At 49.2% G+C, this 113,218-nt stretch carries 118 protein-coding genes, 1 pseudogene and 1 riboswitch (1 of these 120 only partly in view); of the genes and pseudogenes, 69 read left to right on the forward strand and 50 right to left on the reverse strand.

Going from position 1 to position 113,218, the window contains the following annotated elements; all coding sequences use genetic code 11:
- Nucleotides 1-142: 142 nt before the first annotated feature.
- Entirely contained in the window at nt 143-1,408 is a 1,266-nt protein-coding gene (locus tag ACJJI8_RS12680; RefSeq protein ID WP_444915917.1) for an MFS transporter, read from the forward strand.
- An 84-nt stretch (nt 1,409-1,492) separates the two neighbouring features.
- On the opposite strand, the gene ACJJI8_RS12685 is transcribed toward ACJJI8_RS12680, so the two are convergent.
- Together ACJJI8_RS12685 and ACJJI8_RS12690 are read right to left on the reverse strand one after the other, a co-directional pair.
- A complete protein-coding gene (locus tag ACJJI8_RS12685) occupies nt 1,493-3,529 on the reverse strand; it encodes an oxidoreductase (protein WP_413664906.1) in 2,037 nt (678 codons plus the stop codon).
- Between the two features lie 225 nt (nt 3,530-3,754).
- A complete protein-coding gene (locus tag ACJJI8_RS12690) occupies nt 3,755-4,648 on the reverse strand; it encodes a LysR family transcriptional regulator (protein ID WP_444905975.1) in 894 nt (297 codons plus the stop codon).
- A gap of 108 nt (nt 4,649-4,756) precedes the next feature.
- On the opposite strand from ACJJI8_RS12690, the gene ACJJI8_RS12695 reads away from it, so the two are divergent.
- Genes ACJJI8_RS12695 through ACJJI8_RS12720 form a run of 6 tightly spaced genes read left to right on the forward strand, consistent with a single transcriptional unit; the run spans nt 4,757 to nt 9,811 of the window.
- A complete protein-coding gene (locus tag ACJJI8_RS12695; protein ID WP_444916505.1) occupies nt 4,757-5,431 on the forward strand; it encodes a histidine phosphatase family protein in 675 nt (224 codons plus the stop codon).
- Nucleotides 5,432-5,445: 14 nt separating this feature from the next.
- Nucleotides 5,446-6,678 carry an acyl-CoA dehydrogenase family protein gene (locus ACJJI8_RS12700; RefSeq protein WP_444932590.1) on the forward strand — a complete coding sequence of 411 codons (1,233 nt, stop codon included), beginning with the start codon at nt 5,446-5,448 and terminating at the stop codon, nt 6,676-6,678.
- Complete coding sequence (locus tag ACJJI8_RS12705; protein WP_444932591.1) at nt 6,671-7,723, forward strand: phosphotransferase; 1,053 nt, start codon at nt 6,671-6,673, stop codon at nt 7,721-7,723. Before ACJJI8_RS12700 ends, ACJJI8_RS12705 begins: the two co-directional genes overlap by 8 nt.
- 24 nt (nt 7,724-7,747) lie before the next feature.
- On the forward strand, nt 7,748-8,524 hold the full coding sequence (locus tag ACJJI8_RS12710) for an SDR family oxidoreductase (RefSeq protein WP_282931833.1): 777 nt from the start codon (nt 7,748-7,750) through the stop codon (nt 8,522-8,524).
- A gap of 2 nt (nt 8,525-8,526) precedes the next feature.
- The gene (locus tag ACJJI8_RS12715; RefSeq protein WP_444898124.1) at nt 8,527-9,303 is read left to right on the forward strand and encodes an SDR family NAD(P)-dependent oxidoreductase; all 777 of its coding nucleotides are present in this window, start codon (nt 8,527-8,529) and stop codon (nt 9,301-9,303) included.
- A 49-nt stretch (nt 9,304-9,352) separates the two neighbouring features.
- Nucleotides 9,353-9,811: a MaoC family dehydratase gene (locus tag ACJJI8_RS12720; protein ID WP_444932592.1), complete on the forward strand. Its 459-nt coding sequence runs from the start codon at nt 9,353-9,355 to the stop codon at nt 9,809-9,811.
- Between the two features lie 89 nt (nt 9,812-9,900).
- On the opposite strand, the gene ACJJI8_RS12725 is transcribed toward ACJJI8_RS12720, so the two are convergent.
- From ACJJI8_RS12725 to dinB, 4 genes are all read right to left on the reverse strand, one after another.
- Nucleotides 9,901-10,428: a hypothetical protein gene (locus tag ACJJI8_RS12725; protein ID WP_444932593.1), complete on the reverse strand. Its 528-nt coding sequence runs from the start codon at nt 10,426-10,428 to the stop codon at nt 9,901-9,903.
- Nucleotides 10,429-10,503: 75 nt separating this feature from the next.
- Nucleotides 10,504-10,968, reverse strand: a complete 465-nt coding sequence (locus tag ACJJI8_RS12730; protein ID WP_444898121.1) for a hypothetical protein — start codon at nt 10,966-10,968, stop codon at nt 10,504-10,506.
- A gap of 13 nt (nt 10,969-10,981) precedes the next feature.
- Nucleotides 10,982-11,509, reverse strand: a complete 528-nt coding sequence (locus ACJJI8_RS12735) for an RNA polymerase sigma factor (RefSeq protein WP_444912463.1) — start codon at nt 11,507-11,509, stop codon at nt 10,982-10,984.
- Nucleotides 11,510-11,782: 273 nt separating this feature from the next.
- Complete coding sequence (gene dinB / locus ACJJI8_RS12740) at nt 11,783-12,859, reverse strand: DNA polymerase IV (protein ID WP_444932594.1); 1,077 nt, start codon at nt 12,857-12,859, stop codon at nt 11,783-11,785.
- A gap of 82 nt (nt 12,860-12,941) precedes the next feature.
- Here dinB and ACJJI8_RS12745 point away from each other — a divergent pair, with 82 nt between their 5' ends.
- The gene (locus tag ACJJI8_RS12745) at nt 12,942-13,484 is read left to right on the forward strand and encodes a carboxymuconolactone decarboxylase family protein (protein WP_444898118.1); all 543 of its coding nucleotides are present in this window, start codon (nt 12,942-12,944) and stop codon (nt 13,482-13,484) included.
- A 25-nt stretch (nt 13,485-13,509) separates the two neighbouring features.
- On the opposite strand, the gene ACJJI8_RS12750 is transcribed toward ACJJI8_RS12745, so the two are convergent.
- The 4 genes from ACJJI8_RS12750 to mutS all read right to left on the reverse strand — a co-directional run bounded on the left by ACJJI8_RS12750 (nt 13,510) and on the right by mutS (nt 17,587).
- The gene (locus tag ACJJI8_RS12750; RefSeq protein ID WP_282931841.1) at nt 13,510-13,668 is read right to left on the reverse strand and encodes a DUF1328 domain-containing protein; all 159 of its coding nucleotides are present in this window, start codon (nt 13,666-13,668) and stop codon (nt 13,510-13,512) included.
- A gap of 45 nt (nt 13,669-13,713) precedes the next feature.
- Complete coding sequence (locus tag ACJJI8_RS12755; protein WP_444932595.1) at nt 13,714-14,409, reverse strand: polysaccharide deacetylase family protein; 696 nt, start codon at nt 14,407-14,409, stop codon at nt 13,714-13,716.
- A 63-nt stretch (nt 14,410-14,472) separates the two neighbouring features.
- Entirely contained in the window at nt 14,473-14,796 is a 324-nt protein-coding gene (gene fdxA, locus ACJJI8_RS12760; protein WP_108732342.1) for a ferredoxin FdxA, read from the reverse strand.
- 139 nt (nt 14,797-14,935) lie between these two features.
- On the reverse strand, nt 14,936-17,587 hold the full coding sequence (mutS, locus tag ACJJI8_RS12765) for a DNA mismatch repair protein MutS (RefSeq protein WP_444932596.1): 2,652 nt from the start codon (nt 17,585-17,587) through the stop codon (nt 14,936-14,938).
- Between the two features lie 818 nt (nt 17,588-18,405).
- Between mutS and ACJJI8_RS12770 the strand changes: the two genes are divergently transcribed.
- The 17 genes from ACJJI8_RS12770 to ACJJI8_RS12850 all read left to right on the forward strand — a co-directional run bounded on the left by ACJJI8_RS12770 (nt 18,406) and on the right by ACJJI8_RS12850 (nt 29,286).
- Nucleotides 18,406-18,843: a hypothetical protein gene (locus ACJJI8_RS12770; protein ID WP_444932597.1), complete on the forward strand. Its 438-nt coding sequence runs from the start codon at nt 18,406-18,408 to the stop codon at nt 18,841-18,843.
- Between the two features lie 264 nt (nt 18,844-19,107).
- Entirely contained in the window at nt 19,108-19,497 is a 390-nt protein-coding gene (locus ACJJI8_RS12775) for a DUF6678 family protein (RefSeq protein ID WP_444932598.1), read from the forward strand.
- A 71-nt stretch (nt 19,498-19,568) separates the two neighbouring features.
- Nucleotides 19,569-19,868, forward strand: a complete 300-nt coding sequence (locus ACJJI8_RS12780; RefSeq protein WP_444926028.1) for a hypothetical protein — start codon at nt 19,569-19,571, stop codon at nt 19,866-19,868.
- A 622-nt stretch (nt 19,869-20,490) separates the two neighbouring features.
- Nucleotides 20,491-20,823 (forward strand): immunity protein Imm33 domain-containing protein, encoded by a 333-nt coding sequence (locus ACJJI8_RS12785; RefSeq protein ID WP_444932599.1) that lies wholly within the window; start codon nt 20,491-20,493, stop codon nt 20,821-20,823.
- Nucleotides 20,824-20,905: 82 nt separating this feature from the next.
- On the forward strand, nt 20,906-21,262 hold the full coding sequence (locus ACJJI8_RS12790) for a hypothetical protein (RefSeq protein WP_444932600.1): 357 nt from the start codon (nt 20,906-20,908) through the stop codon (nt 21,260-21,262).
- Between the two features lie 124 nt (nt 21,263-21,386).
- Entirely contained in the window at nt 21,387-21,695 is a 309-nt protein-coding gene (locus ACJJI8_RS12795) for a transposase (protein ID WP_444895975.1), read from the forward strand.
- A gap of 8 nt (nt 21,696-21,703) precedes the next feature.
- The gene (locus ACJJI8_RS12800) at nt 21,704-22,549 is read left to right on the forward strand and encodes an IS3 family transposase (RefSeq protein ID WP_282933833.1); all 846 of its coding nucleotides are present in this window, start codon (nt 21,704-21,706) and stop codon (nt 22,547-22,549) included.
- Nucleotides 22,550-22,598: 49 nt separating this feature from the next.
- Nucleotides 22,599-22,847, forward strand: coding sequence for a hypothetical protein (locus ACJJI8_RS12805; protein ID WP_444898090.1), 249 nt, complete (start codon nt 22,599-22,601; stop codon nt 22,845-22,847).
- Nucleotides 22,848-22,953: 106 nt separating this feature from the next.
- Nucleotides 22,954-23,211 (forward strand): hypothetical protein, encoded by a 258-nt coding sequence (locus ACJJI8_RS12810; protein WP_444898089.1) that lies wholly within the window; start codon nt 22,954-22,956, stop codon nt 23,209-23,211.
- A gap of 596 nt (nt 23,212-23,807) precedes the next feature.
- Nucleotides 23,808-24,230 (forward strand): hypothetical protein, encoded by a 423-nt coding sequence (locus ACJJI8_RS12815; RefSeq protein ID WP_444932601.1) that lies wholly within the window; start codon nt 23,808-23,810, stop codon nt 24,228-24,230.
- 10 nt (nt 24,231-24,240) lie between these two features.
- Complete coding sequence (locus ACJJI8_RS12820) at nt 24,241-24,459, forward strand: hypothetical protein (RefSeq protein WP_444932602.1); 219 nt, start codon at nt 24,241-24,243, stop codon at nt 24,457-24,459.
- A 35-nt stretch (nt 24,460-24,494) separates the two neighbouring features.
- Nucleotides 24,495-24,845: a hypothetical protein gene (locus tag ACJJI8_RS12825; protein WP_444898086.1), complete on the forward strand. Its 351-nt coding sequence runs from the start codon at nt 24,495-24,497 to the stop codon at nt 24,843-24,845.
- A gap of 527 nt (nt 24,846-25,372) precedes the next feature.
- Entirely contained in the window at nt 25,373-25,711 is a 339-nt protein-coding gene (locus tag ACJJI8_RS12830) for an energy transducer TonB (RefSeq protein WP_444932603.1), read from the forward strand.
- 70 nt (nt 25,712-25,781) lie between these two features.
- Nucleotides 25,782-26,042 (forward strand): hypothetical protein, encoded by a 261-nt coding sequence (locus ACJJI8_RS12835; RefSeq protein WP_444932604.1) that lies wholly within the window; start codon nt 25,782-25,784, stop codon nt 26,040-26,042.
- A gap of 120 nt (nt 26,043-26,162) precedes the next feature.
- On the forward strand, nt 26,163-26,678 hold the full coding sequence (locus ACJJI8_RS12840; RefSeq protein WP_444932605.1) for a ClbS/DfsB family four-helix bundle protein: 516 nt from the start codon (nt 26,163-26,165) through the stop codon (nt 26,676-26,678).
- Nucleotides 26,679-28,178: 1,500 nt separating this feature from the next.
- Nucleotides 28,179-28,673: a DoxX family protein gene (locus tag ACJJI8_RS12845; RefSeq protein WP_444915950.1), complete on the forward strand. Its 495-nt coding sequence runs from the start codon at nt 28,179-28,181 to the stop codon at nt 28,671-28,673.
- 265 nt (nt 28,674-28,938) lie between these two features.
- Nucleotides 28,939-29,286 (forward strand): hypothetical protein, encoded by a 348-nt coding sequence (locus tag ACJJI8_RS12850; protein ID WP_444932606.1) that lies wholly within the window; start codon nt 28,939-28,941, stop codon nt 29,284-29,286.
- A 390-nt stretch (nt 29,287-29,676) separates the two neighbouring features.
- Here the strand turns inward: ACJJI8_RS12850 and ACJJI8_RS12855 are convergent, their stop codons facing one another.
- Together ACJJI8_RS12855 and ACJJI8_RS12860 are read right to left on the reverse strand one after the other, a co-directional pair.
- Nucleotides 29,677-30,612, reverse strand: a complete 936-nt coding sequence (locus ACJJI8_RS12855; protein ID WP_444932607.1) for a TauD/TfdA family dioxygenase — start codon at nt 30,610-30,612, stop codon at nt 29,677-29,679.
- On the reverse strand, nt 30,605-31,375 hold the full coding sequence (locus ACJJI8_RS12860) for a class I SAM-dependent methyltransferase (RefSeq protein ID WP_444932608.1): 771 nt from the start codon (nt 31,373-31,375) through the stop codon (nt 30,605-30,607). The genes ACJJI8_RS12855 and ACJJI8_RS12860 overlap by 8 nt, the downstream gene beginning before the upstream one ends.
- A gap of 674 nt (nt 31,376-32,049) precedes the next feature.
- On the opposite strand from ACJJI8_RS12860, the gene pcaB reads away from it, so the two are divergent.
- Both pcaB and ACJJI8_RS12870 read left to right on the forward strand, forming a co-directional pair.
- The gene (gene pcaB, locus ACJJI8_RS12865; protein ID WP_444932609.1) at nt 32,050-33,399 is read left to right on the forward strand and encodes a 3-carboxy-cis,cis-muconate cycloisomerase; all 1,350 of its coding nucleotides are present in this window, start codon (nt 32,050-32,052) and stop codon (nt 33,397-33,399) included.
- Between the two features lie 322 nt (nt 33,400-33,721).
- Entirely contained in the window at nt 33,722-34,462 is a 741-nt protein-coding gene (locus tag ACJJI8_RS12870; protein ID WP_444932610.1) for a carbon-nitrogen hydrolase family protein, read from the forward strand.
- Nucleotides 34,463-34,501: 39 nt separating this feature from the next.
- On the opposite strand, the gene ACJJI8_RS12875 is transcribed toward ACJJI8_RS12870, so the two are convergent.
- The 3 genes from ACJJI8_RS12875 to ACJJI8_RS12885 form a co-directional block, all read right to left on the reverse strand.
- Nucleotides 34,502-35,554: an NAD(P)H-dependent flavin oxidoreductase gene (locus tag ACJJI8_RS12875; protein WP_282931863.1), complete on the reverse strand. Its 1,053-nt coding sequence runs from the start codon at nt 35,552-35,554 to the stop codon at nt 34,502-34,504.
- A gap of 130 nt (nt 35,555-35,684) precedes the next feature.
- A complete protein-coding gene (locus tag ACJJI8_RS12880) occupies nt 35,685-36,422 on the reverse strand; it encodes a TIGR04219 family outer membrane beta-barrel protein (RefSeq protein ID WP_444932611.1) in 738 nt (245 codons plus the stop codon).
- A 163-nt stretch (nt 36,423-36,585) separates the two neighbouring features.
- Complete coding sequence (locus tag ACJJI8_RS12885) at nt 36,586-37,458, reverse strand: LysR family transcriptional regulator (RefSeq protein ID WP_282931865.1); 873 nt, start codon at nt 37,456-37,458, stop codon at nt 36,586-36,588.
- A 197-nt stretch (nt 37,459-37,655) separates the two neighbouring features.
- On the opposite strand from ACJJI8_RS12885, the gene leuC reads away from it, so the two are divergent.
- From leuC to ACJJI8_RS12990, 21 genes are all read left to right on the forward strand, one after another.
- A complete protein-coding gene (leuC, locus tag ACJJI8_RS12890; RefSeq protein ID WP_444898077.1) occupies nt 37,656-39,104 on the forward strand; it encodes a 3-isopropylmalate dehydratase large subunit in 1,449 nt (482 codons plus the stop codon).
- Nucleotides 39,104-39,751 carry a 3-isopropylmalate dehydratase small subunit gene (gene leuD, locus ACJJI8_RS12895; protein WP_444898076.1) on the forward strand — a complete coding sequence of 216 codons (648 nt, stop codon included), beginning with the start codon at nt 39,104-39,106 and terminating at the stop codon, nt 39,749-39,751. Before leuC ends, leuD begins: the two co-directional genes overlap by 1 nt.
- A gap of 30 nt (nt 39,752-39,781) precedes the next feature.
- Nucleotides 39,782-40,840, forward strand: coding sequence for a 3-isopropylmalate dehydrogenase (leuB, locus tag ACJJI8_RS12900; RefSeq protein ID WP_444898247.1), 1,059 nt, complete (start codon nt 39,782-39,784; stop codon nt 40,838-40,840).
- Between the two features lie 69 nt (nt 40,841-40,909).
- Entirely contained in the window at nt 40,910-42,025 is a 1,116-nt protein-coding gene (gene asd / locus ACJJI8_RS12905; RefSeq protein WP_444932612.1) for an aspartate-semialdehyde dehydrogenase, read from the forward strand.
- Nucleotides 42,026-42,215: 190 nt separating this feature from the next.
- A complete protein-coding gene (locus ACJJI8_RS12910) occupies nt 42,216-43,211 on the forward strand; it encodes an Asd/ArgC dimerization domain-containing protein (protein WP_444905931.1) in 996 nt (331 codons plus the stop codon).
- A 197-nt stretch (nt 43,212-43,408) separates the two neighbouring features.
- Nucleotides 43,409-46,792 carry a motility hub landmark protein FimV gene (locus tag ACJJI8_RS12915; protein WP_444932613.1) on the forward strand — a complete coding sequence of 1,128 codons (3,384 nt, stop codon included), beginning with the start codon at nt 43,409-43,411 and terminating at the stop codon, nt 46,790-46,792.
- 132 nt (nt 46,793-46,924) lie between these two features.
- Nucleotides 46,925-47,818, forward strand: coding sequence for a tRNA pseudouridine(38-40) synthase TruA (gene truA / locus ACJJI8_RS12920; protein ID WP_444932614.1), 894 nt, complete (start codon nt 46,925-46,927; stop codon nt 47,816-47,818).
- 125 nt (nt 47,819-47,943) lie between these two features.
- Nucleotides 47,944-48,552 carry a phosphoribosylanthranilate isomerase gene (locus tag ACJJI8_RS12925; protein WP_444932615.1) on the forward strand — a complete coding sequence of 203 codons (609 nt, stop codon included), beginning with the start codon at nt 47,944-47,946 and terminating at the stop codon, nt 48,550-48,552.
- A 310-nt stretch (nt 48,553-48,862) separates the two neighbouring features.
- Nucleotides 48,863-50,086: a tryptophan synthase subunit beta gene (trpB, locus tag ACJJI8_RS12930; protein WP_444932616.1), complete on the forward strand. Its 1,224-nt coding sequence runs from the start codon at nt 48,863-48,865 to the stop codon at nt 50,084-50,086.
- A gap of 92 nt (nt 50,087-50,178) precedes the next feature.
- A complete protein-coding gene (gene trpA, locus ACJJI8_RS12935) occupies nt 50,179-50,988 on the forward strand; it encodes a tryptophan synthase subunit alpha (RefSeq protein WP_444932617.1) in 810 nt (269 codons plus the stop codon).
- Nucleotides 50,989-51,148: 160 nt separating this feature from the next.
- On the forward strand, nt 51,149-52,003 hold the full coding sequence (gene accD, locus ACJJI8_RS12940) for an acetyl-CoA carboxylase, carboxyltransferase subunit beta (RefSeq protein WP_282931874.1): 855 nt from the start codon (nt 51,149-51,151) through the stop codon (nt 52,001-52,003).
- A 77-nt stretch (nt 52,004-52,080) separates the two neighbouring features.
- Nucleotides 52,081-53,355, forward strand: a complete 1,275-nt coding sequence (gene folC / locus ACJJI8_RS12945) for a bifunctional tetrahydrofolate synthase/dihydrofolate synthase (protein ID WP_444932618.1) — start codon at nt 52,081-52,083, stop codon at nt 53,353-53,355.
- On the forward strand, nt 53,336-53,980 hold the full coding sequence (locus ACJJI8_RS12950; protein WP_282931876.1) for an SPOR domain-containing protein: 645 nt from the start codon (nt 53,336-53,338) through the stop codon (nt 53,978-53,980). The genes folC and ACJJI8_RS12950 overlap by 20 nt, the downstream gene beginning before the upstream one ends.
- A 241-nt stretch (nt 53,981-54,221) precedes the next feature.
- Nucleotides 54,222-54,716 carry a CvpA family protein gene (locus tag ACJJI8_RS12955; RefSeq protein ID WP_282931877.1) on the forward strand — a complete coding sequence of 165 codons (495 nt, stop codon included), beginning with the start codon at nt 54,222-54,224 and terminating at the stop codon, nt 54,714-54,716.
- Between the two features lie 45 nt (nt 54,717-54,761).
- Entirely contained in the window at nt 54,762-56,249 is a 1,488-nt protein-coding gene (purF, locus tag ACJJI8_RS12960; protein WP_282931878.1) for an amidophosphoribosyltransferase, read from the forward strand.
- A gap of 184 nt (nt 56,250-56,433) precedes the next feature.
- A complete protein-coding gene (locus ACJJI8_RS12965) occupies nt 56,434-57,615 on the forward strand; it encodes an O-succinylhomoserine sulfhydrylase (RefSeq protein WP_282931879.1) in 1,182 nt (393 codons plus the stop codon).
- Between the two features lie 394 nt (nt 57,616-58,009).
- A complete protein-coding gene (locus ACJJI8_RS12970; protein ID WP_282931880.1) occupies nt 58,010-58,921 on the forward strand; it encodes an AAA family ATPase in 912 nt (303 codons plus the stop codon).
- 4 nt (nt 58,922-58,925) lie between these two features.
- A complete protein-coding gene (locus ACJJI8_RS12975) occupies nt 58,926-59,933 on the forward strand; it encodes a DUF58 domain-containing protein (protein ID WP_444932619.1) in 1,008 nt (335 codons plus the stop codon).
- Nucleotides 59,933-61,963: a transglutaminase TgpA family protein gene (locus ACJJI8_RS12980; protein WP_444935168.1), complete on the forward strand. Its 2,031-nt coding sequence runs from the start codon at nt 59,933-59,935 to the stop codon at nt 61,961-61,963. The genes ACJJI8_RS12975 and ACJJI8_RS12980 overlap by 1 nt, the downstream gene beginning before the upstream one ends.
- A gap of 36 nt (nt 61,964-61,999) precedes the next feature.
- On the forward strand, nt 62,000-63,208 hold the full coding sequence (locus ACJJI8_RS12985; protein WP_413664959.1) for an MFS transporter: 1,209 nt from the start codon (nt 62,000-62,002) through the stop codon (nt 63,206-63,208).
- Nucleotides 63,209-63,547: 339 nt separating this feature from the next.
- Nucleotides 63,548-63,841: a DUF3175 domain-containing protein gene (locus tag ACJJI8_RS12990; RefSeq protein ID WP_444932620.1), complete on the forward strand. Its 294-nt coding sequence runs from the start codon at nt 63,548-63,550 to the stop codon at nt 63,839-63,841.
- 30 nt (nt 63,842-63,871) lie between these two features.
- Here the strand turns inward: ACJJI8_RS12990 and sppA are convergent, their stop codons facing one another.
- The 4 genes from sppA to arsC all read right to left on the reverse strand — a co-directional run bounded on the left by sppA (nt 63,872) and on the right by arsC (nt 67,146).
- A complete protein-coding gene (gene sppA / locus ACJJI8_RS12995; protein ID WP_413664961.1) occupies nt 63,872-65,737 on the reverse strand; it encodes a signal peptide peptidase SppA in 1,866 nt (621 codons plus the stop codon).
- An 86-nt stretch (nt 65,738-65,823) separates the two neighbouring features.
- Nucleotides 65,824-66,171, reverse strand: a complete 348-nt coding sequence (locus tag ACJJI8_RS13000) for a DUF2069 domain-containing protein (RefSeq protein WP_413664962.1) — start codon at nt 66,169-66,171, stop codon at nt 65,824-65,826.
- A gap of 10 nt (nt 66,172-66,181) precedes the next feature.
- The gene (gene wrbA / locus ACJJI8_RS13005) at nt 66,182-66,802 is read right to left on the reverse strand and encodes an NAD(P)H:quinone oxidoreductase (protein ID WP_444932621.1); all 621 of its coding nucleotides are present in this window, start codon (nt 66,800-66,802) and stop codon (nt 66,182-66,184) included.
- The gene (gene arsC, locus ACJJI8_RS13010; protein WP_444932622.1) at nt 66,802-67,146 is read right to left on the reverse strand and encodes an arsenate reductase (glutaredoxin); all 345 of its coding nucleotides are present in this window, start codon (nt 67,144-67,146) and stop codon (nt 66,802-66,804) included. The genes wrbA and arsC overlap by 1 nt, the downstream gene beginning before the upstream one ends.
- Before the next feature lie 172 nt (nt 67,147-67,318).
- Between arsC and ACJJI8_RS13015 the strand changes: the two genes are divergently transcribed.
- The 12 genes from ACJJI8_RS13015 to ACJJI8_RS13070 all read left to right on the forward strand — a co-directional run bounded on the left by ACJJI8_RS13015 (nt 67,319) and on the right by ACJJI8_RS13070 (nt 76,540).
- Complete coding sequence (locus ACJJI8_RS13015; RefSeq protein WP_444932623.1) at nt 67,319-68,722, forward strand: YihY family inner membrane protein; 1,404 nt, start codon at nt 67,319-67,321, stop codon at nt 68,720-68,722.
- Nucleotides 68,640-69,101 carry a TlpA family protein disulfide reductase gene (locus ACJJI8_RS13020; RefSeq protein WP_444932624.1) on the forward strand — a complete coding sequence of 154 codons (462 nt, stop codon included), beginning with the start codon at nt 68,640-68,642 and terminating at the stop codon, nt 69,099-69,101. The genes ACJJI8_RS13015 and ACJJI8_RS13020 overlap by 83 nt, the downstream gene beginning before the upstream one ends.
- Nucleotides 69,102-69,262: 161 nt before the next feature.
- Nucleotides 69,263-70,627: an L-cystine transporter gene (locus ACJJI8_RS13025; protein ID WP_413664966.1), complete on the forward strand. Its 1,365-nt coding sequence runs from the start codon at nt 69,263-69,265 to the stop codon at nt 70,625-70,627.
- Nucleotides 70,628-70,776: 149 nt separating this feature from the next.
- Entirely contained in the window at nt 70,777-71,190 is a 414-nt protein-coding gene (locus tag ACJJI8_RS13030) for a hypothetical protein (RefSeq protein ID WP_413664967.1), read from the forward strand.
- A 362-nt stretch (nt 71,191-71,552) separates the two neighbouring features.
- On the forward strand, nt 71,553-72,077 hold the full coding sequence (locus tag ACJJI8_RS13035) for an RNA polymerase sigma factor (protein ID WP_444912518.1): 525 nt from the start codon (nt 71,553-71,555) through the stop codon (nt 72,075-72,077).
- Nucleotides 72,074-72,460, forward strand: a complete 387-nt coding sequence (locus tag ACJJI8_RS13040; RefSeq protein ID WP_413664969.1) for a hypothetical protein — start codon at nt 72,074-72,076, stop codon at nt 72,458-72,460. Before ACJJI8_RS13035 ends, ACJJI8_RS13040 begins: the two co-directional genes overlap by 4 nt.
- On the forward strand, nt 72,444-72,683 hold the full coding sequence (locus tag ACJJI8_RS13045; RefSeq protein WP_444898060.1) for a hypothetical protein: 240 nt from the start codon (nt 72,444-72,446) through the stop codon (nt 72,681-72,683). Before ACJJI8_RS13040 ends, ACJJI8_RS13045 begins: the two co-directional genes overlap by 17 nt.
- A complete protein-coding gene (locus ACJJI8_RS13050) occupies nt 72,676-73,377 on the forward strand; it encodes a DUF3106 domain-containing protein (protein ID WP_444932625.1) in 702 nt (233 codons plus the stop codon). Before ACJJI8_RS13045 ends, ACJJI8_RS13050 begins: the two co-directional genes overlap by 8 nt.
- Nucleotides 73,378-73,520: 143 nt before the next feature.
- Nucleotides 73,521-74,084 carry a glycine zipper 2TM domain-containing protein gene (locus ACJJI8_RS13055; protein ID WP_413664972.1) on the forward strand — a complete coding sequence of 188 codons (564 nt, stop codon included), beginning with the start codon at nt 73,521-73,523 and terminating at the stop codon, nt 74,082-74,084.
- Between the two features lie 65 nt (nt 74,085-74,149).
- Nucleotides 74,150-74,467, forward strand: a complete 318-nt coding sequence (locus ACJJI8_RS13060; protein ID WP_282931896.1) for a PepSY domain-containing protein — start codon at nt 74,150-74,152, stop codon at nt 74,465-74,467.
- Nucleotides 74,468-74,501: 34 nt separating this feature from the next.
- The gene (locus ACJJI8_RS13065; RefSeq protein ID WP_444932626.1) at nt 74,502-75,176 is read left to right on the forward strand and encodes a response regulator transcription factor; all 675 of its coding nucleotides are present in this window, start codon (nt 74,502-74,504) and stop codon (nt 75,174-75,176) included.
- Entirely contained in the window at nt 75,173-76,540 is a 1,368-nt protein-coding gene (locus tag ACJJI8_RS13070; protein ID WP_444932627.1) for an ATP-binding protein, read from the forward strand. The genes ACJJI8_RS13065 and ACJJI8_RS13070 overlap by 4 nt, the downstream gene beginning before the upstream one ends.
- Nucleotides 76,541-76,568: 28 nt before the next feature.
- Here ACJJI8_RS13070 and ACJJI8_RS13075 read toward each other — a convergent pair whose 3' ends face one another.
- From ACJJI8_RS13075 to ACJJI8_RS13095, 5 genes are all read right to left on the reverse strand, one after another.
- A complete protein-coding gene (locus ACJJI8_RS13075) occupies nt 76,569-78,371 on the reverse strand; it encodes an acyl-CoA dehydrogenase (RefSeq protein ID WP_444932628.1) in 1,803 nt (600 codons plus the stop codon).
- Between the two features lie 170 nt (nt 78,372-78,541).
- Entirely contained in the window at nt 78,542-79,615 is a 1,074-nt protein-coding gene (locus tag ACJJI8_RS13080; protein WP_444932629.1) for an MJ1255/VC2487 family glycosyltransferase, read from the reverse strand.
- Nucleotides 79,612-80,118 carry a phosphatase PAP2 family protein gene (locus ACJJI8_RS13085; protein ID WP_413664977.1) on the reverse strand — a complete coding sequence of 169 codons (507 nt, stop codon included), beginning with the start codon at nt 80,116-80,118 and terminating at the stop codon, nt 79,612-79,614. Before ACJJI8_RS13085 ends, ACJJI8_RS13080 begins: the two co-directional genes overlap by 4 nt.
- 385 nt (nt 80,119-80,503) lie before the next feature.
- Nucleotides 80,504-80,725, reverse strand: coding sequence for a DUF1653 domain-containing protein (locus tag ACJJI8_RS13090; protein ID WP_444927249.1), 222 nt, complete (start codon nt 80,723-80,725; stop codon nt 80,504-80,506).
- Nucleotides 80,726-80,733: 8 nt separating this feature from the next.
- Nucleotides 80,734-81,096 (reverse strand): DUF3301 domain-containing protein, encoded by a 363-nt coding sequence (locus tag ACJJI8_RS13095; RefSeq protein ID WP_444898052.1) that lies wholly within the window; start codon nt 81,094-81,096, stop codon nt 80,734-80,736.
- 13 nt (nt 81,097-81,109) lie between these two features.
- On the opposite strand from ACJJI8_RS13095, the gene ACJJI8_RS13100 reads away from it, so the two are divergent.
- The 3 genes from ACJJI8_RS13100 (at nt 81,110) to tmpT (ending at nt 83,554) form a co-directional block, all read left to right on the forward strand.
- Nucleotides 81,110-81,805: an SDR family oxidoreductase gene (locus ACJJI8_RS13100; protein WP_444932630.1), complete on the forward strand. Its 696-nt coding sequence runs from the start codon at nt 81,110-81,112 to the stop codon at nt 81,803-81,805.
- Nucleotides 81,806-82,165: 360 nt separating this feature from the next.
- Complete coding sequence (locus tag ACJJI8_RS13105; RefSeq protein WP_444912525.1) at nt 82,166-82,675, forward strand: DUF1097 family protein; 510 nt, start codon at nt 82,166-82,168, stop codon at nt 82,673-82,675.
- Nucleotides 82,676-82,915: 240 nt separating this feature from the next.
- Nucleotides 82,916-83,554 (forward strand): thiopurine S-methyltransferase, encoded by a 639-nt coding sequence (tmpT, locus tag ACJJI8_RS13110; protein ID WP_444932631.1) that lies wholly within the window; start codon nt 82,916-82,918, stop codon nt 83,552-83,554.
- A 19-nt stretch (nt 83,555-83,573) separates the two neighbouring features.
- Here the strand turns inward: tmpT and ACJJI8_RS13115 are convergent, their stop codons facing one another.
- The 3 genes from ACJJI8_RS13115 to ACJJI8_RS13125 all read right to left on the reverse strand — a co-directional run bounded on the left by ACJJI8_RS13115 (nt 83,574) and on the right by ACJJI8_RS13125 (nt 85,582).
- Nucleotides 83,574-83,906: a GIY-YIG nuclease family protein gene (locus ACJJI8_RS13115; RefSeq protein ID WP_444905908.1), complete on the reverse strand. Its 333-nt coding sequence runs from the start codon at nt 83,904-83,906 to the stop codon at nt 83,574-83,576.
- Nucleotides 83,881-84,972, reverse strand: coding sequence for a PA0069 family radical SAM protein (locus ACJJI8_RS13120; RefSeq protein WP_444932632.1), 1,092 nt, complete (start codon nt 84,970-84,972; stop codon nt 83,881-83,883). The genes ACJJI8_RS13115 and ACJJI8_RS13120 overlap by 26 nt, the downstream gene beginning before the upstream one ends.
- A gap of 154 nt (nt 84,973-85,126) precedes the next feature.
- Nucleotides 85,127-85,582, reverse strand: a complete 456-nt coding sequence (locus ACJJI8_RS13125; RefSeq protein WP_444905907.1) for a Cif family virulence factor — start codon at nt 85,580-85,582, stop codon at nt 85,127-85,129.
- A 345-nt stretch (nt 85,583-85,927) separates the two neighbouring features.
- Between ACJJI8_RS13125 and ACJJI8_RS13130 the strand changes: the two genes are divergently transcribed.
- The 3 genes from ACJJI8_RS13130 to ACJJI8_RS13140 all read left to right on the forward strand — a co-directional run bounded on the left by ACJJI8_RS13130 (nt 85,928) and on the right by ACJJI8_RS13140 (nt 89,943).
- Nucleotides 85,928-87,184 (forward strand): hypothetical protein, encoded by a 1,257-nt coding sequence (locus tag ACJJI8_RS13130; protein ID WP_444932633.1) that lies wholly within the window; start codon nt 85,928-85,930, stop codon nt 87,182-87,184.
- A gap of 489 nt (nt 87,185-87,673) precedes the next feature.
- Nucleotides 87,674-88,648, forward strand: a complete 975-nt coding sequence (locus ACJJI8_RS13135; protein WP_444932634.1) for a hypothetical protein — start codon at nt 87,674-87,676, stop codon at nt 88,646-88,648.
- Between the two features lie 50 nt (nt 88,649-88,698).
- Nucleotides 88,699-89,943: a cation:proton antiporter gene (locus ACJJI8_RS13140; protein ID WP_444932635.1), complete on the forward strand. Its 1,245-nt coding sequence runs from the start codon at nt 88,699-88,701 to the stop codon at nt 89,941-89,943.
- A 14-nt stretch (nt 89,944-89,957) separates the two neighbouring features.
- Here the strand turns inward: ACJJI8_RS13140 and ACJJI8_RS13145 are convergent, their stop codons facing one another.
- Nucleotides 89,958-90,587, reverse strand: a complete 630-nt coding sequence (locus ACJJI8_RS13145) for a LysE family translocator (protein WP_444932636.1) — start codon at nt 90,585-90,587, stop codon at nt 89,958-89,960.
- Between the two features lie 91 nt (nt 90,588-90,678).
- Nucleotides 90,679-91,536 carry an AraC family ligand binding domain-containing protein gene (locus ACJJI8_RS13150; RefSeq protein ID WP_444932637.1) on the reverse strand — a complete coding sequence of 286 codons (858 nt, stop codon included), beginning with the start codon at nt 91,534-91,536 and terminating at the stop codon, nt 90,679-90,681.
- A 252-nt stretch (nt 91,537-91,788) separates the two neighbouring features.
- Here ACJJI8_RS13150 and ACJJI8_RS13155 point away from each other — a divergent pair, with 252 nt between their 5' ends.
- A complete protein-coding gene (locus ACJJI8_RS13155) occupies nt 91,789-92,823 on the forward strand; it encodes an IS481 family transposase (RefSeq protein WP_444932638.1) in 1,035 nt (344 codons plus the stop codon).
- A gap of 40 nt (nt 92,824-92,863) precedes the next feature.
- On the opposite strand, the gene ACJJI8_RS13160 is transcribed toward ACJJI8_RS13155, so the two are convergent.
- The 10 genes and pseudogenes from ACJJI8_RS13160 to csrA form a co-directional block, all read right to left on the reverse strand.
- The gene (locus ACJJI8_RS13160; RefSeq protein ID WP_444932639.1) at nt 92,864-93,052 is read right to left on the reverse strand and encodes a hypothetical protein; all 189 of its coding nucleotides are present in this window, start codon (nt 93,050-93,052) and stop codon (nt 92,864-92,866) included.
- 105 nt (nt 93,053-93,157) lie between these two features.
- A complete protein-coding gene (locus tag ACJJI8_RS13165; RefSeq protein ID WP_444932640.1) occupies nt 93,158-93,688 on the reverse strand; it encodes an AAA family ATPase in 531 nt (176 codons plus the stop codon).
- Between the two features lie 132 nt (nt 93,689-93,820).
- The gene (locus ACJJI8_RS13170; RefSeq protein ID WP_444932641.1) at nt 93,821-93,997 is read right to left on the reverse strand and encodes a hypothetical protein; all 177 of its coding nucleotides are present in this window, start codon (nt 93,995-93,997) and stop codon (nt 93,821-93,823) included.
- Nucleotides 93,998-94,469: 472 nt separating this feature from the next.
- Nucleotides 94,470-94,835 carry a hypothetical protein gene (locus tag ACJJI8_RS13175; protein ID WP_444932642.1) on the reverse strand — a complete coding sequence of 122 codons (366 nt, stop codon included), beginning with the start codon at nt 94,833-94,835 and terminating at the stop codon, nt 94,470-94,472.
- A gap of 88 nt (nt 94,836-94,923) precedes the next feature.
- A complete protein-coding gene (locus ACJJI8_RS13180) occupies nt 94,924-95,280 on the reverse strand; it encodes a hypothetical protein (RefSeq protein ID WP_444932643.1) in 357 nt (118 codons plus the stop codon).
- A 265-nt stretch (nt 95,281-95,545) separates the two neighbouring features.
- On the reverse strand, nt 95,546-95,995 hold the full coding sequence (locus ACJJI8_RS13185; protein ID WP_444932644.1) for a hypothetical protein: 450 nt from the start codon (nt 95,993-95,995) through the stop codon (nt 95,546-95,548).
- A gap of 39 nt (nt 95,996-96,034) precedes the next feature.
- Nucleotides 96,035-97,240, reverse strand: a pseudogene (locus ACJJI8_RS13190) (IS4 family transposase); the annotation flags it as partial.
- Between the two features lie 18 nt (nt 97,241-97,258).
- Nucleotides 97,259-97,399 (reverse strand): IS4/Tn5 family transposase DNA-binding protein, encoded by a 141-nt coding sequence (locus ACJJI8_RS13195; RefSeq protein WP_444932645.1) that lies wholly within the window; start codon nt 97,397-97,399, stop codon nt 97,259-97,261.
- A 180-nt stretch (nt 97,400-97,579) separates the two neighbouring features.
- A complete protein-coding gene (locus ACJJI8_RS13200) occupies nt 97,580-98,407 on the reverse strand; it encodes a rhomboid family intramembrane serine protease (RefSeq protein WP_444932646.1) in 828 nt (275 codons plus the stop codon).
- Between the two features lie 997 nt (nt 98,408-99,404).
- On the reverse strand, nt 99,405-99,578 hold the full coding sequence (gene csrA / locus ACJJI8_RS13205; RefSeq protein WP_444932647.1) for a carbon storage regulator CsrA: 174 nt from the start codon (nt 99,576-99,578) through the stop codon (nt 99,405-99,407).
- Between the two features lie 147 nt (nt 99,579-99,725).
- On the opposite strand from csrA, the gene ACJJI8_RS13210 reads away from it, so the two are divergent.
- Nucleotides 99,726-100,853, forward strand: coding sequence for an ISAs1 family transposase (locus ACJJI8_RS13210; RefSeq protein ID WP_444932648.1), 1,128 nt, complete (start codon nt 99,726-99,728; stop codon nt 100,851-100,853).
- A 731-nt stretch (nt 100,854-101,584) separates the two neighbouring features.
- Here ACJJI8_RS13210 and ACJJI8_RS13215 read toward each other — a convergent pair.
- The 11 genes from ACJJI8_RS13215 to ACJJI8_RS13265 form a co-directional block, all read right to left on the reverse strand.
- Nucleotides 101,585-103,015, reverse strand: coding sequence for an amidohydrolase family protein (locus ACJJI8_RS13215; RefSeq protein WP_444932649.1), 1,431 nt, complete (start codon nt 103,013-103,015; stop codon nt 101,585-101,587).
- Nucleotides 103,016-103,105: 90 nt separating this feature from the next.
- The gene (locus tag ACJJI8_RS13220; protein ID WP_444932650.1) at nt 103,106-104,182 is read right to left on the reverse strand and encodes a helix-turn-helix domain-containing protein; all 1,077 of its coding nucleotides are present in this window, start codon (nt 104,180-104,182) and stop codon (nt 103,106-103,108) included.
- Between the two features lie 343 nt (nt 104,183-104,525).
- Entirely contained in the window at nt 104,526-104,693 is a 168-nt protein-coding gene (locus ACJJI8_RS13225; RefSeq protein ID WP_444932651.1) for a hypothetical protein, read from the reverse strand.
- Between the two features lie 139 nt (nt 104,694-104,832).
- Complete coding sequence (locus ACJJI8_RS13230) at nt 104,833-105,090, reverse strand: hypothetical protein (RefSeq protein ID WP_444932652.1); 258 nt, start codon at nt 105,088-105,090, stop codon at nt 104,833-104,835.
- Between the two features lie 208 nt (nt 105,091-105,298).
- Entirely contained in the window at nt 105,299-105,637 is a 339-nt protein-coding gene (locus tag ACJJI8_RS13235) for a hypothetical protein (protein WP_444932653.1), read from the reverse strand.
- A gap of 92 nt (nt 105,638-105,729) precedes the next feature.
- Nucleotides 105,730-106,086 (reverse strand): hypothetical protein, encoded by a 357-nt coding sequence (locus ACJJI8_RS13240; RefSeq protein ID WP_444932654.1) that lies wholly within the window; start codon nt 106,084-106,086, stop codon nt 105,730-105,732.
- A gap of 614 nt (nt 106,087-106,700) precedes the next feature.
- On the reverse strand, nt 106,701-107,726 hold the full coding sequence (gene tdh / locus ACJJI8_RS13245) for an L-threonine 3-dehydrogenase, zinc-binding type (RefSeq protein ID WP_444896565.1): 1,026 nt from the start codon (nt 107,724-107,726) through the stop codon (nt 106,701-106,703).
- Between the two features lie 85 nt (nt 107,727-107,811).
- On the reverse strand, nt 107,812-109,011 hold the full coding sequence (locus ACJJI8_RS13250; protein WP_413665012.1) for a glycine C-acetyltransferase: 1,200 nt from the start codon (nt 109,009-109,011) through the stop codon (nt 107,812-107,814).
- A gap of 78 nt (nt 109,012-109,089) precedes the next feature.
- Nucleotides 109,090-109,305 carry a hypothetical protein gene (locus ACJJI8_RS13255; protein WP_108732493.1) on the reverse strand — a complete coding sequence of 72 codons (216 nt, stop codon included), beginning with the start codon at nt 109,303-109,305 and terminating at the stop codon, nt 109,090-109,092.
- A gap of 58 nt (nt 109,306-109,363) precedes the next feature.
- Nucleotides 109,364-109,490, reverse strand: a riboswitch (SAM-I-IV-variant riboswitch).
- Nucleotides 109,491-109,555: 65 nt separating this feature from the next.
- Nucleotides 109,556-110,989 (reverse strand): aldehyde dehydrogenase family protein, encoded by a 1,434-nt coding sequence (locus tag ACJJI8_RS13260; protein WP_444932655.1) that lies wholly within the window; start codon nt 110,987-110,989, stop codon nt 109,556-109,558.
- Between the two features lie 28 nt (nt 110,990-111,017).
- The gene (locus ACJJI8_RS13265) at nt 111,018-112,622 is read right to left on the reverse strand and encodes a 5-guanidino-2-oxopentanoate decarboxylase (RefSeq protein WP_444932656.1); all 1,605 of its coding nucleotides are present in this window, start codon (nt 112,620-112,622) and stop codon (nt 111,018-111,020) included.
- Nucleotides 112,623-112,889: 267 nt separating this feature from the next.
- Here ACJJI8_RS13265 and pdxH point away from each other — a divergent pair, with 267 nt between their 5' ends.
- Nucleotides 112,890-113,218, forward strand: the 5' portion of a protein-coding gene (gene pdxH, locus ACJJI8_RS13270) for a pyridoxamine 5'-phosphate oxidase (RefSeq protein ID WP_444932657.1). It continues 310 nt past the right edge of the window; 329 of the gene's 639 nt are visible here — the first part of the coding sequence; it begins with the start codon at nt 112,890-112,892; its stop codon lies off the right edge, out of view.

The following is a 113,218-nucleotide window of genomic DNA, read 5'->3' on the forward strand; positions in this document are numbered from 1 at the left end:
GGTTTGTATTTGTACCAATGTCTTGCGGGCACTCGCCGAGTGGCCTTGGCGCCATTCTTTTATCTGGAACCAGCCAACTTAAACCATACAGGACAGGTGCCTCTATCGAATTGTTGGCAGTGAATCTATTGGAGTAGTAACCATGAATGGGAAGTGGTGGAGAAGCTTGAGGAGCTTCCCTCCGTTAGTTTGGATTATTTTAATTGGCAGTTTTTTTAGCCGTGGAACTTATTTTATGGTCTGGCCTTTCCTGGCCATCCTTCTGTTTGAAAAGTTTCACCTCGGTGCGGCTGAAATTGGTTTGATCTTGAGTGCATCTGCCGTTGGTGCTGCTGTATTGGGCTTCTTTACCGGTGCGCTATCGGATCGCTATGGGCGTCGCAATATGCTATTGCTTGGCTGTATTGTGAGTATTTTTTCCTTTGCCTTGTTGGCTGTGACGCAAACCTTGGCAGGATTTATCTGTGCGATGACCCTGTGTGCTATCGGTCGTGCGGTGTGGGAGCCGCCGGCGAGTGCGCTGATAGGCGACTTAATTGACGATCAAGCCAGCCGTGAATTGGCGCTGCAATTCCGCTACTTCCTGATTAATGTGGGGGCCGCGCTGGGGCCGATTGTAGGTGTCTGGGCTGGTTTGAGTGCACAGCAATCCACCTTTGGGCTCACCTCTCTCAGCTACCTACTCTTAGCCCTGGCCTTTGTTTGGGGTTTTGCCAGAACCGAGAGCGGACGTTTAGCGAGTAAGCAAAGGGATGCGGGCGTATCTCTGGGAAATACGCTTTCGGTATTGCGTCGTGATCAGGTATTTCTGGTGGTGATTATTGCGAATATTTTAACGCTGTTTATCTATGCGCATATGGATTCAAGCTTGGTGCAATATCTCACCCGCGCTGAAGCGCCGGGATTGGTGGAGCTGATATCCAGCATGATCTTTGTTAATGCGTCGACGATAGTATTACTGCAGTTTCCCATTATGAAGTTAATGGGGCCGCTGGCCATTAACACCCGTATTGTGATTGGGTTGGGTATTTTGTCGATCTCCCAGATTTGGTATGCCCTAAATCCGGTAGATTGGTTTTGGGGTTGGCTCGGAGCGACTTTTATTTTGAGTCTGGCTGAGGCAATTTTGTTTCCAACCATGAGCATTCAAATTGATCGGTTGGCACCATCCCATTTACGGGGTACCTATTTTGGGGCCTCTTCCTTTTATGCCATTGGCTGGTCGATGGCGCCATTAATTGGTGGAGTGATTATTCAATGGTGGAGTGGCCCGGCCTTATACGGCTTGTTAGTGGCGTTATGTGGAGTTGTGTTCGTGCTCTATCGCCTTACCGAGTATCTGTCTCGCCCTGAGTGGCCTGAGCCTGAGGGAACGGTAGTCGCGGATCGAGTCGCCAATGTGTCCTAGCAAGGGATACAGAATTTAAGGGCAAAAAAATATCCCCGCCAACTCTGGTCGACGGGGGTATTTTATTTTGTGATCGCTGGGAGATTAGATCTCGGCAGCGAGACGTGAGCCCTGGTCGATAGCGCGCTTGGCATCGAGTTCTGCGGCTTCATCAGCGCCACCAATCAGATGGGTGGTTACGCCGCGCTCTTGCAGAGCTTCATATAGCTTGCGTGCAGGCTCCTGACCGGCGCAGACAATAATATTGTCGACTTCCAGTACCTTTTCCTCTTCACCAACGCGGATATGCAGACCTTTATCGTCAATTTTGTCATAAAGGGCACCGGCAATCATCTCTACCTTGCGATGCTGCAAGCTGCCGCGGTGAATCCAGCCGGTGGTTTTACCCAGGCCCGCGCCCACTTTGGTGGTTTTGCGTTGCAATAGGTATACCTGGCGCGGAGAGCTTACTGCTTCGCGAGGCTTCAGGCCGGAGCGATTCTCCAGGGCAATATCGACACCCCATTCGTTGAAGAACTCTTCCTTATCGCTGGCGACCACTTCATCTTCTGTGGAGTGGGGGCCATCGTGGGTCAGGTACTCCGCTACATCAAAGCCAATACCGCCGGCACCGATAATGGCAACCTTCTCGCCAACCGGCTTCTTGTGCTTCAGTACATCCAGGTAACCCAGGACTTTATCGCTCTCAATGCCGGGGATCGGTGGAGTGCGCGGCTCGATACCGGTAGCAATAATCACTTCATCAAAAGATTGCAGATCTTCCGCTGTGGCAATGGTATTAAGTTTTACTTCAACACCGGTGACTTCCAGGCGGCGCTTAAAGTAGCGCAGGGTTTCCTGGAATTCTGCCTTGCCGGGGATCTGCTTGGCGATATTGAACTGGCCACCAATCTTATCGCTGCCTTCGAACAGGGTTACTTCGTGTCCACGCTCTGCGGCAACGGTAGATGCGGCCATGCCCGCAGGGCCGGCGCCGATTACAGCTACCTTTTTCACGTTGTCGGTAGGCAGGTAGTTCAATTCGGTTTCGTGACAAGCGCGGGGGTTTACCAGACAGGAGGTCAGTTTCAGCTGGAAAGTGTGGTCCAGACACGCTTGGTTACAGCCAATGCAAGTGTTGATCTCGTCGGCGCGGCCTTCGGCGGCTTTGTTGACAAACTCAGAGTCTGCCAGGAAGGGGCGTGCCATGGAGATCATGTCAGCCTGGCCGGAGGACAGAACTTCTTCGGCGACTTCCGGCACATTGATACGGTTGCTGGCAACTACCGGTATAGACAGGTGCTTTTTCACCTTGGCAGTAATGTCGGTAAATGCCGCGCGGGGAACACTGGTGGCAATAGTGGGAACGCGCGCTTCGTGCCAGCCGATACCGGTATTGATAATTGTGGCGCCAGCTTTTTCGATAGCCTGGCCCAGAGCCACTACTTCATCGAAGTCACTGCCATCTTCCACCAGGTCCAACATGGACAGGCGGTAAATAATAATAAAGTTCTCGCCGACGGCTTCCCGTACGCGGCGCACAACTTCGATCGGCAGGCGGATACGGTTTTCGAAGGAGCCGCCCCATTCATCGGTACGCTTGTTGGTGCGTTTCACGATGAACTGGTTAATAAAGTAACCCTCGGAGCCCATGATCTCCACACCATCGTAGCCGGCTTCGCGAGCCAGGGTGGCGCAGCGTACATAGTCATCGATCTGGCCTTCGATTTCCTCGCTGGTCAATTCGCGCGGGGTGAAGGGGTTGATCGGCGCCTGGATGGGAGAGGGTGCAATCAGGTTTTCGTTGTAGGCGTAACGGCCGGTGTGCAAGATCTGCATACAGATCTTGCCGCCCTCAGCGTGAACAGCATCGGTGACTTCGCGGTGCTGCTGGGCTTCTTCCGAAGTGGTCATCTTCGAAGCGCCCTGGAATACGCCACTCTCTTCGTTCGGGGCAATACCACCGGTTACAATCAGGCCAACGCCACCGCGGGCACGTTCGGCAAAAAAGGCCGCCAAACGGGTGAAGCCATTGGGGTGTTCTTCCAGGTTGGTGTGCATGGAGCCCATCAGCACCCGGTTTTTCAGGGTGGTGAAGCCCAGGTCCAGGGGGGCAAGCATATTAGGGTAGGCTTGGGACATGGCAAATTTCTCTTCTTGTAACCTTTAGGGTTCATTTATGTATATGCAAAAAAGTGCATATCGTTGCCCAGCAGGATAACAAGACGGCCCACTGTGAAACAGTGACTTAACCGGTCGAATTCAGTGATCAATTACGGGCCCTATCTAACCTTGATGCGTCCCATTCTCATCTATAAATAAAGTGTTTTTTAAGGGTTCCCTGTCTCGACGTATACAGAGGCTCATTTACTCCTCTACCAAGCTTACCAACTTGTTTCGCAGCCATTGATTGGCTGGGTCGTCGTGTTGATTTTTATGCCACAGCAGGTGCCAGTCCATTTGAGGTATTTGAAACGGAAGCTCAAACAATCGGGCTGAGTACTGTCGCGCCAGGCTGGCGGGGACTGTCAGTGCCAGGTCGGTTCTCAATACCACTAACGGTGCGACCCGGTAGTGCTGGACCCTCAATTTCACATTGCGACGGCGCCCTAACTTGTTCAGGGCAATATCTTCCAGGCCAGGACCACTGCGACGGCTGGAGACATGGATATGTTCCAGCTTCAGGTACTGTTCCAGGGTAAGGCTGGCGGAATCCGCCAAGGGGTGATCGTGGCGCAACATACACAGGTAGCGATCGTTCATCAGTCGCTGTTGTTTTATCTGTGGGGAAGTGGGTACGGGAACATCCAGGGCAAAGTCCAGCGTGTTGGCGGCCAGTTCCTTGACCAGCTGCTCCCTTGGGACCTGGAAAGACTCGACAGTAATACCTGGGGCCTCCTGCTCCAGCACTTCCAGCAGCCTGGGTAAAAGGAAAGTCTCCGCCATATCGTTCATGGAGAGGCGCAAGGTTTTTCTGGCTTCCTGTGGCACAAAGTGACGCTGCTCGCTAAGGCTTGCCCCCAGTAGAGAAAGAGCTTCCTGGACCTTCGGCATAATACTTTCAGTCAGTGGCGTCGGTGCCATACCGGTGGGACTGCGAGTGAATAGTGGGTCGTCTAACGTACGGCGAAGTCGTGCCAGAGCATTACTGACAGCCGGCTGGGTGATGTGCAGTTGCTCAGCGGCACGAGTCAGGTTTCGGGTTGCGTATATCGCCTCCAGCACGGGAAAGAGGTTCATGTCGATTCGCTGTAATTGCATTGCTGCCACCGTCATCACTCTCATGAATGATTCAATATTCGCATAATAAACTTTGATGATTCAAATGCTGGGGATAGGGTTGGGGAGATCAAAAGGGGAGGGAAATAGGTGGCTGAATTTATTCTGGTACGTCACGGACAGGCTTCATTTGGGGCCGATGACTATGACAATCTCTCCGATACTGGCTGGCAACAGTCGCGCTGGTTGGGTGAATACTGGCGGGATAAGGGTATTCGTTTCGACCGGCTGCTGTGCGGCAACCTAACTCGGCATCGGCAAACTTTGGACGGTATTTGCGAGGGGTTGGAACTCCCCAGTGAAAATACTCGCAGTGTACTCCCCCAGCTTAATGAATTTGATTTTCTAGCGGTTGCCAAGCATTACAGCGAGCTATACCCGGATCGGGCACCGGGAGCAGGTGCCAGTCGCGCCGATTTTTATCGATTCCTGAAGCAGGGGATGCTGGCTTGGGCCGCCGGTGACATCAGTCCACCGGAAACCTGGTCGCATTTTGAAGCCAGAATCGCAGATGCGCTTAAAAACATTTGCGATAGCCCCAAAGGCAGCCGAACCCTGGTTGTTAGTTCGGGCGGTGCCATTGCCATGATGTTGACGCAAATATTGGGCGGCTCAATTTCCACCGTCGCCAATCTCAATATGCAAATCCAAAACACAGCCGTTAGCCGTTTATTTTTTAGTGCAGAAAATATCAGTCTGCACAGTTTCAATCATGTGCCGCACCTGGATCGGGATGGGCGTCACGAACATATCACTTACAGTTGATTGGGCAGGTAGCGATGGAATTTGAATACTCAGACAAGGTAAAAGGACTGCTGGAACGCCTGCAAAATTTTATGCAGGAGTATGTCCATCCGGCCGAAGCGATATTTATGCAGCAGTTGCAGGAGGATCGCTGGGGAGAGCCGGCGATTTTGGCAGAATTAAAGATTAAAGCCCGGGAAGCGGAACTCTGGAATCTGTTTTTACCGGATTCCCGTTACGGTGCCGGGCTCAATAACCTGGAGTATGCGCCCCTGGCTGAGGAAATGGGGAAAGTGCTTTTTGCATCGGAGGTATTTAATTGTAATGCCCCGGATACCGGCAATATGGAAGTTTTGGCTCAGTACGGTTCTGAGGCCCAGCGGGAACAATGGTTAACTCCGCTTCTGGATGGAAAAATTCGCTCTGCCTTTGCTATGACCGAACCCCGGGTTGCCTCCTCCGATGCCACTAATATTGAAACGTCGATTACCCGCGATGGCGACAGTTACGTTATTAACGGCCACAAGTTTTATATCAGTGGCCTGATGAATAAACGCTGTAAAGTGATGATCGTGATGGGTAAGACCGACCCGGAAAATCCCAATCGTCACCAGCAGCAATCGCAAATCCTGGTACCCACCGATACGCCTGGAGTCAAAATAGTTCGCCCGATGACGGTATTCGGTTATGACGATGCACCGGAAGGGCATGCAGAGGTGATTTTTGAAAATGTCCGGGTGCCCGCAAGCCATTTAATTCTTGGAGAGGGGCGCGGTTTTGAAATTGCCCAGGGACGCTTGGGGCCGGGCAGGATACACCACTGTATGCGGTTGATTGGCCAGGCACAAAGAGCACTGGAGATGATGTCGGCACGCGCGGAGCAGCGCATAGTTTTTGGTCGCCCGATGAGCAAGCAGGGATCGGTGCGTGAAGATATTGCCAAATCCGCCTGCGAAATTGAGCAGGCGCGCCTGCTGACTCTGAAGGCCGCTGCGCAAATGGATCGGTTGGGTAATAAGGCGGCCAAAGATTTAATCGCGATGATAAAAATTGTCGCGCCACAGATGGCTTGTAAGGTGATAGATCGCGCCATACAGATTCACGGCGCCGCAGGATTGGGGCAGGATTACAGTCTCGCCCATCACTATGCCTATGCTCGGACCATCCGTCTGGCGGATGGCCCCGATCAAGTCCATATGATGCAGTTGGGCAGAAACCTGGCAGCTCACTATGCCGCCGCGGAAAATCATGGAGGACTCAGTGACTGAGACGGTAAACAATTTGCGCAGCTCTGTGGAAGAGCTGCCTGTTGAGCGACTGCAAGAATATTTGTCCGGCAAAGTCGACGGTTTCAATGGGCCTGTAACGGTCACCAAATTTCCCGGTGGCCAGTCTAACCCCACTTTTAAGTTGCAAACCTCGGCGCGATCTTATGTTTTGCGGCGCCAGCCTCCGGGCAAGTTATTGAAATCTGCCCATGCCGTAGATCGGGAGTACCGGGTAATGTCGGCACTCGCCGATACTAATGTGCCGGTGCCCAAGGTATTGCACCTCTGTGAGGACCGGGACCTGATCGGTTCTATGTTTTATTTAATGGAATATTGTGAGGGCCGGATATTCTGGAATGCGGCACTGCCGGAAGTTGACGTCGAGCAGCGCAGTGCAATGTACAATGAAATGAATCGTGTACTGGCGGCCATGCACAGTTTGGATATTAATGCCGTAGGCCTTTCGGATTACGGCCGACCAGGTAATTACTTTCAGCGGCAGTTGGACCGCTGGAGCACTCAATATCGAGCCTCTGAGCTGGAGCCCATTGCCGCAATGGATGAGTTGATGGCCTGGTTGGGTGACGTTTTACCGGATGATGATGGGCGTATCGCATTGGTGCACGGTGATTACCGGCTCGATAATATGATTTTCCATCCTCAGGAGCCCAAGGTCATAGCGCTTTTGGATTGGGAACTTTCCACACTGGGACATCCCTATGCCGACCTCGCTTACCAGTGTATGCAAATGCGAATGCCCGCAGGCAAAGACAAAATGTCCGGCCTATTAGGCTTGGATATAAAGGCCTTGGGTATCCCCTCCGAAAAAGAGTATGTGGCCAAATACTGCCAGCGAATGGGTATTGATGGGATTGATAATTGGCCGTTTTATCTGGCATTTAGCTTCTTTCGCCTGGCAGCGATTGTTCAGGGGGTGGTGAAGCGTGCAAAAGACGGCAATGCCTCCAATAAAAATGCGGCAAAACTGGGAGCCCTGGTAGAACCCCTCGCACAAGCTGCATTGGATATCGCTGCTAACGGTTAACTTCTGAAATTATAAGGATAAGAAATGGCAAAGAATATTTTTGATCTCTCGGGAAAAATTGCCCTGGTGACGGGCGCCAGTCGAGGTATTGGTGAGGCCATCGCAAAACTTTTGGCTGAGCAGGGTGCCCATGTTTTGGTTTCCAGCAGAAAAATTGAAGGGTGTCAGGCCGTAGCCGATGCAATTGTGGATGCCGGAGGCTGTGCCGATGCGATCCCCTGCCATATTGGCAACATGGATAATATCCAGCAGGTTATTGGCGATATTCGCGAGCGATTTGGTCGCTTGGATATTTTGGTCAACAATGCGGCGACTAATCCCTATTTTGGCCATATTCTTGATACTGATCTAGCGGCCTTCGAAAAGACGGTAGAGGTCAATATACGCGGTTATTTCTTTATGTCGGTAGAAGCTGGCAAGTTGATGCGAGAGCAGGGGGGTGGCGTTATTGTAAATACCGCGTCAGTGAATGCCTTGCAACCGGGTGTAGGGCAGGGTATTTATTCTATTACCAAGGCGGCGGTAGTCAATATGACCAAAGCGTTTGCCAAGGAGTGTGCGCAATTTAATATCCGGGTGAATGCTTTACTACCAGGGCTTACAAAAACCAAATTCGCCGGGGCATTGTTTTCCCACGAGGATATTTATAAAACTGCGGTTGGCCATATTCCCATGCACCGTCATGCGGAGCCGGAAGAGATGGCGGGTACCGTTTTGTATTTGGTCTCCGATGCTTCCAGTTATACGACCGGCGAGTGTGTCGTTGTAGATGGTGGTTTGACTTCGTGTGGGGGGATTTAACCATGCATGATCCAATTCTCGATTTTAGCGATAAAGTCGCACTGATTACCGGTGCTGCCAGTGGATTTGGAAAATTACTGGCCGAGGAGCTTGGTTCTCGGGGCGCTCGTTTGGTATTGGGAGATATCAATGAAGAGGCTTTGATGCAGTTGGCGGACAAACTGGGAAGCCAAAATATTGCTGTGCGCGCCCAGCGCTGTGATGTTTCCCAAGAGTCTGATTGCGCTGCTCTGGCGCAATTGGCTCAGTCAGAGTTTGGACAGCTGGATATCGCTGTTAACAATGCTGGAATCGCGCCTCCGATGATGTCTCTTAAGCAGACCGATGAGGCCATGATGGATCTTCAGTACAACGTTAACCTTAAGGGTGTTTTCCTGGGGCTTAAACACCAGTTGCCCCTATTGAAGATGACCGGCGGAGCTGTACTGAATGTTTCCTCTATGGCGGGGCTGGGCGGTGCTCCCAAGATAGCCTCTTACGCAGCGGCAAAACATGGTGTGATCGGCCTGACCAAAACGGCAGCGATGGAAAACGCCAAGTACGGTATCCGTGTAAACGCGATTTGCCCCTTCTATTGTCTGACCCCGATGGTTACCGATATTGCAACTGAAGATGCCAGCCCTGAACAAGTTCAAGCGTTTCTCGCTGAGGGATGCCCGATGAAACGCCTGGGCAAGCCGGAAGAAGTCGTAGCGGCCATGTTGATGCTGGTTTCCCCAAAAATGACTTACATTACCGGGCAGGCATTAGCGGTAGATGGCGGCCTCTCGGCCTATTGAGGTTGGGAGTCGCTGAGAAAGCGAATAGAGAATCGAAAAGGAGCCTTCGATGCCTGTAGAAATCTCACCTGATAGCCTCGGCTATTACATTGGTTTTGAAACAGAGCCCACAGACTGGTTTGAAGTTGACCAGCAGAGAGTTGATAGCTTTGCTGAGTGCACCTTGGATCGACAGTTCATCCATGTAGACCCAGAGGCCGCGGCGAAAACGCCTTTTGGGGGAACGGTTGCCCATGGTTTTCTATCACTGTCACTGCTGCCTTATTTTGTAGGGGCTCTACAGATAACGGTTACAGGTGCTTATATGGGGGTGAATTATGGTTTGGATAAAGTCCGCTTTATCAACCCGGTAAAGACCGGTAGCCGGGTGCGCGTATTTGGGAAAATACTGGATATTATGGAGAAAAAAGAGTCCCACTATCAAATTAAGCTGATGGTAACAATGGAAATAGAGGGCGAGGCGAAGCCAGCTTTAGTTGCAGAGTGGATTTTCCTACAGATTACCTAGTGGGATCAGTATCAGGCCGGACCACCATGTTTCTAAGTCGCAGAGGAAAGTGGTGGATTCGATCTGTTTGAGAGTTGTTTAAGGCGAGTTTACAAAAATGTTTCTTGTTGTTTAAGGGTGTTGAGACCCATGCGAACAATATTCAAGTGAGAAGCGGGAATACCTTTTTTGTAGTACTCGCCAGTAAAGTCAAATTGTTGGACTTCGATAAATGGTGAGAATAGGGTGCATCCCCAGTAGGGGTTTATACCCCACCAGCCATATTTTCCGGCGGTTCTGGGGTTTCTTTGAAAGAAGTTGTAAGCCCTTTTGATATTGTCATATTTGAGTTTGAATTTTCTTTTGTCATTGATGCTGTGGGCATCAAATATCACCAGGCATTGTATAGAGATGCCTTGCCGACCAAGTGCATTGGCGATTTTTATCGCAGCATTTCCCCCTCTGCTGTAGCCAAACAATATCGCTGCTTTTTTGTGTGAAACACCATTTTTAAGGTAACGGTAAATAGTGAGCTTTCGTGTGTGGGAGAATATCCGCCCATGAAGTTGGTTGATTACTGACTTTAGTACTGGATTTTCTCCGGCAGAAGGACCACCGGCACCGTAGATGCCCACCACAGTGTAGTGGCTAAGTTGGGACTGTATAGGGAGTGAGAATTTGAATTGGCCGCTTGAACTTGATATCAGTTGTTTCTAGCTCCTTGAAGCCGTGCTCGATAAAATTCGGCAGTGACGCTTAGCACTTTTACGTAATTCATCGGGTAGGGATTCTTCACTTGCATCCTGCTGTTCTGCCCGCCAATAGTGGCACAAGGCAACATACTCGCCACTATTTACCTGATTGCGTAGTGCGAGCCAGGGGTCTGGCGCTGGGGTAACTGCCATCACAGTTTCTTTCCAATCCCTTAACGCCGGCTCGTACAAATGCTGCTCGGTGGAATTTGCCTTGTGAGTGAAGGCACCCAGGTGTTGGGCTGGATGAAGAAGCAATAGCAAGGCGGTTACTAAGCTACAACTTACTGTTGCACGAGAGAGTAGATGATTGACGTTTACTTTCGGCTTATAGGTTTGGGCTGTTTTATATAGATCGTCATCCAGCTGCTGCGGGGAAGTCAACGTCTCGGCTTCTTTAAAATATTGATTTTCCCAATTGCTCATAGCATTAACTCGATTACTCTTCGATAACTTCTACTTGCCAAGGTCTTCTCTCCGAACCGTATATCGCTTCGTCCAGTGCGGTTCGGGCGCGATGATATAGGGTGCGGCATTTATTGAGAGAGAGCTGCTCGATGTCAGCCACGGTTGCCAGTGGCAGCTTGCATTCCATATGCAGTAATAAAACATTGCGCAATTGAGAAGGTAAATTTTGAATCGCTGCGAGAATTCTATTCTGCTGTGGAGACTCTTGCGCGGATTTCTTCGAACTGGAAAATTCCTCAAGCTTGAGCAATTTATTGACTTGGATGTAAAGCCAACTTTTAAGCAGGCGCCCGTGCAATTCTGGCGGATTTTCCAAAAGACCACGCCAGAGTTTTTGCAAGAGTAAAGTGGATGAAGACGGCGCCATTTGCATACAGTAGCGATACAGGGAGTCTTTATGACGGCCGTAGAGTTGACGGAACACAGCAGGTTTGCGCGACTCCTTGTAGTATTGGAATAGCGCCTCGTCAGATAGCTGGCGTAACTCTTTGAGAGACAATGTCTTGAGCCTCCGTACGCAAATTATCCCGCCTCGAACCACTGGCCGAGTATTGGTTTATGCGGCGTCAATAAAGAAGATTGTAGTATGGTTCTGCGTCGCAATTATTCTCTGGCCAGTACTTATAATTTCAGCCGATGTCACGGTACGACAGATACGAATCTTCGGGCTTGCGAAGTATAGTTGCCCCTGGTTTGAGAGGTGGTTGCTCGGGTAAGGGCCAACGCCAGATTTATCGATAAGTGATGATGCGCCTAATTAGGCAATCAAACGTCAAAAAGAGGCTTGCTCTGGCAAGGGTAGTGGCAATTGAACAGGGCCTTGCCCCGCCCGGAGGTCTGTGAGTCGCAGGCCTACCCCAAGAAGGCGGATAGGAGCAGGGCGTTTTTCCCGACACTCCTTCAGTAGCTGGCGGAATTCAGAAATGCGCCCGGCACGGCTGCTGCGCTCGTGGGTGCTGGTAGTAAAATCTGCGTACTTTACTTTAACGGTGGCACCATTTACTTCGTAACGATCGCCGAGTTTTTCCAGCCGCTCCAGCAGGCGCATATACAGCTCTGTCAGCTGTTCCAGCCATTCGTCAAAACTGGATAAGTCTTCGCGAAAGGTGCGCTCGACACTAACACTCTTGCGGGAGCCATCGCCGCTTACCGGGCGATCGTCAACACCACGGCAAAGGTCGTAAAGGCGGCGGCCAAATTTGCCAAACTTCTTACTCAGTTCAACTTGTGAAAAATTGCGTAAATCCGCGCAAGTGCGAATGCCTTGTCGATGCATTTTCTCTGCGGTTACCCGTCCCACGCCGTGAATTTTGTTGATAGGTAGGCGCAAAACAAATTGATCGACCTCGCTCGGCGTAATGACTGTCAATCCGTCAGGCTTCTGCCAATCACTGGCAATTTTGGCCAGGAATTTATTCGGGGCCACCCCCGCAGAAATTGTGATACCCAGGGTATCGCGCACCCGTTGCCGGATTTCTTCAGCGATTAGGGTAGCGCTGCCGTGGCAGCGGCCACTGTCGGTGACATCCAGGAAGGCTTCGTCCAGGGATAGGGGCTCAATATCATCGCAGTAGTCGAGAAATATCTCCCGTATCTGCCCGCTGACCTCCCGGTACTTAGCCATGTTGCCGGGTACTACAATCAAATCAGGGCACAGTTTCTTGGCCTGGGCGGTAGGCATTGCGGAGCGAACCCCATAGCTGCGGGCTTCATAGTTGCAGGTAGAGATCACTCCGCGGCGGTCGCTACTGCCTCCAACGGCCAAAGGGCGTCCACGAAGATTGGGATCGTCACGCATTTCGACCGAAGCGTAGAAGCAGTCACAATCACAGTGGATAATCTTTCTCATGCTGTGATTATATACAGTGTTATGTCGTGCCAGAAAGTAATTTATGCCACTTGGACACCCGGCGATGACAGGTAGGTGAATAATGAGCAGTATTCCGTTGGTCGAGCACCCAACTTCCGATGATGTAGCCAGGGTTTTTGCTGAGATTGATGACGAGCTGGGGGGAATCCCCAGTCTGTTCCGTGTCTACGCCCAACACCCGGGATTGCTTGAGGCAAACTGGTACAAGTTTAAGACGGTGATGATTCACGGCTGTTTGTCGGCGCAGCTGAAAGAAGCCATTGGCCTGGCAGTCTCAGCCGATAACCACTGTGACTATGGCATTTACCATCACAGTATGTCTCTGCAAATGCTTGGGGTGGAAACGGATGAAGTGATGCGGATTCGCACTGACCCCAAGCATGTGCACTTTTCTGAAAAAGAGCACGCCCTGTTTGACTTGGCGCGCAATGCCAACAGCGCCCCTGATGACCATCGCGAGCACCTGATCGCCGCTGCGCGAAAGCTCGGTGCCGGTGATGATGAGATTCTTGAGGCGTTGGGCGTAATGGAGATGGTACTGGGGGCCAATCACATTGCTGAAGTACTCAGCCTGGCGCCGACCCGAGTGCCTCACAAGAAGTAATAACAGGCGCCCTTGGGCGGCTGTTCTACTTGGGTCTGCCGAAAATCAGTGCCAGCACAAACATCACAAGGAAAATAAAGAAGAGAATCTTGGCTATTTCAGTTGCGGTCGAAGCGATGCCACTAAAGCCAAAGAAGGCGGCGATCAGCGCAATAACCAGGAAGGTGACAGCCCAGCGCAACATAAGAGGCTCCCAATAGGGTGGAGGGAGCCTTGGGCTCCCGTTCCGCTAATTGATAGAGTCCCGCTCCACAGGTTCCAAATGGTCGCCTGCTTTCATCAGGGTTAGTTGCTCCAGTGTGGCAAACTGGAAGCCCTTTTGCCTGAGTTGCGCAGTAATGAGGGGCAGGGCCTCCATTACCTGATGGTGCTGACCATACATGGGATGCAGCAGAACTACACTTCCGTCTTTTGCCCTCTGGGATATATAGTCAGCTGCGACTTGAGCGCCGCCTGCTTCCAGTTGCTCAGTAGGATCGATATCCCAGTGAGCAATCTTGAACTGGTGATCACTTAAAAGCGTGCCCAGCTCGTCAGACATCTTTCCGTGAGGAGGGAGAAACATGGGCTTGCTGGTATAGCCATTACTTTGTAGTAGCCGACAGGTTTTTTTAATCTCTTCCTTGGCGCTACTCAAAGGCATCTGGGAAAGGTTTGTGTGTGAGTAACCATGGTTGCCTAACTGATGTCCAGCCTGAATGATTGCCTGGGTCTGCTCCGGGTACCTTTCCATTTCCTGCCCTGTAGGGAAAAAAGTGGCGGTCACTTCCAAAGACTCGAGCCGCTTTAACAGTGGCTCGGTTTTGTCGGGGGAGGGCCCCTCATCAAAAATAAGCGCTACCCATTTATCCTTGCCGGTAATTGCCTGGGCACAGATTGAAAATACAAAAAGCCAAATGCAAATAGCATTAATTATTATTTTCATTTTTTAGGGTTTCCACAGATAGAAAAAAAGCCGTCAATGACGGCTTTTTTTCTTTGAACTTGTTTAGCGCTCCAGCTGGTCCAGCTTGCCCTTCTTGCCGTCCCACTCCTCGGCATCCGGTAATGGATCTTTCTTCTCAGTAATATTGGGCCATACCTCGGCGAGTTCTGCGTTCAACTCGATAAATTCCTGCTGATCGTCCGGAACCTCATCCTCAGAGAAAATCGCGTTGGCGGGGCACTCCGGCTCACACAGGGCGCAGTCGATACACTCGTCTGGGTGAATTACCAGGAAGTTGGGGCCTTCGTAAAAACAGTCTACCGGGCAAACCTCTACACAGTCGGTGTATTTACACTTAATGCAGTTTTCCCCAATTACGAATGTCATGTTTGTCCCTCGATAGTGCCACTGAATTCTTCGTGCAGCGGATTTTATCAATTACTGGCGCGAATTGTAGTGGCTTTTCAGTCGATTTAGTTCACTGTTTATAACAGGATGAATTGGGCGACCAGGGTCGCCCGGTCTTTTACTTCAGTAACTTGCGTAAAGAATAGAGCGCTTCCAGTGCCTGGCGTGGCGTCAAATCGTCCGGATCAAGCTCCTCAAGGGCATCCACGGCCGGGTGGCTTGGGCTGCCAAACAGATCTACCTGCTGGGGGGAACCAGGGCCCGCGGCCATTGGCACAGCGGCTTCTTCCGGCTCCTGTTTGGGGGCCGGTGCAGGCGTAGCAATAGGAGCTGGCACATCTACCGACTGGGCGCCGGCTTCCAATGCTGCCAAGCGCGCGCGGGCCTCGGTCAATACATCACTGGGGATGCCGGCCAGTTTGGCTACCTGCAATCCGTAGCTCTTGGAGGCGGGCCCTTCCTGGATGCGGTGCAGGAAGACAATTCCCTCGCCGTGCTCGGTGGCATCCAAGTGGATGTTGGCGGCCTCAGAGCATTGGCTGGGCAGGTCAGTCAGTTCAAAGTAATGGGTGGCGAACAATGTAAAGGCGCGCACTTCCCCTGCCAGGTAGTGGGCACAGGCCCAGGCCAAGGACAGGCCGTCGTAAGTGCTGGTACCACGGCCAATCTCATCCATCAGTACCAAGCTGTGCTCGGTGGCATTGCGCAGGATATTGGCGGTCTCGGTCATTTCCACCATAAAGGTGGAGCGGCCACCGGCCAGGTCATCGGCACTGCCGATGCGAGTGAAGATACGATCGAGCAGGCCGATCTGGGCACTGTCGGCGGGCACGTAACTGCCGCAGTGGGCCAACAGGGCAATCAATGCTGTCTGGCGCATATAGGTAGATTTACCGCCCATGTTCGGGCCGGTAATTACCAGCATGCGGCGGTCATTGTGCAAATCAATATCGTTGGCCACAAAGGGCTCGTCCAATACCTGCTCCACCACCGGGTGGCGCCCGCCGGTAATATGCAGACCAGGCTCAGTGCTCAGTTCGGGACGGCACAGGCGCAAATCGTCAGCGCGCTCGGCCAAGCATGCCAGCACGTCTAATTCGGAGATACCCGCAGCAGCGGCTTGGAGCTCTGCCAGGGACTCATTCAGCTGATTGATCAGCTCTTCGTACAATGCCTTTTCACGAGCTAGCGCGCGGCTCTTGGCGGAGAGCGCCTTGTCTTCAAACTCCTTTAGCTCGGGCGTGATAAAGCGCTCTGCATTTTTCAGGGTCTGGCGGCGAATATATTCAGCTGGCGCCTTATCGCTTTGCCCGCGACTGATTTCAATAAAGTAGCCGTGCACCCGGTTGTAACCCACCTTAAGGGTGGGAATACCGGTGCGCTCTTTTTCCCGCTGCTCCAGTTGCACCAGGTAATCGCCGGCGTTTTCACTGATAGCGCGCAGCTCGTCCAGTTCTTCGTCGTAGCCGGTAGCAATAACGCCACCGTCGCGAATTACTACCGGAGGGTTTTCAATAATGGCATCTTGCAGTAGCTCTACGGTTTCTGGCCACTCGCCGATCTGGCTGCACAATTCATTCAATAACGTTGCGTCAGATTCCGCTAACTGTTGCTGGATTTCCGGGAATTGAGCTAGGGACTGGCCCAGGCGAGCCAAATCCCGAGGACGTGCAGAGCGCAGCGCCAAACGGCCCAGGATTCGCTCCATATCGCCCACAGGTTTGAGGGCATCACGCAGAGGCTCAAAGCCATAATCGGCAATTAATGCTGCGATGGCATCCTGGCGGTTGCGCAAGGTAGTCAGCTGGCGCAAGGGGTTGTTAAACCAGCGGCGCAGCAAGCGGCTACCCATAGCGGTTTTACAGCTATCGAAGACCGACAATAGGGTATTGTCATCGCCACCGTTCAGGTTCAGATCAATCTCCAGATTGCGGCGGCTGGCACCATCCAAGGCGACTGTCTCTTCACCACTTTCCGTCAGCAGGCCGCGAATATGGGGCAGCTCAGTACGCTGGGTGTCCCGTGCGTATTGCAGCAAACAGCCGGCAGCGATCACAGCACCGTGCATATGGCTGCACCCAAAGGCTTCGAGGTTCATGGTGCCGAATTGTTGGTTGAGCAGACGCAAAGCGCTCTCCAGCTCGAACTCCCAAGGTGCACGGCGGCGCACGCCCGCGCGGCGCTCGATTTCAACCGGCAGGCTAAGGTCTTCCGGCGCAAGCAGTTCAGCGGGATTGTGGCGCTGCACCTGCTCGGCCAGAGCTTCCAGAGTATCTGTTTCCTGAACCACAAAACGACCGGTTGCCAGGTCCAGCAGTGCCAGGCCAAATACATCGCCCAAGTGTGAAATAGCAGCCAGAAGGTTATCGCGGCGATCGTTGAGAAGTGCCTCGTCTGTGACTGTGCCCGGAGTAACAATACGTACGACCTGGCGCTCAACCGGCCCCTTGCTGGTGGCGGGATCACCGATTTGTTCACAGATGGCAACGGAAACACCAGCTTTAATTAGCCGCGCCAAGTAGCCCTCAGCTGCATGGTAGGGAATACCGGCCATGGGGATAGGTTCCCCCCCGGACTTGCCACGGGCAGTAAGGGTGACATCCAACAGCTCAGCCGCCTTCTTGGCATCATCAAAGAACAGCTCGTAAAAGTCCCCCATGCGGTAGAACACCAGCTCTTGGGGATGCTGGGCCTTGATGCGCATGTATTGTTGCATCATGGGGGTGTGTTCGGGTTTCGCGGCCTTGGTCTTGTTTGCGGTTTTTGGCATTTTTCTCTAAGAAAATCAGTAAGTTACAAAAGTGTTCGCAAACCCCAAGAGCCCCGCAGGAGTGGCGGCCGGCTCAGATTGGGGTAGGGGGCAGGTTTCCTCGGGGGCTTAATAAGCTGAAGCGTTCGATCAAATAATGAACGGCAAGCCCAAACCTGATGTTCCTGAAGCATACAATCGGGAAAGATCTGAACAGAAAGGTCCAGGCCAAAGTTCGAAGGGCTTCTTTATAGGGGGCGCAGAATAGCAGAGTGGGGGGCAAACCACTATGGATGGCTTATCAACTGCAAGTGGGATGGCCTGCAGCGACCCTGTGATTTTATGAGAGCCTTGTAGGGAAGCGGGACGTTTTCCTCTTTGAGGTAAGGACCGTCACTTTTCTTTCCTCTAATGAATCTGCTGCTGATCTCAACAAAAAAGATTCCTGACTCAGTAAGGTCGAGTACTAAACAAGCCAATTCTTTACGCGGTAGCGCATCCCTCCAGCTGGGACATATGTGCATAGTAGGCTGATGAAATACAGTACTGATAACTAAGTCCTGCTTCGTATATCAGAATTCAAAAGACGCTGCTCCTATTTCTGGGGAAAATTCTATAACTTGTTGATTTTTAAAGGATGTGAAAAATGATATAAAGCAGGGAGAGCTCGGAATTATAAAGACGCTGCTTTATATCTACTTGTTTCGTTTCGTGCCACTCAATGTATTTTTTTGATTTTATTGGGTTTTTAAGCGGGCTTTGATTGAAGGCGGTAGAATTATATAGAAGGGTGATATATAGAAGCTGCTTTTGAATTAACTGTTATAAGTATCAGGGATATGAAAAGAGTAACGTGGATTGATCCTAGGGATAAACCGGGCCTGCTCCATGCAGTTATGGAACAATGCGCAGGAGCCTCCCTTATTTCATTTGAGGGCTCATTGGAGCATTTGTCATTTTATAAATGGCCGAATGCTTCCTATGAAGAAACGCCAGTGCTTAAACGACAAACTATATCCCCAAAACAAGATTTCGTGATTCTCCCCTTAGATGAAGAAAGTTCCAAAGGCATGTGGAAAGAGCTAGCAGAAAAGGATCATCTGGTTAGAGAAGGCATCATTCATGTGCAGATAGCTATAGAGGGAGAGCTAGTATTTGGTGGTTATGATAATTTCGATAAAGAGTGCACTGTTGCATATAAAGGCTTGAGCGAAGGTTTTCTCCAAGACCTTAAAGAGCGAGGCACAATTCGTGGCTATGAACACAAATACTCATAACAAGTACAAGCAGGTTGCTGCGGGCCTTTTGGCCCTTCGCGGGACAGCCTACGCTACGCTCCGGCCGCCCCTGTTGTAGTCGTTCAGGCTGTAGAAAAACTAATTTATGTCTTTGCTTTCTTAGATGTGATCAGATATTAACCATAAATGGTGATTCTACGTGAATTCTGATCTAGCTTTCACTGATGAGTAGGCTATTTTTCACGTAGAAGCACAATACAAAAAGAGGGCTGAGTTTTTCTACACCCTCGTTATACGTAGGCAATGAACGAAGAAACACTAAAATTTATTGAAGAGCGGCGCCTTGTTTCGTATATGAACAAAACAAAGTGGCGAGAACTCGCTAATGCCATTACAAGTAACAGTGATTTCGAGCCTCAAGTAAGGCTTAAATATCTACGAGACTTAGAGGCAATGCCTGGGTTTTCGCTGCTTGATTGGGAATGGGTTCGCTATGGTCAATCTAACTGTATCGAGTGGATGGATATTGACCCATTCAAAAGAGAGCGAAGGGGCAATCTTTTGAGTGATAGAATTACTGACTTCAGTGGCTTTATAGCAACTGTTCTGAAAAATTACAATATCCCATACTCCATAGAAAATGGGTGTTACAGGGTATGGGGATATGCAAACCAGCAACCAGTTTTCGTATAACAAACGCAAGCACGCGGTCCCGTTTTCCGCTGCGCTCCAAACGGCCCGGTGTTGCGGGCGTTAAGTGAAAAATGAATATCTGGGAACTATACAAAGAAGACCAAAAGTTGGCCGACTTAACACAAATAGACCTTGATCAGCCTTGGTTCATAGGTGTGTTGGTTCCAACTCCGCCTTTTGATGAATACCGTAATCTCTTTGAAAAAGCTCAGAAATTTATAGAAACCGAAGAATTCGATTCTGAAGAATCAGAAGATACCTTTGTTGCAATTGATAATTTAAAACTGCAATTGGTGCGTATGTCGGATAAACGTGTATTTAAAGACGTAATGCTATGTATATCTGGTGATGAGGTATGGTGGCGTATTTAGTAACTGTATGTGAGTCACTTAACAAACGCAGGCACAATCGCACACTTCGTGTGCTGGACCTCCGGTGCTTCGCACCTCCGGCCTGTGCTGCGGGGCGTTATAACCAAATCAGACATAAGAGATAAATTTGAGAGCAGTCCATCTATTTTTTATCATTGCCTTTCCAGCTAATTCCTATGCGTGTTTTATTCAACCTGAAGGATTGGCCGAACAGCACGTGTCAGAATTTTTCCTTCTCTTAGGGATTTCTGCAACGATTCTAGTTCTTGCGCTTTTCATACGCTACTTAACAAGCAAGAAGCGTCTATGGGCACCAATAATTAGCGCGCTAGTTGTAGGCTACATTCCTGCGTGTATGTACTTTCTTTTTATGGAAGGTATCGCAGGTCCTGGAGGTGCTTGCGGTAGACCTGAACTCTTACAGGCAGGGCAAACCCTCTTAGTAGGTTTCGTAGCTATCCTAGTGTATGAAATTTTTAAGTATTGGAGAGCTAAGCGAACCAATGGGCTATAACAAGTTGCTGAAATACGTTTCGGTCGCAAAAATTGCGCCCTTCACCGGACAGCCTACACTCCGTTTCGGCTTCCGTTTAGCAAAGCGTTACATGCCTTAGGAAAAATTGTGTCTAGTCAAGAGGATGTATGTAAAAGATTCAATACTCTACCTTTTCCTTGCATGGGTAAAGAGAAGCTAGGTATTGCTATCGAAACCATTGGCAAGGTCCCAATCAATGGCTTGCGACATAATCCAGAAAACGGAACATGTGGTTGGTATATTTGGTGCGGCGAAGAAATGTCTCAAGATGCAGATTTTTTCAAGCCATTGCACGTTAGACATATCTCAGAATATTTACCTGAAGTGGAGCAATATCTTGCATTGCCGCCGGGTTATAGATTTTTAATAGCTGGAGAGTATGTGGATGTTTGGCATGATCCACAGCTCACCAGCATGTAACAAGTAAAGGCACCCGACGTCAAAACTGCCGCTTCGCTTTAGTTTTGACGCAAGTGCTTTAGGCGTTAAAAATAATCGAGCCATGAAAAATATTGTATTTACTCTACTTCTTCTATCTTCTGTTGTGTCAGCAGAAGAGTATATTTGCAGCTATCCGAACTATACGAACGGAGATCCTGTAATTCTGAAAATTTCAATCAACGGAGATAGAGCTAAAGTAGGTGGTAAGTATTCATCAAACTATAGGGTTTTAGAGAACAATGATATTGGGCTGGTTCTTACCAGATCTTTCTCTACCGAAGGGACCGAATCCCCTAAGCAACACGATATTGGGCTATTCGCACTAGTAATTGATAAAGCCAAAATGAAAATGATTAGAGGTAGTGTCACCTATCCGGACACAGAAAATAGCCTGAGAACCGGAACATGTAGCAAGTAATTTTTAACAAGTCAATGCAGCCGACCGCTAACGCGTCGGCTGATTGAAGCGTTAAGCACAAGACTTACCCACGTTTAGTAGACACCCTGTATAGTTAGGTTTAGGCCTAACACGGAGGTGTATCATGGGTAAGAAAAGAACTCAGGCGTATACGGAGGAGTTCCGCAGAGAAGCAGTTAAGAGAGCGGAAAAGCCTGGAGCAACAACGGCTTCTGTGGCGCGAGAGCTAGGCGTCAGCGCACAGCAGATCTACAACTGGCGTCGTCAATTTAATCGACTGTCTGATAAGCAGTTCAATAGTTTAGACGGTGTCGACTATTCCAAACAGGAAAGCGCTGAAGTTCGCAAACTCAAGAAGGAGCTGCATGAAGCTCGTCAGGAGGTTGAGTTTCTAAAAAAGGCAGCTGCGTACTTTGCGAACCACCAAGAGTAAAGTACGCATTGATACAAGAGCATGTAGGGTCATTTCCGGTTAGCTTGATGTGTCGGTGTTTAGAAGTCTCAAGATCGGGTTATTATCGATGGCGGGGGCGATTGCCATCTGCTCGCACGATTAGAGAGATACGAACAATCGAGAAAATCCGAGAGACGTTTGTTGAGTTTAAAGGTCGTTATGGCGCGCCTAGAATTGCTTGCGAGCTTCAAGAGTTAGGTGAGCCATGCTCGCGGAACTACGTCGCTAAGCTTATGCAACAGGAACATATTAAAGCAAGAAACGGCAAAGGCTTTCGATATAGTCAGCCCGTAGAGGGGAGCATTAACGTCTCCGCCAACTTACTTAAGCGTTGCTTTGATGTGGATCGACCAAATTGCCGCTGGACCAGTGACATTACGTATATCTGGGTTCTGGATAGGTGGCTATACCTCGCGGTAGTTATGGATCTGTACTCTCGACGTATTGTAGGTTGGGCATTCGACTCGCAGATGACCGATGAATTGACACGTCGAGCATTGAAAATGGCCCTAGAGCGACGACCAATAAAGCCTGGACTGCTAGTTCACTCTGACAGGGGTGTGCAATATCGATCGCAGAAATACCAGGATCTCTTGTCCGAAAGCAAGTGCAAGCCGAGTATGAGTCGCCAGGCTAACTGTTGGGATAATGCGGCAATGGAATCATTCTTTAGCAGGCTAAAAGTCGAGCTGGTCTATGCCGGAACATTCGAAAGCGAAGAGCAAGCAAAATCTGAGGTGTTTGAATACATTGAGATTTTCTACAATAGGGTTCGTAGGCACTCTGCATTGGGCTATGTAAGTCCAGCAGAGTATGAACGAAAATATGCATAGTTAGAGTGTCTACTTTTTGTGGGCAAGACCAGTGATACAAGGGTGGCCAATGAAATCGTTCATCATTAATCTTGTCGGCTTAGTTGGATCTTGGTATATGATTGATCTTACTTCCGAAAACTCGCTTAATTCAGTATTTGCTCCATTATTATTTACAGCCTTTCTAATTTCCAGTGTGCTGTGGTTTATTGTGGAGTTCGGGATAACTCAGGGTTCTAGCACTGGTGGTTACTTTGACAGTGGTGATTCTGGTGGTTTTGGTGGTGGAGATGGAGGGGGTAGTGATGGTGGGTGTTAGATCACTTAACAAGCGCATGTTGTTCGCTAATATCGTGGCCGGACGGCTTACGCTATGCTCCAGCCGTCGCAAATGCGAACGTTAAGTTTCAATTCATATGGAATACTTGAATAAGGATGATATTTTCGAACTAATAGATTCCTTGAGTAGTGATGTTGTTAGCTTTGATAGAGTGCGTCCACATAATAAAGGTGAAATTAGAAAATCAGCCTCAATGGATAGAAGAGAGCTGAAAGAGTTTATCGCTGGGGCTATTGAAGAGGAGCATCAACCTGGTGGTAATATTGAAATATTTATTCCATTAATCAATAAAATTTTAGTTGGGCAACATGACGGAGTTTATTGGCTTGAGAGCAACAATTAACAAGTTGCTGAAGTGCACTCCAGCCGCAAAAGGCGCGGCTCACGCGGGACAGCCAAATCTTTGGTTTGCCTGTCCCTTAGCAAAGCGTTAAATTTCACCATGAACGAACCACGAATAAAAACGGCAAATAAAAGTAATGGGTCCATATTCCTGGCGATAGCAATTGTTGGCGCTTTGCATTTTTTCTTGTTGGGTCAACTTTATACACATGTAGGCCCACAAGAAGCAGGAAAATTTATTGGAGGGGTGGTACTTCTGTTAATATCTTTCTTCTCAATACTGGTCGCAATCAACAATTTCAGATTTAAAGTATTTAAGTGTCCAAATTGCCGATTGCGTATAGGGAAGATAGAGCCACATGGAAAAGTCCCTGGAGATCCGATTTACCAGTATTGTTATTGTTGTAGTACTTTGTGGCTGGTAGGTAAGGTTCCTGGGCGCATACTGGCCGCCGGTGCAGATGCCTCCGATTCAGGCGCAGGCGGAGAATAAATTTAACAGTGCGCTGCAGGCCGACGTCTAACTTTGTGCACTTTATGCGCGGTCGCTACGCTCCCATTTTTGCATATAAAGCGCCCAAAGTTAGCCTCTAAGCCATGAATAAATTCTTAGTAGTCTTAGCTCTATTGATATGCTCACCAAGTGGGCTGGCAAGCTGCTGGATTGAATATACGAAGAAAACATTATCTGAAAGAATAGAAGAGTCGAATTTTACCTTTCGTGGAGAGGTTCAATATCGAAAGGCTATCGTATCGCAAGAAAAGGGGCATGAAGAAAGAATAGAGTCTATTGAAGTTCTATTTGATAAGGTCGAAGATCTTAATGGAAATAGAATTGAAAAAATCTATCTAAAGCTTGATACAGCCTGTACGTGCAAATACGACTTTCAAGTCGGGGTAAGATATGTGGTTATTGGAGATAAGTCAGGCGCTCGGATTTCGGTTCAGAATTGTAATAATATCCTTACGGAGCAAATCTATGAGTTGCATCAGAAGTTCGAGCTTGGTGGCAAAGGCTAACGAGTAGGTGATGTTCGTTCCAGCCTCTGCGTGGCTTCCATATGCCGCTTATGACTATGCCCACTCATATAATAAGAACACGAAGATCAAGCCAGTGAAGATCGAGTTCCCTGAGCCTTACTACAAAATAGAGGGAAGTTCTGCTGTAGTAGTTTACGGCAACTATATCGATAAGCTGTTTCTTTTGAAGAAAAATGGTATTTTAAAAGCTCGTGGGGACTTTCAATAAAAAAGCTAACAAGCAATGGCAGCATTGTCTAGACTATGAGAGATAAACGAGCCATATTTGCGACAGTTGAACTCTGGTATTGCGAACACAAAGGCATTCTGTTCGCAATCTTGGTTACGCTAGCAATTGGAGTGCTCTTCCTATATGTCGGTTTTCCTAAAAGCACTGAGCTTGTTTCAGGTGTCGCGCATGCTCAGGTTTATGATGGCAGCCAAACTGGAAATGAGCCTAAGCTCTTGGTCAAATTATCTAACGGCAACTTGGCTCATGTGGGGGTAAGTTCTCCTGGCCAAGTAAAAATAGGCTCAGAGCTGTGCCTATATAAAAAGACAAGTCATGCAGGTACAGTACATTTTTCAATTAAGGCAGTAGGTGAATGCACATAATAAAATTAAGCATGTGACGTTTGCTACGCGGCCGCACATACTAAAGGCGTTAAGGTTCTTCATGAATAAGCTTGTCACTCTATTATTACTAAGTAGCAATACTTGCTTAGCTCAGGATCTAGTAGGCACCGGGTAGGATAGGAGTGGGGGTATATTTGATGGTGAGTCAGGCTGGGACGAGTGTGAGTTTAGATATGACAACACTTTTAAGTGTACAAACTATCCAAAACTAGGCTGTTTGGTTTTACCTTTTGAAGGAGCTTGGGAGTTAATAGGTAACACTTTCATTCTTCGCTTGGATGGTTCTTATATGGTAAAGGCTCATATTGCCGAGATTGATAAGGATTTCTTTAGAGGGCTGGTAGAAAATGGCAATAAATTTACGTTTAGCAGGCAAAAGCCTTAACAAGGCAATGTAGCTGACGTTTTATTTTGTGCGTTTTTTATACCGTTGCTGCGCTCCAATATGTATGTTAAATGTTCACTTAGCAAGCCGCCGCTGATCTTAACGTTGTGAGAATAAGAACATGAAGAGTATTCCAATAATATTCACTCCCACTATTTCTCTCATGTCCGGAATTGCGTCGGCAACAATAATTTATGTAAAGCCAAATTATCCTTTAGAGGCACTTAAAAATTGCATAGAGGGTTGGGTAGAGTTCGAAGTGACGGTAATGCCTGGTGGTTTTTTTGAAAATGTTAAAATCATAGATTCTTACCCTGAAGGTGTATTTGATGAGGCAGCTAGAAAAGCTCTTATGAAATACAAGTTAGTGCCTAAGGAATTAATAGGCGTAACTGCCCCAGTTCATGGCGTGAAGCGCAAAATAAGCTACAATCTGGACGGCGAGTGTATACAGAAATAACAATCACAGGCAGCCGTGTCTACGGCCCTATGGGTCTCTGTAAGGTGTTAAGTGGTACAAGGGGGGGCAAATGAAATCATTCATAATTAATTTTTCCGGCCTAGTCGGATCTTGGTATTTGATCGATCTTACTTCCGAAAATTTACTTAACTCAGTTTTTGCCCCGTTAGTATTCACTGGCTTCCTAATTTCCAGTGCGCTGTGGTTTATTGTAAAGTTTGGAATTACTCAGGGCTCTAGCTCTAGCTCTAGCGCTTACCTTGGCAGTGGATATTCAGGAAATTTTGGTGGCGGAGATGGAGGCGACGGTAATGGTGATGGTGGGTGTTAAATCACTGAACAAGCACATATTATTTGCCGCTATCGCGGTCGAATGGCTTACGCTACACTTTACCCACCCTAAATGCGAGTGTTTAGTAAATACTCTGTAATCGAGTAACCATTGATAGCTATGTCTTCAATTTCGAAAAATAAAGAAGAATTAATCTCCTCGATTGAAAATTCTTATGAAAATTTATTTGCTGATTATATGGGAGTCCCCAAGGAGCTTTCGAGAGAGATTGGTGTCGAAGGTAATATAAAAAATACAGAAATAAGCGTTTCTGATACTATTTCATACCTGATCGGTTGGGGAAATCTTGTCCTAAAGTGGCATGAGCTTAGGGCAAATAATCTTGAAGTAGATTTTCCAGAAAAAGGTTACAGGTGGAATGAGCTTGGGAGGCTAGCGCAGCACTTTCATGCATCCTATAAGGATTGGTCTTATAAACAGTTGCTGACAGAATTCCAGTTTACAATACAAAAAATACTGAAGCTTGTAGACTCGTTGAGTAATGATGAACTTTATGGACACAGTTGGTATAAAAGTTACACCCTTGGGAGGATGATCCAGTTTAATACTTCATCTCCAATGAAAAATATCCGCACAAAGGTGCGCAGGTTTAAGAGGCAAAATAATATCAATTGAATTCATACAACCTGTAAACCCAGATGACGCCTAAGAAGTACCTAATTTATGCGTTTTGTTCGAGGTGACGAATGAACAGTGAAACAAAAAATGTACTGCTAAGTGCATATACAGCTATAGGGCTTCCTATATCAGGTATTTTGCTTTTTTTTGCATATCTTCTTACAGACAAGACAGTGCCTAGCGTTCAAGATTATGTAACTGCTACGATATGTGTATTTATTAGCTTAAGTAGTATTTATCTATATAAGAAATTGAGCGCTAGAGAATCTGACCCACCGTTAACTATTCGTACTGCGATTAATAGTGTTTTGTATATTGTAGCAGTAATAGTAATTACAAGTATCATATGGTAATCCTCCTACACAACAAGGGGTTCCAGTCGACACCCAAAGCTACGCACTTTTGAGTGTAAGGTTGCTGCGCTCCCCTTAATACACAAGTGGCGCTTCGCTCCTGGCGCGCCTGAATCCGACATTATGAGCTAAACGAGCTATATTTAAGCATGTTATAAAATTTTTATTTTTAGCGCTTTGTGGCGAAGCTATGGCCCGCCTAAAAATACTGAAGTAACACAAGCAAATGCTGACTTGCTGTCTATTAAGTTGGAAAAAATAGATTCTGGAAGTGTTGATACTTTTCTATATCAGCTTGAGTTTGCTAACAAACTCGAAAGTTGCTTAGCGGGACGGGTTCAAACCTTCCTATTGATTGATAAAAAGGAAATTTCAAGCTCTTCTATGGATTATAAAGTCGGCAGTGAGCAATCCAGTGTTTTACTTCATATGCCCGCATCGGGTTATGATATGGCGATAACTATCCAGTATTGCTGCTCAGAGGGAGTATCCCTCAGCTGTAAACAGTCACTCTCAATCAGTTCGGTCATTGGGATTACGTCGCAGTGAGAGGCTCTCATAGCAAGTGACTATGGTTGCTCGTCAATTTTTTAATCCATACTTTCATCCCAGTAGGTGTTATTTTTCATGTTCGTATTTAGGAGGTAGTCTGCTTTCTCCGTGCACAAACAAACTCTAATTCGAGCCTTTCTGTAGACTCTGCTAATATTCTTTGAGATTGAGAGGCATCCTTAATGACTTAATGAAATTTATATTGGTGACACTAAAGAATTGGCCTGTAGATCTCACATGAATATCGAGTTATTTATTGCCGGTATCAATTCCGATATTGATTAGTTGAGGTTCCATGCGATAAGCTATCTCTACCTTGCTATTCGGGCTTGAGATACACATAACTATCTGAGTTGTGCCTTGCGAATATCTGTCACGTTCGTACTCTTTAATGGTCTATATAAACTAATCGGTTTAGCAATGAACTGTGACTAACAAGGTCTTCGGTGGCCACCGAAGATGGCTCCCAATTTACCCGTTAGCGAAAAGTACTTTCAATATCAGAATCGGGCAAGAACAGCCACACAAGGCGCTGTCACCGGCTCCAGCGTGAATGCGTCTCCGTGGGTGAGCTTAGCGTTATGAGGAAACTATGGTAACTCCAATAATTATTCTTTTACTGTTGTCTAGTCCCTTAGGTGTCTCTTTTATTTGTTCAAAGTATAGCGGCATGCCTCTGAATGTTAAAAAGTACGCCTATTGGGGATTGGGAATAACCTTCATATTCTTCTGCGTTGGGCACTTTGTTAAAACGGAGGGCATGGTGGAAATGTTACCGTCTTGGGTTCCTTTTCGCCTAGCGATAATCTATCTCACTGGATTGATTGAGCTATTGATAGGTATTGCTCTTTTTGTGCCAAGATATCAGCTCCATGCTGCATGGCTTGCTATTGTAGTTTTCATTATTTTCTTTCCTGCAAATATTTATGCGGCATTAAACGGTATTGGTCTTGGCGGGCATCAATGGGGGTCTGTTTATTTGTTATTACGTGCGCCACTGCAAATCATACTAATTGCATGGGCATATTTTCTGTGTGCGAAAGGTCATAACAATTTAAAGCTGTCGACCACTAATGCGGTCGGCTGATTGAGGTGTTGTGTGTAAGGCCTGCCCATGCTTAAACGTTTTCAACATTTTGGTGTTTTATCACTAGGAATCAATACTCCTATATTCATGTGGGTTTTTTTCAATTATTTGGAGTAAAGCATAACAAATTGCTGAATCCTATGTTCTGCTCGCTTTGTGCTGTAGACCAAAGCAGCTTTATCCCGGTGATGGCCTGAGTAAAGCGTTGCGCTTATGAGTGGGTCTATGCTACAACTCAGATATGTGTAATCGAGAGGAATAAAAGATGATGAGTTCTTTGGAAATAGCAGAGTATTATTTCAAACTCTCAAACGAAAGTAACTTTGATGAAATCACAAAACTATTTTGTGAAAGCTCCACATTCAGGTCAGGAAAAGGAGATCTATTCTTAGGTGTGAATGACATCATGTCTATGCAGAAACTTCATCATGGTATGTTTTCAAAGCTTGAGTGGGAAGTATGCAGTGTTACAGAAACCAAACCCGGGATAGTTCATTTCAACTTTAACTTTACAGGTGAAACACATGCTGGAGAGAAAGTAGAGTATTCCGGTTTGGAAGATGTGGTTGTATATGGAGGTAAAATTCAGCACGTTCAAATACAGCGCCTGTAATACCTTATAATCCCATGCCATGCAACCTATCTTTTTGCTGCATACATGGGTCAAAATCAGGCAAGTGAAACCATGTAAGTTAAAGCATGAAGCTTTGAAAAGCTGGCCTCGTTTTGCCCTCAAAAAAGTATCCAACTTCATAAGTTCGGTGTTTGAGGTGTTAATAAAAAGACTAGCCTGCCTTTAGTAGGTATCCGATATCGTTAGGTTTAATTGGAAGTTAATAGAAGTTTTTGCGGGGAAGTCTTTCACCCGTTAAAGCTGGAGAAGTGTTTAAAGTACTTCTCCAGCTTTTCTTAGGCTGCTAATCAGCATTTCGAAAATTATTAGCTCACAAAATGATGGTGTTCTGTAAAAGAGTATATGGTTTATGGGTTGATTAGATGGAGCCTAATCAATCCATACCCTGGTATAAACCCGCTTCTGATCCGGAGTATCAATAAATCCATCCCGATCATGTAGTACTTTGGTGTTGTCAACGAAGACCATATCTCCAGAGTTCATGTAGAAGCTTAATGTATTCTCCGCACTGTTTAATTCCTTATCTAGTATATCTAGAGCCTTAAGTACTTCTTTTGATAAAGGCTGGTTCACACGCTGATGGCCTTTCTCAATCCAGTACCGCATATAACGAATACTGAGCTTTTCGTTTGAATATTCGAAAATAGGAAAACAGTTCTCAAGTATGCTTTTTATGTTTTTGTCACTGCCTGGAGTAACTAAGTCTCTAATATAATTGTTGTATAGGATCTCTAGTTTTTGTGGAGCAGTTTTCCGTAAGTTTTCATGAACTTGAGCCGCAGACACGATTTTTGATTTTCCACCCTCAACTGCTGGAGTAAGGCAGCATAATCCAAGTATCTTTGGTTGTACGGTACGTTGTGAGCTATCAGTATGGACGCCAGTGGGTGCATTTGTTTGAGATACAGGAATAGCTTCGCTAGTGTAGTCTTTTCCTGTGTCGAGAATCCCATAAAGCCGGCCATAAGTATTTATAGTATTGCCCATTGCCAGGCTAAGCTTTAGAAATAGTAGGTTAAGCGTTGGCTTACTTAATGATTCCTCGCCCTGTATCCATGCCACCCCACTACCATGTTTTATTTCATGTTTTATCTGGTTGGCAAGCTGGTCGAACTCAGGTGTGGCAACTGATTCTTGGGTCAGATTTTCAATCGGGTTGTTTTGTTGTTTGGCCCAGCTCTCCAAAGCCTCGACCTCAGATTTCCAGTTTGAAGGCCACAGAAATTTCCAGTTGGAAGTTGCGGTCATATCATTAGCAGTCCAGGCTTGAGTTTGAACTACTTCACTTGGGGCTAAGTTAGTCATTTACTTGCACCTTAAATAATACGTGTAGTGGATAGCCGGCTAGTGGTGAGAAAAAATCTGGATCTAGGTCGAGGTGCTCTTGAGTCACTGAGAGTTCTTGAACAGTTGGCAGGGATTTAAAACCAGCTTGTGCCAGAGCTTCAAAATAGTGTGAAAAATTTTTATGCACGCATCGTACTGAAACTGGCTTGCCGTCTCTGCGCCATATTTTCCCTTCAAATGTTTGATCTATGCCATCTAAATAAGTCAAGTTGCCGTGTTGAAAGTAGAATGGAGGAACTTCTTCCCTCATGAACGGAAGGCAAGGGTGAGGCACTGTAAAAATAAAGGTGCCCCCTTTATTTAATAGACTCTTGATCTTACTTATGACCTTTGTCATTTCTTCTATGGTTAGATAGTTGAAAAGAAATACAGCAATAGCATGGTCAAACTTATCTCTAGGAAATTCTGTAAATGTAACGGCATTTCCAACTGCATATTCTGTTTTCGTCAAATTTCCAGCAGAAGCTGTTTCCTTTGCCTGGGAAATCATCTCTGAGGAAGAGTCAACACCAAAGATTGAACCTGCTCCCTTATCAAGTAGCATCCTGGATACATAGCCTTCACCACAGCCCATATCCAATATGTTTTTCCCGGAGATATCTCCGATTGCTTCCAAAACTTTGGGGCGAGCGGTGAAATCACTGAGTAGGATTTTCTCAGAGCGGTTCCAGCTGCGAGCTTGTTTGTTATAGATGGTTTCAGTTGATAGTGGTAAGTTCATCCCGAACTGCTCCTTCAATTTTTAGGGATAAAGTATGCTATGCAGTGGTGTGTGTATTGGTGTTTACTACATGGCTGGTGAAATTTTAGGTATTTGTGGCTTTAATTATTTAAGTTTAATTGCTGTTTTGATAAGGCTAGCATTTTAAATATATAAAATTAGTCGTTACCAGGAAGTCCATTTGGTAGTTTTTTGTATTCTGCAGCTTATTTTGGGTGGGCATGCTGGCAGTTTTTTATTGTTTGGTTTTGTTGCTTAGTTGAGTATGCAAAGCTGGAAGAGGAGCGTCAAGGTCTTTTCTTTGAGATGGAATATTCATAATTCACATTTTATTTATATTTTTCATGTCGGCTTAGGTTAGCAGTACTTTTGTCTCTAGATTTGATATATGTCAAATAAAGCATATTTTTTGGGGTTGAATTTAATGGATTAAATTCGCTTTAAGGTGCTGTTTGGATAGGCGGTAATGTAATCAGGAGTATGTTTTAGCTTGTTGTATTTAATTCTCTTAGGTTGGATTGCTGTGCTTGATTAACGGCGCCTCTAGTTTCCCATATTCTTGGCGTCTCGATTCTTAGGTTAATTTTTTTAGAATATCTATTCCTTAGCTAATCTGATGTTATTGTGGTTTTGATCCTGTTGGCGTCTAGGCATCTTGTTAAGCGTGATTTGATATGAGAGCAACCGCGATTGATTCGGTCGTTTTTTGCGATATTTTTAGTACTTCAGCAATGCGGAAGATTTTCTCGGATGAACAGCGCGTTCAGTGCTATCTCGATGTTGAAGCGGCGCTGGCCAAAGTACAGGCCCGGCTAAAAATAATCCCTGCAGAGGCTGCAGAGGACATTACTCAACACTGTGACGCCAAGCAGATAGATTTTGTAAAGCTTAAGGAGCAAACGGAGCTGATTGGTTATCCGGTGCTGGGTGTTGTAGAGCAGCTAGTGGCACTGTGTAGTCGAGATTTAGGTCAGTGGTGTCATTGGGGGGCTACTACTCAAGATATTACGGATACGGCAACCGTCTTACAGGTTAGGGCGGCACTTGAAATTGTTGAGACGGAGGTCAATGCAATCGCAGATGCTTTAGCGAGCCTGGCCAAGCGTTTCAGGGATACGCCTATGGTTGGGCGCAGCAATCTTCAACAAGCGGTACCTATAACGTTCGGCTACAAGGCGGCTGTTTGGTTGGCTGGTATTCATCGCCATCAAATGCGCTTAAAAGAGATAAAGTCTCGGGCGTTTGTAGGGGAATTTGGTGGTGCGGCGGGTAATCTTTCTTCCCTGGGGCATCAGGGGCTAGAAGTTCAAAGAGGAATCATGCAGGAACTCGATCTCGGAGTCCCTTGTATCGCCTGGCATACGATGAGAGATCGCGTTACCGAAGTGGCTTGTCTATTGGGGCTGATTACTGGCACCTTGGGAAAAATAGCCCTCGATATAAAACTAATGGCACAGACAGAAGTCGGGGAGGTGGCGGAGCCCCTTATATCTGGCCGGGGAGCGTCTAGTACAATGCCCCAAAAGCACAATCCTTTATCAGCAGTTCTTATCAGCGGTACTGTCCCAGTGGTTAGACAGCAGGTTGCCTCTTTGCTGGAAGCGATGGTTGAAGACCATGAGCGGGCTACGGGCCCGTGGGAGATAGAGTGGATTGTTCTGCCGGAAATATTCTGTCTTACCGCATCGGTATTATCCCAAGCACGTTTTGCGCTAGAAGGGCTTCAGGTATTTCCAGAAAAAATGATGCGAAATTTGGAAATGACTGGCGGTTTAGTGCTCTCTGAGGCTGTAATGATGGGACTGGGACCGAAACTGGGGCGTGAGAATGCCCACGATTTGGTTTACCAGATTTGCTGCCAGGCAATGGAGACGGGTCGTCCTTTTTCTGACTTGTTAAAGGAAGATAAACAGGTGTCGGGGGCTCTCTCTGATGCGGAGTTAGATCAACTTCTTGACCCTCATAACTATCTTGGATCATGCGGGGAGATGGTTGATGCAACGCTTGCTGGAAAAGAGCGCTGACTCAGTAACCTGCCGTTTCCCAATTGTCACTGCTAGCTGCTGTGGATTGATTCTTGTGTCCGCTGCTCTTAATGCAAACTCTCTAAGATTAGAGTCTAAATATTTATCTTGGCTGGTTGTTATTTTTTCAGTCAACTATTTTATTTTTAAATAGATACTTGAAGAAAATGTAGGTTATTTATTTAAAGATAGGGATTCTATAGCTGGAAGAAACTTAAAAATTAACACAATCAAGAATCGATGCTTATTACTTGTGGTGTAACATATACAATGATTTAGTCGATTCATGTTGTATTTAAGTGGTGATCTGAAGGGTAGGGTGATGGGCAGGTTTAAATTGGCATTGGCACAGTTGCCGTCAGTGAAAGGAAATATTGAACGCAATATTGAGTCACATATCCATGCTGTAAAAGTCGCAGTAAGGAAAAAGGCCTCTATTGTGGTGTTTCCCGAGCTTTCGTTAACTGGTTATGAGCCGGATCTGGCTGAACGATTAGCGGTTAAGATCGACGATCCACAGTTAAGCCCTCTAGCTAACTTGGCAGCTGATTGTGGTGTTTGGCTAGTTGTGGGTGCGCCTATTCGTCAGAAGAATGGTGTTGCGATCGGTTCGCTCGTATTTTCTCCTCAGGGTGAGATTTCTGTTTATTTGAAAATACATTTGCACCCAGGAGAAGAAAAGTGGTTCGTTCCCGGAACTGAATATCTATCACTGAACATCGAAGGTGAGACCGTAGCTCTGGCTATTTGTGCAGATGTGTGTAACCCAGGTCATGTTGCCACCTATGAAAAGCAGGGGGCTTCAGTTTATGTGGCGGGGGTATTGATTACTCCGATGGGATACCCGGAGGATAGTCAACAGTTGGAAAATTATGCTTTGGAGCACAATTTATTGGTGGCTATTGCGAACTTTAATCAGCCGACAGGTGGTTATTCTACAGCCGGCTGTAGTGCAGCTTGGGGTCCCGAAGGTGAGATTGTCAGCGCGAGTGATACAGCCAGCCAACTAGTTTGCGTTGAGCGTGATGATGAAGGGTGGTGTTCGGAGATTGTGTCTCTTTAATTGTGCAACTCTATAAATGGTAGTTGCCAATAGCTCCCTTCATTGACTCGCTTCCAGCTCTGCTACTAAAGCTGTCACCAATCCGGCTGCGGGCAGGGCTCGTGCGAGAGGGGCTCCTTGTCCGGCCCATTGAACGGCATATTCGTCATTGCCCGCTTTTGCAGCTGCTTGAGCCAGGGCTTTGCCCGCGGAGTAAGCGATCGGGTAATCCGGCAGAGGGGGAGCGCCCTTACTTAGTGCTTTATAGAATTGGTTGCTGATACCGCGAGCGGGGCGCCCGGAAATATTGGCGGTGATCTCTGTGTGCTGTGCGCGCTCACTTTGCAAGGCGCTGCGGTAGCTGTCGGAGGCCGCAGATTCCGGACAGAGGACAAATGCGGTTCCCATTTGCACGGCACTAGCCCCGAGAGATAGTGCAGCGCGAATGCCAGCGCCATCCATAATGCCACCCGCAGCAACGATTGGTAGGCTACTGTGGCAACACAGCAATCGCACCAGCGCCAGAGTTCCAATTTCCTGGTCGCCCTCTGGGTGGAAGACCCCCCTATGCCCACCAGCCTCAATACCTTGGGCAATTAAAACATCGATATCAGCATCCTCAGCCAGTTTGGCTTCTTGAGGAGAGGTTGCCGTGGCCATCAAGATAATCCCTGCACCTTTTAGTGCGGCGATAAACTCTTCTGACGGTAGGCCAAAGTGGAAGCTGACAACCGGTGGCTTTTGCTCGAGCAAAACTTCCAGCATGGCCTTATTGCCGATAAATGTTGAGTAGGGTTCATTGATCAGCTTGGGAACCGGTGCATCGAGGGCGGCAAAATGTGGGGCGAGATGGGAAAGCCAGGCTTGCTCCCGTTGGGGATCTTTTGTCGGGGGCTGGTGGCAAAAGAGGTTTACATTAAAGGGGTGCTCGGTCTGGTCGTGAGTACAACGAATTTCATCTACGGCTTTTTCCACTGAGCAGGCGCCGAGTCCAAGTGAGCCGAGTCCTCCTGCATTGGATACAGCGGCGGCGAGAGCGGGTGTGGATACCCCGGCCATGGGTGCTGCAAAGATGGGATGGGAAATTCCGAGTTTTTCGAGTAATGGATTCATGGCCCTGCCTGTGAGTTGCGCTCCCCTTCTGGGCCACCTTAGTGCAGATTGTGCGAGGTAGCTATACCTCGCAGGCGTTACTGCTGCAAAAGTTTTTGGGGAGCGCGAACAGCAATCCTAGGTGGATTGCTTACAGGTGCAGGTTGAAACCGATGTATGGTCCTTTGATTTCAATATCGCTCTGCAAGTCGTCGAGCTCTTCCAGGTCGAGAGTCATTACGCGGTAACCAGCTTCGATAGCAAAGTCGACAGCCGGTACAAAATCCCAGCGCACTTTAGCTGTCAGGTCGGTATGGGTATCGCCACGGTAGGCCGTTGCATTGCCCTGGGCAATTACAGACCAGCCGGTAAATGGCAGATCAAAGCGCGCCATGCCGTAGGCCATAGGCAGGTAGCCAGTGAGGTCGACAGTCTCTGCTTGGGTATCGCTCACTGCGGTAAATTCACCGTCATACATACGCGCGGTCAAACCGACATCCAGATTTACCCAGTTGTCCAAAATTTCGTAGTAAAGAGTGGCGTCTGTATGGCTGAGGTTCAGATCTGTGCGGATTTCTGAATTGGCAGTGAAGGTTTCATCATCAAAAGTAACGGAGGCTTCCAGGGTATCGTCACCGTCGGTATCGATATTGCTGTGGGCCAGAAGTACATTGGGTACCAGGGGAATTGGGTGTTCCAGGGCAACCTGCAGGAAGGTGATGTTATCTTCCGAGAGGGACAGGTTATCCAGTTTGTATTCGTCGGTACCGATATTACCGCTATAGCCTGGCAGCCATGCGCCGGCAGTAGCATCAAGGCCGAGGATAGTATCTGCGCTTGCGGTGCCGCAGGCGAGGAGGGTACTCAAGGCAAGTGCGGATTTCTTCATTGACTTCACTCCGTGATGAATTTGTCGCGGAGTTTACAGATAAATTTTTCCTGTGCCGTGGCTAAGTTGCACATTTTTACAAATCTTTAACGTTTTGCACTGGTAAAAATGGTGCGTTTGGGTATTGCCTGTTAGTAAATTGGTCGCTTTTTTCCTGACACTCTTAAATAGCTGCTTCGAACAACATCTGTTGTAGCGCGCTGGCGGGATTGCTCAATGTTCGGCCCCGGTGACTGATCACGCCAAGGTTTCGCAGTACTTGCAGCTTTTTGACTGGCAGCACAGCCAGGCTGCTGTCCACCAATGTGTGGGGCAGAACACTCCAGCCGAGACCGACACAGGCCATCATCTTTATGGTTTCCAGATAGTTGGTTGCCAGCTTCGCGGTGAGTTTTAACCCCTGGGCATCAAACTCTCTTTTGATCAGGCGCCCGGTATAGGTATTCATATCCGGCAGTATGGCGGGATAGTTGGCGAGGTCGGTGAGTTCCAGTTCCGGCAGCTTTGCCAGGGGGTGATCCGGGGCCGCCACCACAACACAGGGGTCGGGCCAGATCACTTCGGCATTCAGGTGCGGATACTCCTTAAGTGCCAGGGTGACCACAGCCAGTTCATATTTAGCGGCCATCAGGGCTTCGTAAGCTTGTTCCGAGTCGACAAAATCGATGTCCAAGGCAACCTGTGGGTAGCGAAAGCTGAACTCTTTCAGCACTGGAGGTAGATGATGTAGACCCACGTGATGGCTGGTGGCGATACGCAAGCTGCCGCTGACCGAGTTGCTCAAAGCGCGCAATTCCCGCTCGGTGTCGCTGATTTCATTAAGTATATGGCGGGCACGGGGCAGTAGGGCGCGACCGGCATCGGTGAGCTGCAATCGCCGTCCAATACGATCGAACAGCGGGGAGCCCAGTTGCTGTTCCAGGGCAGCCAGGCGCTTACTCATGGCGGGCTGGGTCAGGTGTAGCAGCTCGGCGCCTTCGGATACCGAGCCCTGTTCGGCGATTGCCAGAAATGCCCGCAGCCACTGTAGTTCCAAGCTGTTTCCCCTGAAGTGGTTTGTCGATAAAGGCCCCGATTGAGCCCCTGTGTAAATGGCCGAGACGCCAGAAGATGGATCTTACCCCAGTTTGGCTTTCGAATTCCATTTAGGAATACTTTAGATAATAAATATAAATTGGTGTTATTTGGTGGGTCTGGGTAGACTCAGGCTCTTAACTAATGAGAGGAATGGCTGTGGCAGGGCAAACACTCTACGACAAACTCTGGCAGGACCACCTGATCAAGAACTGTGATGATGGCTCCTCACTTATCTATATCGACCGCCACCTGATTCACGAGGTGACCTCCCCCCAGGCGTTTGAAGGCCTGCGTCTGGCTGGTCGCAAACCTTGGCGCAAGGATTCGCTAGTCGCCACTCCCGACCACAATGTGCCTTCCGAGGCGGCCGAGCGCGCCGCTGGCGTCAGTGGTATTCGTGATGATATCTCCCGAATCCAGGTACAGACCCTGGATGAAAACTGCCGTGACTTTGATGTAGTCCAGTTCGGCATCAATGAGCCGGGGCAGGGTATTGTGCATGTGATCGGGCCTGAGACAGGTGCGACACTGCCGGGTATGACGGTGGTTTGTGGCGACTCACATACCTCCACTCACGGGGCGCTCGGCGCCTTGGCCCACGGTATTGGCACTTCTGAGGTGGAGCACGTGATGGCTACCCAGTGCCTTACCCAGAAGAAAATGAAGAATATGCTGGTTCGCGTCGACGGCCAGCTGCGCCCAGGTGTCACGGCAAAAGATGTGGTGCTGGCGATCATTGGCAAAATCGGTACTGCTGGCGGTACCGGTTACGCGATCGAGTTTGGCGGCGAAGTGATCCGCAACATGTCCATGGAAGGCCGTATGACCGTGTGCAATATGGCCATTGAAGGCGGTGCTCGCGCGGGGATGGTGGCGGTAGACCAGATCACTCTCGATTACGTGAAAGGCAAGCCCTACGCGCCGAGAGACGAAATGTGGGATCGCGCAGTTGAGGCTTGGAGCCACTTGCACTCCGATGACGATGCGGTATTCGACGAAGTCGTGGTATTGGTCGGTGAGGATATTGAGCCGCAGGTCAGCTGGGGCACTTCCCCTGAGATGGTGGCGCCGATCAGCGCCCAGGTGCCTACTCCCAGTGACGAGAGCGATGCTACCAAGCGTACGGGCATGGAGCGAGCGCTGGAATATATGGGGTTGAACGCCGGGCAGAATATCAGTGATATCAAACTGGATCGCGTATTTATCGGCTCCTGCACCAACTCCCGGATTGAAGATCTTCGCGCAGCAGCAGAAGTTGCCAAGGGCCGTTACAAGGCGGATAGCGTCAAGCAGGTGCTGATTGTTCCGGGCTCCCAGGCCGTAAAAGCCCAGGCTGAGCGCGAGGGGTTACACGAGATTTTTGTTGAAGCCGGTTTTGAGTGGCGCGAACCGTCCTGTTCCATGTGTCTGGCGATGAATGCGGACAAGCTGGGGGCGGGAGAGCACTGTGCTTCCACCTCCAACCGCAACTTTGAAGGGCGCCAGGGTTACGGTGGCCGCACGCATCTGGTGAGTCCCAGTATGGCGGCAGCGGCTGCAATTGCCGGCCACTTTGTCGATGTGCGAGAGATGGCACCGGTACAGCTGGAAGAGGAGATGGTTTGATGAAAGCGTTTACCCAGCACGAAGGTCTCGTGGTACCGATGGATCGGGCCAATGTGGATACCGACCTGATCATCCCCAAGCAGTTTTTGAAATCTATTAAGCGCTCTGGCTTTGGCCCGAACCTGTTTGATGAGTTGCGCTATCTGGATGAGGGGGTTCCCGGGCAGGACTGTTCTGGCCGTCCGCTCAATCTGGACTTTCCCCTTAATTTCCCCCGCTACCAGGGTGGTTCAGTGCTGATTGCACGGGAGAATTTTGGCTGCGGTTCCAGCCGTGAGCACGCGCCCTGGGCACTGGAAGATCACGGCTTCCGCGCAATTATCGCGCCCAGCTTTGCCGATATCTTTTTCAATAACTGTTTTAAAAATGGTCTTTTGCCAATTGTCCTGGCGGAAGATGTAGTGCACCAGTTGTTTGAAGAAACACACGGGCAGGAGGGTTATGCGCTCACCATCGACCTGGAACAGCAGCATGTGCGCAAGCCCTGTGGCGAGCTGATTCCATTTGAAGTGGATGCCTTCTACAAGCACTGTTTGCTAAATGGTCTCGATCATATCGGTCTGACCCTGGAGCACGCCGACGATATTCGCGCTTATGAGCAGGCGCGCCGAGAGAAAGCCCCCTGGCTTTTTGATGCGGTTCAATAATTAAAGGAAATTCCTGTGACGAAAAAAGTAATGATTCTGCCCGGTGACGGCATTGGTCCGGAAATTGTTGAACAGGCCATGGCGGTGCTGGAAGTTGCATCGGGAAAATTCAATCTGGGGCTCAGCTTTGAGCAGGGCCTGATAGGTGGCTCATCTATCGATACCCACGGTGAGCCTCTGACTGACGAAACTCTGAAGGCGGCGGGTGATTGCGATGCGGTGCTGCTCGGCGCGGTAGGCGGCCCTCAGTGGGATACCCTGGAGCGGGAAATTCGCCCGGAAAAAGGCCTGTTAAAAATTCGCAGCGGCCTGGGCCTCTACGCGAATCTGCGCCCGGCGATTCTCTACCCGCAACTGGCCGATGCTTCTTCGCTAAAGCCTGAAGTGGTCGCTGGCTTGGATATTCTGATTGTGCGCGAGTTAACCGGCGGTATTTACTTTGGTGAGCCGCGCGGTATCAAGACCCTGGAAAATGGCGAGCGCCAGGGCTTTAACACCTACGTGTACAGCGAATCAGAAATTGAACGCATTGCCCGCTCTGCCTTTGAGGCGGCACAAAAGCGCAATGGCAAACTCTGTTCTGTCGACAAAGCCAATGTACTGGAAGTGACAGTGCTCTGGCGCGAGGTGTTGGATCGTCTGGCTCCGGAATACCCCGATGTAGAGCTGTCCCATATGTACGTGGACAACGCGGCGATGCAATTGGTGCGGGCGCCCAAGCAGTTTGATGTGATGGTAACTGGCAATATGTTTGGCGATATCCTCTCCGATGCTGCCGCCATGCTTACCGGTTCCATTGGTATGTTGCCCTCCGCCTCCTTGAACGAAAGCGGTTTTGGTCTTTACGAGCCGTGCCATGGCTCCGCTCCGGATATTGCAGGCCAGGGTATCGCCAACCCGCTGGCGACTATTTTGTCTGCTGCCATGATGTTGCGTTATTCCCTCGATATGAACGAGGCGGCAGATGCGATTGAAGCAGCAGTGAGCAAGGTGTTGGAGCAGGGTTTGCGCACTGCCGATATTTATACCGACGGCTGCCAGAAAGTCTCTACCGCAGAGATGGGCGCTGCCGTTGTAGCCGCACTTTAAGTTTCGATTCCACTATCGCGCCGCTTTCCCGGCGGCGCACTTTGACCACCTCACATACAGGACACCGCAATGCAAAAAATAGGTTTTATCGGCTGGCGCGGCATGGTCGGCTCGGTATTACTGGAGCGCATGCGAGCAGAGGACGACTTTGCCCATATCGCCGAACCGGTTTTTTTCTCAACTTCCAACGCCGGAGGCACGGCGCCGGACATCGGCAGGCCCCTGCCGCCACTGGGCGATGCTTACGATATTGATGCACTGAGCCAGCTGGATGCGATTGTCAGCTGTCAGGGTGGTGATTACACCAAGGAAGTTTTTACCCGCTTGCGCGAGGCCGGTTGGCAGGGTTACTGGATTGATGCGGCTTCCAGCCTGCGAATGCAGGATGATGCTGTGATTGTGCTGGACCCGGTTAATCGCGATGTGATTGATCGCGCGATTGATGCCGGACAGAAAAACTTTATCGGTGGCAACTGCACCGTGAGCCTGATGTTGATGGCTCTGGGTGGACTGTTTAAGGCGGGCATGGTCGAGTGGGTTACCGCCATGACTTACCAGGCGGCCAGCGGTGCCGGTGCGCGCAATATGCGCGAGTTGATTGCGCAGATGGGTGCGCTGCGCGATGGTGTGGCAACAGAGCTGGCCGACCCCGCCAGCGCCATTCTGGAGATTGATCGCAAAGTAGCAGCAGATATGCGCTCAGCAGAATTCCCCACTGCAGAATTTGGCGCGCCACTGGCGGGCAGTTTGCTGCCCTGGATCGATACTCAATTGGAGAGTGGCCAGAGCCGCGAAGAGTGGAAGGCGCAAGTTGAAGCAAACAAGATTTTACAGACCGAAACCCCGATTCCTGTGGACGGCACTTGCGTACGTATCGGTGCCATGCGCTGTCACAGCCAGGCTTTCACCATAAAATTGAAAAAAGATTTGCCACTTGCCGACATTGAACAATTGTTAAATGGTGCCAACGACTGGGTGAATGTAGTGCCCAACGAGCGTGAGGCTACGGTGCAGAATCTGGCGCCAACAGCAGTTACCGGAAAGTTGGATATTCCTGTCGGTCGACTGCGTAAATTGAGCGTTGGTCCAGAGTACTTAAACGCCTTTACTGTAGGGGATCAGCTGCTTTGGGGCGCCGCAGAACCCCTGCGCAGAATCCTGCTAATTTTACTCGGCAAACTGTAACTGGTACGAACCTGAGTAAGTCCTCTACTAAGAGTGGAAAAAGGCCACTTTAGTGGAGGACTTTTTGCCAAGCTGTGAACTTCTTCGCGTAAAAAACGGCTACTGTTTGTCATAGCGCCTTTTTCGAATTTTCCCCACGGGTATAATCGCCCCTCATTTTTCCCTTTCCAATTCAATGAAGTGATTTGCCATGTCCGAAGCCACCCGCGAACTGGTCATTGTCGGTGTTGATAACGCCGCCTTTGGTCCCCTGCTGGAAGTACTCGAAGAGCGTGAAGTAATTTCCGCCGAGCAGCTGAGTTTGCTGGAGACTGACGAACGGGAAGTAGACCCCCAGGTATTTGCCAATCGCAATATTCCGGTGGAGTCCCTGGAGAAATTTACATTTAACGATAAGCAGGTCGTGATTCTGCTGAGCGCCGGCGAAGCCGTTGAAGCTGCCATGGCTGCCGCAGAACAAAATGGCGCCTGGATTGTAGACGTGGCCAACAACACCCGTGGCGATGAAAGTGTTGCCCTGGTACACCCAATGTTTAACAGCGGTGAACTCGCTTCTGCCGAGCGCCGCGTTGTTGCGCTGCCAAGTGCCGGCGCCTCCATGGTGGCGGAAGCCCTGGCGCCCCTGAAAGATAAACTGCAAGCGGTAGAGGTACAGCTCAATCAGCCGGTGTCTGCTCTGGGCAAGGCCGCAATTGATGCTATGGCGGCACAAACCGCGCGGATGTTTAGTGGGCAGGACGCAGAAATTGATCCTGAGATTGGCCACCGATTGGCGTTTAACCAGCTCAGTGCCTGCGAGGCTCTGCTCGCCAGTGGCCACACCCTCAGTGAGCTGACTTTGGTTCACGACCTGCGCCGCTTATTTGGAGACGCGGTAGCAGTCGATGCCAGCATCAACACGGTCTCTGTTTTCCACGGTCAGCTAGCTAATTTGGGCGTCGCTTTAACTGAAGATGTCGATCTGGAAAAAGTGCGTGCGCTGCTGGCAAATGGCGCTGGTCTCAAAATGGCGGAGCAGCCCTCGGCAGAAAGTGCGGTGGGCAGTGACGTGACAATCATCGGCCGTTTGCGCCAAAGTCTACTCAACAAGCGACAGTTAAATCTTTGTGCGGTGTCTGACAACCTGCGTAAAGATGTAGCAATAAACTGTGCACAAATTGCCCACTTGTTGCTAAAAAACTACTGATATTTAATACTTAGCGGCCATAGTGAAGGTGTAATCTTAACTTTGGCCCGGCTGAGACTGGCGAAAAATTCGCCATAGTTGGCGGCTGCCTAAACGGCGGCTAATTAGTTGAACGATTACCGTTCAGTAATGGGGATATTCTGAAGGCGCGCTTTTCGGAAACCCTGGGAAGGTTCTAACAATAAAGGGAATCGGATATGCGTGTGCGTAAGTTGGCACTTGCAGTTGGTCTAGTCGGTGCACTGGGAAGCAACGCGGCTCTGGCGCTTGGACTAGGTGAGATCAAGCTCAACTCGACCCTTAACCAGCCTCTCGATGCGGAAATCGGACTGCTGCAGACTCGCGGTTTGGAAGATACCGAAATTAGGGTTCGCCTCGCAGGTCCTGAAGAATTCGAACGCGCTGGTGTCGAGCGCTCTTACCTCCTTACTTCTTTAAGTTTTGACGTGGACTACTCCGGTGGCAAGCCGGTTATCCGCATTTCCAGTCGCGACGCCATTCGCGAACCTTTTTTGAATTTCCTGGTTGAGACTCGCTGGCCCAGTGGCCGTCTACTGCGCGAATATACGCTGCTAATGGACCTGCCGGCGTTTTCCCCAACGGCTGCGCAGCAACCCGTGCGCGCAGCTGAGCGCGAGCGGCAGCAAGTGCGTCGCACAGCCCCAGTTCAGCAGCCCCAGCCTCGCACAACACCGGCCCCGGCTGTTCGCCAGGCACCGGCCGAACCAGCCCCAACTGAAAGGACTGCCCCAGAAACTCGTGAGCCCGCTCGTCCGCAGCCACGCTTTACGACTACAGACACCAGTGAGAGCAACAGCCAGGTATATGGCCCGGTAAGTTCCTCCGATACGTTGTGGGAAATCGCGCTGCAAAATCGTGCCAGTCGCGAGTTCTCTGTTCAGCAGACCATGCTGGCGATTCAAAGGCTGAACCCAGAAGCCTTTATTAATGACAATATCAACCTGTTGAAGAAAGGTGCCGTACTGCGCCTGCCCAACAGCGAGGATTTGCGCACTCTGACTATGACGGAGGCGATTTCTGAGGTGGCTCAACAGAATGACTCCTGGCGCCAGCGCTCCGAAGTGGAAGTGGCTACCGGCGCACCGCTGGATGCTCGTGCGGTTGAGGAGGAGTCCTATGTCAGCGAAACGGTTGAAGGACGCGTTAGCCTGGCTGCACCGGGGGACAATGAGTCCGTTACCTCCGGTTCTGGAGTCGGCACTGATGACAGTGAGGCGCTGGAAGGCGATCTCACAGTAGCTGAGGAAGAGCTGGATAAGTCCAAGCTCGAAAACACGGAATTGCGTGAACGTATCGCCGAGCTCGACGAGCAGATCGATACCATGGATACGCTGATTGATGTTTCCAATGAGGAACTGGCTGCGGTGCAGGCCGCTGCGGAGCAGTCAGACGTGTTGCTCGACCCCACTGAGGCGGATGACGTTGAAGTAGAGTCTTTAGATGACAGCCTGACTGTTGAAGACAGCGAAGAGTTTGATGTTGCTGCTGATACGGAAGGAGAAACTGTTGAAGCCGAACCGGCTCCAGCAGAGACGCGTAACCGTGTAGTTGAAGTTCAAACCAAGCCCAAGCCAACCTTTATGGAGCAGCTGGCCGATAACGGAATGCTGATTGGCTTGGGTGGTGCGGGTCTGCTGGCCGCTATATTTGGCCTGTTCACCTGGCGTCGCCGCAAGGCTGAACAAGAGGCGCAGCAGGAACTTGAACAGCAGATGGCTATGGAACAAGAGCCGCTGGATATTCCTGAGGATATTGCCGAACCCGATGAAACTCTCGCTGCAGTTGAGAGCATGGAGGCAGACGATACCTTCGATCTGGGCGATCTCGGCGATGTAGGCACTGATGACCCAATTTCTGAAGCGGAGATTCACCTGTCCCTGGGGCAGTATGAGGAAGCGGAAAGCAAGCTGCTGCTGGGCCTGGAAAAGGACCCGCAGGTAGTCGATGCGCGCCTGATGTTGATGGAGGTTTACGCCCACAACCAGGACGTTGAAAAGTTTGACGATCACTACCGCCAGCTGCTTAGCATCAGCGACGGTCCTGCTGCCGATCGCGCCGCCCGCCTGCGTGAATCCATTGCTGGTGCGCCGGATTTTGAAGCCCCAGCTATGGGTCTTTCCAATGAGTCCTTCGAAGCGGCGCAGCTCGACGATATCGGCGCGGCCCTGGACGATGACTTCACCAGCGCCGAGCCGGGACTGGTTGGTAGCGGTGACGCGCTGGAGCCGGATACCTCTCTCCTCGATGACCTGACTATGGATCTGTCATTGGATGAGGAAAGCTCTGATTCTGAGCAAGAGCTGTCCCTGGATCTGGAGTTGGATAGCAGCTTTGAAGAGCCGTTGCAGGCGAGCGCAGATCAAAGCGAGTCGCTGGATACCGAGTTCAATCTGGATGATTTGGACCTGGACAGTGCTCTAGACGGAGACAGCCAAGAAGTTACTGCTGAGGTATCGGAACCAGAAGTTGAAAGCGATTTAAATCTTGATGAACTTGATTTGGGTGAGTTGGACCTGGGTGATCTGGGCTCAAGTAATCAAGAGCCCGCTTTGATTGAAGACGATTTGGGGCTTGAGCTTTCTGATAACACAGAAGAGAGTGTCGATGCTCCAATAAAATTCGATACCTCTGATTTGGATCTGGATTCCCTCGACTTGGAGCCGGCGGCAGAAGAAAACTCTGAGGCCTCAGTTGAGGCCCAGCTGGAAGAAAAGGCAACTACCAGCGGTGGTTCCGTTCCGGGTTTGGATTTTGAGCTGGATCTTTCCATGATGGAGGAAGAGATTCAGCCCCAGACAGAAGAAGAGACTTCGGTTGAGCTGGATACGGCCTTTGAATTGGATGATGCTCTGGAACTGGATTCCGTTGACAGCGGTTTGAGCGAGGAAATCTCCCTGGCAGAAGGAGTCTCCTCTGCCCAGGAGTCTGCAGAAGAGTTATCCATGGATGACTTCTCTGATGGCGATCTGGAGATGATCGGCGGCGACTTGGATTCCGACCTGGATCTCGACGGTATCGACCTGGATGATATTGCTGCGGATCTCAACGCAACTGAGCAGCCCTCGGCAGAGGTAGCCACGGCCAGCAGTGAGCCGGCAGCAGATTTATCCCTCGATGCTGACCTGGATACTCTCGATGCTGCAGGTATGGAGCTGGCCGGGGCTAGCGACCTGGACTTCAATGCGGATGCAATCGAAGAGGAGTTCTCCCTAGAGGATGAGCTGGCTCTCATCGATGAATCCACTGAGGGTGATTTGACTCTTGAGCCAGAACCCTTGGTTGAAGCTAAACCTGAAGCGACAGAGCAGGTTGAGGCGATTGTCGAGAAGCCGTCAGATTCTGACTTTGGTGACCTCGACTTCAACCTGGAAAGCGACCTCAATTCAGAGTTGAGTTTGCTGGAAGGCGGCGATGAGATGGCGACCAAGTTGGAGCTGGCTCAAGCTTATATGGATATGGGTGACGAAGAGGGTGCCAAGGATATCCTCAAAGAGGTAGCCCAGGATGGTGGCGGTGAACACAAAGACCGCGCCGAGGAAATGCTGGAGCGGATGGTGTAAGCTAGCAGCATATTCCGTTTTTGAAAAAACCTCGCACTGGTTGCGAGGTTTTTTTATGTTTACCGGGAAGTTCCCGGCAGTGATTTTTACCCGGCGCAGACGCAGCGGGGGAGAGCGAGTGGTTTTGGTGATATGAGTCAGGTGACGCAAAGGGAATATATTTACAAGCCCAATGGGGAGGTACCTGAAGGTGAGGGGCTGCCCGAAGGGCTGCGCCGTATAGCCCTGGGCGTTGAGTATTGCGGAGCCAAGCTGCACGGTTTCCAGAAGCAGAAGTCTGCATCGGAGACTGTCCAGGCTCATCTGGAGCGGGCTTTATCCACTATTGCAGCGGAGGATGTGACCCTGGTTTGTGCCGGGCGTACCGATGCGGGCGTTCATGCTACCAATCAGGTCATCCACTTTGATACCCGAGCGCAGCGCCCGGACCGCGCCTGGGTGCAGGGAGTTAATACCAAGTTGCCGGATTCAGTGCGGGTGCGCTGGGCGCGGGAAATGCCGGCGCAGTTCCATGCACGTTTTTCCGCTCACGCCCGCAGTTATCGCTACCTGATCCACAGCGCACCGACCCGCTCGGCCCACAGCGCCGCTGAGGTAACCTGGACCCAGCATTCGCTGGACCTGGAGGCGATGCGTGAGGGAGCCAGCTACTTGATCGGCCGCCACGACTTCACCAGCTACCGCGCCTCTCAGTGTCAGGCCAAGAGCCCGGTGCGTGAAATTACCCGCCTGGATATTGCTCCAGTGGGTCAGCTGATTGCCTTGGAGATTAGTGCTAACGCATTCCTTCACCATATGGTGCGCAATATCACCGGGGTTTTGATGGCTGTGGGGCGAGGTGAGCGTCCACCAATTTGGGTAAAAGAGGTGCTGGATCAGCGGGACCGCTCCGTCGGAGGCGTGACTGCGCCGCCGTTTGGCCTGTATCTCGTTGATGTGCGCTATCCGGATCATTTCCAGCTTCCCCAATGTGAGCCTGGGCCACTGCTGGTGCCACAACCTTTGGGTGCTTTGCTTTCCAGTTAGACTGCTGAATTTTTCGAGGCTAAAGCAAATCTGGGAGAGGGCGTGCATTTCGCGCCTTCTGACTATCTGCTAGTATCCGTCGTTCCCTCTTTTGATCGGCCAGCCGGCTGAGTCCAGGTTACACGATGCAAGTAAAAATATGCGGCATCACTTGTATAGAAGATGCCCTGATGGCTGTAGATGCAGGTGCCGACGCGTTGGGCCTGGTATTTTATAAGCCGAGCCCGCGCTATATCGATCTTGATATGGCAGCTAAAGTTGCAGCGGCAGTTCCCCCATTTGTCACCCTGACGGGGTTATTTGTCGATGCGGCACAGAGTGAGGTGGACGCTGTACTGGAATCGGTGCCGCTTAACCTGTTGCAATTCCACGGCGATGAAAGTGCCCGTTTCTGCGAACAATTCCGGCGTCCCTATATCAAAGCGTTGCGGATGAAAGATGACCTCGATGTCAAAGCCGCAATGACTGAGCACCCCAAAGCCCGGGGTTTTCTATTGGATGCCTACAGGCCTGGTGTCCCCGGTGGTACTGGAGAGACCTTTGATTGGGGCAGGGTTCCCCAAGATAGCAATCGCCCGATCGTTCTTGCCGGTGGCTTGAATCCCGCGAATGTAACTGCAGCAGTAGAAGCTGCGCGCCCACAGGGGGTGGATGTGAGCGGAGGTGTAGAGTGTCAGCCGGGACGCAAGGATCGAGAAAAAGTTTTTGCGTTTGTCAGCGCGGCGAAGAGATAGATTTAGAGGCGGTACCGGAAGTGCCGCCCGCCGGATTGGCCGGCGCGAGCCAGCAAATACCAGCAGATCGACGCATCTGCACCAGTATTTTCTGGCGACGTTTGAATAGTTCAGGAAGAGCTAGGGCTAATAGTATTAAAGCGGCACAGGGAAGTGCCGCCCGCCGGCTTGGCCGGCGCGAGCCAGTAAATACCAGCAGATCGACGCATCTGCGCCAGTATTTTCTGGCGACGTTTGAATAGTTCAGGAAGAACTATTCAAACAGTAGGTAAATAGAAAGAAAGTTTTAACCCCACGTGACCCACGGAGTATGAGTGTGAGTAAGCCAGGTGCTATCGATTTTTCCACCTTCCCGGATGCGAGCGGACATTTTGGTCCCTACGGCGGTCGCTTTGTATCGGAGACGCTGATCAGCGCATTGGATGAGCTTCAGGCAATGTATAGCCGCCTGAAAGATGATCCGGATTTTGTCGCTGCCTTTGATCACGATCTGGCGCACTACGTAGGCCGGCCATCGCCGCTGTATCTTGCTGAGCGACTGACTGAGCAGGCGGGCGGTGCGCGAATCTGGCTTAAGAGGGAAGACCTGAACCATACCGGTGCGCACAAGGTAAATAACACGGTGGGCCAGGCACTGCTGGCCAAACACAGCGGTAAGACCCGCGTAATTGCCGAAACCGGCGCTGGTCAACACGGTGTGGCTACGGCAACCGTGGCGGCGCGTCTCGGTTTGCAGTGTACGGTTTATATGGGTGCGGAAGACGTTAAGCGCCAGTCCCCCAACGTATACCGTATGAAGCTGCTGGGGGCAGAAGTGGTGCCGGTGGAATCCGGTTCCAAGACCCTAAAGGACGCCATGAATGAAGCCATGCGCGATTGGGTAACCAATGTCGATAATACTTTCTACATTATCGGCACTGTGGCTGGTCCTCACCCTTATCCGCAATTGGTGCGCGACTTCAACTCTATTATCGGCCGTGAAGCCCGTTGCCAGAGTCTGGAACGCTTTGGCCAGTTGCCCGATGCGCTGGTGGCCTGCGTCGGTGGTGGTTCCAATGCGATCGGCCTGTTTCACCCGTTCCTGAATGATGCTGAAGTGAAAATGTTTGGTGTCGAAGCCGGCGGTGAAGGCCTGGCTTCCGGTAAGCATGCTGCACCACTGAATGATGGTATTCCCGGTGTTCTGCACGGTAACCGCACCTACCTGATGGAAGATGATGACGGCCAGATTATCGAGACTCACTCAGTTTCTGCGGGGCTCGACTACCCGGGTGTTGGCCCTGAGCACTCTTGGCTGAAAGATATCGGCCGGGTGGAATATGTCACCGCCGATGATGATGAAGCCCTGGATGCCTTCCGCCGTCTCACTCGCACTGAGGGCATTTTGCCGGCATTGGAATCCAGCCATGCAGTCGCGTACGCGCTCAAATTGGCGGCTTCCATGAGCCCTGAGCAGAATGTCCTGGTGAATCTCTCCGGCCGAGGCGATAAGGATATTTTCACCGTTGCCGCTATCGACGGTATCGAGGTGTAGCAATATCACCGCCCGCCTCTGAGGCGGGCAAAATGGGTGAAGATCAAATAATTGAGCTGGCTTTTTGCCAGGAGTAGCTCAGGGAATAAACTGTGACAGAACAAAATAGAATTGATCGCCGCTTTGCCAAGTTGCGCGATGAGGGCCGCAAGGCACTGGTAACTTATATTGTCGCTGGCGATGGCGGCTTGGAAAATACTGTGCCGCTGATGCATCAGTTGGTAGCCAGCGGGGCCGATGTTATTGAATTGGGGGTGCCGTTTTCCGACCCCATGGCAGAGGGCCCGGTAATTCAGAAAGGGCATGAGCGAGCGCTGGCCAATGGGGCTTCGCTGCGCAAATGTTTGGCATTGGTGAAAGAATTTCGTCAGTCGGATAGTGACACCCCGGTAATCCTGATGGGCTATGCCAACCCTATTCAGCGTATGGGTGAATTGGAGTTTGCTGAAGCGGCGTCCACTGCGGGTGTCGATGGTGCCCTGACCGTAGATCTGCCGGCTGAAGAGTCCGGTTCCCTGAATGCCTTTTTGGCGGAGCGCAACCTGCGCAATATCTTCCTGCTGACGCCTACCACCACTGAAGAGCGTGTTCGTGAAATTACCGATGTCGCCAGTGGCTTTGTTTACTATGTATCCCTGAAGGGGGTTACCGGAGCAGGCCACCTGGATTTGGATTCAGTGCGTAACAATCTGGACCATATTCGCCAGTTTACCGATCTGCCCCTGTGTGTTGGCTTCGGTATCAAAGATGGTACCTCGGCCCGCCAGGTCAGTGCCCATGGCGACGGTGCTGTAGTCGGTAGCGTGCTGGTGTCGGCGGTAGATGCGGCGGCAGACCTGGAAGCCGCTAAAGCGGCGGTTGGGGCTATTGTCAGCGAGATGCGCGAAGCCCTGGATCGCTAAAAGCAGCTATAGCTCTAAGCACAAAGCTGGCCAGAAAGCCAAAAATAGCGGCTGATCTGGCCGGGTTTGTTGTTCAGCTTAGTGTTTTAATTCCTAGCCTGAAACCCACTGGTCGGTAAAATGTGCCGGCCCAAAGAAAGCATCCGGATTTGGAAACGAGATGAGCTGGTTAGAAAAAATTGTCCCTGCGGTAATTCGCACAGAGCGTCGCACCGGCAGCAGCAAGGTCCCCGAGGGGGTTTGGAAGAAGTGCGTCAAATGCGATGCGATGCTTTATCGCCCGGAGCTGGAACGCAATCTGGATGTGTGCCCCAAGTGCGATCACCACTTTAGAATCGGCGCCCGTCGCCGCCTGGATATCTTCCTCGACGAGGAAGGTCGTGAAGAGCTGGCCACCGATGTGCAGCCGGTTGATCGCCTGAAGTTTAAAGACGTTAAAAAATATAAAGACCGCTTGGTGCAGGCACAAAAGTCCACTGGTGAGAAGGATGCCCTGATCGCTATGCAGGGCAGCCTGAATGGTGCTCCCCTGGTAGCGGTAGCATTTGAGTTCGCTTTCCACGGTGGCTCCATGGGCTATGTGGTCGGCGAGCGCTTTACCCGTGCCGCTCAGCGTGCCTTGGAGCAACGTATCCCGCTGGTTTGTTTCTCTGCTACCGGTGGTGCCCGCATGCAGGAGGCCCTGATCTCCCTCATGCAGATGGCTAAAACCTCAGCGGTGCTGGAAAAAATGAAGATGGCCGGCGTGCCATATATCTCCATTATGACCGACCCGGTATACGGTGGTGTTTCCGCATCCCTGGCCCTGCTGGGGGATATCAACGCGGCGGAGCCCGGAGCGCGCGCTGGTTTTGCCGGCCCGAATATTATCGAGCAGACCATTCGCCAGAAATTGCCGAAAGGTTTCCAGCGCAGTGAGTTCCTGCTGGAGCACGGCGCAATTGATATGATTATTCCTCGCAAGGAAATGCGCTCTACAGTGTCCCGCATATTGGGTAAACTGACCGGCAACTGATTTCCATTCCCATAGGGTAATGCTGTGATCAGCTTAATTTCCGCTGATTGCAGCCCCCATCATTGATGTTTTCAACTATGCCTTCACTGCAAGATTGGCTCTCCCGCCTGGAGCAGCTGCACCCTTCCGAAATTGAATTAGGTCTTGAGCGCGTCGCGTCTGTGGCCGATGCACTGGGTATCCAGAAACCGGCACCGACAGTGATTACTGTGGCGGGCACCAATGGTAAGGGTTCCTGCGTGGCCACTATGGAGGCGCTGCTGTGTAAGGGAGGGCGCTCCGTAGGCGCTTACAGTTCCCCACACCTTCTGCGCTTTAACGAGAGGGTGCGTATCGGGGGTGAAGAGGTTGCCGATAAAGATCTCGTGCTGGCGTTTGAGGCTATCGAGGTTGCTCGCGGTGAGACCAGCCTGACCTATTTTGAATACACCACCCTGGCGGCGCTCTGGTTATTTCAAAGGGCAGGCGTCGAGTTTGCACTTCTGGAAGTTGGCCTGGGTGGACGCCTGGATGCAGTTAACCTGGTGGATGCGGATCTCGCTATTATCACTAGTGTTGCCATTGATCACGAGGACTGGCTTGGCAGTGACCGGGAAATAATCGGCCATGAAAAAGCCGGTATCCTGCGTGCCGGGGCGCCTTTTGTCTGTGCTGATAACAATCCCACCCAATCTGTGCTGTCTGCGGCAGAAAAATTGTCCAGTTCCAGTTACTTTATAGGTCAGGATTTCTCTCTGAATTTGGGAGAGGGTAAAAAAGAACTTTACCGCTTTGGTAAGTTGGAACTTGTGATCCCCCCGATCAGCTTGCCGCGCCCAAGTATCGCTGCTGGGATTACCGCGCTGGCTCTGCTCAATGTATTGCCCCAGAGTGGGATCGAATCTGCACTGGCTGAAATTGCCCTGCCTGGGCGCTGTCAGCAGGTTCAATGGCAAGGGCGCAACTTGCTGTTGGATGTGGGGCACAATCCGGCAGCGGCCGAACACTTGGCTAAATGGCTTGCAGATCACCCTGTAGATGGTGAGACCCATGCGCTGGTAGCGGCTATGGCCGATAAGGATTTGGTGGGACTCTTCGCGCCTTTACGGGGTGTGGTGGATGCCTGGCACCCCGCAGAGTTGCAGGGCAATAGCCGCGCTGCGAGCGGAGAGACCTTGCTGGAAGGTCTGGCCGCAGCAGGTGTTGAGGCAACGAACGCCGATAGCCGCTGTCCAACGGTCGCCGATGGTTTACAACAGCTGCTGCCGACCATTGGTCCACAAGACAGGTTGCTTGTATTTGGTTCCTTCTTTACTGTGGCTGAGGTTCTGCAGCAGATGCGAGACGAAGGTAATGGAGAATTGCGAGGGTAAACCCTCCCGCCGAGGGCGATTGAACGACGGATTTAAGCAGCGCATTGTCGGTGCGCTGGTTTTGGCTGCGCTTGCCGTTATTTTCTTGCCCAGCCTGTTGGACCGGGAGGCCGCAGGCAATATCAGTGAAACCAGCCAGATTCCGGCGGAGCCGGATATACGCCCTATTGAAATTGCCGAGCCACAGCCGGTAGCGGATGCTGTGCCAGCACCGGCGCCCGGTGAGGCTTTCCAGCCGGATCTGCCGGAGAACTTCTCCAACCCGAAGGCTCCAGTAGCTGATGAGGGAGAGGAACGGTCAGAGATCGCCAAGAGTGATGAGCCGGAGGAAAAACTGCCCGCGCCGAAGAAGGGAGCCTCGCCCCTTGTGGATGCCTATGGCCTGCCTGTGGCCTGGGTGGTTCAAGTGGCTTCCTACCGGGATGAGTCCAATGCGGACAAGCTGCGTTTGCGCCTGATGAACGAGGGCTACAGTGCCTATACTCGGGCGGTGGATACAGATAAGGGTCGCCTGGTGCGGGTCTTTGTTGGGCCAAAGGTCAACAAGGCCGATGCCCATCAGCTGAAAAAAGAATTGGATACCCTTCTGAAAGCCCAGACCCTCGTGCTTCAGTTCAAGGCCTGATCGGGCCTTTGACTTCAGGTTGCCACCATTTCAGCCCGAGGCGGATGGTGGCAACTTGCTGGCAGACTTCCACTTTGCACTTTTATTCGCAATTAACCGATTGCCACTGCGCCAAACGTCCAGGGAAAGCGGTACTACAAGTAATAAATTCCAATCGGTTGGCCTACGGCTTCACGCGCTTAGTCCCTTCAGTTAGAATGCGCGCTCTTCGCGGCAGCAGCCGCCACGCAGGTAGGATTGAATGAATTGGGCTGACTGGATCATTCTGGCTATTGTGGGTATCTCCACGCTTATCGGCCTTAGTCGAGGTTTCATCAAGGAAACCTTGTCTCTGCTTACCTGGATTGCCGCCTTTATCGTCGCCATGATGTTTCGCGACCAGCTGGCGCCAATGCTATCCAACCTCGTCGACACCCCCTCCCTCCAAATGATTGCAGCTTTTGGCATCCTGTTTATCGGCACCTTACTCGCTGGCGCCGGTCTCAACATGGTGCTTTCTGCCTTTGTTGAGGCAACTGGGCTATCCGGTACAGATAGAGTGCTGGGAATGGCGTTTGGCTTGGTGCGGGGGGCCATTGTCGTGATGGCGCTGTTGATCCTGGCCCCGGCATTGGTGCCGGTGGAGCAGGACAGCTGGTGGAGTCAGTCTGTTTTGATTCCCCATTTCCTCGAATTTGAGGATAGTGCGCGGGAGCTGGCGGGCTCCGTTAAGGAATTCTTCGTAAAGTTGTTTTAAATAGAGCGCCAAAAGCGCTCTTCTCGAGTCAATAGGGTCAAATATATGTGTGGTATCGTCGGTATCGTCGGTAAGAGTGACGTCAATCTGCAGCTCTATGATGGGCTCACTCTGCTACAGCACAGGGGACAGGATGCCGCCGGTATCGTTACCTGTGACGATGATCGCCTGAACCAGCAGAAAGCCAATGGTCTGGTTCGCGACGTATTCCGCGCGCGCCACATGGAGCGTCTGAAAGGCAATTTTGGTATTGGTCACGTCCGCTACCCCACTGCCGGCAGCTCCGGCCCGGCGCTGGCTCAGCCGTTCTACGTGAACTCTCCCTACGGCATCGCCATGGCTCACAACGGCAACCTCACCAATGTGCACGAGGTGGTCGATGAGATCTTCCAGCAGGACCTGCGTCATATCAATACAGATTCTGACTCGGAAGTGTTGCTGAACGTGTTCGCCCACGAGCTGCACAAGTTGCACAAGCTGCAGCCGAAAGCCGAAGATATCTTCAGTGCGATGCGCTCTGTACACAAGCGCGTGCGCGGCGCCTACGCTTGCGTTGCCCTGATTGTCGGTTACGGTATTGTCGCTTTCCGCGATCCCAACGGAATTCGTCCACTGGTTTACGGCAAGCGTGAAACCGAGAAGGGCACCGAATATATGGTGGCTTCCGAGTCCGTGGCTCTGGACGTACTGGGTTACACCCTGGTGCGCGATGTCGCTCCTGGCGAAGCGCTCTATATCGAGCTGGATGGCACTGTGCACTCCGAGCAGTGTTCAGATAACCCGTCTTTGACTCCCTGTATTTTTGAGCATGTGTACTTTGCCCGTCCTGACTCCATTATGGATGGCGTATCGGTACACAAGGCGCGTTTGCGTCAGGGTGAGCATCTGGCGGACAAAATTCTCAGCATGCGCCCGGATCACGATATCGACGTGGTTATCCCGATCCCGGATTCTGCCCGCACGGCAGGTCAGACGGTAGCCCACCGCTTGGGGGTGAAATTCCGTGAAGGTATGGTGAAGAACCGCTATATCGGACGGACCTTTATCATGCCCGGTCAAAAGCAGCGCAAGAAGTCGGTTCGCCAGAAGCTCAACGCCATCGAGCTGGAATTCCGTGGCAAGAATGTGTTGCTGGTAGATGACTCCATTGTGCGCGGTACTACCTGTAAGCAGATTATCCAGATGGCCCGCGATGCCGGTGCTGCCAAAGTGTACTTCGCCAGTGCTGCACCAGCGGTAAAATACCCGAATGTTTACGGTATCGACATGCCCTCCGCCACTGAGCTGGTGGCTCACGGTCGCACCACCGAGGAAATCTGTGAGGAGATTGGCGCAGACTGGTTGATCTACCAGGAGCTGGAAGATTTGGTGGTCAGCTCCAGTGGCGGCAAGCAAAAAATTGATCGCTTTGATTGCTCTGTATTCGACGGCAATTACATCACCGGTGATGTGGACGAGGAATACCTGAACGATCTGCACGCTCAGCGCAATGATACGGCGAAGCGTAAAAAGGCCGACGCCAACGCTTTGTAATTCGCCCTTTGGGGGAATATCTAAATATCCTTCACCTGATTGGCGGGCGGCAAAAAAACCGTTTTTGTAGCCTGCCAATAGTAAAAAAGCGTAAGCGTCCTTTTCTCGCGGCAGAAGAGGGCGCCAGTTAAGATCGTTTCGGTTAAGATGACTGCTTCCAAAAATACTGACCAGGAAGCGGTATATGTTTGAAGACGACGGTTACGCTCTGGAAACCCTGGCGGTGCGCGCCGGCCAGGTTCGCTCACCGGAAGGAGAGCACTCCGAGGCACTTTACCTCACCTCCAGTTATGTTTTCCCCTCCGCTGCAGAGGCTGCTGCGCGCTTTTCTGGCGAAAGCTCCGGCAACGTCTACTCCCGCTATACCAACCCCACAGTACGCACTTTTGAAGAGCGCATCGCTGCTCTCGAAGGCGGTGAAGCTGCGGTAGCCACTGCTAGCGGCATGGCTGCCATTCTCAGTATTTGTATGGCGCTACTGAAAAGTGGCGACCACGTTATCTGTTCCCGCAGTGTTTTCGGCACCACCACGGCTTTATTTGGCCGTTATATGGAAAAGTTCGGCGTGCGGGTGAGCTATGTCGATTTGACCGATATGGATGCCTGGAAGCAGGCCGTAGATGGTTCCACCAAGCTGCTGTTTATGGAGACGCCTTCCAACCCTCTGTGTGAAGTAGCCGATATCCGCGCGTTGGCACAGGTCGCCCACAGCGCTGGTGCCATGCTGGTGGTCGACAACTGTTTTTGTACCCCGGCACTGCAGCGACCTCTATCCATGGGCGCCGATATTGTGGTGCACTCCGCAACCAAATTCCTCGACGGCCAGGGGCGGGCCCTGGGCGGTGTTGCCGTTGGTCGCAAGGAAGTAATGGATGAGTTGGTGGTTTTCCTGCGCACTGCTGGACCGAGCATGAGCCCGTTTAATGCTTGGGTATTCCTCAAAGGGCTGGAAACTTTAAAGTTGCGTATGCAGGCGCATTGCACCAATGCACTCGACTTGGCTTGGTGGCTCGATGAGCAGGAGATGGTGGAGAAGGTAAATTACACCGGCTTGCCTAAACACCCCCAACACCGCCTAGCGCGGGAACAGCAGGACGCTTTTGGCGCAGTGCTGAGTTTTACTGTGCGCGGTGGTCGCGAAGCTGCCTGGAAAGTGATCGACAATTGTAAAATCCTCTCCTGCACTGCCAACTTGGGGGATGCAAAAACCACTATTGTGCACCCTGCCACGACAACCCACGGCCGCCTTAGTGATGAAGATAAGGCTCGCGCCGGAATTACCGAAAATTTGATTCGTGTTTCGGTAGGGCTGGAAAATGTTGAGGACCTCAAGCGCGACCTGATGCGTGGATTATCCCAGTTATAAGCGCGCCCAGCTACCTATGATTATTAGGGAGCCTCTGAATAATTCCGCAATACCTCTGCGGGCCTTGAAGGCTACAGATGTTAGGCGTAGTGGCCACAGCCCTTTGCAAGAGCTGCAACACAGCAGATGCGGCCTTCAAGACCCGCCCTTCGGGGCTTGCAGAGCGATTCACACTCTGCGTTGCAGCTTCTTGAAAGGTCTAGACATTCCTGCGAAGCCGCGCCTGGATTGTGAACCGCGCTGCATGCCAGAGGTATCACGGAGTTATCCAGAGGCTCCCTGGCGGACAGTGGAATACTGCCCGCCGCTTCCGGTAGCGTTTGCGTTGTTTAATGCCCCTGCCGGTGTGCAGAAATAGCCCCCTTTAGAAAAATTGAGCAGTAATGGATTTGCCGTGCAAAAAATAGTTTCCGCCATAGTGTCTGATATCGGCAGCGTTTTATTGGGTAAAGAGCGCCAGGTGAAGTTGGCGTTGGCCTGTTTGTTATCAAAAGGCCACCTGTTGATCGAAGACCTACCGGGTATGGGTAAGACCACCTTGGCCCATGCACTCGCACAGGTGCTGGGGCTAACTTATAAGCGGGTGCAGTTCACCAGTGATATGTTGCCGGCGGATATTCTTGGTGTTTCGATATTTGATCGGGAGTCCAGCCAATTTCACTTTCACGAGGGACCTGTGTTTAGCCAGGTGTTATTGGCGGATGAGATTAATCGCTCATCGCCAAAAACCCAGAGTGCGCTGTTAGAAGCTATGGAAGAGCGCCAGGTGAGTGTCGATGGCGAGACCCGCACACTGCCCCAGCCATTTTTTGTGATTGCCACGCAAAACCCGATGCAACAATCGGGCACCTTTGCATTGCCGGAATCCCAGCTGGATCGCTTCCTTATGCGTATCAGTCTTGGCTATCCCACCCGGGAGGCGGAGCGGGCTTTGTTTATGGGGGCCGATCCGAGACAGCAGCTGGCGAAAATAAAACCCAGAATTGATATTGCCACACTCGGAAAAATGCAAAGCCTGGTTGGACAGGTGAAAACTTCTGACAGTCTGCTGGATTACCTGGAGCGACTGGTTTTGCAAACCCGCCAGAGCCCGGATTGCGCAGTGGGTTTATCACCCCGAGGCGCTTTGGCCCTTTTGCGCGCAGCCAAAGCTTGGGCGTTGATTCACAATCGCGGCCATGTATTGCCTGAGGATATCCAGGCCGTGTTGCCGGCGGTGGCAGGTCATCGGCTACAGAGCGATGGCAGTAATGGTGAACAGTTGGTGGAGCGATTGTTGCGCCAAGTGGATGTGATCGCAGCTTGAGTCGATGAGTGTGAGTTCCTCCAGTCGAAGCACTTCCCGCAACCCCCTGCATATGCTGGTGCAGTCTTGGCGTGGCCTGACGCAGCGCTGGCTTAGTCGCCGGGCACCGAGGGCCCGTGCTATCACTTTGAATCACAGTCGTTTATTTATTCTGCCCACTCGCGCAGGCCTGGGTTTCTTGTTGGTGATTGCACTTTTATGGCTACTGGGCACCAATTATGAAAACAACCTGGTTTTCGCTCTGACATTTTTGTTGGTTAGCATTTTGGCGGTGCTGCCACTACACACCTTTGCCAATTTAAGTGGCGTGCACTTGCGCCTTCTGGATACCCGGGCAGCTTTTGCTGGTGATTTTGCCGAGGCGGAAATTAATGTCAGTTGTGAGGGCAAGCGGGAGCGGGAATGGCTCGAGCTGAGTTGGCCACCGGAGCAGGGCAGTCGCGTGGATTTGTGCGAGCAGAAAAGTGCGGATATTTGTATCTCTATGCCGGTAGTAAAACGTGGGCGAGTGCAGGCACCTCGGTTGAGGGTTGAAAGTCGTTTCCCTCTCGGGTTATTTCGCTGCTGGAGCCGCATTGACCTGGATGTTGAATTTTTGGTTTACCCCCGTCCAATTTCTGCGGGCCCTTTACCGCTAGGAGAGACTGTTGCCGAGGGGGAGTTCGGTGAGGTGAAGCGGGGTGGAGATGATTTTGCAGCGCTAAAACCCTATCAAGCGGGTGACTCGTTACGCCATGTAGCCTGGAAGCAATACGCGGCCGGACGCGATCTTTACAGCAAGGACTATGAGCGTAAAACTGACACGCGCTTGTGGCTCGACTGGGGTTTACTCGATGGTAGGGATATAGAGATGCGCCTGAGCAATCTCTGTGACTGGACCCTACAAGCGGAAAAGCAAGGCATTGCATATGGTTTGTGCCTGCCTGGCATTTCAATAGAGCCTTCGCTCGGTCCCGAGCATCAGCAGCAGGTCTTGCAGGCATTGGCCCTGTACCCCGGGCGAGGCCAGTGATGATTGCGAATAAGGATTTATTGCCCAGGGAAAGTTTGCTGTGGATTTTTGCTGCCCAGTTTGTCGCCCTTTTACCGCAATTCACATTGCTGCCACTGTGGGTGGCTTTTGCCTGGGCCTTTGCGGTTTATTGGCGCCTGGAAGTCTTTCGCGGGCGCAGGGATTTACCCGGCCGCGCTCTTAAACTGACAGTGATTCTGTTGACGGTGGCGGGACTGGCTCTGTCCTATCGGCGCTTGTTTGCTTTGGAGCCGATGATTGCACTCTTGGCGCTGTCATTCACCCTGAAAAATCTCGAACTGGTCAGCCGCAGGGATGCCTTTGTCAGTCTACTGCTGGCCTACTTCGTAGCCGCCACTCTGTTTGTGCAAGAGCAGACCATTCCCTATGCACTTTACGGTTTACTGAGTGTGTTGGTAATTACTGCAGCCCTGGCGGCGCAGCTGGGACACTTTAGTGCACGCCCGCGCCGGGCTCTGGGGTTATCCCTGCGGTTGGTGGCACAGGCCACGCCATTGATGGTGTTGTTGTTTTTGGTTATGCCGCGGCTGGGGCCCCTTTGGTCTGTGCCGCAGAATACCTCCGCAGGGCGTACCGGTGTCAGTGATTCTATGGCCCCGGGAGACTTTACTGAGCTTTCCAAGTCCAGCAAGCCGACCTTGCGAATCTCCTTTGATGGACCTGTCCCCCCGCCTGAGCAGCGCTACTGGAGGGGCTTGGTGTATTCGGAATTTGATGGACGTACCTGGCGCCAGGGCTATGGTGTTGACCCTCGAAATGGCGGGCGAGTGTATTGGAGAAGTGGCGAGCAGGTGCTCCCACAAGTGGGTCCTCGTTATCGATACCAGGTTATCCAGGAAGCGAGCCGCAGCCCCTGGCTATTCGCTATGGCAAAACCGGCTTCAGAGAGCGTGGGTGTGGGAGAGACAGCGGATGATCGCCTGGTAAAGCGGACCCCGGTTTTCAACCGCTTTTCTTACCAGGTAAGTTCCTGGCCGAGAGAAACCCTGTCGCTCAATGCTACTCTCAGCAATGCGGAGCGGCGCAGGAATTTGCAACTTCCCAGTTTCGGCAATAGCCGTACTCGTCAGTGGATGGCCTCCCTGCGGGACCAGGGGCTCAGTGCCGAGGCGGTTTCCTCCCAGCTGCTGTCGCACTTCCACAGTGCTTTCACTTATACCCTGAAGCCTCCAGCACTGGGCGGCGATACTATTGATGAGTTTCTTTTCGATAGCCAGCAGGGCTTCTGCGAGCACTTTGCTGGTAGTTATGTGTTTGCCATGCGCGCAGCGGGGATACCGGCGCGAGTAGTGGCTGGTTACCAGGGCGGTGAGTGGGTCAGTGGAGAAGAGTACTTATTGGTGCGAGAGTACGACGCCCATGCCTGGGCAGAAATTTGGCTCGACGGCCAAGGCTGGCAGCGTGTAGACCCTACAGCGGCAGTAGCTCCGGAGCGGGTGCGCGACGGTCTGGAGAGTGCGGCGGGTGAAGAGTTTATGCAGGACTCCCTATTTCCTTTACACCGTATCGGCATTCTCAGCCAGTTGCGCTTACAGTGGGATATGATCAACTACCGTTGGTATCAAACCGTAGTGAGCTTCGATGCCGATCGACAGCAGAATTTGTTACAGCGGCTATTTGGTGACCTGTCTCCAATGCGTATCGCCCTATTACTAGGGGCACCGATTCTTGTGCTTTTGTTGGGTATCAGTTTGTGGGCGGCCCGCTCCGCAGGAGGACCCAAGTTGGCGCCTGCAGAGAAGCTCTACCAGCGCTTTTGCCGGCGCATGGCCCGCAATGGGGTCCAGCGGCATTCCGGTGAGACTGCAGGATCCTATGCCCGCCGGATTGCCGAGGAAAAACCGGAGATGTCTGGTTATGCCGTAGCAGTGACAGAGGCTTTTGAGTCTGCCGCCTATGGTAGTGATGGCTCTGGGCTAAGAACACTTCGGAAGCTATCAAGCTGGTATTTCTGGTTGCGGCACTCGGCAAATATGACGCCGCACAAGCGTGAGTTGGCAGGTTATTAATCATTGAGTTATTTCGTATCTAGAATGCCAACCCAATTGCAAAGGTTTCTGTTGGGCTATAGCGGCACCTCCCTGGCAACCGGGTTGCAGGTGATATTACTGCCCTGGATTGCGCTGACGATCGTGGATCTTCCCGCCCTGCAATTGGGGTGGATTCAGGCATCAGTATTGCTGCCAAACCTGGTATTCCTGCTGTTTGGCGGTGCTTTGGCGGATAGGCGAGACCCGGCTCTGGTGTCGGCTCTGGCCTGTTTGGGCCTGGCGCTTTGTCATACCGCATTGTTGTTGTATTTCACCTTCCATGTCCTGAATTTATCCACCTTGATGGTTTACGGAATTTGCCTGGGGGTGTGCAGCGCTTTTTTACAGCCGGCACGGGACAACCTGGTGCAGCGCAGTGCCCGCAACCGCAAGGGGCAGGCCACTGAGCGAGGCGTGCAAAAAACCGTAACCTGGATGATGTTGGCGCAGTACGGCGGCCAGGCAGTGGGAATGTTGCTAGCGAGTCGATTTGACCAGTGGGGCTTGCAGCACTTGCTGGGTGTACAGATTGCCGTTGTGCTAGTGGCTTCATTATTGCTTTTCTCCTTGCGTCAGCCTCAAGAGCGTCAAAAGGCACCAGAGAAGCGACCCCATACCCTGATTCTGGATGGTCTCAGTCAGGCATGGAAACACCCGGTTTTGCGGGAGCTGACCGCATTGATGGCATTCAATGGCTTTGTGCATATCGGGGTTTTCCTGGTGGTCTTACCGCTGCTGGCGGAGGACTACGGTCGCGGTGCCGGTTACTACGCGACCCTGCAGCTGGCATTTATAGCGGGCACGGTGATCGCGACGGTGACCATGTTGAGACGGGGTCAGGGACAAGAGCCAGGGCGGGGAATTTTGATGTGCTTGCTTTACAGCGCTGCACTCTTGATTGCTATCAGCCTGGGGCCAACAAAGTTTGGCTTGATCCTGTTGTGTCTGTGTTGGGGGGCGGTTGCGGCAGCCTCCGCAGGGTTGGGGCGAGGCATTGTGCAATTGATGGCGCCGGCGGATTATCGCAGTCGCATTATCTCCATTTATCAATTTGCCCTATTTGGCTCTGCGGCGCTGGGAGCCCTGGCAGCGGGTGTTTTGAGCGAGGTCGCAGCGCCTCTGACGACACTATTGTGGGCGGGAATCCTGAGTTTATTGGCATTCGCACTGGTTGCCCTGAGTGGGGCTCTACGGCAGGTTAAAATTTCCGATAGCGAGGTTTAGGGAGCCTCTGAATAGCTCCGTGATACCTCTGGCATGCAGAGCGGTTCACAATCAAGGCGCGGCTTCGCAGGAATGTCTAGACCTTTCAAGAAGTCGCAACGCGGAGTGTGAATCGCTCTGCAAGCCCCGAAGGGCGGGCCTTGAAGGCCGCATCTGCTGCGTTGCAGCTCTTGCAAAGGGCTACGGCCATTCGCGGCGAGCTGCGCCTAACATCTGCACCCTTCAAGACCCGCAGAGGCATTACGGAGTTATTCAGGGGCTCCTTAGGAATCCCGTAACGACTAAATCCAGTTGAGCCACCATATATTTAACAGGGAACTGTGGTTATGGAGGTGGGGTTTGGTATCAGTAAAAAGTGCCAGATGGTCACAGAGAGTCACGACAAACAGCCATGCGCTGGACCTTGAAGCCGGTGTATTTAGCCTGGATGATCCAAAAGCGATAGCCAAATCCCTGAAGAGTGCAGCTGAGGCCAGTCAGCAGCGCAAATCAGAGCCTTTCCGTTCAGCCATGTCTATGCTCACTTTTTATATCAATCGTGCGGGTCACCATTTACCTGCACGCAGGCGCAGAATCCTGGAGGCCGCGAAAAATGAATTGCGTGAGCTTTATGGGCGCCCGCGCCGGCGTTGAGCCGACGCGGGGTAGAGGCGATGAAGTCTTCTAGGGGGCTAGGCAGGGCAGGCAGCGCACGTAGAGTCCGCGCGGGTCGCGGAAGCTCTGCAGTTCGCCGATTGGTGCCAAAACCGGTTGTAAGCTGTTTAACCAGGCGCCGAGTGGCAGGTTTGCCTCAAGGCTGGCGGCGATACGTGCATCCACATTATCGCTCAGGGCGCGCAGGAATCTTTCGCCGGGAGTCAGCTCGCGCTGGATCTCTATTACATCGTATTCTTCGATCTCAGCAAGCTGTGCGGCGTCGGCAATGGCGTCATTGAGATTGCCCAGATCGTCTACCAGCCCCAGGTTTTTAGCCGCGCGCCCGGTCCAGACCTGGCCCTGGGCAATTTTGTGCACTTCCTTGGGAGTGCTGCCACGGGACTCGGCCACAATTCTCAGGAACCTGGCGTAGGTATTATCCACTCCCTGTTGCAGGATACTGGCGGCTGCCTCGGGTAGGGCACGATCCAAGCGCATGCTGCCGGCCAGGTCTGAAGTGCCCACACCATCGGTATAAATACCCAGTGCCTCGAGGGAATCCTCGAAGGTCGGGAAGGCGCCAAATACGCCAATGGAGCCTGTCAGGGTTGCGGGAGAGGCCCAGATTCGATCGCCACCGGTAGCAATCCAGTAGCCACCAGATGCGGCCAGACTGCCCATGGAGATAACGACAGGGATATCGGCTTCGCGGGTGGCGAGTAACTCTTGTCGAATTGCTTCTGACGCGAAGGCGGAGCCGCCGCCACTGTCAATGCGCAGAACCAGTGCATCAACTTCTTTTTTGCGTGCCTGTGCGATTAGTTCTCCCAGGCTTTCGCTGCCGATCCTGCCGGCGGGGGCACGGCCATCGACAATAGAACCGCTTGCCGTGATTAAGGCAATCTTATTGGGTTCTTTCTTGGCGGCGACTTCGCTGAGTTTTTGGCTGCGCAAATAGGTGAGGGCATCGATGGCTTTATAACTGCGTTCATCGTTCTCATCTTCACCAATGGTTTTGCGTAGCTCTTGAACAGCCAAGTTGCGGTTGGCGAGTTGGTCGACCAGTTTATTGGCCAGAGCAGTACGTGCCCAGTCGCCCTCATGCTGCTGCAGTTTCTGGGGTAACTCGTCGATAAATAGATCGATGCTTTCAGTTGGCAGGTTGCGAAGGCCGGTCACCTGTTCGGTGTATTCACTCCAGAGTTCATGCAGCCAGCGCTGGTTATTCTCACGAGAAGCCGGAGACATGTCGTCGCGAGTATAGGGTTCGATAAAATCCTTGTAGTCGCCAACGCGGAACACGTGGAAATTGACTTTGAGCTTTTCAAGGGCGCTTTTATAGTAATTCCGATAGACGCCAAAGCCGGTGAGCATCACGGAACCCATTGGATTCAGGTACACCTTGTCGGCGTGGCTGGCGAGGAAATATTGCGCCTGGGTGTAGTTATCACCCACCGCATAAATGGGCTTGTCGGCAGCCTTGAAGCGCTGCAGGGCTGCGCCAATCTCGTCGAGCTTGCTGAGACTGCCGCCGACCATATTGTCGAGCTCCAGCACCAGTGCGGAAATGCGTTTGTCCTGTGCGGCTTTGTCGATAGAGTCGACAAGATCCTTAACCCTGATTTCCGCTGGCCCCTGGGAGCCACCGAAGAAAATCGGTAATCCGCTGGGCTGGCTGAGCTCATCTACCAGAAATCCACTCGGAGCCACTCGAAGGGCCGCGCCTTGTGGGACCACCAGCTGTTCGTCCTTGCCAAAAATTGCGATACCCAGGAATACCAGTATTAACAGGAATACCAGGTTGGTAAACACTCGCCTCAGCCAGGTAATTGAGCCGCCAATGGCACCAAAAAAGCTGCGGAACAGTCCTTTCTCATTGGATGAATCAGTCAAACCTCAAAACTCCTTAGTGCGCTGAGGGGCAAGCGTTGTCTATTTATCAGTTACAAAATCATTAGCAATGTGAGTAGTGCCGGTGGCTATTGCATGCGATGCCAGCGGCTGCTCATCATTGATGAAAAGAATAGGATAAGGCTAAGGACTACCAGTACGCCATCCTGCCAGCCGCGTGTAGGCATCATTACGTCGACAATACTGGCAGTGATATACAGCAAAAGAATAAAACAGAGCCACAGATAGCTACGATAGTGCTGCTTTAGTAACCCAGGTAGTACCAACAGCAGTGGTATGGTCTGCAAGCACCACAGGAACAATGAGCCGCCTTCGAGGAATAGATTCCAGACGACAAACAGCACTAGCATGCCGATATAACAAATCCAGTTAATTCGCAGCGCTATCTTGAGCTTGCGCTGTACAGAATCGTTCACACTTTATCCTCTAGTTGTCGCCGTTATGTGCATTATCCAGCGTCTGTGCCAGGCTGCCGACTCGCTTGCCCAGTGCCCGGCACAGGGTTACTTCGTCATCGGAAAGCGATGTGGCGTGTTCACCGGACCAGTGTGAGGCACCATAGGGTGTGCCGCCAGTGCGGGTGCGCATTAAGGCGGCTTCGGAGTATGGGATGCCGGCGATTAACATGCCGTGGTGCAGCAGGGGCAGCATCATGGATACCAGCGTAGTTTCCTGACCACCGTGAAGACTGCCAGTGGCGGTAAATACCGCAGCCGGCTTACCGGTAAGGCTGCCATCGAGCCAAATATCACTGGTTTGGTCAAGGAAATAGCGCAGCGGAGAGGCCATGTTGCCAAAGCGGGTGGGGCTGCCCATCAGTAAACCGGAGCAATTGCGCAGGTCCTCGATTGTACAGTAGGGGGCACCTTCGGAGGGTACCGGCGGCTCGCTGGCTTCAGTGTCTGGGGATACGCCGGGCACGGTGCGCAGGCGAGCGGTAATCCCGCTGGCCTCTACGCCGCGAGCCAGTTCGGTGGCCATGCGCGCCGTAGCACCGGTGCGGCTGTAGTAGAGGATCAGGACATAGCCTTCGTTGTCCCGATCCATCAGATCAGCCCCAGTACATTTTCAGGGGGCCGCCCTATCACTGCTTTGGCGCCTTTTATAACGATCGGGCGTTGGATCAAAATAGGGTTTTGAGCCATTGCGTCAATTAACTGGGATTCGGCCAGATCTTTGTCTTTCAGGTTTAACTGCTTGTAGGGCTCTTCACCAGTGCGCAACAACTGTCGTGCATCAATATCCAGTTTGTGCAGCAACTGCTGAATATCCTCGGCAGAAGGTGGAGTTTGTAGATAGAGAACCACCTCCGGTTCAATACCGTTATCTTGCAATAGCTGTAGGGTTTGGCGGGATTTTGAGCAGCGGGGGTTGTGGTAAATCGTCCACATTGTGGCGGCATCCTGTTACTGTTTGGCGTATTCTAACCGAAGAATGTTGCGGAGTTCTAAGGCGCTTCTGAATAATCCCCCCAACGTCCTGCGGGGTTTTCGGGAGCTCCTTGGCTATTTGGGGCAGTAATACTGCGGCCTGGGCGAGATGTCCAGGCATAGAGAGATCACAATGAGAAGCACCGTAAAGGATTGGGGAAACCACTGGCTGCGCTTTGCGACGTCACTGTGGAAACTGTTTGATGAAAAGGATTGTCGGCAACGCGCGGCTGCTCTCACTTACCTGACACTGTTTGGCATAGTTCCCCTAGTGACGGTGAGCTACGCCATGTTGTCACTGTTTCCCGACTTTGCCGGCTTGCAGAGTAGGTTACAGGATCAACTGTTCACCCACTTTTTACCTCAGAGTGGGCGCGAGATCCAAAAATATATCAGCAGTTTTTCCGAACAGGCACAGCGTTTGACTGGCGTTGGTATCGCGATGCTGATTATTACTGCGGGTTTGACCCTTCGCGGTATCGAGGGGACCTTTAATTCTATCTGGGACGTCCAAAAAGGCCGCAGCGGCGTTTCGAGTTTTCTTTTGTACTGGGCGATATTGAGTCTCGGTCCAATCCTATTAGGGGCGGGACTGGCGACAAGTACTTTTGTCTTTTCTCAAAAATTTTTCTTGGGTGGAGCTGATTCCTTTGAAGTAACTTCGTTGTTATTCAGGATTCTGCCGTTTGTTTTCAGCTCCATAGTTTTTACCCTACTGTTCATCGCTGTGCCCAATTGCTATGTCCCGTTGCGCCACGGAATAGAGGGGGGGATCATAATCTCGATTGTTTTCGAGGTTATGAAGTACTTATTCGGCTTGTTGGTAGCGCGGAGTTCGGTCCAGGCAATCTACGGGGCATTCGCTGTTGTTCCCCTGTTCCTGCTTTGGATTTATCTGATGTGGATACTGGTATTGGCCGGCTGTGTGTTGGTGCGCACACTATCGGTTTATCAAGCTGCGACCCAAGAGCGGGAGCATTCTGACCTGGTTGCCCTCCTTATTGTTCTCTGGCAGATGTATAAGAAATGCGCGAAGGGGAGGCCTCTGAAGGAGCGAGATATTTCCCGTATGGGAATCAAGTTTGTTCAGTGGCGAAGGTTGCGGAATATCCTTCAGGCTAATCGTATGGTGACCCAAACTGATCGCAATGATTATGTTTTGCTGAGGGACCTGAATACGGTGTCCCTGGTTGAATTGGCGGGTTGGCTGAGTTCGGATTGGATGCCCAGTGGAATTCCTGCGAGTCTGGATGGATTGCCCTGGTATGGAGAGGTGGAGCAACGCTTTGCCAATGCCAGAGAGTCAACCCGGGAGCAATTAGGTATTACTGTTGGGGAGTTGTTCCTGGAGGCCGAGCAAAAGGAAGCTGAAGATAAGCCCCTTGAGCTGGGCCACGACGGCGGGACTGATGATAAGCAAACAAACTCTGAAACCGGGGGAGAAAGAGGGCCTGATGAAAATAGTCAAAGTGAAGATGACAAGAGCAGCAGCGGTCACCTTTCTTTTGTTGGTATGCGGAATAAGCGCCTGCGCTAAAGACGATAAATCGCTTCTAGCCATTGATGGGGAAGAGTTGGATGTATCGGGTAAGGTTTTGCTGGTTAACTATTGGGCAGAGTGGTGTAAGCCCTGTCGAGAGGAGATCCCGGTCCTTAACCAACTGGACGACGGTAACAACAATGTCGTTGTTGTTGGGGTGAACTTCGACAATTTACCGATTGCGGAAATACAAAAACAGGCGGATAAGTTGGGTATTACTTTTCCCGTTCTAGTGGCCGAACCGCAAGGGCGCTGGGGGCAGGAGAAACCGGAGGTGCTGCCTTCTACGTTCATTATTGGTACCGATGGTCACTGGCATAAAACATTGGTTGGGCCGCAGGATAGAGAAGACTTTATTTCGGCTCTCAATTTATAGCGAGTACTAATGGAGTGCTGGTAAAGCCGGTGGGGTAACAGTGGATTATTAGAAGCTCCCAAACTTTATAAAACTATAACTAACACATCTATAGGCTTGTGACGGATCGCTGATAGCATGCCGCCACTTTCCCCTTTTGTTCCGGGTGGGACCCAGACCTTATGCATATCAGTTCATTTGCTTTCCTGCTTCTATTTATTGTTTTTATATACGGACTTTTTCGCTGGCAGCGAGGCCGTGACTCCCTCGCACCAGCAGTGCTGGCAGGCCTTATCCTTGGGGTTATCTTTGGAGGCACCCTGCAACTGTCTCGCGGATGGGGGGCTGCACCCGCAGAGGTGATACCTTGGGTAGAGATGATAGGGGACAGTTACGTAAATCTATTGTATTTACTCGTGATGCCCCTGGTGCTGACTTCCATATTAGTGGCGGTAGTTAAAGTCAGCCATACCCAGGCGCTGGGCAAAATCAGTATTTCAGTCCTGGGGGTGCTATTAGGAACAACGGCGGTGGCCGCTCTAATTGGCGTGGCTATGGCCGAGCTATTTGGTTTGTCGGCTGCGGGATTGGTTGAGGGTTCCAGGGAAGCTGCGCGAGTGGAAGTGCTGAATGAGCGAATTGGCAAGGTCACAGACCTTTCCATTCCTGAGATTATTACCTCTTTTGTGCCGCGCAATATTTTTCTGGACCTGACCGGGGCTCGCTCTACTTCTGTTATAGCGGTGGTTATATTCGCGGTGCTTTTAGGGTTGGCAGCCTTGGCGGTTCGCCGTGAATTTCCCGAAGAGGGCGCAGCGATTGAGCGCTTCGTTCATGTGGCTCAAGTCTGGGTTATGAAGCTGGTGCGACTAGTGATGGCTTTTACCCCTTACGGCGTGATGGCCCTGGTTACAGGCCTGATCGCTAAATCCAGTATGGGGGATATTCTTAACTTATTGAGTTTTGTGCTGGCCTCCTTTACAGCTATTGGTTTGATGTTCCTGGTGCACGGTCTGCTGCTACTTATTAATGGTATCAATCCGCTGCACTATTTCACCAAGGTATGGCCGGTGCTGGTTTTTGCCTTTAGCTCCCGCTCCAGTGCTGCAACTATTCCCCTGAATGTCGAGACTCAGGTGGACCAGCTGCGTACGTCTCCAGCAATTGCCAATTTCTCTGCATCTTTCGGTGCGACTATTGGGCAAAACGGCTGCGCCGGTATTTATCCGGCTATGCTGGCAGTGATGGTGGCAGTGCCGATGGGGATCAATGTATGGGACCCAGTATGGATTGCTACTTTAGTGGCGGTTGTAATGATCAGTTCTTTCGGTATAGCGGGCGTTGGTGGCGGGGCGACCTTTGCAGCCTTGGTGGTACTGCCGGCAATGGGGTTGCCAGTTACTATCGCGGCTCTGCTAATTTCTGTTGAACCTCTGATTGATATGGCGCGAACCGCGCTGAATGTTAACGGCGCTATGACCGCTGGCACCCTGACACAACGCTGGCTCGGCGATGAAGTGCCCGGCCCGGAAGTTGTAGAGGGTTGAACAGAGAGTGGTACTTTGTGCACCGATTATTTTTGTCTTCTGATTTCGCCGATTTTTCATAGGAGTCCTGTCAACCAGCTCTAGTGCCTGACGTTATAGTCAGTGCTGTTAACGCATTGAGTTTTTTGTTCACGGAACTGGAGCAACTTATGAATAAACTGATAGGACTGTCAGTACTGGCGCTTAGCCTTGGTTTTCCCCTCTCGCTGCAAGCTGAAAGCAGTGAGGATGATGGACATGATCGCGGCGACCGTATCGAAAATCGTCTCGACAGAAAGGGGGATCGTATTGAAGAGCGCCTCGACGATAAAGGTGATCGTATTAATGAGCGCCTGGACCAGCGGTCTGAGCAGGCTGCCGCTAATGGGAGAGACAAATTAGCGGCACATTTAGATAAAAAAGGTGATCGTATCGATAGGCGCCTGGATAACAAAGGTGAGAAAATAAACGAGCGCCTCGATAAAAAAGGCGAGCGAATAGATAATAGATACGATCGGAAGAACGAACGCGGCGAGCGGACAAAAAAGCACCATCGTAGATCCCGTGACAACAATAACGATTAGTGATTGTTGGTTGTAGCAGGCATTATCTAGTGGGTTGCGGCAAACTAAGGAGCCTCTGAATAATTCCGTGATATTTCTATAGTCTTGGAAGACTGCAGTCGCTAGGCGCAGCCTGCTGATAAAGGGCTTAGTCCTTTGCAAGAGCTATGCAGTAGCTGGGGCCTTCTAAGTCTGTCCTACGGGGATTTCAGAGTGGTTCATACTCTGTGCTGCGACTTCTCAAAAGGTTTAAACACTCCTGTGAAGCCGCGCCTAGACTGTGAGTTGCCCTGACAGCCAAAGAAATATCACGGAATTATTTAGAGGCTCCGCAATAGCCGTAGAAGGATTGCATCCTCGTCAAGGGACCTCAATCGGCTTTTATGGATCAGTTTCTCGCTTCAGTAGAAAAGCGGGCATTCACTATGGCGAAATATGCTGTAGGGGACCGTGATGATGCGCTGGATATCGTTCAGGACTCTATGCTTGCACTCGTCAAAAGCTATAGCTGCAGAGACCGTGCGGAGTGGCGCCCATTATTTTTTACCATTCTTAATAACCGCATAACCGATTGGCATCGTCGCAAGAAAAACCTGTCCCGTTGGCAGCTGTTGAAAGATAAACTTCCTATTAATAGCGAAGGCGATGAATGGGATCTGAGTGAATTTCCCGACCCCAACGGCCGCAGCCCGGATAGTGTCCTAATCGGTGAACGTACGATTGATGCCATTGACCGCGCCATTGAAAAGTTACCTCTGCGTCAACAGCAGGCTTTTTTGTTGCGCTGCGTTGAAGGCTTTAATGTCAGTGAGACAGCAGGGGCTATGGCTTGTAGCGAGGGAAGTGTGAAGACTCACCTCTCTCGAGCATTGCGCAGCCTGCGGGTTCATTTGGAGGCGATGGAATGAGTAATTTAGAAAACAATTCATCGACTAACGAGAAGCGTATACTCGGAGCGGCCAGTGCCGCTGTTATACGTAGAGAGAGATCGCTCGATACGGAAACCCTGGCTGAGTTGCGGCGAATCCGCTCCGCAGCGCAAGATCAAAATAATAAAAAACGGTACTTTTCACTTAACACCTTGTATCCATACCTTCCAGTTACAGCGGCTTCTGCCGCAGTGCTATTTCTTGCTCTATGGTGGCCCAGTTCTGTTATCAATAATGAAAGTCGTACAGAGCTGCTAGTGAGTGGTGATTGGCTGCTGGACGAAGATATGGATATCGAGATGATTGAGGATATGGAGTTTTATCAGTGGTTGGCGGAGGAGTTGGATGGGCACTCTTCGTAGTGTTTTATTCATCATATCTATGTGTGCGCTCGTATTTCCAGGTACTACCGAGGCGGAGGAAGCTGAGCCTCTGCCGGAGGAATTCCTGTTATTCCTGGAAGAGTGGGTCGATGAACAAGGTGATGTCGTTATCCCTGAAGATCCCGAGTTGGTTCAAGGTCCCGGGCAAACCCAAGAAGGCACCAAAAGCAAAGATATATGGCTGGGGGACAGTCATGATTAAAACCCTGGTCGCAACTTGTTTGATGGCAGCCTCTCTGCTTTGGGCTGGTATGGCGTGGTCGGTGGAGTGGAAAAGCCTAAGTGATAGTGATCGCAAGCTGTTACAGGGCATGGAAGAGCGCTGGCCCAACATGTCTGATAGCCAGCAGGAGAGGTTGTTGCGGGGTGCGCGTCGATGGAACTCAATGAGCCCTGAGCAGCGCGACAATGCTCGGCAGCGCTATGAAAAATGGCAGTCTCTGCCCCAGGAACGCCGTAATCAGCTGCGGGAATCTTATCGACAGTACCGTGCCCTGCCGGAAGGCAGGCGTGAGAGTATCCGTGAGGCTCGTGAGAGATATCGGCAGATGTCCCCCGAACAGAGAGAGCAAGTGCGCGAGCGCTGGCGGGAAGCTAGGGGCGATAAGAGTGAACCGCAAAGGCCCAGAGGTTATAGGGCTCGGGGAGAGCGAGCGCAAGGGGATAGACTCAGGGAAGATGGGCCTAGGAGGGATAGGTCCGATGAGAATAGACCTAGAGGAAACCGGCACAGAGAAGACCGACCAAGGGGCGACCGGGCGAGAGGAGATAGGCCCAGAAGGGAGCACGAAAGGGGGAGAAGGCACCAGGATTCACGGCCAAGGCGTGATCGAGGGGCCAGTGACCGACGAGAGGGTGATGAGGAGACTGATAGTTCATCTGGGGCTCCTGAATAGTGCCCTGCCATTCAAATTCCAATCCTGAGAGGCTGGCTTATCGTTTTACCTCGCTGCTACGCTGGTACGACAGTGTAATTCAGCGTCTATTCAGATCATCTTAAGTAATCTGGCTCCCGTTGATGACTAGCGGGAGATATATCGTGCAACTATACAAACAGCTAATCGCGGGTGCGGCAGTTGCGGCACTGGTGGGTCTAAGTTCTACTGCCAGCGCGGGCCCCCGAGGCTATGCTGCGGGTGGCTATGATTATGCGCGAGTTACCGAGGTTACTCCCGTCTACACCGATGTTCAGGTTGTTACACCGACGACTCAGTGTCGCGATGAACAGGTTGCCTATCGCGAGCCGACTTCCCCGGCAGGTACTGTAGTGGGGGGACTTATAGGTGCTGCAATCGGCAATAACTTAGGCGATCACGGCCACCGTGGACGCTACGGTTATCATCGCAGTCACAATCGTGGCGGCGCCACAATCGCAGGGGCTTTGGTGGGCGCCCTGGTAGGTAACCAGATCAGCCGTGCCAATGCTCCAGTCCACTATGCAACAGAGTCCCGTTGCCATGTTGTAGATGAATACTCTACAAGAAGGGAATTAGTCGGATACGATGTCCGCTATCGGTATAATGGGCAAGTTTACTTGACTCGCACTGACCATCATCCGGGCGATAGAATCCGGGTCCATGTCGACGTCTCACCGGCTCTTTGAGCCCGGTTGAGGGCGGCAGGGAGTTTATAAAGGGTGGAAAATTGGATATCCACAGGAGCCGCACCGTGAAACTGAATCGTACCTTACTTGGCTTTATTGCTTTTACCGCTGTGTTTTTGCCGGCGCTCTGCAGTGCCACGGTACACAGCTACCCCGCTTATGAGCGGGAGAGTTTTCAGCCCCACTTTCTTCGTGTTCAAGGGGGAGAAATCTCAAGGGATCGGGCTGCTTCAATCGTAAAACAACGCTTTGGTGGAAAAATTCTCGCCATTTCTGAGACCAAAAAACAGGGGCGAGCCGTGTATCGGGTGAAGGGACTGTCGGCCAAAAGCCAGGTTTATGTGGTGTTTGTCGATAAACAGAGCGGCCGTATATCCCGCTAGCAGAATAATTGCGAGCCGCAATAAGGTAATTACTATGCGCGCACTATTAGTTGAAGATGAAGCATTACTGCGGCAGCAGCTGGCAGAGTCCCTGCGCACGGCCGGGTATACTGTTGACGAAGCCCCTGATGGAGAAGAGGCACTTTATCTGGGGAGGGAATATCCCTACGACGTTGCAGTAATGGACCTGGGTTTACCCAAAATTGATGGTATCCAGGTTATTGAAACACTGCGCCGTGAAGAGAAGCATTTTCCTATCCTGATTTTAACGGCTCGGGGACACTGGCAGGAAAGGGTCTCCGGCCTGGAAGCTGGCGGGGACGATTACCTGGTAAAACCCTTCCATACTGAAGAACTGCTCGCACGGTTGAATGCCCTGGTGCGTCGTTCCGCAGGTTTCTCATCGCCGACGATTAAAGCCGGACCTATCGTTCTGGATACCAGTGCGCAACGGGTTAGTGTGGATGAAGTTGAATTGGACCTGACTTCGTTTGAGTACAAGGTACTTGAATACCTGATGCTTCATCCGGATGTGGTAGTGTCAAAAACCACCCTGACAGAACATATCTATGAACAGGACTGTGACCGGGACAGTAATGTGATAGAGGTGTTTATTGGACGCCTGCGGAAAAAAATTGATGCGGCAGCCAAGCTTAAGCCTATCGAGACTCTGCGCGGGCGCGGCTATCGCTTTGTGATTCCGCAGTGAGATCCATCAATTTCCCCCTGCTTTCCTATATTCTGGGTTCCTTAAAGGGGCGTCTGGCCCTGGTTACCAGTCTTGTGCTAGTCGGCTTTATTCTTCTTATCTCTGGAGTCCTCGAGCACGCCTATCGCACCTCCCTGAATGAAGCCAAGCAGCGGGAGCTGCAGGTCTACATTTACACCCTGCTGGCGGTTGCTGAGCCGGAAGGTAAAACCCTGATTCTGCCCCCGAGTTTGCCCGAGCAACGCTTCAACCAGCCTGATTCCGGTTTGGTGGGCGCTGTTATTGATCGGGAGGGTGAGATTATCTGGCGTTCGGAGTCAGCCCTGGCAATGCCGCAGCTGGAGTTCTATCCGCTTTCCCAGGGGCAGGAGTCCTATTCGCAGGTATCGGTTCCGGGAGAAGAGGGAAGTTATAGCAGTTTCCGCCAAGGGGTTGCCTGGGGGCTGGAAGATGAAAATTTGTTTACCTTTGCAGTGCTCGAGGATGCGGCCCCGCTACAGGCTCAAGTGGGGCAGTTTCGCTCAACCATGTGGCACTGGTTAGGGTTGGGAGCATTGTTATTAATCCTTGCACAGTGGTTGGTTCTGCGCTGGGGGTTTGCTCCGCTGACAGCCCTGGCTAATGCGCTTCAGGAAATGCAGCGTGGGGGTGCTGATCGATTGGAGGGTAATTTTCCGCGGGAGCTGCGCCCACTGACAGATAACTTAAATCTGTTGATTGAAAATGAGCGCCGCCAGAGAGAAAAAACCCGGCATACATTAGCTGACCTGGCCCACAGCCTGAAGACGCCATTAGCGGTATTGAAAGGTCTTAAATTTTCTGGAGATTCAACAACCGCCGGCAAGACGCTAACGGATCAGGTGCAGCGGATGGACAGTATTATCAGTTATCAACTGCAGCGGGCAGTAACCAGTTCGCCGAAATCCATTATACGGGGGACACCGGTCGCGCCACTGCTCCATAAAATACTGGATGCGCTTGAAAAGGTGTATCGCAGTAAGCCGTGTGATGTCGAAAGTTCCTGTGCTGAAAACACCCTGTTTTATGGTGACGAAGGTGACCTGATGGAAGTCCTGGGTAACTTGCTGGATAACGCTTATAAATATGGTGACGGGAAATTATCGGTTGCCGTTGAGAATATGGAAGATACTCGCAAACTGTCTATTCAGGTTAAAGACAATGGCCCAGGGCTGGACAGTGAGAAATGGCAAGCGGTTACCCAGCGGGGCGTTCGCGCCGATGAACAGCAACCTGGGCAGGGTATTGGACTTGCCGTGGTAGTGGATATTGTTGAGAGCTATGAAGGGCAAATAAATGCAGCCCCCCTTCCTCAGGGAGGTACGGAAATTACGGTACAACTGTAATTTCCGTTTTGCTCGACAAGTCGTTTAACTAGAACCAATTTTCCTGCATGTCGAAAGGAACGCTATTGCCTGATTTCAGCAGTGCGATAGCTGTCTCTGTTTTTGGTAGCTCCCATTCAAAATAGTATTTAGCAGTGTGTAATTTACCCTGGTAAAAATCCTGAGCTTCACTATTAGGATTCTTTTCCAGTGCTTTTTCTGCGATAACTGCCTGCTGTAGCCACAACCAGGCGACTACGGTACAGCCAAATAAATCCAGGTATAGGGTGGCATTACCCAGGCCGCGATCCACATCTTCCTGAAGCTGGGAGAATAATGCAAAACTTGTCTCATCCAACTTTTCCAGGGCTTCTTCCAGCATTTTGGCCATAGATTCGAGCTTAGGTTTATCCCTGGCCTGCATAATCGTATTGCGGATCTCTGCCTGTAACAGTTGGTAGCCAGCAAGATTTTTTGACGGTACTTTCCGGGCCAGTAAATCCAGGGCATGGATGCCTTCTGTACCTTCGTGAATTGCGTTAAGGCGATTGTCTCGATACAACTGCTCTACCGGGTATTCACGAATATAACCCGCTCCCCCCAAAACCTGAATCGCCAACTCATTAGCTTTTAGGCAGTACTTGGAGGGCCAGGATTTTACTACGGGAGTTAGCAGATCGAGTAGTGTTGCAGCATTGTTGCGCTGCTCTTCTGTAGGGGCTGTATGCTCATCCTCGTAAAGTGAGGTGGCATAAACACTCAAGCTTAAGCCACCTTCAGCATAGGCTTTTTGCATCAGTAGCATACGGCGAACATCGGCATGCTGGACGATAGGGACCTGTTTGGATTCAGGATCTCGGTTAGATGGCATACGCCCCTGCGGGCGGCCCTTGGCGTACTCAAGAGAGTAAGTGTACCCCTGGTATCCAAGTACAGAAGCGCCAGCTCCCACACTGATACGGGCTTCATTCATCATTTGGAACATATACTTCAGGCCCTGGTGGGGTTCACCGATCAGGTAGCCTACAGCGCCACTGTCCTCACCAAAGCTCAATACCGTTGATGTGGTATTGCGGTAGCCCATTTTATGTAGCAGGCCTGCGAGTTTTACATCATTGCGTTTTGCCGGTTTCCCCTGCTCGTCCAGAAGGAATTTGGGAACCAGAAAAAGCGATATTCCCTTCACACCTGCGGGTGCGCCTTTAATTTTTGCCAGAACCAGGTGAACGATATTCTCAGTGAGGTTTTGATCGCCACCAGAAATATACATTTTCTGCCCATGAATGCGGTAGCTGCCGTCTTCTTCTGGTAGGGCGCTAGTGCGAATGTCTGACAGTGCGGAGCCCTGATCCGGTTCAGTTAGTGCCATAGTCCCGGCAAAACGCCCGTCCAGCATTTGCGGAAGGAATTGCTTTTTAAGCGACTCGCTGGCGAAAGTGCGAACCAGATTGGCCGCGCCTATGGTCAAGAACGGGTAGCTAGCACTGGCAACGTTTGCTGCAGCCATATAAGCGAGTGCTGTGCGCAGAATAACTTCTGGCAATTGCAGCCCGCCTTCCTCAGCATCACAGTGAGCGGCAAGAAATCCTGCAGAGGCAAAAGCATCCCAGGACTGTTTGGTTTCTTCGATAACGCTGACGTTTTCACCATCAAAGCTCGGTTCAATCTCATCGCCTTTGGCGTTGTGATTAGCGAAAAATTTTTCTGCAATGGTGTGTGCAGTATTCAGTGTTGCATCAAAAATTTCACGGGAGTGCTCACTGTACCGAGGGCGATTGATTAGGGCCTCGGTATCTAAAAATTCGTAAAGCAAAAAATCGATTTCACGCTCGTTGAGCAGCTGATGGGCCATGTTTACCTCTTACATTATTCTTTTTGGGTAATCCGTTTAATTTCCAGGTAGTTTTCCATTGAATATTTTTATGCTGGAACACTACGATTCAAGTGTATATGTAAACGTGGAGAGGGTGCACTGGGCAATGACTGATTCTATGAATAGACTTGGCGATTATTAGAGTGCTTTTACTCGGATACTCTTTGAAATACTGGTGCTGCGTCTGCAACGGGCTTTGGTACCACCTTGCGCCACAGTTGGGAGGATAGTTCAGCTGGGCTTTGTCGGCACCCGGAAGCAATCCAGTTGCCCAGTGATTGAGCCACATCAGGCCAAACTATCCGAAGTGGAGGGGGGCAGTTGGTTAGCCACTTGTCGATCGTATAGGCATTTATCTGTTTTACGATTGTGGCCAGTTTGAGCTGATCGAGCGCTTTGGCATTGGCTTCCTGCTCAAATTGATTGGCGAGAGGCCTACTGAGAATGGGTTTTCCCAGAGCCAGGGTTTCAGCCAATAATTCAAATCCGCTATTGCAGATTACTGCTTTAGAGGTTGCCAGATCCTTCTGAAAGCCATTAATTGAGGGGGCCTTGACTTGAATATTACTAGAGGTAGGTAAATTGTGGGGTATACCGTAGACGATAAACCGATAGGGCAGCCTGGAAAGTTCGTCCAGCATCGGAATAGGCTGTTCGAAAGGCAAGTAAACTAGAATATGTTCACCCAACTCCTGGGAGAGTACAGGTTTCTGAGGGACAATTGGCGGTAGTATTGGGTTGCCGAAGTGGTGCCAATGCAAACCGATACTCTCTTGTGTTGGGGCAAATGATTTTAGTACTGTGCGGGATGCCCACTTATTTCGAGGTGCAGGGATCGGGTATTCAAAGGCGTATTGATGGCCGATACCGATGCTGCGTTTTTTCTTAAATTTTGCTGCCCAGGCCGTAACAGGTTCATAGTCACTGATAATTAAATCAAAATTATTAACCGGCAGTGTTCTTATATCCTTGATGAATCTTACTGCATTGATGTTTCGTAGTGTTGCGAAACTATTCAAGCGGCCGTGACTGTGGATAAAAGTCATTCCCTCCCGCCACCAATAGTCTCCAAAAGAAGACATCTCAAATAAGCTTTCTCTTGGACGGCCTGAAAATAACCACTGGACCTCGAGATTTGGATACTTTTCGAATTGCTTAGCCAGCGCACGGGAGCGACTGATGTGCCCATTACCCGTGGATTGAACGCCGTAAAGTATCTTCATAAAAAGGCAGCACTCACAATTAAACTGACACTGGTCCCCAAAATAGCGCCGGCACAAATATCAGACGGGAAATGAACTCCCAGGCCAACCCTGGCGGCTCCGACACCGGTGGCCCAGATATAACCGAAGCTCCACATAGGGCTCACCTGTATAGACATCGCGGTTATAAATAGGAAGGCGCATGAGGTGTGGCCCGACGGTAAGCTGAAACGATCGTGCGCCACAATTACGGGACGCATGCCCGGGATTGCTTGGGGCGGGCGAAGTCGTCGTGTCGTGTTTTTTATCCCCCAGTACAATCCGCGCTCCAAGGCAACTGCGGTACATGCTAAGTACAGCAGTTGAATGGCTGAATTGAGCCATACATAGGTGAATAAAAGTGCCCCGGCTGCCCACCCATCCCCAGATTTAGATAGCCACAGATAGCGCCGGCGAGAGCTGGGGCGTGATGCCCGCTCAACCATATACAGCACTATGGACACATCAAAACTCTTTAGATTCATCGGTAAGCCTCGCATGCCGACAAGTTACAAATCGATTATTGCACGGACTTGACCGATTTATGTCGCAATAATGAAATCTTGACCAGGCGGGAAGAATAGAATGAAAGAGCTTATTTCAAAGGCTGAAAGATCCAACGAATAGTTGGCGCAAAATTATTCCAAATCAAAATTATAAGTAATTCGATTAATAAACGCTGGGGGTTTTCGGGGTCAGTTGTAAGCTGATAGTACACCTAAGTACCAGCAAGTTAGACAAAAGATTGAGTTGGATTGGGTGCAGATATAACTGAAGAAAGTTGCTTATCTTATTGGAAAAAATAATAGACAGATAAAGTGACTTTGGAGGAAGCATGGCCCCTCCAAAATTAATTATATTTCAGTCAGGTCAGGCAGCTATGTCAAATGCCTGGACTAATTCAAAGCGTGGAGATTTAACGCCGTTTTTAGAAACTGTTTCATTAAACATGTCTTTTGGTCGTACCCAGACGCCATAGCTCCCATAAAGGGCTCGGTACACCACCATAACCTCTTCGGATTCGCTATGTTTTGCGGTATGTAAAACCTCGTACAGATTTCCTTTGTAGTGACGATATAGGCCGCGTTGCATGGGTACCTCTAACTTACGTGGTGGGGGGCAAGCTGTAACTGTTGGATGCGATTCCCGTGAAGTACAGCAGTGCCTGAATAGCGATGTTCGCCTGTAGAAGTAAACTCAAACTTGTAACTGCGGTGAAGGCTGAAAAACCCCCTCTTATCCTTTTTGATTCGAGTACGAACCAAAAGCACGGTGTCGTCCAATAGTTGGACACCGAGCTGTCGGCAGTGATCAGAAGCGGCTCGCCGGACGTGCTCTTTAGCGGCCATACTGGCCCAGATATACCAAAGAACCACAAAGAACAGGGAAAGCCACAGTATGTCGCTGAGAGTGTAATACATTGCTATACAGTTGCTATGATCGCTTTCCTGCAAGAATACCATTTAAGGAGCGCCAATGTCCGGCACGATTTTAATTACTGGCTGCAATCGCGGAATTGGGCTTGAGTTGTGTGTCCAGTTTGCCGAAATTGGTTGGAAGGTCCTGGCTTGTTGCCGGGAACCGAAGAAAGCCGCTGAGCTCGCGATGTTGCAAGAGCGCTACGCCTCGATACAGTTGATTGGCTTGGATGTGACCGACTACGAACAGATGATTTCTCTAGGTAAGGCCTTTCAAGGAGAGCCGGTAGACATATTGCTAAACAATGCAGGCTACTACGGGCCGAAGGGCGTGGGATTTGGCGCTGTTGACCGCGCAGAGTGGCGTCGAGTTTTAGAGTCCAACACTATCGCCCCCTATATGATGGCAGAAACTTTTTGTGACAATGTTGCGGCCAGTGAGCACAAGCTAATCGCGGTGATGAGCAGCAAGGTTGGGAGTATCGCTGATAATCGCTCTGGCGGGGGATATATCTACCGAACTTCAAAGACAGCTGTAAACCAGGTTGTCAAAAGCTTATCTATCGATTTAGAGCCGAGAGGAATCACGGTTCTCGCTTTGCATCCGGGGTGGGTTAAAACGGCTATGGGCGGCCCCGGAGCACTGATTTCTGCTGAGGAGAGTGTCGGCGGACTAAAAAAGCTGCTTTTATCAGTAACGCCAGCAAAAACGGGTCGATTTTATAACTATGACGGGACAGAAATTCCCTGGTAACGCTTGTAATGGGCTGTGACAAAACTCCTTTGAGAATCTAATAGAATGCAGCTCCCACACTCTGCCGGCCTGAATACGAGGTCGCTTGAGTAGCCTTGATCAGTCGAATTTATGCATTTCAACTTTTTTGCATATGGCCGGCGGGTGAGTCTGTTTTGTCTGCTTCGTGCTACTGCCTGCTGATTGCAAGATTGGGCAAGAATACGGAAGAAGTTTTCTATCCCCCAGAGTGGGAACTACCTGAAAATAGCTTCATATCAAGGAATGGTTCTGATAGATCCTTTCAGAGTGTTGGCGGGTTTTACGTTTTAGGCAAGGAATCTTACCTCTTATCAGGGTGTCCTCGAAGGAGTGGAAATCATGAAGTGGCCCAGTGTTTTAACCAAGCGTAAAAGCTTGTCCCCCCAGTTACTGAAGTCACCAATCCTTGCAATTCTCATTGTTGCGGCACTCGTCGGTTATCTGGGCGGAATGCCAATATGGGTAGCGGTGTTGGGTGTTATTGCCTATTACTCCAGGGGGCGTGATTGGCGGGCAGGTGCCTACAATCTCGCATGTGTGGTGACCGGGCTGGGGTTGGGGTTGGGCGCTCAAACAGCGGCACATAAATGGCAAATTGACCCAAGTATCCTGGTTGGGCCGATTGCACTTCTCTTCTCGATTATCAGTGTATGGGCAATGGGAATGGTGACTGGTATTCGGAATGTCACTAGCTATGCCATTGGTATCATTATTGCGTTTCTTGCGCAGTTGGACATTACCTTGGATGCCTATTTTCAACTGATTGCAACGGTATCTATCGGTGCAGTATTTGCCGGCCTGATTGATATTTTATGGCCGCGTCAGCAACGAGCAGTAAGGACTTGTTGAAAGATTAATCTGAGTGCTTGAGGGGAAGGGTTGTAAGGGGTTCAGTAAGATTGAATAGAGGTGTAGTTCAATGGTAAAACGTATATTGCTATCTACAGCAATGGTATTTGTTGCGGCTTTGGCGTTTACTGAACCCTATGAGTCTGAAAGTAGTATCGAAATGGAATACTACAGAACACTTCTTCATTGATGTAATTCGTTTCTTATCTATTTTTTTACCTTGGATTGTAGGAGCCAGTTGTGAAGGAAGAATTTTGGCATGATAAGTGGAAAAGAAATGATATTGGCTTTCACGAGGCGGCCGGCAATTCGTTGTTGACAGAATTCTTTTCCAGTCTCTCTCTGTCTCCGGGTGATCGGATTTTCTTGCCGCTATGTGGCAAAACGAAAGATATTGCTTGGTTATTAGAACAGAATATCTCAGTCGTTGGCTGTGAACTCAATGAGGAGGCCGTGAAGCAGCTCTTCAGTGAAATGGCAGTAATCCCACAGGTAAGCCAGGTTGGTAATCTGAAGTGCTACTCTGCTGCCAACATCGATATTTTTGTTGGCAATATATTCGATTTGGGTAGAGAGGAGTTGGGGCCGGTTGTAGCGATTTATGATCGGGCTGCACTGGTAGCCCTCCCCTCAGATATTCGTGAGCAATATGTCAGACACTTAATGGCTATCACCCAAGTCGCACCGCAACTCCTCGTATCCTTCGAGTATGAACAAACCCAGATGCCTGGCCCACCTTTTTCTGTTGGGAGCCGTTTGATTTATGAATATTATGATGCCGATTATAGCCTACAAGTATTGGCGACAAGAGACGTTGTTGGTGGACTTAAAGGCAAGGTTCCTGCAAGAGAAGAGGCATGGTTGTTAACACCAAAGTGATAATGGCTTTCTCAACAAGCTAAATTTCTGGCAGGGAATGAGAGCCAAGTATTAGTTTTTCCTTTTTTGATTTTGGCCACTTCTTAATGGCTATCTCCATTTTCAAGGCGGTTGATTTATCGGGTAGCCCCACAGAGAACACGAGCGTAAGGGGCCCCTTACCTCGTAGTGCTTTTGCCGCCTTTGGGCCATCACTACAGTGCTCAGAAAAACGCCTCTCCAAATCATTGGTTATACCGGTATAGAGTGTTCCTCTGGCCGTTCGAACAAGATAGAGAAACCAATTCACCCTCAGCTCTTCCTTCTTTTTTATATGGCCCATAGATTCAAGAAAATAAATCCTGCTGCTCATTAGTGCGAGGCGGCGGCTTGAACTGGGAGCAATCCAAGGTAAGGCGCCGATGATCCAAGCCCAGCTTTTTCATTGCCACTTGAAAGCGTCTTTGGAGTAGTTGAGCAAATATGCCTGTGCCAGTTCGCCTTTGGGAAAATTCACTTTGATAATCCTTACCTGCACGGCTTTGCTGCACCAGGCTCATGACATGCTTTGCCCTTTCTGGGTAGTGTACCTCTAACCATTCCCGAAATAGAGGGGCAACTTCATAGGGGAGGCGTAATAGGATATATGCGGCTCTTACAGCCCCTGATTCCCGTGCAGCTGCAAGAATCGACTCCAGCTCACAGTCATTGAGAGCGGGGATCATAGGCGCAGCGAGTACTGCGGTAGGAATGCCCGCTGTACTCAGCTGTTCAATTGTTCGCAGACGAGCAGCAGGGCTAGCGGTCCTTGGCTCAAGCTTACGCTTAAGGGCATTATCTAGCGTGGTCACACTAATGGCGACTTGGGCCAAGTTATCTTGTGCCATTTCTGCCAGCAGTGGGAGGTCCCGCAAGATTAGCTGGCTTTTGGTGACAATGGTTACCGGCTGGCGAAACTCCTGCATAAGCTCCAGTAAACTACGGGTTATCTCTTTCTCTCGTTCCAGAGGTTGATAGGGATCGGTATTGGCTCCCAGAGCGATGGGACTGCACTGGTAGCTCTTCTTTCGTAGCGCTTTCTCTAAAAGCTCAGCAGCATTTGGCTTGTAGAAAATCTTGGTCTCGAAATCGAGCCCTGGTGATAAATCCATATAGGCATGGGCTGGGCGGGCATAACAATAGATGCAACCATGCTCACATCCCCTGTAGGGGTTTATCGATTGGGAGAAAGGGATATCTGGAGATTGATTAGTCGAGATAATAGTTTTCGCCTTTTCCTCAATGGATGAGGTTATTAGTCTCACCGGCTGATCAGGCTCCACTTGCCAGCCATCAGTTTCACGGGAGCTGGAAAGTTCAGCAAAGCGCCCTGGGAGGTTAGAAGCGGTTCCTCGGCCCTTGCATGGGGATGGCGCTTTAGTGGAAGGATGATCTGACATTTTTTTAGCGATAACTGTATTAATGTACAGTTTACGCCTTAATTTTGGAGGATTGCAAGCCTTAGCGGATTTACCTGGAGAGGAAAATAAGTCTGGATTTGGTTTCCCTAAGAGGCAATGCCTCTTAGGGTCTAATTGTGCTCTTAGATACTGTTTAGGCAGTGACTGCGGGGTTATATTTCGATTCCATTGTCAGCCCGGGTCTTTCGTCATCCCAAATCATATGCACTACCTTCCAGGATTCGCCATCGTTCAATAGCTGGATACTATTTATCCCTCTTTTTAGGAATTGGGTTTTCTCCTTATCGCTCCAGGCCTCATAAATACTGAAGACGTGAGCAATATTTCCAAATTGCTCGATAATGTTGTGTATTTCAGCTTCATAGAAAGGGCGATCTGCAATTAGATTTTCAAAATTTTCTGGATATTCTTGGACGCTGAGGATCGTAGACTGGGGCTTGCCATTGCTATCCACAAATGTGCGAATCATTTTCGCATCAGGGGAAAATAATGATGCCTGTCTTTCCCAGTCGCGTTGAAAACCTGAAGGGCCAGAGATTCCACTATATAATTCATCGATAACTTGTTGTATTTCCATATTATTTGTCATATTTCTATCCTTGTCTAATTTCAATTAAAAGCTTTGATTGTCTAGCCGGTGACCCTGAGTTAATATTTAATTCTATTTTGTATATTGAAAATACCCATGCCGACTCGCTTGAATATTTAGTGCTGTCATTAGTGAGCAGATTCAAAGCTGTCATTATGATATCAACTGAAAGTGAGCTTATCTACAAAGCCGCTAGGTGTGCATAGCTACGAGATAGTGTGTCACTTCACTTTTTATGTCGTAATTGTTTGATTTATATGTGGTTTTATTATTTTCTATAATTGGTATGAATGCCTAATAGGTACGGTAGCTTCAACCATGAAATCGGAGATACCCTCTCGGGAGATGGGACGCCAAGAAGCTCTTCATGTAGAGCTGTCTAGGCAGTCAAAAGGGGGCTTGCAACTTATTTCTTTTATTCGAGTTTGTGAGCCTCTAGCAATTGATACGCTACGTTCTGGCCTTAAAATACTACACCAGTATCATCCCCTCTTGCGAGCCCGCGTCGAGAAAGATAATAAATATCGGTGGGTTTGTGATGTGAATTTTTCCGAAATACCTATAGATGTGTACCGGCTAGATAAGGAAATGGATTTTGAGGGAGAGTACTCAAACCAGGCCCAAAAATATATAGACAGTGATAGATATGCATATTGTCTAAGCATATTTTGCAATCATGAAGGTTTAGTGCAGTGGGTTATTGTCAATAATATTCATGCGATTATGGATGGTCGTTCTATTATGACTCTGTTCTTGCAGTTGGATCAGTTAGTACAAAAAAATAAACCCTTTAGAGACAATGAAACGCTACCTCTTGGGGAAAGCATCGCTAAAAATTTAGAAGTCGCTGGATATGTAGGTGAAAAACATATATTTCATGATGCGGATGATCAAAAATTAAACTGGCCTGTTGAGAAGGTTGCACCGGCAAGTAAACGGCAGGCTGGTGCAATAGCGAGACTATTGTGTCCTGAAGATCTCCATCAGCTAGCAAAAATAGGTAAAGACCGAGGAGTAAAGTTAACCGCAATTCTTTGTGCAATTGCTTCCATTGCTTCAGTAGTCCTACCAACCTATAAAAAGGGAGAGGAGATTATTTTAGCTTTAGATGGAAGAGGCTTATGTACCCCCCCGATCCCATTAGAGCATATTGGTTCGTTTTCGCAAACTACTCAGTTATCTATTCCTGAAGACCCTACATCGGTTGATATCATAGATTTTGCTGAAAATTTACAGTCCCAAATATACACGGTACTAACTAAACAACGTCCGATGGCAAAAAAAATTGTGTCTGCATACACTGTTGCTGAGGTGGAAGCTATGGCAAGAGAGACAATCTCTGGCTCAGAATCCTTCTTTGCCGGTATTTGCGTATCTAATGTAGGAAGTTTAAGTAAATTAGGTGGAAGGATGAAATTTTTTGATATTGAAAAAGGAATGGTGACCCAAACTAATGGGCTAAACCCATTGACGGTCATTTCATATACAACCAATAAGAACTCGGTTTTTGTATTTGGTTACTGTGAACCACTTTTGAGTCGAAATAGTGTTCTTCTGTATATAAAGCGGTATATGGATATTATTGGTGGTCTAATTCATTAGTTTTTATACAGGGTTTCTAGAATGCTTTCTTGTTTTTATGTGAGGATTTCAAGGGAAGATTGAATTATTCTTGTGTTGTGTTGTGTTGTGTTGGTTAAGATATCAATTTAAATACATAGATTGTTAGGCGCATTTGCTATTTCTTACTCGGTTGCGATGATTTTCTCCATAGTGGTGATGACGATTTGGTGGAAAGAAATTCTTGTAGAGGTTATTAATAATCGATATTCATACGAAGGTTAGTTGAATTCTATTTAAGTGAGGAATAATAAGATATCTATCCATTAGCAATGTTTTTTAATATTTTATCTGTATAGACGAAGGAATCAATCGATTGTTAACTAGATTGTGATTGTGCTGACTGTCTTAGTGATCTGCTCTCTGTATCAATAGCCAATATCAACAAACAGTTTCTAACTATTTTCCTATACTGAGGATAATGCTTCTTGTATTACATGTAATGTACCCATTAGCAAATGTGAGGCCTGCATGGAGAAAGAGCCACTCTCACGTGAGTTGGGGTCCCAAGAAGCTCTATTTATTGAATTGACTAATGAGTCTTACGATGGAACTCAGCTAATATCGTTTGTTCGTCTCCGCGATTCTGTTACTTTCGAGCAATTTTGCAGAGGTTTTACCTTTATCCATAGAAGACGCCCAATTCTTCAGGTGAGGGCCAAGAAGGGCACCAAGCCTTCTTGCATTTGTGATGTTGAATTTGAAAAAGTACCTCTAATCATAAAGCATTTAAATAAATCATTAGAATATGAGATTGAATACCTTTGGCAGCAAAATCAATTTGTTGAAATAGAAAATTGCGCCTATGAGATTACCTTGCATTTTAACGTGAATGATGAAGTTGAGCGGGTCATCATTGTTAGCAATCATACTGCATTGGATGGCCAGTCAAGGTTGGTACTTTTTTGCGATCTAGACAGGTTCCAGGAGAGGAAGAGAAGCTATACTGGCCAAGAACCTAAACTACTAAGAAAAAGTACGGGTGAGTATTTTAATTTGTCTGGATTCAAGGATGTCGATTTATTTAATGTGCGGAAATCCAATAGCTGTAGTAAATGGAAAGTAGAGCAAGCGGTACCCATTATAGGAATAAAAGGATACTCAACACTTAAATTGATATCCCCTGAAGTTGTTTCCGTTTTTGCTGCGCAATGTATATCTACATTTCCAGAAATCACTGTATTTCCTGTTGGTATTTGTGTTTCTAATACCTGTAATATGCAGCGATTAGCTGGTGGGCTTAAATACTTTGAAATTGAGTCAGGCATTGTCGCACAAGTCCACGTTGCCCACCTGCTAATAGTTATTACGTATACCACCTGTAGAAAAACCATTTTTGTATTTGGATACTGTGAGCCCTTAACTAGCCATGAGAGTGCACATTTGTATGTGGAGTCATACTTAAAACTTGTAAAGTCTCTACTTGTAGATGAGTGTGTTCAATGAGAGTGTGTCTGTATTCGAAGTGCGAATGCACTGGCAATAGGAGTTGACAGGTGAATGATATAGTCACTGTTGTAGGGCAGGGGTTATATCTCGCTGCCGCTGCAGTTATTGGACTGGGCATTGCAAGGATCTTACGTATTGATAATACACTTGGCTGCCTTGTCGCAGGAGTGCTGGCGGCTTTGTTACTTCCCATAATTGACTATGATACAGGTTTGCGTGCAACCAGTATCAGAGAGCTGGTATTCTTTGTTATTTTACCGGTATTAATTTTTGAGTCCGCCTGGCAGCTGGAACCCAAAGTCTTAAAGCGCTGGATTGGACCTGTACTGTTATTCTCTACACTCGGTTTGGTTATTTGTGCTGTTCTTATTGCAGCAATTACTTATTACGGCATTGGTCATCCGGAGGGTTTTCCTTGGGTAGCGGCCATGCTAACCGGGGCTATTTTAGCGGCTACTGACCCTGTTTCTGTAGTTAATAAGTTGCGTCAGGAAAAAACAGGAGATGATCTCTTAACCTTGGTGGATGGAGAGAGCCTCTTCAATGATGCTGCAGCTGTAGTTCTCTATTCATTAGTATTAGGGCTAGCTACCTATGGTATCGTTGAAAACTCATCGATGGGGGCTGCAGCCCCTTCGCTGGACGCGACTTCAGTGACACTATATTTTTGCATGGTATTTTTCGGTGGTGTTGCGATTGGGCTTATTTTTGGCTTGATAACCACTCTTGTCATATTGTTTCTACGATCTCCCAGTGCGGCTTTAATGACTTTAGTGATCGCTGCATTTGGTAGCTTCTATTTGGCGGAAAGTATTTTTCATGTGTCAGGTATCATTTCGGTAATGATATGTGCAATTGTTGCTCGAGCGTGCTTAAGCAAGCAAAATAACACCTATTTGGTTCATGCGGGTCCAACCTGGGAGTGGATGGGGTTGTTTTTTACCGGCATTATTTTTGTGATTATGGGATTGGTGATAACTTTTGAGATGTTTACCCACCAATGGCTGGCAATGCTTATTGCTACAGCGGCTGCTTTAGGAGCTAGAGCATTATCTGTATTCTTAGTGGCACCTCTGACTCGCTTTTTTGGCCCCCCGATACCGAAATCCTGGCGTCTGTTAATGAGCTGGGGCGGGCTCCGAGGGGTTATTGCGGTCGCTTTGGTACTTTCTCTTCCAGTTGAATTGCCCTATTGGTGGACAATTCAATCTATGGTATTTGGCGTGGTCCTTTTCTCCTTGTTGGTACAGGGGACTACCAGTGGCCGCTTGATTCATAAATTAAACCTTTGAGCTAAGGTTCCAAGTCATACAGCCTTTAGGATAATAGCGGTTGGGTTATCAGCAATTAACCACACAGCGACAAGAAGCAGACTGAGTGCAAAAAGCTTGTTTTGCAGATTTCTATTTTTATCGCTGATAAGTGCTTTCGATAAGGTCCGACCAAAAGCGATCCATGAGAAATGTGTCACAAAGTTGAGTATGGTGATCATAATAATCAAGGTGATAACACTGCTTTCATTGCTCTCCTCTTGCTTTGGTGCGAACACAGAGAACATAGTAATTACTATCATCCAAGCTTTAATATTCATACTTTGAATCAGCATTCCCTGCCAAATACTTACCGATTTAGTGGTAGTTTTTCCAGGCTTTTTATTAGGCTTTATAAAAACGTAAGCAAGGTAAATTAAGTAGATGGCACCAGTCCACTGCAAGATGGTCATTACCATAGGGTAGTGAATTAGCCAGCTCATAAATCCGAAGCCAACTAATAAAGCCTTCATTAGAAATACAATGTCTATGCCTGCCAGTAAAGGTAAGGAACGACGAATACCCAAGCTGGCTCCGGCTGCTGCAAAGGTGATATTGGCAGGTCCCGGGCTAAAAATTAGTGGGAACATTACTGCCAGCCAGGCTAATAGAAATTCTAAGCTCATATATATTGCTCATGTCGTAGAAGAGATATCGCTATGAGAAATGGTTCACACCGTTTAACGGTGCGCTTTGTCTTCCCAGAGATAGGTGAGTTTAGAGAGAGTAGAAGGAAGGTTCTTGTACAAAATTGCACTGAGCAGACTTCAAGTAGCGAGCAGGTGTGATACCGAATGCACGCTTGAAATTTCGACTCAAGTGGCTCTGATCAAAAAATCCACAGTCGATAGCCACCTCAGCCACCTGGGCTCCCGTACGAAATAATGCGCGGGCCCTTTGGGTTTTTAGGAGGATTAGGAATTGATGTGGAGGAACGCCAAACTGGGCATTAAAACTACGAATTAGCTGATATCGACTCATGCCAGTTAATTGGCACAACTCATCCAGTGTCACATTTCTTTGCCAGTTTTCCTGTAAATAAGCGCGGGCCTTCAAGACTCCCTGTTTGTTGGAGGATGACTTCGGGTAGATCTTTTGGTCGCCGTGACGGGCAAAGAGCTGGCTAATTGCCAGGGTGAGTAGAGAGTCTGTTGAAAGGGATAAAGCGCTCATTTCAAGACTGCTATGTAGCTTGTAGAGAAGCTGAAAAAGCTCAGGATCATCCAATAGTGGCCCTTTCAAAAATGGTACGAGTGTTTGATTCAGCAGAGTGTGTTCCCTGAGGGTTTCCTCAATGAGAGCCGTGTCAAAGTAAAACATACGGTAGTACCAACCGGAGTCACTTCCGGAAAAACCGGTATGAATCTCCCCTGGATTAAGCGCAGCAAGGGTTCCCTGAGGAAGAGTCACTGTTTCACCGCGATAATCGAGCTTTTCTACGCCAGAAAGGAAGATTCCAATAGCGAGTTCATCATGCCAATGCTTGGCAAAGGAAAACTTATGGAAGTAGGCGTGAAAAAGCTCTATGCCGCAATGACTCGGACTTCGCCAAGCCTTAGAGAATTCCTTTCGCACTGATAACCCTCGTATGATAAATAACCATTACTTTACAGAAAGAAAGGGTGGTAAAGCAAAGTTACAGATGGGTGTGTAACAATTGAATAGTGGAGAGGTTCGGAGTGGTACTTTTGATATCGAGTGCCTTTGTTTGGTAAGCATTTACCTGTATTAGTTCAGACCAAATCTGACACATCCTCTTGAAAAAGAGGGGTTTACCGGTTTTGATGAAGGTGCCTAAACCTAAAAGCAAAACCAAGGATAAACCCCATGATCCATACTAATGATCGCATCATCAAACACAAGACCGGATTGCTAAATCTGGCAGAAGAACTCGGAAATATCTCCAAAGCATGTAAGATGCTGGGTGTATCGAGAGACACTTTCTATCGGTACAAGGAAGCCGTTTCAAGTGGTGGCGTGGACGCCCTTCTTGAGAAGAACCGGCGTGTACCCAACCACAAGAACCGTGTTGACACAGTCATTGAAGAGGCAGTGTTAACTTATGCCCTCCAAGAGCCTGCCCATGGGCAGGTTCGAGTTTCCAATGAACTGCGTAAACGCGGTGTATTTGTGTCCCCTAGTGGCGTTCGGAGTATCTGGTTACGGCATGACCTAGCTAACTTCAAATTGCGATTAAAGGCACTTGAGGCCAAGGTCGCTGAGGAGGGACTGATCCTCACGGAGTCACAGGTTCAGGCTTTGGAGAGAAAACGGCATGATGATGAAGCCTGTGGTGAAATTGATACTCAACACCCAGGTTATCTGGGCTCGCAGGATACCTTCTATGTAGGAACCTTTAAGGGCGTCGGACGTGTCTACCAACAAACCTATATCGATACCTATGCGAAGGTGGCTCATTGCAAGCTGTACACCACCAAAACGCCAATCACTGCGGCAGACCTCCTGAATGACCGTGTACTACCGTTTTATGCCTTACATGATCTACCGGTGCTGCGTATCCTAACTGATCGCGGTACAGAGTATTGTGGCAAATTGGAACAGCACGACTACCAGTTATATCTAAGTGTGAACGAAATAGAACACACCAAGACAAAAGCCAGACATCCACAAACTAACGGGATCTGTGAGCGCTTCCATAAAACTATTCTACAAGAGTTCTACCAACCTTCATTACGCCGCAAGATCTATGGATCAATAGAAGAGTTACAAAAGGATCTGGACGAGTGGCTCACATATTACAATAATGAGAGAACCCATCAGGGTAAGAAGTGTTGCGGTCGAACACCGTTAGCCACTCTTGAAGATGGAAAAAGCATCTGGAAGGAAAAGCTCGTAAACTGAATTTGACCTGACAGAGCACCTCCTGAAAAACCGGTAACTGTCAGATCAAGTCTGAACTACTACATTTTATTGCTGTCGCCATAGCCGAACCCATGAGTGCACCCATTGTTGCGCCTGAATTTGAGTTAATTTCAAGAATGCTCAACACTATTGCCATGCCTACCAACAATAACAAATAGATAACTCCAAAACGAATAGCATATTTACCTAGCTTGACTTGATCTTCCATGCTTGATCTCTTTGCCTTCAATCTAACGCTAAGTTCAGCTGACCGAATCCAGGGACGCGAAGCGGCGGCGGATTTGGGTCTGCAGGAACTACCTGTTAGAAAAATTCAGATTGAGTCTAAAAATGACGTAATTTTCTGGATTCTTTCTTTGGGATTTCCCCTAATCTCAATAACTCGAAAGCCACTAGAATCTTCAAATTCATATATTAGATCTTGAAGTTGAATATCGACTTCTTTTCTCAGTTCTGGATTTTCCGATTCAGGACATCTAATTCTATCAGGATTTTCCACCGGGACAAAAATGACAATATCGATTAGCTCCATCGCTTCTAGAATTTGTTCGCGGTATTCTTCTAGTGATACCGAGTTATTATTTATAGTATTTATATAAGCGACGAAATCTAATGGGCAACGTTCAAACAATCTATTGTCCTGACTACTTGTTATCAATTCAATGGAGTAGTCTAGCTGAGATATAAAATCATCTTCACTTGGTGAGTCGCTGAATTCATGTCCCTTCTCTTCAAGCAGAATGTATGGCTCCTCTATAATTTCAAAGTTATCAAGCGAACCACCGAGATCGTCTAAAATAGTTGTCTTTCCTGTGCAGTGTGAACCTGATATAGCAATTTTCATATTCTATTTTATTCCAATTGTTTTCTAATACCGCAATCAAGGCAGTTTGGTTTGAGTGCTTTTTGCACAAAAAGGGGGCGCAGCAACTGTGTAAAAAAATGCATAAGGTAAGACATCGGCTGCTTTGCGTTGTTATGGCGCAGTTAACTCCGCGTCTATGGAAAACTGGGTAAACAGCTTCTCTTTGCCTTCGGAAATCTTCCCTTCTTTTTTCCAGCGCTCAATATCTTTTGATTTAAATGAAGGCTCTGCGATCTGAATTTGTCGTATTGATTCTTTTAATAGCTCTTGCCCGTGCGAATCGCCCATGGATAGGCGGTCCAGTAAATCTAGAGCGAGATTATTTTTGTTCGGAACAATCCCAATATGTTAAATGCTGATTAAGCCCGATACCTACCCCAAAACTATCTGGTAGATTTTCTACCGCCTGAGTTTAATATCATTCCTGAGCTGATCAAGTGATTAAAATGAGATGTGAATTTTTCACAAATCACGTCTTCATTCTCAGATACTGATATCCCTATATTTTCTAGAGCCAAGAAATATCCAGATACTTTCAACCCAACTGTCGCTTTCAGAGGGGCTATCAGCTGCCTTATCTATTTCCATATAACCTCACTAAAATTATAACGCCTTGCGAAGGGGCGAAGGGGCGAAGGGGCGAAGGGGCGAAGGGGCGAAGGGGCGAAGGGGCGAAGGGGCGAAGGGGCGAAGGGGCGAAGGGGCGAAGGGGCGAAGTGCGCAGTACTTTGTCCCGCTTGCACAATTTGTTAAGTGATTTTTACGGTATGGCACAAACATTGGTGGCTTCCAGTTTTATTTTTGTATGGTCATCGGGCAGCGAAACTAGTTTAAATGCCTTGCCCTTGAAATAGCTTACGAGGTGTTTCGATCTGGCTAAAAGTGCCTCGCCTTCTTCCCTGTTTGCCGCAATACGACTTTGAAAATAGTCGCCTCCAGCGTCACCGCTACCAAGATCAACGTACTCGCCATCTTTCAACTCAAATAAGTAGTAGGTGCTTGAGCCCGTTTTTTGGGGATACATAATACCCAGAATAGAGTCTTCGTACTTGCAATACGAGATAAACGCTTCGACGGCACTAGCTTGTAGCGGAAAAATTAGGAGCAGAACTATCAGATATCTCATATTCACTTAATACCGCCATAACCGGCAGCCATGCGTGAAGCGCGCGTTAGGCTGTCCAGCCACGAAGTGACGTTGATTGATGGCCTTGTTATGCATTTACTCGTACCTTATTAAAGAATAACAATGGCAGGCCAATAGATAATGCTAACGACCAGTCATAAAAATAAAAACCTATTAGAGCATGAGAGCCTATAACATACATTGTTTGTTCAGGGTATTTTCTTAGGAAGAGAAATACGCCACATACAAAACAAACAAGCATTGATGCAATACTCAAATAAAAAAACTCTGAACCTTCCTCTGTAAGTACATAGATCAAGCTACCCTTTGCCGCTTCGTATGTGCTTAGTGCCTTTGGTTGGGCAACAAGTAATAGAATTGCCCAGATAGCAAGAAAATAAAAGGCGCAAAGAAAATTTAGTGCTCCAGATATTTTAAAACCCATAACCTTCTCATCATGTATAACGAGGGTGTAGAAAAACTCACCCCACTTTTCATATTATGGTTGTACGTAAAAAAATTGAGTCTTTGTCAGTGAAAACTCAGCCAGATTTCATGTAGGATCACGATTTTTGATCGATATTTAATCAGTCTCAATCTCTCACAAGTATAATTTAGTTTTTCTACAGTCTGAACGACAAGATTTGGGGCGGTGAAGCGACAGCGTAGCCATCCCAGCCGCGCTTTTCAGCGGCGACAACACCGCCTTGTTATACGCCTTTTGAAAGACGCTTGATGCACATTTCTTTGTACTTAGCATTAGCATCTAAGATTTCAGGATTTTTAAGCTTAAATATGATCGTTGCGCAAGCAAATGTAGGATCAATGTTTCCATTATCTACGGCTAAACCAAGGTTTTTCAAGCTGTACTCAATTACCTTATCAACCGATGCATTTGTATCGGACGCTAAATAGTAGTTGGACCACAGAAAGAAGACCGAAGACTTATCGATAACACTAAAGTAATAATTGCTGCTCTCAGCAATAATCAATTGAGATCTGGATTCTTCCCACTCATTGCTTTTCTGTAACCTACTAGCCTTACTTATTGCAACTTTATACTCATCATTGCATTCAGGTTTTTCCTCTGCCCGAGCTCCAGCTCCATTAAAGATGGAAAAACAAAGTAGGCATATGGCCAGAAATTTAAGTATCTTCATAGTGATTGCGTATAACGCCTCAACTGTGTTTTATACACATCATTTAAGTCCATTTAAAGCCTCCGCTGCCTCCATATAATGGAGCAGTTTAGTGTACCCCTGCCAAACAGTTTTAACTCCGGGCTCACCATCGCCATTCCGTCCCAGAAAGCCTCCAAGTCCTGCCAACATACGAGTTATATCTCTCATACTTGGAGCTTCATTTGGTGGGGAGGTTTTAGCTTGCATTATCCATATCATACGCCACTCTTTTTCAGAGTAGAATTTCGTACACGACGTATCAGGAAGCGTTCGTGCTCGTGTTGTCATGGAGTGTAGACGCCACCCAATAATCATATAGATTGCAATACAGTTCAACATTCGCTGCTCGGTTCTAAAGCGATTACTTTCTATCTGGCATCCGCCTTTCACCACTCGGAAATAGGTTTCAATTTCCCATCGACTTCGATACCACTCAATAATGATCCTCACTTGCTTAAAGTCCTCAACGGCAAGATCGGTCAGCAGCATCCATTCAATACCTTTTTCCCCTTCTGGTGGGCTTAATTCCTTAGCAAAGACTGCGTAGAGAGAAAGAGGTCGTTTTGATTTTCCTTTTCCCTGCAATCTTACTTCTGCAATGGATACACTGACCTTAGCTTCCCTTTCTGGCTGTCCATTCCTTTTGGGGATACCTACTGAGTATTTCCCGATGGACTTCTGCTTGGTCATATAGTCCCAAAGTAAAGTCGTATCTTCTCCTTCGATCTCTAAACTACGATTAGCCTTGGCTCGAACAATATAGCTTGCACGCCGCTGTTCATTTTGATCTTCAGCTAATTGAAACCACTCATGAATATCTCCCTCTCTATCCGCGATGCTCACAATCGTGGTTTCAGGGCAGCGCTCTTGTATCTCACAAGCTGATTCATAATGGTCTAACCAGCGTCGACTCTCTTTATCTTGTATCGACTTGGTATAGCGAGAATTAGCGCTAGATTCTTTATCTCGCTGCCACATGCTACCCTCAATAATGCCCAGATTATCTCTGGATGGTGTTATAGCGATAGACGTATGTAGGAGCTGCTGATTAGTCTCCTTGCGTCGGAGTGTTCCCATTTCTTTGCTTTCTAAATCGGTAGCAAAATTTAGGAAAGTGGTATCCTGAGGGATAAGAACAACTGGCTGAACCTTGATTCTTTCAAGAGTGGCTGATTTATGGCCACTCAAAATGGAGTCAAAGCTGACTTTATCATTTTCGATAAATCGATAGGCTGCAAAGGTTTATGCCCAAGACTTGTTTGCACAGGGAATGCTACCCTTTGGGTCGGAACTTAAATTACTGAGAATATTGGACAAGCGCTTATTCAATCGTGTATCACCCATAACCTGATTTTTCACTTCGTCCCTGACCCAGTCCTGCATAATTATCCAGCCAAATTTGTAGCCCCTATAACGTACAAACTGTAACTCATTGATTTTTATAATAAAACTGAAAAAACTTGTGTATAAAACTTAGCGCTTTGCTAAGGGACAGCCGAAACGTAGTGTAGACTGTCCCGCGGAGGCCGCGCCCTTTGCGGCGGAGTGTACTTGAGCAACTTGTTAAGCACCTCCTTCGCATTCGGATTTAGCAGCACTTTCTTTGCTGCGAAACACATGATTATAGAGGCAGACAAGAAGCGCAAAAGCTATGCCCATTGCGGAGCCTGCCAAGTGAGCAACATAATTAACGTTATTTTCTCCTATAAGATACGCAATGCCATAGATGTCTGATAGAACGTAAAAGCTCACTAGTAAAATAACAGGAACTCTTATCGTCGTGAGAACTATAAGAAACCAAACAAATACAGCCATTCTTTTAAACGGATAGATGCATGCTGTTAATGTCATTAACCCCATAACGACACCGGAAAGCCCTAGTGTCGGAAGATGGCTATAAACTCCAAACAGGTTTGATTCGTAGGAAATACCAGTCGCAATACAACAGAGCGTAAAGAAAAGAAGATAGATTGCACTGCCTAGTAGTTGTTCTATTACTAGCGAAAAGGCGAAAAAGAACACCAAGTTGAAGAACAAGTGCTCCCAATCTGCATGTAAAAAGGATGATGTAATGTACTGGCTCACTTCTGAATTAAGCGGGTCATGCCACCACTCTACGGTTAGCGGATCATTTAAAACGATAGCATTAAAACGCTTCAACTCATCTGTGAGTAACTTCTGCTCTGAAGGAGTGATTTGGGCCTTATAAGCAAGGTAATCAAAGCTCTTGTTGTCTGAATTTATGTCCCATTCGAACATAAAATCTGTACAACCAACAACTAGACCTTCTGGTGATAGCTTTTTTAGTACCGGAATTACTTCTTGGGTTAGCTCATACTGACAGTAGTTCAAAGTTCGTTTTTCATATTGCCGATCGCTATAAGCTTGCATAATGAATATGAATACGCACGCAACTCCAAACAACAAGGTAAAAAATGGAGAACCGGCTAGCTTTAACCTTTGCTTGTATGGCAGGTCTAATCTATAGGGGAAGAAAAACAATTTATGATTTGCTCTCGATTCTAGTTTGTATTGTGCTTAACATTTATATAGTAATCATTCTGATCACTATTATCCTGATTACTATCTCGGAATCAATCTAGTTGGAGAGAGATCAATTTTCATTTGAAATCAGAAGGTTGTACGAATTTGGGCTAATCGTACAAAATGGAAAAACGATCATCATGACTACTATCAAGCAATATCAGAAAGCTCTTAACTTGTTGAATCATATACTATTTCAGTGTTATTTATCGATAGTAAGAAAATAACGATCATGATGTTCGAAAACCTGGAGAGTTAGCGCTTGCTAACTTTATTTGGGCCTCGTGTAAGATAGGTTGAAACGGCAAAAAATATACAGAAAGTGCGCTATAAACAGAGTGGAATTCTAGGAACTTTTGCTCTGGATAACTGACGATTTAGTGGTAGAAGTCTAGTGGGGAAAATTGGCTCTATTTTTGATTGAAGTAGTAATTTAGGTGGGGTTATTTGCTTAAAAGATCAAAGTATTAAGGCGGTTAAGGAGAGGTTCTGGCTCTCCTTAGCCGAGTTAAGGACGTGGAGCAGCTAAAGGGCAGGGCTGTGTGCAGTATTGTTGCTTGACACTGATCATTGAGAGCTGGTTGAGCGGCTAGCTTCTATAGTGGCGATGTGAGTACATTATTGAACTTAGGTGAAATCTATTTTTGAGTGTTAATGATTTTGCTGTACGCACGATGTAGACATCGATAGATCTTCCTGGCTGTGAAAGCCTGTTAGTTCAATCAAGCACAGGATTTGAAATACTTCACACAAAGCAGCTGCTTCAGCTCTTCCCGTTGTAGGGTTTACGAGCTATAGACTCACTAAGTAGTACAAAATCAAACTTGTGATCAGTAGCTACTATCTATTGCCGCTTGTTCTTTTTAATACGCAGATAGACCTCCTCACGGTGCACAGATATTGACTTTGGGGCGTCTATGCCGATGCTTATCTGGTTTCCCTTAACTTCCAATATTGTGATTGAGATCTTTGCTCCAATTCTGAGGTTCTCACCAACTCGGCGGTTTAAAATTAACATATTCCGTTCCTGCTGAATTGCAAAATAGAAGATAGCCTTCCGCAGTGGGAAGATTCCAGGGCTGTCCCATATAAATCGGTGTAAAAACGAACAAAATAGACCTAGAATAGCTATCTTTTTTGATAAATAGAGTGTTTTTCAGACAAAATGGATAGCGTAAGCCTTTTACATCACTTTGACGACATGGAAGATCCTCGAGTTGATCGGCACAAGCTGCACGCCCTGCCCGATATTTTACTTATCATGTTTTGCGGTGTTATTTGTGGTGCTGAAAGCTGTAGAGATTTTGTCGATTTCGCAGAATCTAAAATAGATTACCTAAAACGATTCACCCCGCTAAATAGCGGAATACCCTCAAAAAACACTTTTAGCCGTGTTATTTCAAGCTTAGACCCCGAACAATTTAAGCGCTGCTTTCTGCAGTGGGTCCAAGGTATTCAGCAAGAACTCGGTAACGTAATTGCGATCGATGGCAAGGCGCTAAGGCGCAGCTTCGATCAGGCCAGCAAGCGATCTCCTATACATATGGTGAGTGCTTTTGCGTCCGAGGCGCGACTTGTCCTTGCTCAGCAAAAAGTAGAAGAAAAGTCGAATGAGATTACGGCCATACCGAAGTTACTGGAGGTTCTTGATCTTAATGGTGCGATTATTACGCTTGACGCCATGGGCTGCCAGAAAACGATCACCCAGAAAATTATCGAACGAGGCGGCGATTATGTGATTGCTGTGAAGGGCAATCAGGACAAACTGCACCAGCAAATTACCACGCATTTTAATAATTTGTTCGATATGCAGTACCACAAGGATGTCGATACTGATTGTGTGGAAGAGGTGAGCCGAGGCCGAATAGAATCCAGAAAATGTCTCTCTACTAACAGTATTGATTGGCTCGGAGGTAAAGAGCAATGGCACGGTCTAAGAAGTGTTATCGCAGTCCAGGCGAAGCGAACTGTAGATGGGCGAACTAGTTGCGAAACGCGCTACTATATCAGTAGTTTAGAGCCGTGCTCAGCAGAACTTAATCATATTATTCGCTCTCACTGGGGTGTTGAAAACTCGTTACACTGGATTTTAGATGTGGTTTTTCGTGAGGATGATAGTCGCTTCAGATCAGGAAATGCACCAGAAAACATGGCGATCTTGAGGCATTCGGCACTCAATCAGTTGCAAGCGGCAAAGCCCAGCTTTAAAAAAGACATGAGCATTAAAAGGCTTCGGAAAAAGGCTGGCTGGGATAATGAAACCTTGGACAAGATAATTACAGCCACCATTTAGACTGATTTATATGGGACAGCCCTGGGGAAGATTCAAGAAGTAATGTGTGGGATTTGAAAGAGGTGGGGCGCGAGAACGATAGGCATAGAAGAAGAAAAGGCGGGCGCAACGCTCCCAGAGCTTGAGGACACACTCCAAGCTGCTGAATCTACTCCACTTTATTGAAGACGAGCGGGTATCTAGCGTATGATGCATATAGCCATTTTGATAGTGTAGATATCAATGTGGTTAGCTGGCCCCTGGTGTTGGTAGCACCTAGGGTCAGCGCCTTTTACTTATTCTTATATTGCTCTAGCGTTCTCCTTTAAGTAGGTGAGTCTTTTTCAGAGCTCTTAAATCTCTCTTGTAGCTTATTTGGACCTCATAAAGACTCATTCAAGTAAACTTTATATGCCGATACATATCCATCGATTTTACGTAGCTTTGATATTAAAACAAACTTAATAAATTCCAATAAGATCATTTTTGTGCCTATATTTTGTAAATTCTCACGTCGAACTCATTGAATCACTGGTAGTAAACCTCAGGTTGAAAAATCTATTTTTAAACTTCGTGTTCGAGGCTTGTATGGCTTACTAGCCGAAGTAGATAGTTCTGAGTGAAGATATTAGTAGGTTTGGACACCTTAACTTTGTGGGGTGACTCTACCTTTTAATATGGAATTCCCTTCTAATTCGGCTGGGCTTTTATTTCGAGGGATACATTAGTAGTTTATTTGACTGGCATGGTCGCTAATAAATATAATTATCCACAATCCACCAAAAATAGAATTTGCTTTTCGATCCTGTGCTTTTAGCTAGCTCTTTCATTTTACTAAGGCTATGTCTATCGTAGTAGCTCTGATCCAAAATTACCCCTAGGGTCTTGGTGAGTGTGTTCAAGTTTTCTCGTGGATCGTCTTCGAGCAATAATAGTTCGGCATTAAAGCCTGTGGAAACTGAGCCCACCTTATCGCTAATGCCCAGCGCTTTTGCTGGGTGATGGGTTGCTGCTCGCAATACATCTTTAACAGGAATCCCCAGCTCCACTAATCGTTGCATTTCTTGAATAGTGCCCAAGCCGTTGAGCGTATAGAAAGTTCCGCCGTCAGACGCTATCAGTATCTCAATACCGGCTTGGTTTAGCTGCTTGGCCATATCTCCGAAAATGTTGGATTTACCCTGCCAATCCTGTTGCGCTTTAGCACTATGTATCCCATTAACCTTCTGCCCACCCATTGCTTTTATCGCGGGGTGATTGAGCTCGAGATCATCAGCTATGCTGTGCCAGTAGTCTGGCCCATGCTGAGCGATCTGTGCTACGTTGTCATATACGATTAATGTAGGGCTAACTGGTACGTTGCTATCTAAAAGTTGCTGCACAATTTTATCGAAACTCTCCTGCTGATAATCGTAGTTCAAATGTGCCTGAAAGATCATTTCCACATGCTCTAATGACTGCGGTTTAGCCGATAAGTATTCATTGAGAGTAATACCAAAAGGCGGGTGGCCAGCTAAAGGCATGCCGAGCTTTTGCGCCTCATCAGCTATAGCGAAGAAAACCTCACGGGATAAGCCGTCATAAACTTTAACTTGTTGGTACCCCTGCTGATATTGCTGGCGAACCAGCTGGCGAGCCTCTTCTTTACTACCAATAAACTTGTGGTGTCGGCCACTGGCATAGTGGGAATGTTGATTAACAGGTGCACCGGATAACACCATATGAGGGCCGGCTATATTCCCAGTATCGATCCATTTTTTAAGAATACGCTGAGGGGAATTTCCAGCCATAACTCTTGTGCGAGTGACTCCGTGCGCTAACATAGCTAATAGATCGGACCGCCCCCATACATGGCTGTGCATATCGATTAAGCCTGGCATCACATATTTACCCAGGCCATTAATCCTCAGCTCGCCTTCAATCTCAGGTATTACATCGCTAGTTATTTGGGCAATTCTTCCATCTTGAATGACAAGGTTTTGGTTACTTACGGCTGTATTATTCTGGGTGTCGATGACTGTGATATCGGTAACTACAATGCGAGAATTCTGTTCAGCTAACCCGTAGGAAGAGGGAGGGATGTACCATGCACATCCCCAAGATCCGAGCGCAGCAACGCTAATGAACACTAAAATAGCTACCGCTGCTTTCCATGAACGAGCAAAATAGGAAGAAAACTTCATAATGACCTCTTTTGAATCAAAGAGGCCAAAATGCCAAAATTATCAGCTTCTGGCGTCCGAAATCCAGATTTTGCACGTTCAAAGTAACCATTATTGAGGTTTTGCTGCTAAATACTGACTAGGAGTCATCCCAAGGTGGCGCTTAAACAGGCTGTTGAAGCTGGATTTAGAGTTAAAGCCCGCTTCAAGTGCAATATCGAGGAGACGAACTTTTTTGTCCGAATCACTCTCTTTTGCTGAATCAAGTTGCGAAACTACACCTGCCAAACGCTGAGCATTAACATAGTCATTAAAGTTACCGCCATAGCCCTGATTGATGGCCCAGGAAATATCTTTCTCTCCAAGCCCTGTATGTTGTGCCAAGTCCCGAAGGGATAACCTTGGTAGGCGATAGAGCTGTTGACTATGAACCTGTTTGTTAAGCTCCTTGAAAAGGGCATCCGCCTGAGTCGTTTCGTCAGCTTTGCACTTTCCCTTATCACAACCTTCTATTACGGATAAGCCCAGGGCTTGTTCGCCATCTGTTAAACCCGCAAATAGCTGCGGTTCCCTAACCGCGCGAATTACAAGCAAAGCAACAATCAAAAAATAGCTCAGCTGCATAACAAGGTACCATCTGAGCAAAAGAGGAATGGGTAAGTAAGGTTGCAAGTTATGCCGCACTGCATCCACCAGTGCAACGCCAACCAGAACCCATAGGATACGCTTAACCCAATCAGCTCTCAATTTGTTAGCATCGGAGCGGTTTTGGGGCAAGATATGTTGATATCGAATAAGCGCTTTTATACTTAATGAGAAATAAACAATCTGACTTAAAGTACCGGCCGCTAAAACCCACTGAGGCCAGTGATTAAATAATAAACTGATTGCTGCTGGTACTAAGTGCACCCAGTGTTTACGCTGTTGTTGATAATTGGTGGATATTAATTGTGCAGCCACAGCAAAAAATAATGGGCCCATCAATAATGAGAACGATGGCGTGATTAAATAACCAAGATTAACCACTTTCGTTTCTTCTACAAAATTAAATACCATCAATAATGCAGTGGTGCCTAACAGGTATCGCATTGCTGTAAAACGATTTTGCGCCCAAAGTAATGCAATACCTAGAATCGACAGGGTGATAAAGGCTATCTGTAAAAAATTAGATGCGGAGTAACTTACCATATTTGCTCAAATTATAAGCTATAAATCGATAAACAGAATTCCTTAAGTGGGAATATCATTTGAAGCTTCCTGTTGAGCTATATTATGAGGTGTCAGTGGTACATATTTTATAGCCAAAATTTTCTCAATATATTGCAGTTTTCATATTTCATAATACTGGGTGACTGCTATGTATTTATTTGCTGGTTTTTCGTAATTGTATAAGCCCTTCAATAATCAGGGTCGGAGGGTTAGTCGGCTCTAAGGCCTTTGGATGTGGACTTAATTAGGTGGTTATATTTCATTTGGAAAGTAAAGCATAAGCAGTCAAGCCTATAACTATAAGGGCTCCCCCCAAAATATCTCACTGTCTTCCCTTTCTTGTAGGGTTGACGATAGTTTGGATGTGTGACTCGTTTCCTCTGTCGTTTTTTTCAGCATTTTTTGCTTTTTCTATAACCCATTTTATTTGTACATTCAAATTTTTAAGTTCATCTCTGATTTCAATTAATGGCTTTTCTTGTTTGTCCATTGGTATCTAATTACACATAACGTTGAGGTAGGGAAGTTCAATCAAAAGGTGATTTTGACGGTTCATTATTTGGCCGGGTTAAAGAAAATCACCACTTTTGCTATAGACAAAATCCTCTTCGCTAACTTTTTTGGTTGTGTTATAAAATTCTTCGAGAGTAATCTATTAATGCTGCCTCCGGCGTTTCTCCGAAGCAGCTGATCCATTGGGGATGGTCATCTTGACTCATTACCGCAATATTTGGGGTGCCAATAAACTTTCCACTTTTATTTTCAAGAATTTTTATTTTTATGCAAGGGGTGGCTAAATCCTTAAGTGGCGGTCCAACTTTAAAAACTGCCATAATTTTTGATGTGGGTCCAAATTTGTCGCTGTTAATGAGTGTCCAATCTTTCATTTTTTAGGGTTGGTTAATATAGCAATAGTGGGTAAAGTTAGGTTGAGTTTTGCTTTTTAATATGTCGAATAAAATTCGTTAAATCTTTATTTTATGGGAGGTTACGTATGTCTTTGCTCAAAATATGATATCAAAGGCACCTGCAGAAAATCTAAAATGAAGATTTTGCTGGAAGTGCCTTTGTTTCGCTAAAAAGACATCAAATATTTTAATCCATCATCCTGAATCTGGAAGCGTTACCAAACTCATCATTGCATGAATTATCAAATGCAAATTCAACCTGCTTGTTCATAGCCTTGGCGGATAGGGCCACACTAGTCATGAGACTACAGAATTCCTCACCAATATTACAGGATACGGCTTTGTACTCTGCGCATGAAGATGGTGGCGGGCTTGATAGATCTGTAGATAGCCAAATAATTGCATAATCGCTATGGATATCAATCATGGTGATTGTCTGCTCGGTATTTGGTAGTGCGGCTTGAGCTGCGTTGGATACTACTAGTGCACTAATGGCTAGAATTTTTTTGTTGAATATTTTTTTCACTGTTACTTTTATTCCCTTTGATGTTAGTTGGTGTAAGGTTGTGCTTAGAAGCTCAGCTTTAGTGGTTGGCTGTAATATTTTGTACGGTTGTTTTAGTCGTGAAACAGCTTAACAAAACCGGCTGATTGCCCCTTTGATAGGCAGTTTGATTCCCCAACATCATACTGAAATTGTACTGGTTTATTGGCGATGAATGCACTAGTAGCCAGTGTTACTATAATGTCTGTGGCATCTTTATCATCAAGGGAAAACTTGAATCTATTTGTCTCAGAACAAACAGAACCCGGAACTTCTCGGTCAACATATACGACAAATGTGTTTGAAGTATTGCTGACCCCCACATTTGTTATATTCATTTTCTCAACATATTCATATGCTTGTAGTGGCATAGAAATTACTGATAGTACTGTCGCTAAGCTTATCAGTTTAAAAGCTTCAACTCTTAACATACTTAATATTTACCTAGTTAGTATTATGGCTGCTGCCCGAAATTAACAAAATTAGAAGGCTATAACACTCTAATATCTTGGAACGATTGTGCAAACATCACGGTGAACACTGTGGCTACTATCTCATGCTTTTCAGGGGTAGGTAAATATATTTTCCGTATACTAATTTAGAGAGAATTGTTGAGGTGGGGGGTAGTGGTTGCTGTGGCTATGATTTAGCCTCAGGCTGCTCGGGGAAGTGCTTATGGTTTGGTAGAAAAGAGCTGAAATATCGAGTGGTTCGATTACCTTAAACAAGGGTAGGGATTCTTAGGGTGATTATTCCAGATTTTGATTGGATGAGATCTATATGTAAATTTTTCTATCTTATATGGAAGATGATATAACTTATTTTTGAAAATTTCATAATGGAAAAATTGGCATAAGGTGATTTTACGAGTCTCTACTTTAAATCAAAAGATATAATTTCCTGAGATAATTGAAGTTTTTGAAGTCTCTTATTACCGGTCTCGCTTGAAGTGTATGCGGATACTGGGTGCTAGAAATGGGAGGGGTACGAAGTATTACTGAAAAGTAAGTAGGAATGGCTGCAGGAAACCTGCAGCCATTGGGACTTATTTCCAGTTCAGGATAACCTTACCGGATTCACCAGATCCCATGGTATCGAAGCCTTGTTGGAAGTCATCGATCGAAAACTGGTGAGTAATAATTGGGGTTAAATCCAGGCCGGATTGAATCAGGCTGGCCATTTTGTACCAGGTCTCAAACATCTCACGGCCGTAAATACCTTTGATCATCAGGCCTTTAAAAATAACCTGCCCCCAGTCGATCGCCATTTCACCTGCGGGGATACCGAGCATGGCAATTTTGCCCCCGTGATTCATCGCGGCGATCATATCGCGGAAGGCGACGGGTACGCCGGACATCTCCAGGCCAACATCAAAGCCTTCGCTCATTCCCAGCTCGTTCATCACATCGCTGAGGTTTTCCTTGGCAACGTTTACCGCACGGGTGGCGCCCATCTTGCGTGCCAGGTCCAGGCGGTATTCATTGATATCGGTGATAACTACATGGCGTGCGCCAACATGTTTGGCGACTGCTGCGGCCATAATACCGATAGGGCCGGCGCCGGTAATCAGTACATCTTCGCCCACCAGGTCGAAAGACAGGGCCGTGTGTACCGCATTACCGAGGGGATCGAAAATAGAGGCGAGATCGTCAGAAATGTTATCTGGGATCTTGAAGGCATTGAGCGCGGGGATTACCAGATACTCGGCAAAAGCTCCGGGGCGGTCTACACCGACACCGTAAGTGTTGCGGCACAAGTGGCGGCGGCCGGCGCGACAGTTGCGGCAGTGGCCGCAAGTAATATGGCCTTCACCAGAAACACGGTCGCCCACCTGGAAACCTGCAACTTCCTGCCCCATACCGACAACTTCACCCACATATTCGTGGCCAACCACCATGGGGACAGGAATCGTCTTTTGAGACCATTCATCCCAGTTGTAGATATGCATGTCGGTACCGCAAATCGCGGTTTTGTGAATCTTGATCAGCAGGTCGTTGTGGCCCGGTGTGGGGATTTCCACATCGGTGAGCCAGATTCCCACTTCAGATTTCAGCTTGGATAGTGCTTTCATTGTTTTTAAAACTACAAATGGCAGGGCGCGGCGCCGCTCCGGTGAATTCCTTGTGAGAATTAGCGTATCAGCACCGCTGTTTGGTTTAGATAATATTCAGTTCGCGGCCAACTTCAATGAAGGCATCAATACACTGGTCGAGCTGCTCGCGGGTGTGGGCGGCGGACATCTGGGTGCGGATGCGGGCTTGGCCCTTGGGCACTACCGGATAGAAGAAGCCCACTACGTAGATGCCGCGCTCCAGCATCTTGTCAGCCATTTTCTGCGCCAGGGCAGCATCGCCAATCATCACCGGGATGATCGGGTGGTCGGCACCGGCCAGGGTAAAGCCAGCTTCGGACATGCGCTTGCGGAAGTATGCGGAGTTGTCGCGCAGCTGTTCACGCAGCTCGCCGCCTTCAGTCAGCATATCCAACACTTTCAGGGAGGCGGTGACGATCGCCGGGGCTACAGAGTTGGAGAACAGGTAGGGGCGCGAACGCTGGCGCAGGATATCGATAATTTCCTTGCGGCCAGAAGTAAAGCCGCCGGAAGCGCCGCCCAGGGCCTTGCCCAGGGTGCCGGTAATAATATCGACGCGGTCAATCACATCGCAGTATTCATGAGTGCCACGGCCGTGGTCACCGAGGAAGCCCACTGCGTGGGAGTCGTCCACCATTACCAGGGCATTGTATTGGTCGGCCAAGTCGCACACGGCTTTGAGGTTGGCGATAACTCCGTCCATAGAGAAAACGCCATCGGTGGCGATCAGCTTGGTCTTGGCGCCAGCGGCGTCTGCGGCCTGTAGCTGCTTCTCCAGTTCCGCCATATCGTTGTTGGCGTAGCGGTAGCGCTTGGCTTTACACAGGCGCACACCGTCGATGATGGAGGCGTGGTTGAGGGAGTCGGAGATGATGGCATCTTCCGGGCCCAGCAGCGTTTCAAACAGGCCGCCATTGGCGTCGAAGCAAGAGGTGTAAAGAATGGTGTCTTCGGTTTCCAGGAATTCAGACAGGCGCGATTCTAGCGCTTTGTGAATGTCCTGGGTGCCGCAGATAAAGCGCACCGATGCCATGCCGAAGCCGTACTGTTCGAGCCCCTCTTTGGCTGCTTCAATCAAGTCCGGGTGGTTGGCCAGACCCAGGTAGTTGTTCGCACAAAAATTCAGTACCTGGGTGTCGTTGTTCACCTGGATCTCAGCGGCCTGCTGGGAGGTAATAATCCGCTCGCGTTTGTACAGGCCATCTGCATCGATCTGTTTGAGTTCGCTGCGCAGGTGCTCAAAGAATTGTTCTGGCTTTGACATGGTATTGTTTTTAGCTCCTGTCGGGTGCTCTTGGCACAGGGTAACGGGCGCGAGCTCGCGGCGCCTGTTGGTTCTACTTTATCCCGCCAGTTCGCAGGCCTCATGGGCCGAAATAGGGTGCTCACTGGCGCGGCAACTGGTGGCAAATTTTAATGCCTCTTCGGCAGTGTCGAACAGTAGTTGCCACAACAACTGACGATCACCTCTTCTCACCGCGCGTACTGCCGTGTGGCTTCTTTGGCTGGCGATTTGAATTTCGATAATGTCTTTACTGGAAAACGGTGATTCGGACATGGTCCCTCCAATGGTAAAACTATGGAGGACTGACGTGGAAGCGGCGAAGTGATGTTCGCTAATCCGGTTGGTTTGCTCTGGTAGAGCCCCATCCTCCCCGCAGGCCTTGTGTGCCGCAGAGAGAGAACCACCTTGCCCCGGTCGGCAGGTTGGCGTTGGCGTCAGCCACTCTCGTGATGTGCGAGCAAAGATAACGGGGAGGGGATTAGCAGTCAACAGTACCGCCCCCATTAGAGGGCGGTGCAGAAGTTTATGCGGGAAGCTGCACGGATTTCAGTTCGATAAACTCACCGAGACCGGCCTCACCAAACTCGCGTCCGTTGCCAGAGCGCTTGTAGCCGCCGAAGGGGGCGTCGTAGTTAAACTCACCGCCGTTGACAAAGCAAAGGCCCGCTTCAATGCGACGAACAATAGGCATGGCGCTTTCGGCGTCTTTAGCCCATACGCCACTGGACAGACCGTATTCGGTGTCATTGGCAATGGCGACAGCTTCATCCATATCCTTGTAGGGGATCAGGCAGGTCACCGGGCCAAAGATCTCTTCCCGGGCAATGGCCATCTCGTTGTGAACGTCGGCAAATACCGTGGGTTTCACATAGAAGCCTTTATCCAGCTCGGTGGGTAGATCGAGGCCGCCAGTCACAAGGCGGGCACCTTCTTCGATCCCTTTCTTGATGTAGCCGCGCACGATTTCCAGTTGGCGAGCGGAAGATAGGGGGCCCATAAAGGCATTGGCATCGGTGCCCATGGCCACTTCTTCAGCCACCTGCTTGGCAACTTCCACCGCCTCTTCATAGTGCTCAGCGGGAACCAGCATACGGGTGAGTGCGGTGCAGGTTTGGCCACTGTTGATGAATACATCTTCGCAGCCCCAGCGAACTGCTGCTTTAAGATCCGCGTCCGGGGTGATAATCAGAGGCGATTTACCACCCAGCTCCTGGGTGACCCTTTTTACTGTGGGCGCTGCAGCCTTGGCAACTTCAACGCCTGCACGGGTGGAGCCGGTAAAGGACACCATATCGATTCCCGGGTGGGATGACAGCTCTGCGCCGACGACCGAGCCAGCACCGGGGATCAAGTTAAATACGCCCGCAGGAACACCGGCTGCTTGGATAATCTCCGCCATGACGAAATCCTGTAGCGGAGTGGTTTCCGAAGGCTTGGTAATCATGGTGCAGCCTGCTGCGAGGGCTGGCGCTACTTTGCCGACAAATTGGTGCAGAGGATAATTCCAGGGGGTAATAAAGCCACACACGCCAATCGGCTCCCGGATTAATACCGAGTGGGCCGCCTTTTCGGTCTCTTCCATTATGGAGGTGCGACCGGCGTAGTAACGCATGGCGTAGATAGGGCCATCCACATGCAACCAACGGGTGATATGGGCGGGGCAACCCAGGGTTTGTGAGATCGCCTGGATCAAGTCTTCCTTGCGCTCTTCCATACCGTCAGCAATGGCATTTAGCAGGGCTGAACGCTGATCTGCGCTAGTATGGCGCCACTTGCGAAAGGCGCTGCGGGCAGCGGCAACGGCAATATCCACATCCTCAGCAGAGCCTTCCACCACCTGGCAAATCATTTCTTCAGTGGCGGGGTTGATCACAGGATGGGAACTGGTGCCGAGGGGCTCGCGCCACTCACCATTGATAAACAGTTTGTCGGTATGCAGCTTGCTGAAATCTGTCATGTCACGCTTCCGTTTGCTTCGCGCCAGTTCAAGGGGCGGTGATTTCGATAATTGTTGGTGTTTTGCGTAGCAGGGCTTCTGCGACTGCCGTAGCTAATTGCTGTGGTTTGTCGATGCGGCAACCTTCAGCGCCAAAAGATTTTGCCAGTGCGACAAAATCCGGAGTGCGAAGATTAACACCTTCTTGAGGTACTTCTGCGGCATCCATAAAGTCGCGAATCTCACCATACCCGCTGTTATTCCAAACCAGTATTGGCAGGGGCAGCTGCTGTTCTACTGCAACGGCCAGCTCACCGAGAGTAAACATCAGGCCGCCATCGCCGATCAAGGCAACTACATCCCGCTCACTGGATAACTTGGCCCCGATCGAGGCGGGCAGGGCAAAGCCCAGCGTGCCGTAACCGGTGGTGCAGGTAATATGGCTGCGAGGGTGATACAGCGGCAAGGCGTGGTTAGTGTTATAGGCCAGTTGTGTGGAGTCGGTAACCAGAATTCCCTCATCGGGCAGGGCTTCGCGCAGAGCTTCAACCCAAGGGAAGCGCTCCTCTGAACCTTCCCACCACTCTTTGCGGCAGTTACCGATTAATTGTGAAACTTCCTCTTCTGCGCGCTGTTTTGAGCTCTCTTCGCACTGAACCAGGGCTTCGCTTAACTGCTGAAGGCTTTCTGTTGCATCGGCACAGATGGCCAGGTCCGGCTGGGCATTGCATACCAGTTGAGCCGGATCAATGTCGATACGGATCAGTTTGCCGGAGAAAGCGTAATCCTCTCTTACCAGGTTGCGATCGGTTTCCGAAAGCTCTGTGCCAACGGCCAAGACCACATCGGCAGCTTCTACTCGCTCACGCACGCAGTCGAAACTGAGATTGGCTCCGCCACACAGAGGAAGTCTTTCATCGACAACGCCTTTGGCGGCCAGAGACAGGAAGACTGGAGCTGCAATTTTTTCTGATACCTGTGTTGCCGCTTCTCCAGCAGATTGCGCGCCACCGCCCAGGAGAATCACCGGGCGTTCGGCAGCTTGCAGCCACTGGGTTGCGGTCGCGATAGCTGTCGCGTTGGCTGCCGGTACCATGGCACTGGCAGCCGCGCGGTAATCGTCCAGATTGCCGGACATAGGCGCCGGGAATAAATCGATGGGGATTTCGATATGGACAGGGCCGGGGCGGCTGGACTGCAATAGCTGGAATGCCCGTGCCATCACTTCCGGTAATTGTTCTGCCTGAGTCAGGGTGTGCTGCCAGATACAGAAGCCTCGACTGGCATCGCTTTGGCGGGGTAGCTCATGCAGGCGCCCACGGCCCATGCCAAGGTCTTCCCGGCGATTGACGGCGGAAATAACCAGCATAGGAATTGAGTCTGAGTAAGCTTGCGCCATCGCAGTGGCTGCGTTGGTCAGCCCCGGCCCGGTGATCAGGAAACAGACACCGGGCTTGCCGCTGGCGCGGGCATAACCGTCTGCCATAAAGGCGGCGCCCTGCTCATGCCTTGGCGTGATATGCATCAAGTCGCTACCGGGCAGGCCGCGATACAGTTCAATGGTATGTACGCCGGGAATCCCGAAAACTTTTTCTACCTGGTATTCGCGCAGCAGGCGCATCAGCACCTGGGCGCATGTGGGCGCAGAGGACATAAGCACCATTTTCCTTATTCGTGTAAAAATGCAGTGAGCGTAGCGGCCCACCAAAAGCCGTGCAAGCACCCGCAGAGTCTGCACCTTCACAGGCAATATCGCAGGAAAATTGAGATTCACCCGGCACTGCGGCAGGAAACTTTGTACGCTTGGGTTACTTTACCTGTCAGTAGATTTTGCGGAATTTGACGAGGTGTCTGCCGCACAATAGCCTTCCGGCACTTCGCTGAATAAACTTTGAGCTAGAACAACCGAGGAAGTATCACCATGGAAATCGATCAATGGCGTCGGGAATACCAAATGGGTGGTTTAAGGCGCTCTGAATTGAAGCCGACCCCCGTGGAGCAGTTTCGCAAGTGGCTTGCAGAAGCTGTTGAAGCAGAATTAGTTGATGCCAGCGCCATGTGTCTTGCCACCACTAACTCGGACGGGCACCCCTCGCAGCGTATTGTTTTGCTGAAAGGCTTCGATGAGAAGGGTTTCGTTTTCTATACCAATTTACAGAGTGACAAGGCCCGAGATATGGCCGTTAACCCTCAGGTGTCGCTGTTGTTTCCCTGGTGCCGTCTCGAGCGGCAGGTGATTGTTTATGGGAA

The organism is Microbulbifer maximicatervae (SeqCode) (assembly GCF_052467695.1).

Coding starts and splice junctions, on each gene's coding strand:
- ACJJI8_RS12790 (WP_444932600.1), top strand. CDS start 20,906: ATGAAAAATATTGTATTTACTCTACTTCTTCTATCTTCTGTTGTGTCA.
- leuD (WP_444898076.1), top strand. CDS start 39,104: ATGAAAGCGTTTACCCAGCACGAAGGTCTCGTGGTACCGATGGATCGG.
- ACJJI8_RS12795 (WP_444895975.1), top strand. CDS start 21,387: ATGGGTAAGAAAAGAACTCAGGCGTATACGGAGGAGTTCCGCAGAGAA.
- wrbA (WP_444932621.1), bottom strand. CDS start 66,802: ATGGATCGGGACAACGAAGGCTATGTCCTGATCCTCTACTACAGCCGC.
- ACJJI8_RS12925 (WP_444932615.1), top strand. CDS start 47,944: ATGCAAGTAAAAATATGCGGCATCACTTGTATAGAAGATGCCCTGATG.
- ACJJI8_RS12775 (WP_444932598.1), top strand. CDS start 19,108: ATGAACGAAGAAACACTAAAATTTATTGAAGAGCGGCGCCTTGTTTCG.
- ACJJI8_RS13180 (WP_444932643.1), bottom strand. CDS start 95,280: ATGGGTTTTAAAATATCTGGAGCACTAAATTTTCTTTGCGCCTTTTAT.
- leuB (WP_444898247.1), top strand. CDS start 39,782: ATGATTCTGCCCGGTGACGGCATTGGTCCGGAAATTGTTGAACAGGCC.
- ACJJI8_RS12870 (WP_444932610.1), top strand. CDS start 33,722: ATGGGCAGGTTTAAATTGGCATTGGCACAGTTGCCGTCAGTGAAAGGA.
- ACJJI8_RS12830 (WP_444932603.1), top strand. CDS start 25,373: ATGAAGAGTATTCCAATAATATTCACTCCCACTATTTCTCTCATGTCC.
- ACJJI8_RS13210 (WP_444932648.1), top strand. CDS start 99,726: ATGGATAGCGTAAGCCTTTTACATCACTTTGACGACATGGAAGATCCT.
- csrA (WP_444932647.1), bottom strand. CDS start 99,578: ATGTTAATTTTAAACCGCCGAGTTGGTGAGAACCTCAGAATTGGAGCA.
- ACJJI8_RS13240 (WP_444932654.1), bottom strand. CDS start 106,086: ATGTTAAGAGTTGAAGCTTTTAAACTGATAAGCTTAGCGACAGTACTA.
- ACJJI8_RS13255 (WP_108732493.1), bottom strand. CDS start 109,305: ATGTCCGAATCACCGTTTTCCAGTAAAGACATTATCGAAATTCAAATC.
- truA (WP_444932614.1), top strand. CDS start 46,925: ATGAGTCAGGTGACGCAAAGGGAATATATTTACAAGCCCAATGGGGAG.
- ACJJI8_RS13045 (WP_444898060.1), top strand. CDS start 72,444: ATGGGCACTCTTCGTAGTGTTTTATTCATCATATCTATGTGTGCGCTC.
- ACJJI8_RS12955 (WP_282931877.1), top strand. CDS start 54,222: ATGAATTGGGCTGACTGGATCATTCTGGCTATTGTGGGTATCTCCACG.
- pcaB (WP_444932609.1), top strand. CDS start 32,050: ATGAGAGCAACCGCGATTGATTCGGTCGTTTTTTGCGATATTTTTAGT.
- ACJJI8_RS13220 (WP_444932650.1), bottom strand. CDS start 104,182: ATGGTAAGTTACTCCGCATCTAATTTTTTACAGATAGCCTTTATCACC.
- ACJJI8_RS12845 (WP_444915950.1), top strand. CDS start 28,179: ATGGTAACTCCAATAATTATTCTTTTACTGTTGTCTAGTCCCTTAGGT.
- fdxA (WP_108732342.1), bottom strand. CDS start 14,796: ATGACATTCGTAATTGGGGAAAACTGCATTAAGTGTAAATACACCGAC.
- ACJJI8_RS13095 (WP_444898052.1), bottom strand. CDS start 81,096: ATGGTATTCTTGCAGGAAAGCGATCATAGCAACTGTATAGCAATGTAT.
- ACJJI8_RS12745 (WP_444898118.1), top strand. CDS start 12,942: ATGAGCAGTATTCCGTTGGTCGAGCACCCAACTTCCGATGATGTAGCC.
- ACJJI8_RS13090 (WP_444927249.1), bottom strand. CDS start 80,725: ATGCAACGCGGCCTATATCGTCACTACAAAGGAAATCTGTACGAGGTT.
- ACJJI8_RS13015 (WP_444932623.1), top strand. CDS start 67,319: ATGAGAAGCACCGTAAAGGATTGGGGAAACCACTGGCTGCGCTTTGCG.
- ACJJI8_RS13030 (WP_413664967.1), top strand. CDS start 70,777: ATGAATAAACTGATAGGACTGTCAGTACTGGCGCTTAGCCTTGGTTTT.
- ACJJI8_RS12750 (WP_282931841.1), bottom strand. CDS start 13,668: ATGTTGCGCTGGGCTGTCACCTTCCTGGTTATTGCGCTGATCGCCGCC.
- ACJJI8_RS12875 (WP_282931863.1), bottom strand. CDS start 35,554: ATGAATCCATTACTCGAAAAACTCGGAATTTCCCATCCCATCTTTGCA.
- ACJJI8_RS12835 (WP_444932604.1), top strand. CDS start 25,782: ATGAAATCATTCATAATTAATTTTTCCGGCCTAGTCGGATCTTGGTAT.
- ACJJI8_RS12715 (WP_444898124.1), top strand. CDS start 8,527: ATGCATGATCCAATTCTCGATTTTAGCGATAAAGTCGCACTGATTACC.
- purF (WP_282931878.1), top strand. CDS start 54,762: ATGTGTGGTATCGTCGGTATCGTCGGTAAGAGTGACGTCAATCTGCAG.
- ACJJI8_RS12910 (WP_444905931.1), top strand. CDS start 42,216: ATGTCCGAAGCCACCCGCGAACTGGTCATTGTCGGTGTTGATAACGCC.
- dinB (WP_444932594.1), bottom strand. CDS start 12,859: ATGAGAAAGATTATCCACTGTGATTGTGACTGCTTCTACGCTTCGGTC.
- ACJJI8_RS12915 (WP_444932613.1), top strand. CDS start 43,409: ATGCGTGTGCGTAAGTTGGCACTTGCAGTTGGTCTAGTCGGTGCACTG.
- ACJJI8_RS13160 (WP_444932639.1), bottom strand. CDS start 93,052: ATGGAAGATCAAGTCAAGCTAGGTAAATATGCTATTCGTTTTGGAGTT.
- tdh (WP_444896565.1), bottom strand. CDS start 107,726: ATGAAAGCACTATCCAAGCTGAAATCTGAAGTGGGAATCTGGCTCACC.
- ACJJI8_RS13040 (WP_413664969.1), top strand. CDS start 72,074: ATGAGTAATTTAGAAAACAATTCATCGACTAACGAGAAGCGTATACTC.
- ACJJI8_RS13125 (WP_444905907.1), bottom strand. CDS start 85,582: ATGACAAATAATATGGAAATACAACAAGTTATCGATGAATTATATAGT.
- folC (WP_444932618.1), top strand. CDS start 52,081: ATGCCTTCACTGCAAGATTGGCTCTCCCGCCTGGAGCAGCTGCACCCT.
- ACJJI8_RS13175 (WP_444932642.1), bottom strand. CDS start 94,835: ATGAGATATCTGATAGTTCTGCTCCTAATTTTTCCGCTACAAGCTAGT.
- ACJJI8_RS12780 (WP_444926028.1), top strand. CDS start 19,569: ATGAATATCTGGGAACTATACAAAGAAGACCAAAAGTTGGCCGACTTA.
- ACJJI8_RS13075 (WP_444932628.1), bottom strand. CDS start 78,371: ATGGCCCATCAGCTGCTCAACGAGCGTGAAATCGATTTTTTGCTTTAC.
- ACJJI8_RS13185 (WP_444932644.1), bottom strand. CDS start 95,995: ATGAAGATACTTAAATTTCTGGCCATATGCCTACTTTGTTTTTCCATC.
- ACJJI8_RS12980 (WP_444935168.1), top strand. CDS start 59,933: ATGATTGCGAATAAGGATTTATTGCCCAGGGAAAGTTTGCTGTGGATT.
- ACJJI8_RS13145 (WP_444932636.1), bottom strand. CDS start 90,587: ATGAGCTTAGAATTTCTATTAGCCTGGCTGGCAGTAATGTTCCCACTA.
- ACJJI8_RS13195 (WP_444932645.1), bottom strand. CDS start 97,399: ATGCAGGACTGGGTCAGGGACGAAGTGAAAAATCAGGTTATGGGTGAT.
- ACJJI8_RS13100 (WP_444932630.1), top strand. CDS start 81,110: ATGTCCGGCACGATTTTAATTACTGGCTGCAATCGCGGAATTGGGCTT.
- accD (WP_282931874.1), top strand. CDS start 51,149: ATGAGCTGGTTAGAAAAAATTGTCCCTGCGGTAATTCGCACAGAGCGT.
- ACJJI8_RS13080 (WP_444932629.1), bottom strand. CDS start 79,615: ATGAAGATACTTTACGGCGTTCAATCCACGGGTAATGGGCACATCAGT.
- ACJJI8_RS13035 (WP_444912518.1), top strand. CDS start 71,553: ATGGATCAGTTTCTCGCTTCAGTAGAAAAGCGGGCATTCACTATGGCG.
- ACJJI8_RS12860 (WP_444932608.1), bottom strand. CDS start 31,375: ATGAACTTACCACTATCAACTGAAACCATCTATAACAAACAAGCTCGC.
- ACJJI8_RS12880 (WP_444932611.1), bottom strand. CDS start 36,422: ATGAAGAAATCCGCACTTGCCTTGAGTACCCTCCTCGCCTGCGGCACC.
- ACJJI8_RS12685 (WP_413664906.1), bottom strand. CDS start 3,529: ATGTCCCAAGCCTACCCTAATATGCTTGCCCCCCTGGACCTGGGCTTC.
- ACJJI8_RS12950 (WP_282931876.1), top strand. CDS start 53,336: ATGGAGAATTGCGAGGGTAAACCCTCCCGCCGAGGGCGATTGAACGAC.
- ACJJI8_RS12840 (WP_444932605.1), top strand. CDS start 26,163: ATGTCTTCAATTTCGAAAAATAAAGAAGAATTAATCTCCTCGATTGAA.
- ACJJI8_RS12850 (WP_444932606.1), top strand. CDS start 28,939: ATGATGAGTTCTTTGGAAATAGCAGAGTATTATTTCAAACTCTCAAAC.
- ACJJI8_RS12965 (WP_282931879.1), top strand. CDS start 56,434: ATGTTTGAAGACGACGGTTACGCTCTGGAAACCCTGGCGGTGCGCGCC.
- ACJJI8_RS13260 (WP_444932655.1), bottom strand. CDS start 110,989: ATGACAGATTTCAGCAAGCTGCATACCGACAAACTGTTTATCAATGGT.
- asd (WP_444932612.1), top strand. CDS start 40,910: ATGCAAAAAATAGGTTTTATCGGCTGGCGCGGCATGGTCGGCTCGGTA.
- ACJJI8_RS12720 (WP_444932592.1), top strand. CDS start 9,353: ATGCCTGTAGAAATCTCACCTGATAGCCTCGGCTATTACATTGGTTTT.
- ACJJI8_RS13130 (WP_444932633.1), top strand. CDS start 85,928: ATGGGACGCCAAGAAGCTCTTCATGTAGAGCTGTCTAGGCAGTCAAAA.
- ACJJI8_RS12730 (WP_444898121.1), bottom strand. CDS start 10,968: ATGAGCAATTGGGAAAATCAATATTTTAAAGAAGCCGAGACGTTGACT.
- ACJJI8_RS12975 (WP_444932619.1), top strand. CDS start 58,926: ATGAGTGTGAGTTCCTCCAGTCGAAGCACTTCCCGCAACCCCCTGCAT.
- ACJJI8_RS12755 (WP_444932595.1), bottom strand. CDS start 14,409: ATGAAAATAATAATTAATGCTATTTGCATTTGGCTTTTTGTATTTTCA.
- ACJJI8_RS12820 (WP_444932602.1), top strand. CDS start 24,241: ATGTTCGTTCCAGCCTCTGCGTGGCTTCCATATGCCGCTTATGACTAT.
- ACJJI8_RS13170 (WP_444932641.1), bottom strand. CDS start 93,997: ATGGGCGATTCGCACGGGCAAGAGCTATTAAAAGAATCAATACGACAA.
- ACJJI8_RS13020 (WP_444932624.1), top strand. CDS start 68,640: ATGAAAATAGTCAAAGTGAAGATGACAAGAGCAGCAGCGGTCACCTTT.
- ACJJI8_RS13120 (WP_444932632.1), bottom strand. CDS start 84,972: ATGTCAGATCATCCTTCCACTAAAGCGCCATCCCCATGCAAGGGCCGA.
- mutS (WP_444932596.1), bottom strand. CDS start 17,587: ATGCCAAAAACCGCAAACAAGACCAAGGCCGCGAAACCCGAACACACC.
- ACJJI8_RS13085 (WP_413664977.1), bottom strand. CDS start 80,118: ATGAATCTAAAGAGTTTTGATGTGTCCATAGTGCTGTATATGGTTGAG.
- ACJJI8_RS13025 (WP_413664966.1), top strand. CDS start 69,263: ATGCATATCAGTTCATTTGCTTTCCTGCTTCTATTTATTGTTTTTATA.
- ACJJI8_RS13165 (WP_444932640.1), bottom strand. CDS start 93,688: ATGAAAATTGCTATATCAGGTTCACACTGCACAGGAAAGACAACTATT.
- arsC (WP_444932622.1), bottom strand. CDS start 67,146: ATGTGGACGATTTACCACAACCCCCGCTGCTCAAAATCCCGCCAAACC.
- ACJJI8_RS12825 (WP_444898086.1), top strand. CDS start 24,495: ATGAGAGATAAACGAGCCATATTTGCGACAGTTGAACTCTGGTATTGC.
- ACJJI8_RS13250 (WP_413665012.1), bottom strand. CDS start 109,011: ATGTCAAAGCCAGAACAATTCTTTGAGCACCTGCGCAGCGAACTCAAA.
- ACJJI8_RS13155 (WP_444932638.1), top strand. CDS start 91,789: ATGATCCATACTAATGATCGCATCATCAAACACAAGACCGGATTGCTA.
- ACJJI8_RS12710 (WP_282931833.1), top strand. CDS start 7,748: ATGGCAAAGAATATTTTTGATCTCTCGGGAAAAATTGCCCTGGTGACG.
- ACJJI8_RS13065 (WP_444932626.1), top strand. CDS start 74,502: ATGCGCGCACTATTAGTTGAAGATGAAGCATTACTGCGGCAGCAGCTG.
- ACJJI8_RS13105 (WP_444912525.1), top strand. CDS start 82,166: ATGAAGTGGCCCAGTGTTTTAACCAAGCGTAAAAGCTTGTCCCCCCAG.
- ACJJI8_RS13200 (WP_444932646.1), bottom strand. CDS start 98,407: ATGCAAGCTTATAGCGATCGGCAATATGAAAAACGAACTTTGAACTAC.
- ACJJI8_RS13215 (WP_444932649.1), bottom strand. CDS start 103,015: ATGAAGTTTTCTTCCTATTTTGCTCGTTCATGGAAAGCAGCGGTAGCT.
- ACJJI8_RS12770 (WP_444932597.1), top strand. CDS start 18,406: ATGAAAAGAGTAACGTGGATTGATCCTAGGGATAAACCGGGCCTGCTC.
- ACJJI8_RS13135 (WP_444932634.1), top strand. CDS start 87,674: ATGGAGAAAGAGCCACTCTCACGTGAGTTGGGGTCCCAAGAAGCTCTA.
- ACJJI8_RS12855 (WP_444932607.1), bottom strand. CDS start 30,612: ATGACTAACTTAGCCCCAAGTGAAGTAGTTCAAACTCAAGCCTGGACT.
- ACJJI8_RS13265 (WP_444932656.1), bottom strand. CDS start 112,622: ATGTCCTCTGCGCCCACATGCGCCCAGGTGCTGATGCGCCTGCTGCGC.
- ACJJI8_RS13230 (WP_444932652.1), bottom strand. CDS start 105,090: ATGAAAGATTGGACACTCATTAACAGCGACAAATTTGGACCCACATCA.
- ACJJI8_RS13115 (WP_444905908.1), bottom strand. CDS start 83,906: ATGAGCAGCAGGATTTATTTTCTTGAATCTATGGGCCATATAAAAAAG.
- ACJJI8_RS12680 (WP_444915917.1), top strand. CDS start 143: ATGAATGGGAAGTGGTGGAGAAGCTTGAGGAGCTTCCCTCCGTTAGTT.
- trpB (WP_444932616.1), top strand. CDS start 48,863: ATGAGTGTGAGTAAGCCAGGTGCTATCGATTTTTCCACCTTCCCGGAT.
- ACJJI8_RS13225 (WP_444932651.1), bottom strand. CDS start 104,693: ATGGACAAACAAGAAAAGCCATTAATTGAAATCAGAGATGAACTTAAA.
- ACJJI8_RS12815 (WP_444932601.1), top strand. CDS start 23,808: ATGAATAAATTCTTAGTAGTCTTAGCTCTATTGATATGCTCACCAAGT.
- ACJJI8_RS12700 (WP_444932590.1), top strand. CDS start 5,446: ATGGAATTTGAATACTCAGACAAGGTAAAAGGACTGCTGGAACGCCTG.
- ACJJI8_RS13050 (WP_444932625.1), top strand. CDS start 72,676: ATGATTAAAACCCTGGTCGCAACTTGTTTGATGGCAGCCTCTCTGCTT.
- ACJJI8_RS12805 (WP_444898090.1), top strand. CDS start 22,599: ATGAAATCGTTCATCATTAATCTTGTCGGCTTAGTTGGATCTTGGTAT.
- ACJJI8_RS12690 (WP_444905975.1), bottom strand. CDS start 4,648: ATGCAATTACAGCGAATCGACATGAACCTCTTTCCCGTGCTGGAGGCG.